We start from the raw sequence: 98142 nt of genomic DNA on the forward strand, positions 1-98142 counted from the left end.
TATCGATGTTCAACTGCTCGCGCTCGGCCAATAACTCATCGAGTTCATGCTTGCCGAGCACCGCGCGCAACGTCGTCTGCGCCAACTGACTGGTGGCCGAGAGAAAATCCTCGACCTGAATAATCGCCTTCTGCGGATCGAGCACGCGGAAATACAACACCGCGTTGACCTTCACCGACACGTTGTCGCGAGTGATCACGTCCTGCGGCGGTACATCGAGGACGACGGTGCGTAGATCGACCCGAACCATTTGCTGCACCACCGGAATCAGCAGGATCAGGCCCGGGCCTTTGACCTGCCAGAAACGTCCGAGCTGGAACACCACACCGCGCTCGTATTCACGCAGGATGCGGAACGTCGAGCCGGCGAGGGCAATCACCAACAACAGCAGCGCAACAAAACCGATTTGCAGACCCATGATCACTCTCCGAGCGGCGCCGCGTCAGTCGCGGCCACTTCCAGCATCAATCCCTTGCGACCCACCACACGCACCGATTGCCCGGTGTGCAGCGGAGTCGCGCTGAGCACTTGCCAGCGTTCGCCTTGCAGTTGAATCCAGCCGTTACGCGCATCGCCCGGTTGTACGTTGGTGATCGCGGTGACGCTGCCGAGCAGTCCGGCATCGCCACTGACGGCGTGGCGTGGGCGGGTTTTCAGCGCGCGAATCAGCAAAGCGATCAACAGCACAGCGCTGATCAAACCGAGGCCGATCATCATCGGCACCGGCAATTCGGCATTGCTCAGAATCAGCGCACCGATGACGAACATGATGATCCCGCCCAAGCCGATCACCCCATAGTTGGGCAATGCGGCTTCGGCGATCAGAAACACGATGCCCAGCGTGATCAGCCACAGACCGACCGGGCTCATCGCTGGCAATGAGGTATCGGCGGCGAAGGCGGATGCACTTGTCAGCAGGAGCAAGGCGAAGGCACAACATCGGCTGTTCACGTGACTCTCCATGAGCGTCAGTGGCGGGTTCTTTCAGTCTAGTTGAGGGTTGCTCTGGATGAATTTTGATCAATGTGCGGATGTGTCCGGTGAGCGGATTTCCCTTCGTCAGCGGCCCGTCGAACTAGACTCAAAACACAGCAACCACCTTCCGCGCGACACCGAGGTGCATCATGCGAATGGCAAAAAAGGTGCAAAGCAGCCTGACCCGGGCGCATTGCGAATATGACGTCGTTGCTCATCGACATTCATCGAGCAGCCTGGAAACCGCGCGCGTCGCCGGCGTGCCAGCGGAACGGGTGGCCAAATCGATCATCCTCGACGACCACCACGGGCATTACCTGATGGCCGTGCTGCCGGCCAGTCGTCATCTGGACTTGAGCAAAGTGCGCAACAGCGGCGAATGGCAACTGACCCGCGAAAGCAATCTGGCGCACATCTTCGACGACTGCGAACGCGGCGCGGTGCCGCCATTGGGTGATTCCTACGGGCTGGACATGGTCATCGACCCGTTGCTGACGCGGCAGAAAGATATTTATCTGGAGGCGGGCAACCACAATTATCTGTTGCACATGAGCATGCCGGAGTTTCTGAAAATGGTGCCGCATGCTGAGGTGCGGGAGTTGAGTCATTAGGATTTTGTGGCGTTTTCATTGACGCCTTCGCGGGCAAGCCTTGCTCCTACAATGGTTTTTGGGTGTCCAGTGATTGTGTGGCCGCCACAGCCTTAGTAGGAGCAAGGCTTGCCCGCGAATGATCTTCCATTCACCGCTAATTCCAAGGATCACTGCAATGGAAAACCCAAATCACAGCCTCCCATCCTTGTTCAAACAACTCGGCCTGGACAACGACCCGGTCAGCATCGACCAATTCATCGCCACCCATTCCCCGCTTAAACCCGATCTGCACTTGGCCGATGCGTTCTTCTGGACGGAGAGCCAGTCGCAGTTTTTACGCGATGAGATTCTGGATGATGCCGATTGGGCGGAGGTGGTGGATCAGTTGAATGTGATGTTGCGCAAGGGACGCCAGGGCTAGTTCCGGTGACCTCTGGTCATTCAACACAAAGCCATGGTTGTTGCAGTTAAAAAAATAGACCAAAATCACGACCTCAATTGAGGTCTTTTATTATGCAAAGTGTTCTCGCCGACATGGCTGTCAGTGTTTCCGAGTTAAAGAAAAACCCTTCTGCCGTTCTGAACGGCGCGCATGGCGGAGCTGTGGCGGTTCTCAACCACAATCGCGTTATGGGCTACATGGTTCCAGCGGATGTGTACGAAGCAATGATGGAGCGGCTTGATGATCTGGAGCTTGCTGAAATCGTTCGCGCCCGCAGTCACGAGACGCCTATTTCGGTAAGCCTGGATGACTTATAAGCTCGAATTTCTGCCATCTGCTCACAAAGAATGGAACAAGTTGGGTCATACGCTACGAGAGCAATTCAAAAAGAAGCTGGGCGAACGCTTGAATCTGCCTAGAGTCCCTGCCGATGCGCTGCATGGGATGCCGGACTGTTACAAAATCAAATTGAAGGCTTCCGGCTATCGCTTGGTTTATCAAGTGATCGACGAGCGCGTGGTCGTTTCCGTTGTTGCGGTCGGCAAACGGGAGCGCAGTAGCGTTTATGAGAATGCTAAAAAACGCTGAGTGATTTTTTTCGGAAAGATTTTCTCCGCCGAATAGGCAATTTGTTTCAAAACTTGACTGAAATTCCCCTCCAATGCGATATTGATAGTTAGCAAACTAACAGTGTGCATTTCCCCGTGTCCGATTCCCTCGACGCTCTCCAGATGAACATCAGCAGTGCCATGGTGGTGGCCGCCAGGCATTGGCGGAAGATCTGCCAGACCACGCTGGTCAACTATGGAATCTCCGAAGCCTGCGCCGTGCCGCTCTTGATGATCGGGCGTTTGGGCGAGGGTGTACGGCAGGTGCAGGTGGCGCAGGCGGCCGGGATGGAGAGTCCGTCGCTGGTGCGTCTGCTCGATCAGTTGTGTCATTCGGGTTACGTCTGCCGTACCGAAGATGCCCATGATCGCCGCGCCAAGTGCCTCAGCCTGACCGATACCGGCCGTGAACTGGTGCAAGCGGTGGAGATCGAACTGGTACGTCTGCGTCATGAAGTGCTTGAGGGCATCGACCAGAGCGATCTGGAAGCTACGCTTCGGGTACTCAGAGCTTTTGAGGCGGCCAACCCGCCATTGGTGGTTAATTCTTGAACGGTTTTTTCTCCGGCATTCCGCCGGCCCGGGACTGGTTCTACGGGGTGCGGACTTTTGCAGCGTCGATGATCGCGCTGTACATCGCCTTGCTTATGCAAATGCCACGTCCGTATTGGGCGATGGCGACGGTGTACATCGTCTCCAGCCCGTTCCTCGGGCCGACCAGTTCGAAAGCGTTATACCGTGCGATCGGCACCTTTCTCGGTGCGGCAGCGGCGGTGTTTTTCGTGCCGATGTTCGTGCAGAGCCCGTATGTGCTGGTGGTGGTCATCGCGCTGTGGACGGGGATTCTGTTGTTCATGTCCCTGCATTTGCGCACCGCCAACAGCTACGCGTTGATGCTCGCCGGTTACACGTTGCCGCTGATTGCCTTGCCGGTGGTGGATAACCCGCTGGCGGTGTGGGACGTGGCCGAGGCGCGTACTGAGGAAATTTTCCTCGGCATCGCTGTCGCCGCCGTGGTCGGCGCAATGTTCTGGCCGCGCCGCTTGGCGCCGGTGTTCAACGACGCCGTGAGCAAGTGGTTCGCCGACGCAACCACCTACAGCCTGAAATTCCTCAGTCGCGACGTGCAGCCCGAAGAAGTCACCGCGCTGCGCATGGCCATGGTCGCCAACTTCAACAGCCTCGAATTGATGATCGGCCAGTTGCCCCACGAAGGCTCGCGACCACAAACCGTGCGCAACACCAAAGAATTGCGCGGACGCATGATTCATCTATTACCGGTGATCGATGCGCTGGAAGATTCGCTCTACGCCCTCGAACGGCGCACGCCTGAGTTGGTGGAAAAATTCGAACCACTGCTCGTCGCGACCCGCGAATGGCTCGCTCGCCAGGACGCCAATCTCGACCGCTGGCAAGCGCTGAAAGATCAGCTCGAAGCCCTGCAACCGAGTGCCGAAGCACTGGAAGATCGCCGGCAACTGCTGTTCTCCAACTCGATCTACCGGCTCGGTGAATTCATCGATTTGTGGCAGGACTGCCGCAGCCTGCAGGACGCGATTGTCTGCGAGCGCCAAGATAACTGGCGCGCGGTTTACCGTCATTGGCGACTGGGTCGGCTGACACCGTTTATCGACCGTGGGCTGATGCTCTACTCAGTGGCCTCGACCATTCTGGCGATCATCACCGCCTCGGTGCTGTGGATTCTGCTCGGCTGGCCGGACGGCGGCAGCGCGGTGATTCTGGCGGCGGTGGCGTGCAGTTTCTTCGCCTCGATGGACGACCCGGCGCCGCAAATTTACCGGTTCTTTTTCTGGACTGGCATGTCGGTGCTGTTCGCCAGCCTTTATCTGTTTTTGATTCTGCCCAACCTGCACGACTTCCCGATGCTGGTGCTGGCGTTTTCCATCCCGTTTATCTGCGTCGGCACGTTGACGGTGCAGCCGCGCTTCTACCTCGGCATGCTGCTGACGCTGGTTAACACCTCGTCGTTCATCAGTATTCAGGGCGCTTACGATGCGGACTTTTTCGCCTTCGTGAACTCCAACCTGGCGGGGCCGATCGGTCTGCTGTTCGCGTTTATCTGGACGCTGGTGGCGCGGCCGTTTGGTGCCGAATTGGCAGCGAAACGCCTGACCCGTTTCAGCTGGAAAGACATCGTCCATATGACCGAGCCGGCCAACCTTGCCGAGCACCGCAAATTGGGTGTGCAGTTGCTCGATCGGCTGATGCAGCACCTGCCGCGTCTGGCCCTCACCGGGCAGGACACCGGCATCGCCATGCGCGAAGTGCGCGTCGGTCTGAACCTGCTCGATTTGCTCGCCTACACGCCACGGGTGACTGGCGCGCCGAACGCTTTGTTGCAGCAAGTGGTCAGTGAAGTCGGTGAGTATTTCCGCGCTTGCCTCAAGGCCGGCGAACGCTTGCCGGCGCCTGCGCCTTTGCTGATGACTCTGGATCGCACCCGCCGCGCACTCAATGGTCACGGCGATGATGAAACCCGGCTAAACCTGTTGCACGCCTTGAGCGGTTTGCGTCTGGCGTTGCTGCCCGGCGTCGAATTCGTTTCCAGCGCCGAGCCCGAAGAACCGCTGCCCGATGGAGCGCCCCTATGATCGGTGATCTGGACATCAGCGGCATTTTCCTGCCGACCTTGCTGGTGTTGATGGGCATCACTTATGTGCTGTTTTTGTTGGTGCATGCCGTGCTTACGCGCGTGCACTTTTACCGTCTGGTCTGGCACCGGGCATTGTTCAACGTGGCGCTCTACGCGGTACTTCTGTACGGCGTGGACTCACTCAGTCGATACCTGATGACATGAAAAAACCGTTTTTGACCATCGGTCGCGTGGTACTGACCCTGCTGATCGTGACTTTTGCCGTTGTCCTCGTCTGGCGCATGGTGATGTATTACATGTTCGCGCCGTGGACCCGTGACGGCCACATTCGCGCCGACATCATCCAGATCGCCCCGGACGTGTCCGGGCTGATCCAGCAGGTTGAAGTGAAAGACAACCAGCTGATCAAGCGTGGCCAGGTGCTGTTCAGCATCGACCAGGATCGCTTCAAACTGGCCCTGCGTCAGGCCAAAGCGGCTGTGGCTGATCGCGAAGAAACCCTCGCGCAGGCCCAGCGCGAAGCCAAACGTAACCGTGGCCTCGGTAACCTGGTGCCGGCCGAGCAACTGGAAGAAAGCCAGTCGCGTGTGGCCCGTGCGCAATCGGCACTGGCCGAAGCCACAGTTGCGGTGGACAGCGCTCAGCTCAATCTTGATCGCTCGGTGATTCGCAGCCCGGTCGACGGCTACGTCAACGACCGCGCGCCGCGTCCGCAGGAATTCGTCACCGCCGGACGCCCGGTGTTGTCGGTGGTCGACAGCAATTCGTTCCACATCGACGGCTATTTCGAAGAGACCAAACTCGACGGCATTCATGTCGGCCAGTCGGTGGATATCCGTGTGATCGGCGACCGTGCGAAATTGCGCGGACATGTCGAAAGCATCGTCGCCGGCATCGAAGACCGCGACCGCACCAGCGGCAGCAACCTGCTGCCGAACGTCAATCCGGCATTCAGTTGGGTACGGCTGGCGCAGCGGATTCCAGTGCGGATTGCCTTTGATGACGTGCCGGAAGATTTCCGCATGATCGCCGGGCGCACTGCCACGGTATCGATCATCGAAGACTCAAAGGTCGACGATAAAAAGCAGGAGCCCGCGCAATGAGCAGGGCCCTGATGATCGCCGGGTTGGGCGTGATGCTGTCGGCGTGTCAGATGGTCGGGCCGGACTATCACGTGCCTGAGAATTCGGCGGTTCAGCGCAAGGACTTTCAGGGCGAACTGGCTGTCGACGGTAAGCCTGTGGTCTCGGCGCCGGTGCCGGCGGATTGGTGGCGACTGTATAAAGACCCGCGCCTCGATCAACTGGTGCAGCAAGCGATGGCGTCCAACACCGATCTGCGTGTTGCGGCGGCTAATTTGCAACGCGCCCGCGCTCAGGTCGATGAAGCCGAAGCGGCCGGTGGCTGGAGCGCTGGCGTGAAAATGGGCGCCGAGCGTTTGCAGGAATCCGGACAGGCGTTTTTGCTGCCGGAAAAAGTCCCGGTGGCCAATATCGGCGACATCGGCATCAGCGCTTCTTACCAATTCGATCTGTGGGGCACCTTGCAGCGCGGCATCGAAGGCGCCAAGGCCAACGCCGATGCCACTCAAGCCGCCGCTGACACCGCACGCATCACCTTGGTCGCGGACGTGGTTCGCGCTTACACGCAAGTCTGCGCGGCCAACGAAGAACGCGAGATCGCTCAGCATTCCCTCGACCTGCAATCGCAAGGCACCACGCTGATCCAGCGTCTGCGCGACGCCGGCCGTGGCGACGAAACCCAGGTCACCCGTTCGCAAACCCAATTCAAATCCCTGCGCGCCGACATGCCGCGTTATGAAGCAGCGCGTCAGGCCGGATTGTTCCGACTGTCGATGCTGCTGGCGAAACCGGTCGATCAATTGCCCGCAGGCACTGCGACCTGCGCCGAACTGCCGAAAATCGCTCAATTGGTGCCGGTCGGTGATGGCGCCGCACTGCTCAAGCGTCGTCCGGACATTCGTCAGGCTGAACGACGTCTGGCCGCCGCGACTGCCGGAATCGGCGTCGCCACTGGCGAGTTGTACCCCGACATCAGCATCGGCGCGACCATCGGCACCGTCGGCATCATCGACGACCTCGGTGATCCGTCGACCAATCGCTGGGGTTTCGGCCCGTCGCTGAGCTGGAAAGTGCCGACCAACGGCGCCCGTGCGCGCATCCGTGAAGCCGAAGCGACCACCCAAGGCGCGCTGGCGCACTTCGACGGCGTGGTGCTCAACGCCATTCGCGAAACCCAGACCGGCCTCGCGCAGTACAGCGCGCTGCTGCAACGCCGCGATGCACTGGCCGATGCCGAGCAGTCGGCGAAACTCGCCGCCGACCAGACGCACCGCTTCTTCCAGGCCGGCCGCGAGTCGTTCCTGGCGGATCTGCAAGCGACCCGCACCTACACCGATGTCACCGCGCAACTGGCCGCCGCCAACACTCAAGTTGCGATGAGCCAGATCGATTTGTTCCTCGCCCTCGGCGGCGGTTGGGAAAGCGGACGAACGCACGCTCCAAGCCCCGGCAAACCCTGAGGCCGTTGCTATGCTTTGAAGTGTTGGAAGGGCGCCCCGTGCAAAGCACCCTTCCAGCGCACATTGCTAGCGCTGGTCTAGGGGAAACCAATAATGAAAAACCCTTACGCTCTCGGCTTCTGGTGCGCCCTTGCAGCGTTGGTGCTGCTGTCGGCCACCTATTTCTACGGCATCATGCTGGCCCACCAGATCGACAAGGCCATGATCTTTCTCGACAGCGTGACGGCGCTGATCGCGGTCATGGCGATCGTCGGTGTGGCGTGGGCGTCGATCCAGGTTCAGCGGGTGAAAAAACGCCAGCTCGAACAAGGCAAGACGCGGGTGCTGATCTGGGACACCAAAGTCGCCCTGCGCCGGGTCGAAACCGTGTTCGACCGGTATTTCTGGGGCAGCTACTGGCAACCGGGCCGAACGTTCGCCGAAGTCATGGGCGAACTCACCGGCACACCGCTGGAAAAAAGCCTCGAAGCGCTGAAAAAACAGTGCCTGGAACTCGACAAGCAGATTGATGGCGAGGGCTGGCACTGGCTCAACAACGCCCGCGAACTCTCCGATGTCGCCACGGCCATGGCCCGTGAGCGTTATCAGCTGGATTTCTGCGACCCACGCGCCGATGGGCCGGGTGGGGCGGTGATTGATCGGGATTTTGAAGTGCTGGTGTATACGTGGACGGCGCGGCTGAAGAGCTTTGATCATCAGCTGGATGAGATTGAGGTTCAGTATTCCTGAACAGCAAAAGATCGCAGCCTGCGGCAGCTCCTACATTGGAACGCGTTTCCCTGTAGGAGCTGCCGCAGGCTGCGATCTTTTTGCTTTCCCGAGTGTCCATAGACACTCTTTCACCTTTAATCATTGGGTCACTTCCCGCGCCCGGTGCTAATCTCCACCGCTGAATTAAGCGGAGTCGAGCCGCAACCCGGTCACGGGTTCAGGGAAGACGACCACACTCACAGCCACGGAAATCGATCAGGTCATTCATGAATAAATCAGCAGGCGTGCTTCTCGGAATTGTTGTTGCCATCGGTGCGATCAGCGTGGGCGGGGCCTGGTACACCGGGACCAAAATCGAAGGCGTGTTGAACGACGCCGTCAGCAACGCCAACAAAGAACTGCAAACCGCCATGGCCGGCTCCAACGGCACCGCGTCGCTGGAACTGGTGTCGCTGGATCGCCACACCTTCACCAGCACCGCGCACTATCGCCTGAAAGGTGAAGGCGAGATGTTCGGCGATGCGCCGGTCGAGTTGCTCTTCGTTGACCACATCGAACACGGCCCGCTGCCGTTCTCGCGTCTGCTGTCGCTGAAATGGCTGCCGGTCATGGCCACCAGCAACTACGAGCTGGAAAAGAACGCCGCCACCGAAAAATGGTTTGCCGCCACCAAAGGCGCCGCGCCGCTCAAAGGCGTGACCAGCATCGGCTACGACGAATCGACCAACAGCACCCTCGAACTGGTGCCGTTTGAAACCGCGCTGGACGACAAATCGAGCCTGAAATTCTCTGGCCTGAACATGGACATCGCCGCCAACGCCAAGGCGCAGAAGGTCAAGGCCAACGGCTACATGGATAACCTGAAACTGGTGACCGTGGCTGAAGATCAGGCGCCGGTGCAGATCGAACTCAACGGTCTGACACTGGCCAGCAACCTCGCCAAAAGCACCTACGGCTACTACACCGGCGAAAACACCATCGAGCTGACCAGCAGCAAATCGACCTTCGGGCCGAAGCAGTCGGTGCTCGGCGTGAAGAACTTCGAAATGAAGAACCTCACCGAAGAAAACGGCAGCAACGCCTCCGGTCGCGCCGACTACAAGATTGGCGAAGTGTCGTTCAACGACAAGAAAATCGGCTCGGCGAACCTGGCCATGAGCCTGAAAAACCTCGACATCCCGTCGACCCTGTCGTTGATGCAGATCTACCAGACCAAGCTGCAGCCGTACGAAAAAGCCGCCGCCGAGGCTGCCGCGCAAGGCTTGCCAGCGCCAGAGCTGAACCTGACCGAAGCGGAAGACGCGCAAGTCAAAGCCGATCTGCAAAAACTGCTGGCTGCCGGCCCGCAATTTGCGCTGGAAAACCTCTCGTTCAACACCGCCAACGGTGAGAGCAAGGCCAATCTGGTCATCGACCTGACCAAGCCGCAATCGATGGATCTGCCACCGGATCAACTGGCCAAACAACTGATCGCGCTGCTCGACCTGAACATTCAGGTGTCGAAGCCGATGCTGATCGATCTGCTCAGCGTGCAGGCGCAACTCGACGGCCAGACCGATGCTAAAGCGATCGTTGATCAGTCCAAGGAAGCGGCCGACATGTTCGCCGGCATGGCGGTCGGTTCGCAGTTGGCCGTCGTCGACGGCAGCAACGTCGTGACCAAGCTGCATTACGCGGCCAATCAGGTCGAATTCAACGGCCAGAAGATGACCGTTGAGCAGTTTGTCGGTTTCCTGATGAGCAAGTTCGGCGGCGTCACGCAAGTGCAGTAATTCTGCGCGCTTAATAGCAACGCCCGGCCTCTGTACCGCACAGACGCCGGGCGTTTTGCTGTCTGGGGTTTGGGTTTTTGATGTGCTGGCAGAACCGCTCTGACGATTCTGAACAATTATTGTGTTCTCGATATTGGTCTACGCTTGCGTGCAAGACTGCCTGACTAAGCTTGGCCGAGGCTGTCAGTTTCGGCCACCGTTACGAATGGGCAAGGAGGGCATTGCGACCCGGCTGGCCATGTAAGGATGCTGACGAATGCCGCGTATTGATGTTCCCGTATTGCATCGTGGTTTACGCCCGTTGTTCCGTGTCGCGCTGTGCAGCCAATTGCTTTGGCCGGTCATGGCGTTTGCCGACACACCCTATGATCAGATGGTGCGCGATGCCCGGGCCGGGCAGTACACGCCTGCGCTGACGGTGTTGCGTCAGGTGCCGCCGGGTCAGTCGACCACCGGGCAGATCAGCGATCACCTGCAAATCGCCAGTTGGGCCGGGCTCGACGCTGAAGTTGTGCAAGTCTATGAAACCCAGGGCCGCGACCGCGTGCTGCCGGTGCAGGCACTGACCGCCACCGCGCGTGCCTATCGCAATCTCAAGCGTTGGGATCAGGCGACTCAGGTCTACAACAAGGCCCTCGCGCTGGAGCCGGATAACGCCGACCTGCAACTGGGCCTGGCCCTGACGCAAGCGGATGGCGGCAAACCCGACCAAGCCGTGACGCGCGCCCAAGCGCTGGTGGCTGCCAAACCCGATGACCCTGCACGCCGCCTCGCGCTGGGCTACGCACTCAATCGCGCGGGCAAACAGTACGACGCGCTGTTCGAATACGATCAGGCTTTTATTCGCGCCGGCAACAAACCGGAAGTTGCCCGTGAATATGTGGTCGCGCTGCAAAAGGCCCGTCTGCCAGAACCGGCGCTGCGCCTGGCTAATCAACGTCCGGGACTGATTGATCCGGTCACGCTGCGTCGCCTCGAAGGTGATCTGGCCGCTGAGCGTGTGCGTCTCGCCGAAATGGCCAGTCGCAGTGAAAAGGAACGCTACGTCATCGCCGATCGTGCGCTGGCTGACTACGACAAACTCCTCGCCACCTGGACGCCGGACGCCAGCGCCAAGGAAGACGTGACCCGCTGGCGCATCGACCGCATGGGCGCGCTCAAGGCCCGCGCGCGCACCGCCGACGTCATCGCTGAATATCAAAAACTGCAAGCCGAAGGCGTGCAGATTCCGACCTACGCATTGCGTTGGGTCGCGGCGTCTTATCTCGATCAGCGTGAGCCGGAAATCGCCACCGACCTGTATCGCCAAGTCCTCGCCGCGCCGGACGCCGACGTCGGCAACCGTCTCGAAGACAGCACCGCGCTGTATTACGCGCTACTGGAAAGTGACCGTGCCGACGAGGCGCGCAAAGTCGCCGAAGACGCCGCCAAATCGCAACGTCCGCGCATCGAGCTAAAGGGCTTGCCAGTCGGCAACCCGAACGATGAATGGATGGACGCGCAACAACTCGCAGCGCAGGCCGGCACCTACAGTTCCGATCTGCCCCACGGCGAACAAAGCCTGCAGACGTTGGTCGATCAGGCGCCGGGCAATACCGGTTTGCGTCTGGCCCAGGCCGATTTGTACCTGGCCCGCAACTGGCCACGCCGCGCAGAAATGCAGCTCAAGGAAACCGAGAGCATGGTGCCGCGCGACATGGGCCTGGAAATCGGTCAGGCACACACCGCGATGGAATTGCAGGAATGGCGGCAGATGGATGCGCTGACCGATGACGTCGTCGCACGTTATCCGGACAACCGCCAAGTGCAGCGTCTGGCCCGTGAGCGTGAAGTTCACGACATGTCCGAACTGCGTGTCGAAGCCTACGGCGGCAAGGCCAACGGTGGCGGCAGCAGCGGTGCCGGTGCCGTCAGTGGCAGCCGCGATTTCGGTATACAAAGCACGATTTACAGCCCGCCGATTGATGAGGATTGGCGTGTGTTTGCGGGCGTCGGTTACGCCACCGGTGATTTTGCCGAAGGCACCGGCAACCATCGCTTCCAGCGTGTCGGTCTGGAACGGCGCACCCGCGACATGACCCTCGAAGCCGAAGTCTCCAATCACGATTACGGCTACGGCGACAAACAGGGCGCGCGTCTGGCGATCGCCCGCGACATCAACGACCACTGGCAGTACGGCGGCAGCCTCGAATACCTCTCGGCGGAAACGCCGCTGCGCGCGCTCAACAGCGACATCAAGGCCAACGGCGGCAGCGGTTTCATCCGCTGGCGCGCCAACGAAAGCCGCGAGTGGCGCTTGTCGGTGAGCCCGTCGCACTTCAGCGACGGCAACGACCGCGTCGAAGCATTGCTCACCGGCCGCGAGGGCGTTTACAGCGCGCCGAACATTCAGGTCGATGCCGGTCTGGAAGTCGGCACCAGCCACAACTCGAAATCCGATGACGTGCCGTACTTCAACCCGAAATCCGACTTCAGCGTGATGCCGCTGGTCAACGTCAACCACGTCCTCTACCACCGCTACGAAACGTCCTGGAGTCAGCAATTCCAGGCCGGCGCGGGTACGTACAGCCAGCGTGATCACGGCACCGGCGGCATGGCCTTGCTCGGCTACGGCCAACGCTATGCCTGGAACGACGTGTTCGAGGTGGGCGGTTTGTTCAGTGTGATCAACCGGCCCTACGACGGTGATCGGGAGACCGATCTGCGTCTGCTCGTCGACCTCACTTTCCGCTTCTAGAAGAGTTTGAAGATGCCTTTGATTTCGCGTTTCATCCTTCTGCTGGGAGCGCTGTTGATCAGCGCTTGCGCCCAGCAAGCTCCGGCCTTCGCGCCGCCGTCCGAGCGCCCGGTGGCGGCCAGCGAAAAACCGTGGCCGAAAAACCACGTACTCGGTATCGCCTACCACGATATCGAGGATCGCGATCCCGATCAGGCCGTGGTAGCGGTGCGCACCGAGCGCATGATCGAACAACTCGCCTGGCTGCGTGAGAACGGCTACAAACCGGTCACGGTCGACCAGATCATGGCGGCGCGCAAGGGCGGCCCGGAGCTGCCGGCGAAAGCGATTCTGCTCAGCTTCGACGACGGCTATTCGAGCTTTTACACCCGCGTGCTGCCGGTGTTGCGCGCCTATAACTGGCATGCGCTGCTGGCGCCAGTCGGCAGCTGGATCGACACGCCGCTGAACCAGCCGGTGGATTTCGCCGGCACACCGCGTGCGCGTTCCGACTTCCTCACCTGGGATCAGGTGCGCGAAATCTCGAAATCCGGTCTGGTGGAAATCGCTGCGCACACCGACGCCAACCACAAAGGCATTCTGGCCAACCCGCAGGGCAACCTGCAGCCTGCCGCCGCGACTCGTCGCTACGATCCGGTGACCAAACGTTATGAATCCGAGGCCGATTTCCAGGCGCGGATCCGCACCGACGTGAACAACATCTCGGAGAAAATCCGCAAGGTCACCGGCAAGAAACCACGGGTCTGGGTCTGGCCGTACGGCACGGCGGACGGTACTTCGCTGACCGTGGTCGGTGAGGAGGGCTATGAAATGGCCCTGACCCTCGATGATGGCCTCGATACCCTCGACAACCTGATGAGCAGCCCGCGCTTCCTCGTCGCCTCCGACCCTGACGGCGAGCATTTCGCCAACAGCGTCGTCGCGGTGCAGTCCGATTTCGCCATGCGCGTGGTGCACGTCGATCTGGACAACGTCTACGACCCGGATCCGGCGCAACAGGACATCAACCTCGGCAAACTGGTGCAGCGCATGGCTGACCTCGGTGCCAACACGGTGTTCCTGCAAGCCTTTGCCGATCCGAAGGGCGATGGCCTGGTGCATTCGCTGTATTTCCCCAACCGTCATTTGCCGGTGCGCGCCGACCTGTTCGACCGCGTCGCCTGGCAACTGCGTACTCGCGCTCACGTGAAAGTCTTCGCGTGGATGCCAGTGCTGAGTTTCGGCCTCGATTCGAAACTGCCGCGGGTGACGCGCTGGGATCCGAAAACAGGTACGACTTCGGTCGATCCGGATCAGTACAAACGCCTGTCGCCGTTCGATCCGGAAGTGCGGCGAATCATCGGTGAAATCTACGAAGACGTGGCGCGACTGACCTCGGTCGACGGCATTATTTATCACGACGATGCGGTGCTCTCGGATTTCGAAGACGCCGGCCCGCAGGCGCTGAAGGTCTACGCCGCCAACGGCTTGCCGGGTTCGATCGCCGCACTTCGCGATGATCCGGCGGCGATGCAGCGCTGGACGCGTTTCAAGAGCAAATACCTCATCGATTTCACTAACGAGCTGACCGCCAAAGTCCGCGCCATTCGTGGCCCGCAGGTGCAGACGGCGCGCAATATTTTCGCCGAGCCGATGATCAACCCGGCCAGCGAAGCGTGGTTCGCGCAGAACCTCGACGACTTCCTCGCGACCTACGACTGGACGGCGCCAATGGCCATGCCATTGATGGAAAAACAGACGCAGGCGCAGTCCGGGCCGTGGCTGGAAGCGCTGGTCGAAATCGTCAAAAAACGTCCCGGGGCACTGGATCGCACCGTGTTCGAATTGCAGGCGCGGGACTGGACGAAAAAAGACCAGGCCGACATTGACGCAGCGGTGATGGCGGACTGGATGGGCCGTCTCAAGCGTCAGGGCGCGACCAGTTTCGGTTACTACCCGGACAACTTCCTCGACAACCTGCCAGACCTGAAAATCGTAAGGCCTGCACTCTCCAACAAATGGAATCCATAACATGCTGGATAGACTGTTAGCCCTGCTTGTTCTGGCGATCGTCCTCGGCGTTCCGCTGGGGCTGATCTTCCTGGTGACCGGGCAGTTCCTGATGGACTTCGTGTTCTTCTACCCGCTGTTCATGTCCGGGTTGTGGATTGCCGGTGGCCTGTATTTCTGGCTGCACTGGGAACGCCACTGGCCATGGAAGGACGACACCCTGCCGCCGCCGCTGGAAGGCGAACCGCTGATCTCGATCCTGATCCCTTGCTACAACGAAGGTGACAATGCCGCCGACACGATCCACGCGGCGCTGGCTCAGCATTACCCGAACATCGAAGTCATCGCGATCAACGACGGCTCCAAGGACAACACCGCGCAAGTACTCGACGCGTTGGCTAAGGAAGATCCGCGCCTGCGTGTTCTTCACCTGGCGGAAAACCAGGGCAAGGCTGTGGCCCTGCGCATGGGCGCAATTGCCGCGCGCAGTGAATATCTGGTGTGTATCGATGGTGATGCGCTGCTGGCGCCGAACACCGCGGCCTATCTGGTTGCGCCGATGCTGGACAACGCACGCCTTGGCGCGGTCACCGGTAACCCACGGATCCGCACGCGTTCGACGCTGGTCGGGCGGGTTCAGGTTGGCGAGTTCTCCTCGATTATCGGTTTGATCAAACGCACGCAACGGGTGTTCGGGCGGATCTTTACCGTGTCCGGTGTGATCGTCGCGTTCCGCCGTACCGCGCTGAACCGGGTAGGCTACTGGAGCCCGGACATGATCACCGAAGACATCGACATCAGCTGGAAGCTGCAACTCGATCACTGGAGCATCTTTTACGAGCCGCGCGCGCTGTGCTGGATTCTCATGCCGGAAACCCTTGGCGGCTTGTGGAAGCAACGTCTCCGTTGGGCTCAGGGCGGCGCCGAAGTGCTGTTCAAAAACATTCGCGGCATCTGGCAGTACCGCCATCGTTACCTGTGGCCGCTGCTGTTCGAATACTGCCTGTCGACCGGTTGGGCGTTCACCTTTCTGCTCTCGGTGATTTTCTGGGGCGTCGGCAAATTCGTGGTCATGCCTGATGCCATCGCGGTGGATCACTTGATGCCGCCGGCCTTCACCGGTTTGCTGTTGGCCTTCGTCTGCCTGGTGCAGTTCGCGGTCAGCATCATCATCGACCGCCGCTACGAGCCGGGTCTGGGCAAGACCATGTTCTGGGTGGTCTGGTATCCATTGGTGTTCTGGCTCATCAGCCTGCTGACCACGCTGGTCAGTTTTCCGAAAGTGCTGTTCGGCCAACATCAGAAACGTGCGCGTTGGGTCAGCCCTGACCGGGGCATCAAACCGCTCGGCGACGACGAAGAAGAGGTCATCAAATGAAAATCATCCGGACTCGCCAGCGGCCATTCCTGGTAGTGATCGACGTGATCCTCACCGTGTTGGCGTGGGTTGGCCTGCTGTATCTGCTGATTCGCGGATTGTGGCCGTTGATCGAAACGCATGCGGGCGCGCCGCGTATCGACAACTCGGCGTTCGATGCGCTGGGCACGTTGCAGATCTACATGTGGATTGCGTTGGTCAACGCGGTGGTGCTGATTTCTTGGGCGCGCTATCAACAGCGCAAAAGTCGCAGCTTCGCCCAGCGTCGATTGCCGTCGCCGGTGATTGACGATGAAGGGCTGAGCAAGAGCTTCAAGCTGTGCGATGACCGTTTCCAAAAGCTGCGCACGCCGGGCGTGATGACCATTCACAACGATCAGGATGGCGACATCAGCCATGTGGTGACGCATTTCTGGCCAGTAAAACAGGCCGAACTGCCAGCGCCGCTGGCACCGCTGGAGCACCCCCGGGTGATCTTTCTGCATGCCGAAGATGATGAAAATCGCGAGCCGGTGAACCGCATTACCTGAATCGATCGTTCCCACGCTGGAGCGTGGGAATGCCTCTTGGGACGCTCCGCGTCCAGTGACGCGGAGCGTCACGGGCTGCATACCCACGCTGGAGCGTGGGAACGATCAAAGCTCGAAGCACCTGTAGGAGCTGCCGAAGGCTGCGATCTTTTGATTTTAAAGATCAAAAGATCGCAGCCTTCGGCAGCTCCTACACGGGACACGGGATCGGTGATCAGATCTGGATAAGGGCCCAGGCTTCTTCCATCATCAGCGGTTGTTTCATGCGTTCGGCGAGCATTGCCATCGCTCGTTCCTTTTCGCAAGCCACCGCGGCGACCAGAATGCCGTTTCTGCCGAACAACCCAATAAACGGCGGATGCTCCGGCTCGCCAAGAAACTCGACTTCATCCCAATGCTCGGCGTGTCCGAGGTAGTCGTAATTCTTGCCGAAATGCCACGTCCAGAAAAACGGCACGTCCAGATAATGCTCCTCGCCGCCAAGCATATTGGCCGCCGCGATGCGCGCATGTTGCTGAGCCAGGCGCCAGTGTTCGATGCGTTGTGGCTGGCCGTGCAGCGGGAAGGTGGCGATGTCGCCAATCGCCCACAGTCCTTCGGTAACGCGCATGCCGTCATCAACGCGCAAAGATTTATCCTTTTCCCTCGGCAGTGACGCGAACGCCTCGGTCGCCGGGTGCACGCCAATACCCGCCAGTACCAGATCGGCTGAAATGCGCAGTCCGTTGTCCAGCAGCACCGCCTCGACTTTGCCGTCGCCAATAATCTCTGTCGCCTCATGATCGGTGATGAATTTCACGCCTTTTTCTTCATGCAGCGCGCGGATCGCTTTGCCCACCGCCTCGCCGAATTGCGCCGCGAAAGGTATCTCGTGGCGCGCCAGCACCGTGACGTCGAGACCGTGCTGGCGCAGGGCCGAGGCGCATTCGAGGGCGATAAAGCTGTCGCCGATGATTACCGCGCGTTGATCGGGGCTGGCCGCTTTCATGATCTGTTCGGCCTGGGCTTTTGAGCGCAGGACGAAAACTTGCGGCAGGTCGGCGCCGAGCAATTCCAGAGGGTTGGGTTCGCCGCCAGTGGCCAATACTGCGGCGTCGTAACTCAACGTTTGGCCGTCATTGAGGTGCAGGGTTTTAGTCCCGGCATTGATGTCAGTGATTTCGCTTTGCAGGCGTTCGATGCGCTGCTCTTTATAAAAACTTACATCTCGCAGCGGCGGTGTTTCTGCCGGCGGCATGTCCCCGGCGAGGACAAATTTGCTCAGCACGGTGCGGTCGTAACCGGCGTCGGGTTCGCGGTCGATCATCACGATGCGACCACCAAAACCCTTTTCCCTCAAGGCCGCCGCACACGCGGTGCCTGCTGCCCCCGCGCCGACGATCACGAAAGTGCGTGAATCGTCCGCCGGCGGGGTGTGCGGATCCGCCAGCGCTTGGTCATCGACCCAAACCTCATCGCCACGCAATTCCAATGGATAACGCTTGAGACTGTCGAGCGCCGGTGGCTCGCACAACGCGCCGTCCTCCGCCCGAAAAGCAGCCTTGTGCCACGGGCAAATCAGCCGTCCGTGACACAACGCGCCGTCAGCCAGTGGAGCGCCGGCGTGTGGGCATTCGCCCTGAAACGCGCGTAGTTGGCCTCCAGCACGAAGCAAAACGATCTTGCAGTCGCCGATTTCAACTTGCAGGCCACGGTCTTCAGGGACATCGGCGAAGCGGGCGACACGGTGCAGGGACATGATCGGCTTCCTCACAGGCATTTCTCTTACGAGTTTGCGCCGTGGTGCGAGGTTCAGCGATTTCCTGGTGCCACGGCACGAACGGTACAGCTATAGTCTGCAAGCCGACGACGGCCCAACTGCACAAGGTGCTCCCGGAATGACCCGATTGACCTCTCTCAACCCTTGGCTGGCGGCCATTGCCGTCGCCCTTTGCGTGCAGTTTCCGGCGCAGGCCCAGGAGCGTTTCACCCTGAGCATCCCGGGTGTTTCCGACAACCGTCTGTTCACCTCGGCAGCGGCCAGCGATGCGGCCGGTTGCGGCGGCAAGAATCAGTCGCCGGCATTGAGCTGGAACGCCGGCCCGACGGGTACCCAGAGCTATGCCATCGTCATGCACGATCCGGACGGCCAGAAAGGTCTGGGCGTTGATCACTGGATTCACTACGGCATCAAAGCCACCACGCATCAGATTGCCGCCGGTGTCGGTGCGAAATCCGCGTTCGAAGGCGTCGGCGGCACCAACAGCAAGGGCAACACCCATTACATGGGCCCATGCCCGCCCGTGGGCGACAGCGCGCACCACTACATCATTCAGATCTACGCACTTGATCTCGCCCCGGACGCCTTGCCGGCTGGTCTGACCCGCGCCGAACTGATGGAAAAAATCAAAGGTCACGTCCTGCGCAACAGCAGTGCGGTACGGCGTTATCACCGCTGAAAATATTCTCAGCGGCGTTTAACCCGAACTGAAGGGGCGGCCCGTCTCAGTGGATGAATGATCAATTTCATCCCCGAGGTCAGCCTCCATGTCCCGTCCTGTGTATTTCTTGCGGCCCGTTGCTGTTGGTGTGTTGCTGGCGGTGGCCGGTTGCGGCGTTTCCTCCAACCCGGAATCCGCTGCCGTGCCGGCGCCCGCTCAGCCTGCGCAATTGATCCAGCAGGAAGCGCTGATGGCCGACAGCACAATGGCTAAACGCGCGTTGTACAAAATGCCCAACGCGGGCAGCGCGCCCATTCCGCAGAGCGAAAGTTATCCACAAGGCTATCGCGACGAGCAGCGCGAGCAATATCAGGCCTTGGCCGATAACCCGATTCACAGCGTCGCCGAAACCCCGGTTTCAACATTCAGCGCCGACGTCGATACCGGCGCTTATGCCAACGTTCGCCGTTTGCTCAATCAAGGACGCCTGCCACCCGAAGGCGCGGTGCGGCTCGAGGAAATGGTCAATTACTTCCCTTATGACTACACGCTGCCGAGCGATGGCTCGCAGTTTGGCGTGACCACTGAACTGGCCGCGTCACCGTGGAACCCGCACACGCGCTTGCTGCGCATCGGCATCAAGGCTTCCGATCACGCGGTGGCGGAATTGCCTCCGGCCAATCTGGTGTTTCTGGTCGATGTGTCCGGCTCGATGGATCGCCGTGAAGGTTTGCCGATGGTGAAAAGCACGCTGAAATTGCTGGTCGATCAATTGCGCGATCAGGATCGCGTGTCGCTCGTGGTCTACGCCGGCGAATCGAGAGTGGTGCTTGAACCGACATCCGGACGGGAAAAAACGAAAATTCGTACAGCTATTGAGCAATTGACCGCTGGCGGCTCGACCGCAGGCGCTTCAGGCATCGAACTGGCTTATTCATTGGCGCAACAGGCCTTCATCGGCGAAGGCATCAACCGCATCCTCTTGGCCACCGACGGTGATTTCAACGTCGGCGTCAGCGACTTCGACAGCCTCAAGCAAATGGCTGTGGATAAACGCAAAACCGGAATCTCCCTGACCACCCTGGGTTTTGGGGTGGATAACTACAATGAACACTTGATGGAACAGTTGGCTGACGCTGGCGACGGCAACTATGCCTACATCGACAACCTGCGCGAGGCGCGCAAGGTGCTGGTCGATCAACTCGGTTCGACACTCGCCGTGGTCGCAAAAAACGTTAAGTTGCAGGTGGAGTTCAACCCGGCGCAGGTCAGCGAATATCGCCTGCTCGGCTACGAAAACCGCGCTTTAAAGCGTGAGGATTTCAGCAATGACAAGGTCGATGCCGGCGAAATCGGTGCAGGCCATACGGTGACAGCGCTGTACGAAATTGTTCCGGCAGGCGAGAAGGGTTGGCTGGAGCCGTTGCGATACGGCAAATCGACGCCAGCGGTTTCTGAGGCGAACGGGGAATTGGCGATGCTGCGTGTGCGATATCAACAGCCCGAAGGTGGGAAAAGTCTGCTGATCGAACGGCCGATTGCCAATCAGGTGAAAAGCGCAAGCGAGGATCTGCGTTTTGCCGCTGCGGTCGCCGCGTTTTCCCAGCAACTCAAGGACGCTCGTTACACCGGCGATTTCAGCCTGAAAGACACCGAAACGCTGGCCCGTGGCGCTCGCGGCGACGACCGTTTCGGCTTGCGCAACGAGTTCGTGCAACTGGTGCAGCTGGCGCAGAGTCTGCGCACTTCTACCGCATCGAATGCGCAGGCCATTGAACGACGGATTGAATAAGTGAATCGTCTGAGGGGTTTTATCAGCCAGCTGTTTGCTTCGGCAGACAGCCCGACCGCCAGCAGCGATGAATCGCTGCTGGCGCGTTATCGCGAGGGCGACGGCGCGGCGTTCGAGATCTTGTACGCCCGCCATCGTCAGGGTTTGTACCGGTTTCTGCTTGGGTTGAGCGGTAAACCGGAATTGGCCGATGAGGTGTTTCAGGAAACCTGGCTCAGCCTGATCCGCAGCGCCAGTCAGCCACAAGGTCGCGCGACATTTCGTACGTGGCTGTTCCAGATTGCGCGCAATCGGCTGATCGATCACTGGCGCAAACATGGCGCGCAACAACCGCTGCACGACAGTTATGACGAACAAACTCACGCGGTCAGCGATGAAGCGACCGATCCCGAGCAACTGCTGAGCCTCAGCCGCGACAGCCAGCGCCTCGAAAGCGCCCTGCAAACTTTGCCCGCCGACCAGCGCGAAGTGTTCCTGCTGCGCGCGCACGGCGACCTCGACCTGGCACAAATCGCCAGCCTCACCGAAACACCGCTGGAAACCGTCAAAAGCCGCTTGCGCTACGCCCAGCAAAAACTGCGTCGGCTGCTGGCCGAGGAGGTACTCACATGACTGACGCCCGCCAGACACCCGAAGATCCGCTGATCAAACACTTGCGCGAACAGCACAGCGCTGAACCGCCCGCGCATCTCGACGCATTCATCGTCAATACCGCGCGCCGCGAAACCCCCGCCGTGCAATCGAGCCTGTGGCAACGCTGGTTGCAGGCCTGCCGCAAACCGCGCTGGCAAGTCGCATTCGCCAGCCTCGTTGGCGTCGCGTTGATGTTGTCGCTGGTGCAACGCACGCCCGAACCGCTGCGCCAATACGACTACGCCCCGGCGCCGAAACTCGCTGTGCCGATGGCCGAAGAGGATTCCGCGCAACTGCACCGATTGTCCGCCCCGGCAGCGCCCCGAGCCGCGCCCGCGCCGATGATGGAAATGGCCGCGCCAATGCAAAGCCAGGCGATCAGCGCCGACGAAGCCAAGGTCAGCAAGCGCGCCGCCGCCCCACCCAATGGCCTCGACGAACAACTGCGCGAAGTCCTGCGCCTGCGCGAATCCGGCCAATCGCAAGCCGCCGACATCCTGTTCAACAACCTGCACAAACGCTACCCGAACGTCGATCTCGACGCCCGATTCGAACAGTTGCAAGAAAAATGACCCTGTAAACCTCAGCCATTTGGCAATGCCCCGCAAAAACGCGCACTATCGGGGCATTGCCAATACGCCGGAGGACAACGTGGCATCGAAAATTGACCGCATTGCCCAACTGCTCAACTGCCCGCAAAAGGGCGAAGAGATGCGGCGCGCTATTACCGAGGCACGTAAGGAATTTCTGCTGAACCAGCCGGAAGAAGACGTCGTTGATGAGGACGAGGTTTTTGAGGAGGTTGAGGGGGAAGAGGATGACGATGAATATGATGAGTTTGATTGGACGACGGAATAGAACAGCCCTTTAGGGCTCTGTTCATGAGCCGATTCGTCAGGTTGACTCGGTCTTATCAACCCTTATAATCGGCACCAACACGGCCCCTGTCGGTTGATGCGCTACGGCGCTGAGACTGCTCAGGGGTTTTTTTTGTTTGTTTTTTCTCACCAGTCCCGGTTTTTCCCCCGTCCCCAACCCCACCCCCTTTAGATGGCAACTTGCCATATTTTTAAGGTAGATTAGCCAAAGAAGTGACGCCAACAAGGCCACTGTCCCCCAACAGCACAAGGATGTAGCCATGCCTGCCCGCAATGATGGTTCCCACGGGCCTGCGATGTCGCACCCGCTGCCCAAGCATCCAGGCGAATAAGTCTGACGGCCACGCCTCGAAACAGCATGGCCGTGGATAAGGAGAATCCATGCCTCACCCTTTTCAGTTTCAAACCTCCCCACTGGCCGGATCGGATAACACTGAAGCCAACGTTTTCGTCCATGGTTACAGTGCCGGGCATAGTGATGAGGACAAGCAGTTCCTGCTCGACAAGATCCCCGATCATCTAAAGCACTACACCAATATCTTTGCGTTCTGGCCTTCGAATCATCTTCTGCGTTTCGACAAGTCTTCGCTTTGGGCAATTGGCGGGGCAGGTCTGAATTTAGCCAAAACCCTATCCAGTTCGCCCCTAGATTCTTTCGGTCTTGCGGGGGCATTCGCCAAGGATCGGCTGGGCAACTTCACTCAGGCCCGCACTCGGGCGGAGCAAATGGGAGCGGTGCTGATTGACCAGTTGCAGGATTACCTGCTTAGCAATCATCCAAATATCAAGACCATCAACCTGATCGGACACTCGCTCGGTGGGCGACTGGTTATCAGCAGCCTGAAGAGCTTTTCATATCGAAAACAGTTGGCTGTCAACGATGTGCTGCTGATGGCCGCTGCCGTTGAGGTTACCGCCATGGAAGCGCGGCGGCTGCGTGAACGGTTCAAGGGCAGACTTATTAATGCCTATTCCAAGGCAGACAGAACCCTGCTGTTGAATTGGGGTGAAACCTGCCTGGGACGTAACGAGGTCGAACACTTCGAGAGCATCGAGATGAACGATTTCGGACACACCGACTACTGGGAACGACTGCCGGAAGTATTGGCGCAGACTCGTTTCAAAGCCCACGCTCCAGGCTTGTCTGAGCGCGCTCAAACAGCTTCAGAAGAACTCTTGCCAACGTTGGCGCCCGAACAACCCGCCGAAGAACACGATATGAAACTCGAACTGAATAGCCCTCGTGATGTTTACCAGCAAATCAACGACGAGCTGGCGCTCATTATCGGTGAACTGAGACATTCTTCGGACGACGAAGCCTTGAACCTCGCCCGTGAGGAGGCGCTCCGGCGGCTGACCGAGCATCGGACGGCGCTGTTTGAGCGCCTCGCGGAACTCGAGAAGAATGCCGAGTGGAACACCTTCACCATTGCCTTCTATGGTGAAACGGGTGCAGGCAAGTCGACCCTTATCGAGACCTTGCGCATCCTGCTTCAGGAGCCCGGTAAGCGGGCGAGCCAAGAGGCGTTTCGTAAGCTGCGCGACCAGCACGGGCTGACTGAAGAAACCCTGCAGGGGCTGCAACAAAGCATTGAACAAGCTGAAGCTCGACTGCAAGAACTGACGCAGCAACTGAGTGCGACTTTATTGCAGTTCGAACAACCCTTCCGGGACGCTCAGAGCGCGCTGGATCAGGCCAATGTCCGATCCAGCGAGGTGAAGCAACGACTTGGCAGTGCGTTTGAGCAACACGAGCAGTCACATAAAGAAGCCCTTGCCGCCGTCGCTCGCCTTCACACGCTTCTTGCAACACGCAAAAGCAACGTTTCGCTCTGGCAAGCGCTGTTGAATCTTTTCAGAACGATGCCGGAAGAGCTTCAGTTGAATGAGGCCACCGCTTCGTTGATCGCTACTACTGCGGCACGGGACAGTGCCGCCGCGACGCTGGACGTCGAACAGACGAAAGCTGAGCACGCACGCCTTGAGATGGAGCGACAGTTGGGCGAAATCGCAACCAGGCGCGACGACGCTTGTGCAGCGCTGTCCGCGCAACAGGCTGAGGCGACGCAGCAGCAACGAGCGCTCACACTGGAGCGACTCGAACATGAAACCCGCCTGGCGCAGTTGCTGGGGGAGTTGCAAGTTCATGCTGACGGTCAAATCATTGGTCATGGCTTGAGCGACTTCACCCGCGAGACTCAACGCTATGAATTCGAACTGGATGGTCAACCGTTCGCGCTGCTGGATGTACCCGGTATCGAGGGCAAGGAAGGCTTGGTACTCGACCAGATAGAACGTGCCGTGCAGACCGCTCACGCGGTGTTCTATGTCACTAACCAGGCCGCGCCGCCACAAACGGGTGACGGGAAACACCAGGGCACGCTGGAAAAGATCAAGCAGCACCTGGGCGCGCAGACTGAGGTGTGGACCATTTTCAACAAGAAGATCACTAATCCCAAGCACTCACTGACTGACCGACCGCTGGTCTCCGACGACGAAACCGCCAGTCTTGCCGGACTTGACCAGAAAATGAGCGAGCAGCTCGGCAAGCATTATCAAAATGTGTTTCCACTGAGCGCGCTTCCTGCCTTTCTCGCCTCGACCGACCATTTTTCGCCAGGATCGCAGAATGCCAAGCGCCGCAGCAAAGTGCTCGAGGATTTCGGTGCCGACGAATTGCTGGAAAAATCCCGTCTGCGTCTCTTCTTGGATCTGCTGGGCCGCCAACTGATTCACAACGGCAAAGCCAAGATCATTCGGGCCAACTTTAACAAGGCCAATGACGCGCTCAACCACACCACCCAGACGCTCTCAGGCGTTCAGCAGACTCTAAAAGCGCTGTCGGAAAAGCTTTCCCAAGAAGAGCAAAGCGCCAAGAGCCAGTTGACCAGCAGCTTTGGGGCGCTGAAAAAGCGTTTGGAATCGTGCGGCGAAACCTTGATCGACAACTTCGCCAGCAAGGTGCGTAACGACGTTTACGCGCGGATTGACAAAGACATCAGCAACGACGCTTTCAAAAGCGCCCTGACCGAGCAGCTTGAAACTCAGCAGCGCCAGCTCAGCAAGCAGCTGCCCGTGGCAGTGCACGTAGAGGTGGATAAATTCCAGAAGGCTGCCGTGGATATTCTCTCCCGTTTTGAAAAACACGCCCAAGAGTTGACCTCAAGTTACGGAAAGCTTGGCAGCATGCGATTCAACCAGCCTTTCAACCTCAACATAAAAATCGACAACGGCATCAACGTTGCGGGGCTGCTGGCCAGCCTTGTGGGTATCGCCGCGGCACCGTTCACCGGCGGAGCCAGCTTGTGGCTAGTTGGAGCCTCAGTACTGACCGCGCTGGTCTCGATCGGCAAGGCAATCTGGAGTGCGCTCAGCACGGACTACAAGATGTCCCAACAACGCCGGGCCCTTGATACGAATCTGCGCAGCGCCACCGAGCAATTACGCGGCATGCTGCGCGAAAGTCTGGACAGCGCCATGAGCGAAATGCAGAAGACTATCGACCAACTCGACCTGGCACTTGAGGCGCCTGCCAAACAGGCGGCCAATCAAGTGAGCACGCTGTCGCGCTCGACCATTCGCCTGAAAACCCTCTCCCGCCAAATCGAACTTGCAGGAAATTTGTAATGGAAAACACTCTTAAAACGTTCAAGGCTCAACAGACCAATGCGCTGACGCTGCTGGACAGGCTGCAGAATTTCCTCGGTCAGGGCGCGGAGGCCGGCGTACCGATTGACCCGGCGTTGAGCAGCAAGCTGCAGAATGTCATCAGCAGCGTGTCTGGTGAAAAACTCAAGGTCGCCCTGATTGGCGGCTTCTCTGAAGGCAAGACTTCGATTGCCGCGGCCTGGATGGAAAGGCTGGACAGATCCAGCATGAAGATCAGCCATCAGGAATCCTCCAATGAAGTAAAAATCTACGAAGTCGATGAAGACTTCGTGCTGATCGATACCCCCGGGCTATTTGGCTTCAAGGAACAGGAAAATGCCGAAACTCACGCCATCGAGAAGTACAAGGACATCACCAAAAAGTACGTGAGCGAATCTCACCTGGTGCTCTATGTGATGAACTCGACCAACCCCGTCAAGGAAAGCCACAAGGATGACCTGACGTGGTTGTTCCGCACCTTGGATCTGCTGCCACGCACTGTGTTCGTCCTCAGCCGCTTCGACGAAGTGGCTGACGTAGAAGATGATCAGGACTACTTGGCCAACCTGCAGGTCAAACGCGAAAACGTGACACGCCGGCTTCGTGAACACATAGCGCTGACAGACCAGGAAGCAGTCGAAATATCCATTGTCGCTGTCGCCGCCAACCCCTTCGACATGGGTGTAGAGCACTGGCTGGGCAACCTGGAGCAGTTCAAGGCGTTGTCTCACATCGACACACTTCAGACGGCCACCACAGGAAAGATCCAGCAGAACGGAGGCAGCGCCGCGCTAGTCAACGATATGCGCACGAGCGTCATCCGTGACGTGCTGAGCAACCAACTGCCCGTTGCCATCGAGAACGATCAGAAGGTTTCGCTGGAGGTCGGCAGGCTCGATGAACTCAATGCTCGCCTGGGCAAGCAACTGGCAACGACCGGGCAGCAAATCGAAGAAGCGCGGATCAGTCTTCGCGATTTCGCCACTCGTTACTTCTCCGACCTGATCCTTCAGGTTAAAGGATGCAGTCTGGAAACCTTCGCGGACTTCTTTGAGCGCGAGGTGGGCGCTGAAGGCATCATCGTGTCCACCCGTCTGCAAAATGAATTCAGCCGCCAGACCCAGTCGATCACCCTTGAGGTCGAGAAAATGCAGGTGGGTTTCGACAGCGAGGTCAACCACTTCAACACGACCGTCAAGGCTTTGGGCAAACAGGGCATTAACCATGTGCTCAAGGGCAACTTCATCAATAACACCACGGTGTTGGCTGCACGGGATGGCCTTACCACCATCGCCAAGACGGTAGGCATGGATATCGGCAAGTACCTGAAATTCAAGCCGTGGGGGGCGGTGAAGTTCGCCAAAGGTGCCAACAGCGCGTTGGCCATACTCGGCGTGGCCCTCGAGGCCTGGGACAGCTGGGAGCAATACAAGCGCGAAGAAGCCTTCAAGAAAGCCGTCGTTACGATGGTCGGTAACTTCGAACAGCAGCGTCAGGACTTTCTGGCCTTGGTGAACTCGGAGCGTTTTAAAGAAGAGTTCTTCCCTGATTACCTGCTGCTCAACACACGTCGACAAGAACTGCAAAGCAACGTGGATGAAAGCCGTTTACGTCAGCAGCGCTTTCAGGCATGGCGCGTTGAAGCTGAAGCCATTGATGCCGAGTTCAAAAGACTGAACTGACCTGTTCAGACGCCAGTGCTCCCCCGCATAGGCAGGTTATTGCTCTTGCGGGCTCGGTTCAGGTATAGAGTTGGCACAACCTTCAGACAGCTAGAAAATAGCCGATGAGGGCTGTGCTCATCACTTTACTGGCGGCGGGTGTCGGGGATGTTTTGGGGAGAGAACCGATCCAGGAGCTGGATCGGTAAGGCCGTAGAAGGCCAGACATCAAAGAAATATGGTGCACCAGGCGGGATTCGAACCCACGACCCCTGCCTTCGGAGGGCAGTACTCTATCCAGCTGAGCTACTGGTGCAGCGGGCGACATCATACCTAGGTCGGCTCGGGGCGTCCATGCTGGGGTTTGTCAGTGCGCGTGTCCGCTTAAATCACTGTATTCCTTAAAGCTGTAACGTCCTGCAAAACCCTCGCTTGGCGCTTTCCCGGGGTTGATCTATGGTTTTGCTGCGGCACCGGGTTTGGCTCGTTGATCTGAAAAATCCGGCAAAAGCGGCGTTTTTGTTCTTTTTTTCGAACGACCTATTGTCCTTTAACCCCTTTGATCCTACGATCCGTTTGAGATTTCAAACGCTCGTTGAGCGGGTGTTGAAGCGCCGGTGGTTCGAATCGTCCACGGTTGATGCGCCACACCCGGTCACTGATTTCCCTGACGGCAGCCTTGCGAGGCGCCTTTCTACAATCATAATTTGCTCCGCGCAGGCCGCGGTGCTGTTAAGGAAAGCCGACATGCAGCTTAAAGACACCCAGTTGTTCCGCCAGCAAGCCTTTATTGATGGCGCTTGGGTCGATGCGGACAACGGTCAGACGATCAAGGTTAACAACCCGGCCACCGGCGAAATCCTCGGTACCGTGCCAAAAATGGGCGCCGCCGAAACCCGCCGTGCCATCGAAGCCGCTGACAAAGCGCTGCCAGCCTGGCGTGCACTGACCGCCAAAGAGCGTGCCGGCAAGCTGCGTCGCTGGTTCGAACTGATGATCGAGAATCAGGACGACCTCGCGCGCCTGATGACCCTCGAACAGGGCAAGCCACTAGCCGAAGCCAAGGGCGAAATCGTTTACGCCGCTTCGTTCATCGAGTGGTTCGCCGAGGAAGCCAAGCGCATCTACGGTGACGTGATTCCGGGTCATCAGCCAGACAAGCGTCTGATCGTGATCAAGCAGCCAATCGGCGTGACCGCCGCGATCACCCCGTGGAACTTCCCGGCCGCGATGATCACCCGTAAAGCCGGCCCGGCACTGGCTGCCGGTTGCACCATGGTGCTCAAGCCTGCTTCGCAAACACCGTTTTCCGCTTTCGCCCTGGCCGAACTGGCTCAGCGTGCAGGCATTCCTGCGGGCGTGTTCAGCGTGGTGTCCGGCAGCGCCGGCGACATCGGCAGCGAGCTGACCAGCAACCCGATCGTGCGCAAATTGTCCTTCACCGGTTCGACCGAAATCGGTCGTCAGCTGATGGCTGAATGCGCCAAGGACATCAAGAAAGTTTCGCTGGAACTGGGCGGCAACGCGCCATTCATCGTGTTCGACGACGCGGATCTGGATAAGGCCGTCGAAGGCGCGATCATTTCCAAATACCGCAACAACGGCCAGACCTGCGTCTGCGCCAACCGTCTGTACATCCAGGATTCGGTCTACGACGCGTTCGCCGAGAAACTGAAAGTGGCTGTGGCCAAACTGAAGATCGGCAACGGTCTGGAAGACGGCACCACCACAGGCCCGCTGATCGACGAAAAAGCCGTGGCCAAGGTCAAAGAACACATTGCTGACGCCGTAGCCAAAGGCGCGACCGTGCTGGCCGGTGGCAAGGCGATGGAAGGCAACTTCTTCGAACCGACCATCCTGACCAACGTGCCGAAAAATGCTGCTGTGGCCAAGGAAGAAACCTTTGGTCCGCTGGCGCCGCTGTTCCGCTTCAAAGACGAAGCCGAAGTGATCGCGATGTCCAACGACACCGAGTTCGGTCTGGCTTCGTACTTCTACGCTCGCGACCTCGGTCGTGTGTTCCGTGTCGCGGAAGCGCTGGAATACGGCATGGTTGGCGTCAACACCGGGCTGATCTCCAACGAAGTCGCGCCGTTCGGCGGCATCAAGGCTTCGGGCCTGGGCCGTGAAGGCTCCAAGTACGGCATCGAAGATTACCTGGAAATCAAATACCTCTGCCTGGGCATCTAAGCCCGGTCAAAGATCGTTGCAAACGCAAAGGGCACGAGAGCGCTGTCCCTTTGCGTCGTTTCAAACCGGAATTTTCTCTGCGGCCGGGAACGCCGTGGCAGTCGATCATCGCATGCTGCCACCGTCGCTTCCTCCCGCTTAATCCTTGAACAACGCCGCCCGATGAGCGGCGAATGAGGACTGTAATGAGCAAGACTAACGCTGAACTGATGGCCCGCCGTACCGCAGCTGTTCCACGTGGTGTTGGCCAGATTCACCCGATCTTCGCTGAGTCGGCAAAAAACGCTACCGTGACTGACGTTGAAGGTCGTGAGTTCATCGACTTCGCCGGCGGTATCGCTGTACTGAACACCGGCCACGTGCACCCGAAAATCATCGCCGCCGTGACCGAACAGCTGAACAAGCTGACGCACACTTGCTTCCAGGTTCTGGCTTACGAGCCGTACGTAGAAGTGTGCGAAAAAATCAATGCGAAGATCCCGGGTGATTTCGCCAAGAAAACCCTGCTGGTTACCACCGGTTCCGAAGCCGTCGAAAACGCCGTGAAAATCGCCCGTGCCGCCACTGGCCGTGCCGGCGTGATCGCCTTCACCGGCGCTTACCACGGTCGCACCATGATGACCCTGGGCCTGACCGGTAAAGTCGTACCTTATTCGGCCGGCATGGGTCTGATGCCAGGCGGCATTTTCCGCGCGCTGTACCCGAACGAACTGCACGGCGTGAGCATCGACGATTCGATCGCTTCCATCGAACGCATCTTCAAGAACGACGCCGAGCCGAAAGACATCGCCGCGATCATCATCGAGCCTGTACAGGGTGAAGGTGGTTTCTACGTCGCGCCGAAGGAATTCATGAAGCGCTTGCGCGCTCTGTGCGACCAGCACGGCATCCTGTTGATCGCCGACGAAGTACAGACTGGCGCTGGCCGTACCGGTACATTCTTCGCCATGGAACAGATGGGCGTTGCTGCCGACCTGACCACCTTCGCCAAATCCATCGCTGGCGGCTTCCCGCTGGCCGGTGTCTGCGGCAAGGCCGAATACATGGACGCCATCGCTCCAGGCGGCCTCGGCGGCACCTACGCCGGTAGCCCGATCGCTTGTGCCGCTGCGCTGGCCGTGATGGAAGTCTTCGAAGAAGAGAACCTGCTGGATCGCTGCAAAGCAGTCGGCGAGCGTCTGGTGACTGGCCTGAAGGCTATCCAGGCCAAGTACCCGGTGATCGGTGAAGTCCGTGCGCTGGGCGCGATGATCGCTGTTGAGTTGTTCGAAAACGGCGACAGCCACAAGCCGAATGCTGCAGCAGTGGCATCGGTTGTGGCCAAGGCACGCGACAAGGGTCTGATCCTGCTGTCTTGCGGCACCTACGGCAACGTTCTGCGCGTACTCGTACCGCTGACCTCGCCGGACGAGCAACTGGACAAAGGTCTGGCGATCATCGAAGAGTGCTTCTCCGAGCTCTGATCACCCAGTGTGACCTGATCGACAAAAAACCCGCTTCGGCGGGTTTTTTTACGCCCCTTGAAACACATCGGGGGCTTTAGCACTGTATCGAAAGGCCAGCATTGGCTAAGGTTCAGGCATTGCAAGGGAGAGCGCGCATGACCGCCGTTGATTTACCCGCCGTACCCCGAGTGCTGATTGCCGAGGCCGACCCGTGGTCGCGCGACCTGCTCAAACAAGTGCTGCTGAACGTGCGTTGCGATGCGCGGCTGGATCTGTGCGCCGATGGCCAGCAAGCGATGTCGTTGCTTAGCGAAGTGCCGTATGACCTCGCCATCGTTGACTGGGAGCTGCCCGGCGTCGATGGTCTGAACGTGCTGCGCAGCGTGCGGCAGCGCAAACGCAATCCGCCGCTGCCGTTCATTCTGATGAGCAGCCGCAACGACAGCGCCAGCGTGCGCGAAGCGATTCCGCTGGCGCCGACAGCGTATCTGACCAAACCGCTGAACATGGAAAGCCTGACCCAGCGTTTGCAGGGGTTGCTGCTCAATGCCGGGGAAGAGGTGTTCTGCGAAGTGCCGGCGCTGGCGCCGGGTATGACGCTGTCAGTGTTTCTCGAGCGACGCCGTGAGCAGGCCGACGGCGCGCCGCTGATGACCGATGTGCAAGTGGCGGTGAAGCGCAGCCTCAACCCTGGCGGGCTGGATCTGAAGGTGCTCGAAGATGAGATAAAAACCGATCCGCAGATCACTGCCGTGTTGATCGCTGCCGCCAACAGCGCGGCGCAGCACCATGGCGCGCCCGTGCAGACATTGGCGCAGGCACTGCACCGGCTCGGTACCGGGCAGAGCATGAATTTGATTCTGGGGCTCGCGCTCAAGCGTAGCGCCAGGCTCAGCGATCCGTGTCTGGCGGATTATGCCGAGCGTTATTGGGGGCTTTCGCTGCACACTGCCGAATATGCGCGCACGTTGGCGCGTTTGCTCGATCTGGACCAGGAGCGCTGCTACTGCGCGGGGATGCTGCATCGGTTGGGTGATCTGGCGTTGCTGCGTTGTTTGCAGGAATGGCAGCAGGCCGGTGGTGCGCTGGATGAGCTGGAGGAGGTTGGTGAGGCGCTGGCGGAATTTGGTGCGGCATATGGATCGGCGTTGCGCACGCGCTGGCGTCTGCCGCTGGAGCTGCGTGAGCTGATTGCGGCGGTGTATCAACTCGGTGGCGGGGTGTATTCCCGTGAAGCGCTGGTGATGAACATGGCGGCGCAAATGGCGCACCTGACCGAGCATGAAGGCATCGAAGAGCTGGCAAAAAGCCGCACGGCACGGCTGCTCAAGATCGGCTTGCCGGAGCTGATGCGGATGCGTAAGTAACCCGCCCACACCATACTTGTAAGAGTCGGGCCTTTGTGGCGAGGGGATTTATCCCCGTTGGGCTGCGGAGCGGCCCCTCTTTTGATTCAAAAAAGCAGGGGACTGCTGCGCAGTCCAGCGGGGATAAATCCCCTCGCCACAGGTTCGCATTTCAAATCGAATATTCAGGCAGAGATAATGCGGTTCTTGCCTTGGCGCTTGGCTTCGTACATCGCTGCATCCGCGCGGGCGAACAGGCTGTCGAGGCTTTCATCTTCGTCGGTGAGGCTGGTTAGGCCCTGGCTCACGGTGATGCTGAAGGTCTGGCCATCGTGGTTGAAACTCAGACGTTGAATCTCCTGTTGCAAGCGTTCCGCGACCTGCATCGCCATGTCCGGCGCGCACCCTGGAAACACAGCCGCAAATTCCTCCCCGCCAATCCGCCCGAACAGATCGCCGCGTCGTAGCGAGCCGCGCCCGCACTCGGCGACTCGCTGCAACACGTTGTCGCCCTCGGGATGCCCGTAACTGTCGTTGATCACTTTGAAGTCATCAATGTCCAGCAACAGAAACGCCATCGGCGAACCTTGCAGCCGCGCCTCTTCAAACTCGCGGTGGGCGCATTCAAAGAAGTGTCGGCGGTTGCTGCTTTGTGTCAGCACGTCGGTGGTCGCCAGACGATGCAGCTCGGTTTCCATCTGCTTCTTTTCGGTGATGTCTTCGGCAATGCCGACGATGATCACCGGTTGCCCGCTATCGTCCTGACGATTGATGAAGCATTTGTCGCTGAGCCAGCGGATCTGGCCATCGGCGGCGATGATCCGGTATTCGCGGTCTTCCACCGCGCCCTTGTGCAGGACTTCGGCGAGGCTGCGTTCGGCGTATTCGAGGTCGTCGGGGTAGATGCTGTCGCGCCACTGGTTGTAGTCGGCGAGGAGAAGGCCGGCGGAACGGCCGAAAATTCGTTCATACGCGGGGCTGACGTACAGCACCTGACGAGTTTCCCAGTTAAACGCCCAAAGCACCGCGTTGACACTGACCAGCAGCGAGCTGAACAGCTGTTCGCGTTCGCTCAAACGGGCGACTTCGCCCTGGGCGTGCATCAACGCCATGAGGGTTTGCGCGGCTTCGGGCCACTGCGGGAAAGATGAGTCTTTTTGGTTGTTATTGACCATCGGCACAAGTCTCAAAGGGCGTGCCGCAATCGACAACGGCCACAGAACAGCCCGCCGGGATGGCGAAGTGTCTTTGAGATAGGGGATTTTGGGCGAAGTTCCCGGATTTTGCAGGGGAAGGGGGGATTGCCGCTGGGTGGTGCTGCAACCGCGTTTTAATTGTTAAAACGCGGTTGCAGGTTTTGCGACTGCTGCGCAGCCGAACGGGGATAAATCCCCTCGCCACAGGGGACAGCGTTAGGCAGTAGGGCGCAGGGAGTAGGTTTTCAGTTGGCCGGCGAAGTCGCGCAGAGACTGGATACCGCTGGCTTCCGCTTCGTGAACCCACTCTTTGATGGCGGCGAGCATGTCGTGGCCATTGGAACTGGTCTTGACCCAGATCTGCTGCAGGGCCAGGCGTTTTTCGTAAATCACCTTCAATGCCTGGCTGTGCTCGAGCATGTTCTGGATGCGCAAGTGGTGACGGTCTTCCAGCAGGCTGGTTTCCCGCGACAGCAGGCGCTTGGCCCGGTGGAACTGGTGACGCACCGAGTGATCGACCTTGGCCAGTTCTTGCTGAACCAGTGGGCCGATCACCAATTTGCGGTACTGGGCCATGATCTGGAAGCGGTTGTTGAGGATCGCCATCGCGGTGTCCATGTCCAGATTGCCCTTGCCTTCGACACGGTGGGCGATCGGTGCAACGCGCTGAACCTTGGCCAGACGGAAGAAGCTGAAGACTTTGATCCACGCCCAACCGAGGTCGAACTCCCACTTCTTCACCGACAGCTTGGCCGAGTTCGGGTAGGTGTGATGGTTGTTATGCAGTTCTTCGCCGCCGATCAGGATGCCCCACGGCACCAGATTGGTCGCCGCGTCGCGGCATTCGAAGTTGCGATAGCCGACCGCGTGGCCCAAGCCGTTGATGACGCCAGCGGCCCACACCGGGATCCACATCATCTGGATCGCCCAGATAGTGATGCCGATGGTGCCGAACAGCATCAGGTCGATAACCCCCATGATCGCCACGCCCAGCAGCGGATAACGGCTGTAGACGTTGCGTTCGATCCAGTCTTCCGGGCAGTTCTTGCCGTAGATGCGCAGGGTTTCCGGGTTCTGCGCTTCGGCGCGGTACAGCTCGGCACCGGTACGCAGGACGGTGGAAAGACCTTTGATAACCGGGCTGTGCGGGTCTTCCTCGGTTTCGCACTTGGCGTGGTGTTTACGGTGGATGGCTGTCCACTCGCGAGTGTTCTGCGCTGTGGTCAGCCACAGCCAGAAACGGAAGAAATGTTTCAGGCCAGCATTCAGCTCCAGCGAGCGATGGGCCGAATAACGGTGCAGATAGACGGTGACGGCTACAATCGTCACGTGGGTCATCAGCAGGGTGACCGCGACCAGAGACCAGGCCGACAAGCCAAGAAAACCTTCGTACCACATAGGCTATAGGGCCCTCGATAAAGATAAAAACAGCCGTTGCATTATCACTAAGCACACAGATAAAACCAGTCGCCCTTTCAGATAAGAGTCGCTGGATGTTACTTGGCCTATAATTCCAACCTTTTTGTAGGGACATGGACAGCCGAATGTCTGCCACTTATCGCGATGCCTTGCGTGCAGCGCTGCTCTATCTCGTGCTTGCCGCTGTCTGGTTGCAAGGTTCTGATTATTTATTAAACAATTTCTTCGATAAATCCGTCGATCTTGCTCGTTGGCAACTGATCAACGGTTATCTGTTTGCGGCGGTCAGCGCCGGGCTGATTTTTCTGGCGCGGGCGCGGTTGTGTGAGTTTCTCGGCATCGGAGCGCGGTTGCGCGAACGGCACGCTGATCGCGAGCGTCTGCGGCAGGCGGCGGCCGTGTTCGATTGCACCCGCGAAGGCGTGTTGGTCACCGATCGTCAGGGGCTGATCGTCCACGTTAACCGCGCCTTTATCGAAATCACCGGTTATCAGCGTGAAGAAGTTATCGGTCAGCGTCCGAGCCTGTTCAAATCCGGCCATCACCCGCCGGGTTTCTATCAGGCGATGTTCGCCACGTTGGCGTCGCAGGAAGAGTGGAGCGGCGAAATCTGGAACCGGCGTAAAAGCGGCGAGATTTATCCACAGTGGCAAACCATCCGCGTCATTCACGATGATCGCGGAGAGGTCAGCCATTACGTGGCGGTGTTTTCCGACATCACCGCGATCAAGGATTCCGAGCACGAACTCAAACGCCTCGCCCACCACGACCCATTGACCGATCTGCCCAATCGCCTACTGTTCAGCGACCGCGCAGAGCAAGCGCTGACCTCTGCGCAGACCCACAAACGTGGCTGTGCGCTGCTGCTGATCGATCTGGATTTCTTCAAAATGATCAACGACAGCCTCGGGCATAACGTCGGTGATCGGCTACTCAAAGCGGTGGCGGCGCGGTTGCAGGAACTGTTCGGCCCCGGCATCACCCTGGCGCGGCTCGGCGGTGACGAGTTCGCGGTGCTCGCGGAAAGTTGTCCACAGCCTGCGCAAGCGGCGGCTCTGGCCCAGCGCGTTCTCGATGGCTGCAAAGAACCGTTCTGCATCGACGGCCACGAACTGTTCATCAATGCCAGCATCGGCATCAGCCTGTTCCCCAGCGATGCCTTGAGCGCGGAACAACTGCTGCGCAACGCCGATGCCGCGCTGTTCAAAGCCAAGAACAGCGGGCGCAACGGTTACGCCTTGTACACCGAAGAGCTCACCGCTCACGCTCAGCAACGCGTCGAAATCGCTTTCGAACTGCGCCGCGCGCTGGAACTGCAAGAGCTGCGCGTCTACTACCAACCGGTGCATGACCTGAAAACCAGTCGCCTGATCGGCGTAGAAGCGCTGGTGCGCTGGCAGCATCCGCAGCGTGGACTGGTGTCGCCTGCGGAATTCATTCCGATTGCCGAGCGCACCGGGTTGATCGCCGAAATCGATGCCTGGGTGATGCAGCAGGCTTGCCAGCAAATGTGCGAGTGGCAGCGGGCCGGGGTGGTGCTGTCGTTTGTTGCGGTAAATGTTTCGTCGCGATTGTTTGCGCGGCGTGAGCTGTATCAACAAGTGGCACAGGTGCTGCGCGAGACTGGGCTGGATCCGGCGTATCTGGAGCTGGAAGTTACAGAGAGCGCTGTGATGGACGATCCGGAAGTGGCGCTGGAGCAGATGCACCGCTTGCGTGAGTTGGGGATTCGTCTGGCGATTGATGATTTCGGTACCGGTTATTCGTCGCTGTTGCGGCTCAAGCGCTTGCCGGTGCAGAAGCTGAAGATTGATCAGGGGTTTGTCGCGGGGCTGCCGTGGGACGAGGATGACGCAGCGATTGTCCGGGTCATCATCGCGCTGGCGCGCAGCATGGGTATGCAGGTGCACGCTGAAGGGATCGAGCAGGCGGAGCAGGCGGTGTTTTTGCTGGAGCAGGCATGTGATCTGGGGCAGGGGTATTGGTTTGGGCGGCCGGTTCCAGCGGTTGAGATTGATTGGATGAAAGCACCAGTTATTGGCTGATAGCTGACAAAAAGCCTGAGGTGCACGCAAAAAACAGAGGTGTGTGCAAAACCTGTGGCGAGGGGATTTATCCCCGATGGGGCGCGCAGCGGCCCCAAAAAATCGGGACTGCTGCGCAGTCTATCGGGGATAAATCCCCTCGCCACAGGGTTATCTGTCGCTCACAGATCGGCGCAAACCCTTGCCCCGTCACATAATGTTTTTCAGTTATATAAACATTCTTAAATAGTCTTTTTAAGAATATCCGCGCCTCTCTTATATTGCTCCCACGCCGAACGCAGTGCCGCCCACTGCCAGGCATATCCCATTCAAAGGAGCAGCACCATGAGCGCATCCCTTCGCAGCGTTGACGGTCAGGACGAAACCACCATTTTGCGTGAAATCCAGAGCGCTCTGCGCGATCTGCGATTTGGCGCGGTGGAGATCACTGTGCACAACGCGCAAGTCGTGCAGATCGAACGCAAAGAGAAATTTCGTTTGCAGCAACCGGGTAAGCAACCGGGCTGAGTGAAGATCAAAAGATCGCAGCCTGCGGCAGCTCCTACAGGGGGCTGTGTGTGTAGGAGCTGCCGAAGGCTGCGATCTTTGAACCGGCACCACGATTTGCGAAATACATAAGAAAAAAGCCACCACCCGAATTCCAGGAGCTTTCACCATGTCGTCGATTCGCCGTTACGCTTTGGCCGCCCTGGCCAGTGCTGTGTTTGCCGGTTCTGCCGTTGCCAAGGATTACGAGCTGCTCAACGTGTCGTATGACCCGACGCGCGAGCTGTATCAGGACTACAACGCCGAGTTCATCAAGTTCTGGCAGAAAGATCATGCCGGCGACACCGTGAAAATCCAGCAATCCCACGGTGGTTCGGGCAAGCAGGGCCGCGCGGTGATCGACGGTCTGCGCGCTGACGTGGTGACTCTGGCTCTGGCCGGCGACATCGACGAAATCGCCAAACTCGGCAAGACCCTGCCGGCCGATTGGCAGAAGCGTCTGCCGGAAGCGAGCACGCCGTACACCTCGACCATCGTCTTCCTGGTACGCAAGGGCAACCCGAAAGGCATCAAGGACTGGGGCGATCTGGTCAAGAACGACGTCTCGGTGATCACCCCGAACCCGAAAACCTCCGGCGGCGCACGCTGGAACTTCCTCGCCGCGTGGGCCTACGGCCTGAAAGCCAATGGCGGTGACGAAGCCAAAGCTAAAGAATACGTACAGACCCTGTTCAAGCACGTGCCGATCCTCGACACCGGTGCGCGCGGTTCGACCATTACTTTCGTCAACAACGGTCAGGGCGACGTGTTGCTGGCCTGGGAAAACGAAGCGTTTCTGGCCCTGAAAGAAGATGGCGGTGCGGACAAGTTCGACATCGTCGTGCCTTCGCTGTCGATCCTCGCCGAGCCACCAGTGGCCGTGGTCGACAAGAATGCCGAGAAAAAAGGCAACGAGCAGATCGCCGAAGCGTATCTGAAACACCTGTACAGCCCGGCCGGTCAGGAAATCGCCGCGAAAAACTTCTACCGTCCGCGTGACAAAGAAGTCGCTGCCAAATACGCCCAGCAGTTCCCGAAACTGGATCTGGTGACCATCGACAAAGACTTCGGCGGCTGGAAAACTGCGCAACCGAAATTCTTCAACGACGGTGGCGTGTTCGACCAGATTTATCAGGCGCAGTAATCTGACTTCAGCCACACATCAAGCCTGAAGCCAGGCGCGGAAAATGTGGGAGCGAGCTTGCTCGCGAAAGCGGAGTGTCAGACGACATAGAGTTGGCTGATACTCCCTCTTCGCGAGCAAGCTCGCTCCCACATTGGTGCGTTCAGCGGAATGCTTTTTAACCAAGGACTTTTATGTCGCGTCGTATCTCCCCCGTCATACCCGGCTTCGGGCTGACGCTGGGTTACACCTTGGTGTACCTCAGCCTGATTGTGCTTATCCCGCTGGCGGCGATGTTCGTCCACGCCGCTCAACTCACCTGGGATCAGTTCTGGGCGATCATCTCCGCACCGCGCGTGCTGGCGGCATTGAAGCTGAGCTTCGGCACCGCGCTGTGTGCCGCGATCATCAACGGCATCATCGGCACGCTGCTGGCTTGGGTGCTGGTGCGTTACACGTTCCCGGGGCGCAAGGTGATCGACGCGATGATCGATCTGCCGTTCGCGCTGCCGACCGCCGTAGCCGGTATCGCGCTGACCGCGCTGTATGCGCCGGCCGGCCTGGTCGGGCAATTCGCCGCTGACCTCGGTTTCAAAATCGCTTATACCCCGCTCGGTATCACCCTCGCGCTGACCTTCGTCACACTGCCATTCGTGGTGCGCACGGTGCAGCCGGTGCTGGCCGACATCCCTCGTGAAGTCGAAGAAGCCGCCGCGTGCCTCGGTGCGAAACCCTTGCAGGTGTTCCGCCACATCCTCGTCCCCGCGCTGCTGCCCGCCTGGCTCACCGGTTTTGCCCTGGCGTTCGCGCGTGGCGTTGGCGAGTACGGTTCGGTGATTTTCATCGCCGGCAACATGCCGATGAAAACCGAGATCCTGCCGCTGCTGATCATGGTCAAACTTGACCAATACGATTACACCGGCGCCACCGCTATCGGCGTGTTGATGCTGGTGGTTTCCTTCGTCCTGTTGCTGCTGATCAACTTGCTGCAGCGACGCATCGAAACCCCATAAGGAGGCGCGAACAATGTCCCGATCGTCTATTGCGGCCGCCTCTTCGGCCAACGCTGCACGCCGTGGCAGTGCCACTTCGCGCAGAGTGCTGATCGGCCTTGGCTGGCTGGTCTTTTTCCTGTTTCTGCTGTTGCCGTTGTTCATCGTCGTATCGCAGGGTTTGAAGAATGGCCTCGGTGCGTTCTTCACCGCGATCTTTGAACCGGACGCACTGTCGGCACTGAAACTCACCGTATTCGCCGTGCTGATTTCGGTGCCGCTGAACCTGGTGTTTGGCGTCAGCGCCGCGTGGTGCGTGAGCAAATACTCGTTCCGTGGCAAGAGCATGCTGGTGACGCTGATCGACCTGCCTTTCTCGGTGTCGCCGGTGATCGCCGGTCTGGTCTACGTGCTGATGTTCGGCGCGCAGGGCCTGTTCGGGCCGTGGTTGCAGGATCACGACATCCAGATCGTCTTCGCCTTGCCGGGCATCGTGCTGGCGACGATCTTCGTCACCGTGCCGTTCGTGGCCCGTGAGCTGATCCCGCTGATGCAGGAACAAGGCACGCAGGAAGAGGAAGCCGCGCGCCTGCTCGGCGCCAACGGCTGGCAGATGTTCTGGCATGTCACCGTGCCGAACATCAAGTGGGGCCTGATCTATGGCGTGGTGCTGTGTACCGCGCGGGCCATGGGTGAATTCGGTGCGGTGTCGGTGGTTTCCGGGCACATTCGCGGGGTGACCAACACCTTGCCGCTGCACGTCGAGATCCTCTACAACGAATACAACCACGTGGCCGCGTTCGCCGTGGCGAGCCTGTTGCTGATCCTGGCGCTCTTCATCCTGCTGGCCAAGCAGTGGAGCGAAAACCGTATCAACCGCCTGCGCGCCAGCGCCGCGGAGGAATAATTCATGTCGATCGAAGTGCGTAACGTCAGCAAGAATTTCAATGCGTTCAAGGCGCTGGACAACATCAGCCTGGACATTCACAGCGGTGAACTGGTCGCGCTGCTCGGCCCGTCGGGCTGCGGCAAGACCACGCTGCTGCGGATCATTGCCGGTCTGGAAACCCCGGATAACGGCAACATCGTTTTCCACGGTGAAGACGTTTCCGGCCACGACGTGCGTGATCGTAACGTCGGTTTCGTGTTCCAGCATTACGCGTTGTTCCGCCACATGACCGTGTTCGACAACGTCGCGTTCGGCCTGCGCATGAAACCGAAAAACCAGCGCCCGAGCGAAAGCCAGATCGCGGTCAAGGTTCACGAACTGCTGAACATGGTGCAGCTGGATTGGTTGTCGGATCGTTATCCGGAGCAGTTGTCCGGTGGTCAGCGTCAGCGTATTGCGCTGGCCCGCGCCTTGGCGGTGGAGCCGAAAGTGTTGCTGCTGGATGAGCCGTTCGGCGCCCTTGATGCCAAGGTGCGTAAGGAATTGCGCCGCTGGTTGGCGCGTCTGCACGAAGACATCAACCTGACGTCGGTGTTCGTGACCCACGACCAGGAAGAGGCGATGGAAGTCGCTGACCGTATCGTGGTGATGAACAAGGGTGTGATCGAACAGATCGGCTCACCGGGCGACGTCTACGAAAACCCGGCCAGCGATTTTGTTTATCACTTCCTCGGCGATTCGAACCGCTTGCTGCTGAGCGACGATAATCACGTGCTGTTCCGTCCGCATGAGGTGTCGTTGTCGAGGCATGAGCTGGAAGATCACCATGCGGCAGAGGTGCGCGATATCCGGCCGTTGGGCGCGACCACGCGGGTGACGTTGAAGGTTGAGGGGCAGACGGATTTGATCGAGGCTGAAGTGGTGAAAGACCACGACAGCCTGATCGGGTTGGCCAAGGGTGAAACCCTGTTCTTCAAGCCGAAGGTCTGGCAGAAAGTCGCCAGCCTCTAAGCTCAAAAGCTTCGCGAGCAAGCTCGCTCCCACAGGTAATTCGGTCGGACATGAATTTTGTGTTCAGCACCAGTCCACTGTGGGAGCGAGCTTGCTCGCGAAAGCGATTCAGACAGCCGCACTATTCGGATTAACTCGCACAACCCCCGCCCGCGCCTCGATCTGCTCTTTCAACTCATGCCGCATCCCGAGCATGAACGCCAACTCGGCCACCACAAACAACGGCCCGACAATCAGCCCCGACACATCATCGACAAACGCCGGTTTGCGCCCTTCATAGTGATGCCCGACAAACTGGATCACCCAGCCCACCACAAACATCGCCAGCCCGCTGCTCAGCCAGACCATGGTGCTCTGCTGCGCCAAGACGTGCCCGGCCCAGACCGACAGGCCCATCAGCGCGGTCATCAATACGCCGAGCTTCACTTCCAGTCTCAGGTAAAACCACGCCGAGGCCAGCGCCACGATAACGGCTGGAGATATCCACAACCCGCCAAGCGACCATTCCGGCCGCGACAACAAAACCGCCACCGCCACCACAATCAGCGGAATGCCGATAAAGTGGCTGGCGATGTTGCGCGGATCACGGTGGTAGGCGGCGTATTGACTGAGATGGTCGACGAGGCTTTTCATTGTTGTTCCTCCGATAGGGTTGATCGCATCATCCCTCGGGATCAGGGTTCGCTCTGTCAGGCAGGCGACAATCCAGGAGTGTTTATGCAAATTCGTTCACGGCTGATGAGCGGCCAGTGGTTCAGTCATCTGCCGGTGTCCTTTCAGGATAGCTTGCTGGCGGCGGCCCGGGAGCGGCGGCTGACGGCGGGGCAGCGCTTGTTTCAGCGTGGTGATGCGCCTTGCGGTTTGTACGCGGTGCTTGAGGGCGCGGTGCGCATTGGTGCGGTGAGTGAGCAGGGCAAAGAGGCGTTGTTGAGTCTGGTGGAGGCGCCGCACTGGTTTGGCGAAATCTGCCTGTTCGACGGGCAGCCGCGTACGCATGATGCTTATGCAGTCGGGCCGTGTACGCTGCTGAATATCCCCCAGGCGACGTTGCTGAAGTTGCTGGATGAGAACCCGGTGTACTGGCGACATCTGGCGCTGCTGATGAGCCACAAACTGCGCCTGACTTTTATCAACCTCGAACAACTGAGCCTGCTGCCAGCCTCGGCACGCCTGGCGCACCGCTTGCTGATGATCGCCGAAGGCTACGGCGAACTCGACGCGCCACGCCGGGTGCTGCAACTGCCGCAGGAGCAACTGGCGTCGATGCTGTCGCTGTCGCGGCAGACCACTAACCAGATCCTCAAGGATTTGCAGGGGCAAGGAATTATCGGGCTCGGGTACGGCGAGATCGAAATCCTCGATGCCACGCGATTGCGCGCCCTGGCCACAATCTAACGGCGCCACATTATCCACAGTGGAAACCCATACTTGTGGCGAGGGGATTTATCCCCGATGGGGCGCGCAGCGGCCCTGAAAATGGGACTGCTGCGCAGTCCATCGGGGATAAATCCCCTCGCCACAGTTGCCAGTTCCAACAAAGGATCTGTGTTTATTTTTACGAGCCGCGATAGGTCGAGAAACCGTACGGGCTGAGCAGCAGCGGGATGTGATAGTGCTGATCCGTCTGCTTCACTTCAAAAATCACCGGAATCTCCGGGAAGAACGTGTCGTGCTTGACCTTCTTGAAGTACTCGCCAGTTTTGAACACCACGCGGTATTCCCCCGCTTCAAAAGGCTGCTTGGCCGGGAACAGTTCGGCAATCCGCCCTTGTTCATTGGTGGTGCCCTGAGCCAGCGGCTGCCAGTTTTCGCCGACGTGTTTCTCCAGGGTCACGTTGATGCCCGGCGACGGCAGGCCGTTTTCCAGATTGAGCACATGCACGCTCAACGGATTACCGGCGGCCAGCGCCAGGCTTGAGAAAGCGCTCAGGCCGAGCGCTGCGAAAGTCATGCGCAAAGTATTCATCGATGCATCTCCTTATTGGGAACGGGTGGTGGCCAAGCCGGTTTTTTCGGCAGCCTTGATCGCACAGTTTTCGTCTTGCTCACCGCCGCCGGAACCGGCCACGCCCATCGCGCCCACTAGTTCAGTGCCGAGGAACAGCGGAATACCGCCGCCGAGCAACAACAATTCGTCGAGGGTGTTGAGGTTGGCGGTTTCCGGATTGCTGCGAGCACGTTCGGCAAACAGGCGGGTGGCGGTTTTGGTCGACAGTGCGGTGTACGCCTTGCGCTGGCTGGCGGCGGTGTTGTGCGGGCCAACGCCGTCGCCGCGCAAGGTCACCAGGAGATTGCCGCCACGGTCGAGCACCGACACCGTGCCGGTGCAGTTGGCCATGGCGGTGTCGGCGAGCAGCCGTGCGGTTTTCAGGTCGAGGTCAGCGTGACGCGGCAGTTCCGGGCTGGCGTAAACCCCGGCGCTGAGGCCGAGGGTCAGGCTGGCGAGCAAGAATTTCAGGGTCATGGACAAGCTCCAGAAGCGAAGGCCGTCACCTTAATCGCCGGTCTTCGTCAGAACCTCGTCAGTTGGATTACAAGTTTGTAATGGGCAACGTCGCCGAAGGCGCCTAGCCTGTGTGCCTATCAATCGAGGTGTGCCATGCGTTTGCTGGTCGTAGAAGATGAAGCCAAAACCGCAAATTTCCTCGCCAAAGGCCTGGGCGAGTCGGGTTTTGCCGTGGACGTGGCGCTCAATGGCCTCGATGGGCGCTACTTTATCGAGCAGCAGGAATATGACCTGATCATCCTCGACGTGATGCTGCCCGGCCTCAATGGCTGGCAATTGCTGCAGCTGATCCGCCAGCGCGGCGCCACGCCGGTGCTGTTCCTCACCGCCAAGGACGCCATCGAAGACCGTGTGCGCGGCCTCGAACTGGGCGCCGACGATTACTTGCTGAAACCCTTCGCCTTCGCCGAACTGCTCGCGCGCGTGCGCACCTTGCTGCGCCGCGGGCCGATGCGCGAAGCCGAGTCGTACAGCATCGCCGATCTGGAAATCGATGTGCTGCGCCGCCGCGTCAGCCGCAATGGCCAGCGCATCGCCCTGACCAACAAGGAGTTCGCCCTGCTGCAACTGCTCGCCAGTCGCCAGGGCGAAGTGCTGTCGCGCACGCTGATCGCCTCGCAGGTGTGGAACCTGAATTTTGACAGCGACACCAACATGGTCGAAGTCGCCGTGCGGCGTTTGCGCTCGAAAGTCGATGATCCGTACATGCCCAAACTCATCCACACCGTGCGCGGTGTCGGTTATCAACTGGAAGCGCCGGACGATGCGCTCTAAGTCGATCGCCTGGCGACTGGCGCTGGCGTTCGCGATTGTTTGCGCCTTGGTGCTGAGCGCGATTGGCGTGTTTCTCTACCGCTCGCTGGCCTCGGAAATCGCCTACCGCGACGACCTCGCGTTGCTCGGTCGGCTGGAGCAAGTGCGCGCCTTGCTCGCCGACAGCGACAGCCTCGGCGCTTTGCAGGCGCGGCCTCGGCTGTATCAGAACATGCTCGGCAATCTCGACAGCCTGTTGCTGGTGCGCCGCGCCGACGGATCGAGCGTGATCGCGATTAATCCACGGCAGCGCGAGTTGCCCGCACTGAACGCCATCCCCCGCGAGCAAACGCCGCAGCGTCCCGATGTACTCACGTGGCAAGCGCCGGACGGTGCTGAACTGGCGCTGTTGTCCGGCGAAGCGCAGGGGCCGAACGGCGAGCCACTGACGATCATTGCCGGCAAGGTGCTGAGCGAGCGCGAGCAGATGCTCGGCAGCTATCGCATGCGCTTGTATCTGTCGGTTGGCCTCGGTGCGTTGCTCGCTTTTGCCTTGGGCTTGCTCTTGCTGCGCCGGGGCCTGCAACCGTTGCGTCAGTTGAGCGAAGCAGTGCGCGGCATTGATCTGCGTAGCCTTGATCAACGCCTGCCTGCCAATGGCACGCCGGCAGAATTGCTTGAACCGGTGCAGGCGCTCAACGGCATGCTCGCGCGGCTGGACGACAGCGTGCAGCGCCTGTCGCAGTTCTCCGCCGACCTCGCCCACGAGATTCGTACGCCGTTGCACACCTTGCTGGCGAGCAACGGTCAGGCGCTGAATCATCCGCGCAGCACTGAGGAATATCAGGAAGTGCTGGCCTCGAACATGGAAGAGTTCGAACGACTCAAGCGCATGGCGGAAAACCTGATGTTCCTCGCCCGGGCAGAACAGGCCGAACGCGCGCTGAATCTGCAAACCCTGGATTTGCACAGCGTTGGCGGTGAGCTGTGTGATTACTTTGAAGCCTTGGCGGATGACCGAGATCTGCGGCTGGACAATCAATTGCACGGTGAACTGCTTGCCGATCAGCAACTGTTGCAACGGGCGCTCGGCAATCTGCTGGCCAATGCCGTGCGTCATGCCGATCAAGGATCGGTGATCAGTCTGCGTCGCCGCGACGAGCCGGGTGAGTGCTGGTTGCAAGTGCACAACCTGGGCCTGGCGATTGCGCAGGCGCATCTGAGCAAACTGTTCGACCGCTTCTACCGCGTCGATCCTTCACGGGCAGAACCGGGGGATTCGGGTGGCTTGGGGCTAGCGATTGTGCAGTCGATCATGCAGTTGCATGGGGGACAGGTGCGGGTGAGTAGTGATGCTGATGGCACTGTTTTTGAACTGGGGTTTGTGGTGAGCAAGTGATTCCTTCGTAATCACTGAGAACTAGGCTAATCTTGTTCAGTGAATGCATCAAATGCGATGCAAATTAAGCATATATCTAAATTTGCACCATATTTGATGCAGGAAGCTCTATGGAACAGCTTGGCGAGTTGATCAAAGCCCTGCGCAAGGCGAACAAAATGACCCAGCAGGCACTGGCTCAGCAATACGGAATGAGCCGCGCGACGATTTCGGGGATCGAAAACAACACTATTTCGGAAATCGGCCTACGCAAAGTCGAAGCGATCCTCAACGGTTTTGGCTATGAGCTGACTGCGGTTCCGCGTCAGTCTCGTCGACCGACACTCGATACGCTGCAAAAGGTCAACTTCCATGATTGAGTCGTCAGATCGATTAAATGTCTGTGTCGGCGGGCAAGCGGTGGGAACGTTGGCGCGTGGGCAAGATCGAGTCGACAGCGTCTTCAGTTACCGCGAAGAAACCAGTGCTGGAAATGCCGTGTCACTGACAATGCCGTCCCGGCTGGAGAGTTATCGCTGGGAGCATGGCATTCATCCGGTTTTCGAGATGAATCTGCCCGAAGGCGCCCTTCGTGATGAGCTGGTTCGGCGTTTCAGCAAAGCAGTTCGCGGCTTCGATGACTTTGCATTGCTGGCCATTGTCGGCCCCTATCAGCTCGGTCGGTTATCCATTACCAGCCCATCCATGACGGATCGCCCGCCTGAAACGTCGCTGGCCGATCTGCTGGTGCACGATGGTGCGCAGGGCCTGTTCGAGGATCTGTTGCAAACCTATGGCCAGTATTCCGGAGTGTCCGGGGTGCAGCCTAAAGTGCTGGTACGTGACAGTGCGGCTGCGATTGATCGTCTGACGCATCGGGGATCGACCCATTTGGTCAAAGCTTTTCGGGCTGATGAATATCCGCACTTGGCGACCAACGAATACTTCTGCATGCGTGCCGCGCAACACTGCGGGCTAGAAGTGCCGAACTTCGAGCTCAGCGAACATGGCAGGTTTCTGGTTATCGAGCGCTTTGATTTGAGCGCTACGGGCTACCTGGGTTTTGAGGACTTCTGCGTACTCAACGGTTGGCCGTCGAAAGCCAAATACGACGGCTCTTACGAAGGCGCGGCCCGGCAGATCAAAGCGTTTGTTTCGCCTGCATTGCTCAATCTGGCGCTGGAAGCATTTTTCAAGATTGTGGCTTTGTCCGCAGGCGTGAAAAACGGCGACGCTCATCTCAAAAACTTCGGCGTGCTTTACGAAAGCTGCGGCGAGGAATCGACAATCAGACTCGCGCCCGCATACGACATCATCACCACATCGGTCTACATAAAGAACGACAGTATGGCGTTGCTCTTGGGTGGCTCGAAGGCTTGGCCCAAGCACAAAATGCTGATGCGGTTCGGTCGTACGGCCTGCAATCTGACGGAGGCGCGTTGCAATGAATTACTGCAGCAAGTCGCTATCGGTATGCAGGTGGCAATGGGCGAAATGGCGGAGTACGGCGCCAGTCATCCGGCGTTCGCCGCGATGGGTGCTGCGATGATCGAACAATGGTCATCCGGTATGGAACGCAGTCTGGCTAAAGGCTGACGATCAGCGCAACCCGTCACGAAACTGCCCCGGCGTCATCCCCGTCCAGCGCTTGAACGCGCGGCTGAAGCTGCTGGTATCGGCGAACCCGAGCAAATAACTGACCTCACTCAACGAACACTGCGGATCGCGCAGGTGCAGCAGCGCCAGGTTCTCGCGGCTCTCGTTGAGCAGTGTGTCGAAGCGACAACCCTCATCCGCCAGATGCCGTTGCAAGCTGCGCAAACTCAAATGCAACGCTTGAGCAATTCGCTCAGCGCTCGGCTCACCTTCCGGCAATTGTTCTTCGATGGCATCGCGCACCTTGCGCTCCCAGGTCAGCGGCTGGAGCTGAGCCATCGTGCGTTTGAGCACAGCTTCATTGTGTTCAGCGAGTTCCGGGTTGGCGTCGTCGAGGTGGCTGTCGAAGTCGACGAGGGCGAACTCCAGACGATCTTCGGCGCAGCCGAAGTGCACCGGGGCGCGGAAGACTTTGTGCCATTGGTGCGCGTCGGTTGGTTCCGGACGGCGCAGGTAAACGGCGAGTGGCGCGTAGTCGCGACCGAGGCGATTGCGGCAAGTGCGCACGTAGATCGCGGTGAACGCGTCGATGGCTTCGAAGGCTGGCGCCGGATTGCCTGACGGAATTTTCAGACGAAATTGATAGCGGTCGTCGCTGCGGCTCAGTTCCAGTTCCAGCGCATCGCTGACCACCGGGTGATAGCGCACGATGCGTTCAAACACTTCACGCAAACTGCCGCTGGCGACCAGCGCATAACCGAGCGCATGGAAAGTAGTCGGGCTGACGAACCGCGATACGCGCAAACCAATCGCCGGGTCGCCGCTGACCTGCACGGCGATTTCCCAGAGGCGCGTGGTGCCGGACAGTGGATAGCGCGCGTTGGGGTCGTCCATCAAATTCGGGTCGAGCCCGGCCTGTTGGCACAGGGCAATGCTGTCCAGCCCCAGCGCATCAAGTTGTTTGCGCAAGGCACGGGTCCAGCTGGCGAGGGAGGTCGGTTCCTTCATGCTGATTGGCGCTTCCGGTCAACAGGTTGGCGTTCTCGGCTACCGCAATTGAAGCACTGGCGAGGCACGATGCGAACATCATAAACCCGAGGATGGAAGCATGGACGGTACTTCTGCAAGTCCCCAGCGACACAATGCGGCCCAGCGATCAGCACATATTCGCGAAGTGGTGCTGGCCAAAGGCGTCGAATTGCGTGAGCGCTACCCGATTCTCAAGCATCAGGACGCGTTGGGCGCGGGGATTCTGGCCTTTGCCCTGATCGGGATGATCGGCTCGGCGACGCTGTACATCACCGGCCATATGGCGTGGTGGGTTTGTCTGTTGCTCAATGCGTTTTTCGCTTCGCTGACCCATGAGCTGGAGCACGACCTGATCCACAGCATGTATTTCCGCAAGCAACGCGTGCCGCACAATTTGATGATGGGCCTGGTGTGGCTGGCGCGGCCGAGCACGATCAATCCGTGGATTCGTCGGCATCTGCACCTCAATCACCACAAGGTCTCCGGCACTGAAACTGACATGGAGGAGCGCGCGATCACCAACGGCGAGTCGTGGGGTTTTGCGCGTTTGCTGATGGTCGGCGACAACGTGATGTCGGCGTTCATCCGCATGCTGCGAGCCAAGACCTGGGCGCACAAGTTCAGCATCATCAAACGCACGTTGAAGGTCTACGCGCCGCTGGCGCTGGTACATTGGGGGGCGTGGTATGTGTTTCTCGGTTTTCATGCGGCCAATGGCATTGCGTATCTGCTGGGTGCGCCGATTGAATGGTCAGCGACGACGTTGTCGGTGATGCAGGTGATCGATATCGCCGCTGTGGTGATCATCGGCCCGAATGTTTTGCGTACGTTTTGCCTGCACTTCATCAGCTCGAACATGCATTACTACGGCGATGTTGAACTGGGTAACGTGCTGCAGCAGTGTCAGGTGCTCAACCCTTGGTGGCTGTGGCCGTTGCAGGCGTTCTGCTTCAACTTTGGCAGCAGCCACGGGATTCATCATTTTGTGGTGAAGGAACCGTTTTATATCCGCCAGATGACCGTGCCGGTGGCGCATAAGGTGATGCGTGAGATGGGGGTGAGGTTTAATGATTTTGGGACGTTTGGGCGGGCGAACCGGTTTGTTCGCCAGGATGAGGTGGTGAGTAAAGAGGTGCGTACAGCCCAGGCTTGATGGCTGACTGCACGGGCCTCATCGCGAGCAGGCTCACTCCTACAAGGGGAACGCATTCCAACTGTAGGAGTGAGCCTGCTCGCGATAGCTACACCTCAGGCAGCATCAATCCGGCTGGAAAGGCGACTCACTCAAAATCACCCCGGTCTCTTCGACATACTGCTGCCAATGCCCGATCAACGCGCTGAGCTTCTCCGGCTGACTCAGCGCCAGATCATGAATCTCCCCCGGATCGCTGCTCAAATCATAAAGCTGCCAGGTCGCCGGCCCCACTGGCCCGGGGATCCACACCGCTTTCCACGATCCCTGCCGAATCGCCCTTCGCCCAAATAATTCCCAACCCGTCACCGTGTGCTCGTCGTGCACCTGTGCAGTCTCGCCCGACAAGAACCCCAGCCACGATTTGCCACGCAATGGCGCCACCGGTTTACCGTGCCACAGCTTGCCCGGATGACGCACACCGGCCAGATCGAGAATCGTCGGCGTGATGTCCATCACCGTGCCGAAGCCATGGCTGATCTGCCCTTTGATCGCTAATTGCGGATAGTGCAGCAGCGCCGGCACGCGAATCCCGCCTTCGGTGGTAAACGCTTTGAACAGCCGCGACGGCGCAGTCGCCACCTGCGCCCAGTTCGGCCCGTACCAGACGTAAGAGTTCGCCCGACCAATGTTGTCGAGGCTGTTGTCGTAATGCTGGCTGAGGTACGTCACCAGTTCCGGGCCGAATTTCGGGAACGCTTCGAGCAGTGCGCCTTCGGCACCGTTGTCGGACATGAACAGGATGAAGGTGTTGTCGAGTTGCCCCTGTTGGCGCAGGTAATCGACGACCCGGCCAATGTTCCAGTCCATGCGCTCGACCATCGCCGCGTAGACCTCCATTGCCCGCGCGGAAATCTGCTTTTGCTCGTCGCTTAACGCGTCCCACTGTTTGGTCAACTGAATCAGTGGATGCGGCTCGACGTCTGGCTCAATCAGGCCGAGGGCTTTGAGTTTTTCCAGCCGTTCAAGCCGCAACACTTCCGGGCCGGCGTCATAGCGGCCACGGTATTTATCGACGATGTCAGCGGGCGCCTGCAACGGCCAGTGCGGTGCGGAGAATGGCAGGTAAGCGAAGAACGGCCGGGTTTGATCACGCTCCTTGAGGTATTGCAGCAACTTGTCGCCGAAGGCATCGGAGGAATAGAAATCCTTGGGCAATTCGTCAAGAAACTGGTCATCTTCGATGTACAGCGCCGGGGTCGATTTCAGCAGGCCCGGCGTTTGCTCATCGTAAGTCGGCTCAAAACCATAGTGGTTGGCCGCGCCCGGCAGCAGCGAAAACGAACGCTCGAAACCCCGCGCATGCGGCGCCAGTTCAGCTTTCAAACCGAGGTGCCATTTGCCGCTCATCAACGTTTGATAACCGGCCTCGCGCAGCAGCTCGGGCAGCGCGACGACGCGGTCGTTGAGGTAACCCTCGTAACCCGGTTTGCCGATCAGATCCGGGGTCAGCGTTTCGGCCATGGTGCCGATGCCGGCGATGTGGTGGTCGGTGCCGGTGAGCAGCATCGAACGGGTCGGCGAGCAGGTCGGCGCGGTATGAAAGTCGGTGAGGCGCAGGCCATTATTGGCCAAGGCATCGAGGTGCGGCGTGGCGATTTCGCCGCCGAACGCGCCGATGTCGGAGAAGCCGAGATCGTCGGCCAGAATCACCAAAAAGTTGGGACGTTGCGGCATTGCGAAACTCCTGTTCAGCAGGCAATGAACGTCAGCGGCAGATCGCGGATCTGCACCGGCACGCTCGGTTGGTAATGGTCATCACTGGTCAGTTCGTGCAGCAGTTCTTCACGCAACTGATGGAAGTCGAAACTGCTGCGCTGGCGCGGATGGGGCAGGGCGATGTCGACCACTTGTTTGATCCGCCCCGGACGCGGCTCCATCACCACCACGCGGTCGGCGAGGAAGATCGCTTCTTCGACGTCGTGGGTGACGAGGATGGTGGTGATTTTCGCGCGGTTGCGGATCGCCAACAGCTCGTCCTGCATTTGCTGGCGGGTCAGCGCGTCGAGCGCGCCGAAGGGTTCGTCGAGCAGCAGAATGCGCGGGCTGGCGACGAGGCCACGAGCAATCGCCACGCGCTGCGCCATGCCGCCGGAGAGTTGGTGCGGATAGGCGCGGGTGAAGTCGCGCAGGCCGACCAGATCGATGAAATCGTCGATGCGTTTTTGCTTTTGTGCAGCGCTCAGCGGCTCGTTGACCAAGCCGAGGCCGATGTTGTCGGCGACGGTCAGCCACGGGAATAAACGGTGTTCCTGGAAGACAATGCCGCGCTCGCCGCCGATGCCGCTGACGGCTTTGCCATCGACGGTGATCTGCCCGCGAAATTGCGTATCAAGACCAACCAACAAACGCAGCAAGGTGGATTTTCCGCAGCCGCTGGAACCGACGATGGCGACGAATTCGCCCTCGGCGATGTCCAGGTTGAATTCGCGAATCGCCTCCAGTTCGAAACCGTCGACGTCGAAGGATTTGCCTACGTGGGTGAAGCTGACAATGGGTGCGTTCATGCGTGTCTCCAGCGGGTCGCGCGAATTTCCAGGCGTTGGCCAATAAGGTTGAGCAGGGCGCCGGTGAGGCCGACGAAGAGCATGCACGCCATGATCAGATCCATGCGCAGCAGTTGTTGCGCGCCGATCATCTGGCTGCCGATGCCGCCGTTGGACGGCATGAAATATTCGGCGCCGATGGTGCCGAGCCAGGCGTAGATCAGGCTCAGGCGCAGACCGGCGAAAATCCCCGGTGCCGCGCCTGGCAGCACCAGACGACGCAGGCGTTGACCAAGGCTCAGGCGCAGCACTTGTGCGGCTTCGTTGAGTTGCGGCGAAAGGTTGGCGACGCTGCGTTGCGTGGCGATAAACAGCGGAAAGAATGCGGCGAGGGCGACGAACACCCACTTCGCCAGTTCACCCAAACCGAACCATGCGGTGAGCAACGGCACCCAGGCGAAAATCGCGATCTGACGCAGCGCGGCGAGGGTCGGGCCGAGCACACGTTCGCTGGTGCGTGACAAGCCCAGCAGCAAGCCGAGGGCCAAACCGAGTCCGCCGCCCAACAACAAACCGCCGAGGGTGCGACCCAGGCTCAGGGCCATGCCGTTGATCAACGTGCCATCGAGCAGACCGTCCCACGCCGTAATCAGCACGGCCAGCGGGCTCACCAGAATATTCGGATCGACCCACTGTTGATCGTTCGCCAGTTGCCAAAGCGCGAGCAAGCCCAGCGGCAGCAGCCACGGTTGCAAACGCTGCCAGCCTTCATAACGCGGGCCGCGACGAATTTCCGCAGTGGCCGGGTGCGGCCAGTGCACCAGTTTTTTATCCAGCAGACCGATGCCGCGATCCATCGCCACGCCGATCAAACCGATCACCACGATGCAGACGAAAACGATGTCGAGCATGAACAGTTGTCGCGCCCAGACCATGAGATAACCGATGCCTTCGCTGGAGGCGAGCAATTCGACTGCGAGCAACGATGTCCAGCCAGCGGCCAGCGCCAAACGCACGCCAGCCATAAACGCGGGCAGGGCGGCGGGCAGCACCAATCGACGGATCAGCAGGCGCGGTGGCAGTCGCAACACGGCAGCGGCTTCGCGCAGTTTCGGCTGAGCGTCACGCACGCCGACCAGCGTGTGCAAGGTCACCGGGACGACGATGGCTTTGATCAGCACCACCAGTTTCAACACTTCGCCGATGCCGAAAAACACCATGAACAGCGGAATCCACGCCAGCGTTGGCACCTGCGCCAGACCGGCGAAGGTCGGGAAAATCAGACGCTCCAGACGGCGGCTGAAACCCAGCGCAGCACCAAGCACCGCACCGGCGGAAATCCCTGCAAGCAAACCCCAGAACAAGCGTTGCAGGCTGATCCACAAATGGCTCCACAGCTCGCCTTGCGACAGCTCGACGGCGCTGTTCCACACCAGCGACGGCGCCGGCAGGATCTGCTCGCTCATCCATTGGTTGCGCGCGGCCAGCCACCATAGAGCGAACAGACTGATGGGCAGCAGCCATGGCAACAGGCGTTGGTTGATGCTGGGCCAGGAGCGTCGGCTTTTCAGCGGTGGCGCTGGCAGCGGCAAACTGAGCAGGGATTGACGGGCCATGGGTGACCTCCGTTGTCGGGTTGCATGGCAAACCACCGCTTTTGTAGGAGCAGAGCTTGCTCGCGAAGGCGTTAAATCAGTCGACTGTTGCGTTGACTGACACGGCCCCTTCGCGAGCAAGCTCGGCTCCTACAAGTTGCGTGGCGTATGCAAAAATGATCTAACAATATTCAAATCAATACTATTTTGAGATAAGCCAGACCATTTAAGGCTTACAGCCCACACGCATCCAATGCATTCGAAGAATATTTTCGATGCTGTTAATGCATACGCCGCTGCAAGCCCCGGCGTTGTTCGCTTAGCGTTAAAAGCTATAAAAATGTGCTTTTATAGTATTTAAGCGTAGGTAGTGCTTCGGCCTACTTTCGGCTTCTTAACGCCTGTATTGATCAAGGAGCCGCACCCATGAACCTTCCTTTCAAACGTGTCATCAGTCTGTTTGCCGCCCCGGCGCTGGCGGGTTTTCTCACGCTGACGGCGCAGGCCGATGAGCTGAAGGAAATCCGCATCGCCGTGCCTGACCTGAGCGCCGGCACTCAGCACAGTGGCGGCGGTGTGGTCGACGTGCTGCGTGATCAGCAAATTTTTGAAAAGGCTTTCGCTGATCAGGGCATCAAGATTCAGTGGAATTTCTTCAAGGGTGCGGGGCCGGTGATCAATGAGGCGTTTGCCAATGGTCAGGTAGATCTGGCGTATCTCGGGGATCTGGCGGCGATCATTGGCAAGTCCAACGGCCTCGATACGCGGCTGCTAAATGCCGGTGCGCGCGGGGTGAAGCAGTATCTCGGCGTGGTGCCGGGTTCCGGGATCAAGACCTTGCAGGATCTGAAGGGCAAGCGTGTGGCGATCTTCAAGGGCACCGCGACGCAGTTGTCGTTTGACGCGGCGCTGGCCAGTCAGGGCTTGAGCGAGAAGGATCTGAAGGTCATTAACCTCGACTTCACCGGCGCGACCGCTGCACTGGCGGCGAAGCAGATTGATGCGTCGTGGGGCAGTTCCGGGTTGGCGGCATTGCAAATCAAGGGCCTGGCCGAGTTGCCGTTGAACACCAAGGATTTGGGCGGGGCCGGCAGTGTGCAGTCGGTGTTGGTGGGCAGCGGCAAGTTTGTTGATGGGCATCCGGAAGCGGTGGCGAAGTTGTTAAAGGCGCAGCAGCAGGCCGTGGAGTGGCTGACGCAGGACAGCAACAAGGATGCGTACGTGCAGTTGGTGTCAGGGCTGGCGAGTTATCCGCCGGTGATCCTCACTGAAGATCTGAAAGATCAGAAACTGAGCGAGGTATTCCCGTCGACGCTGGATCCGGCGTTCCTGGGTAGCTTGCAGGACAAGGTCGATCTGGCGGCGCAGCAAAGGCTGATTCGCAAGCCGTTCAAGGTCAATGAATGGGTGGCGCCTGGGTTGGCAGCGGCCAAGCTCTAAAAGCAAAAGATCGCAGCCTGCGGCAGCTCCTACAGGGGTACCGATCGTTCCCACGCTCTGCGTGGGAATGCATCAATGGACGCTCTGCGTCCGCGGGCTACATTCCCACGCAGAGCGTGGGAACGATCCTCTTTAAACAGCGACGCGATGTTCCTCTCGATCCACCGCCACCAGCGTCTCAATCATCGCCCGCGCCGCCGGCGACAGCCGAAACCCGGTACGGCTGACAATCCCGCAGCGCGCATTCATGCTCTCAAGGTTCTGCGGCAAATTACGCCAGTGCAGCAGCACCAGCGAACCCTTGGCAATGTCCTCGACAAACGCCTCTTCCGTACCGACGCCAATCGCATTCGATTGCAGCACCACTTTCACCAGTGCCGGAAAATGCTCGGTCTCGATGGTCGGCGAAAAATCGATCCTGCCGCTGAGATTCGCCAGCAGTTTACGAATGCCCGGCGGGATCCGCGTGGTCGCCAGCGGGTAGTCGAACATGTCGTTGGTCGACAGGCTTTCCTTGGCCAACAACGGATGCCCCGGACGGCAGAAAAACACTCCGCGCTTGGGCGTCAGTGCTTGCGTCTGAAAGTTCGGATCCGCCTCGAAATGACGAATGTCGGCGATGAAAAATTCGATCTCCTCACGGCTCAGCGCGCGGCTGAGTTTTTCCCAGTTATCCACTTGAAAACAGGTGCGCACTTTCGGGTGCGCATTGATGAATTGCGCCACTGCATCCGGCACCAGTTTCACCGCCGGCGCCGGGCCGCAACCGAAGTGCACTTCGCCGGCATCGAGCTTGGTCATCTGCGTCACTTCCGCGCTGAGCATCGCCGCGCCTTGTACCAGGCTCAGGGCGTGTTGCAGCACCACTTGGCCTTCGGGGGTGGGGCGTAAATCCTTGTTGCCGCGATCCACCAGCACGCAGCCGAATTCTTGCTCCAGCCCTTGAATGCTGCGGCTGAACGCCGGTTGGGTGATGCCCATCGCGTCCGCCGCACGGACAAAACTGCGGTGTTCGTTGAGGGCGATGAAGTAGCGCAACTGGCGAAGATCCATATGCTTTTCCGGCATCCTAAAAATAGCTCGAAGGCATTTGCGACGAGGGTTGCTAGAGGTTTTAAATGCAAGCTCTTATTCCGTCAACGAAGCATGTGAATATCTATTAGATGTAAATGGAATATAGATAGAGCAATGTTTCGCTGCCACCCAACCGTAAGCAGTCGATGAGGGTCTACCCATGAGCAATGCCGCACTCGCAGTAAAACCCGCTGTCCACGCGCTGGAAATTCACCCGGTGGCCGGTCGTATCGGCGCCGAGATTCGTGGCGTGCACTTGTCCGGTGAACTGGACGCCGCCACCGTCGAAGCCATTCAACAGGCACTGGTTCAGTACAAAGTCGTGTTCTTCCGCGAACAGACTCAGCTCGACGATCAGCGTCAGGAAGCCTTTGCTCATTTGCTCGGCGAACCGGTGGCGCACCCGACCGTGCCGTCCCGTGAAGGCACGCGTTATCTGCTCGAACTGGACGGCGCTGAAGGTCAGCGCGCCAACTCCTGGCACACCGACGTGACCTTCGTCGATGCTTACCCGAAAGCCTCGATCCTGCGCTCGGTGGTGGCCCCGGCCTTCGGTGGCGACACCCTGTGGGCCAACACCGCGACGGCGTACAACGGCTTGCCGACTGAGCTGCGCGAACTGGCCGATAAACTGGTCGCCGTGCACAGCAACGAGTACGACTACGCCAGTGCGAAACCGGACGTGTCGGCAGAGAAGCTGGAGCGCTATCGCAAGGTTTTCACATCGACTGTTTACGAGACTGAGCACCCGGTGGTGCGCGTGCACCCGATCAGCGGCGAGAAGAGCTTGTTGTTGGGGCATTTCGTTAAACGCATCAAAGGTTACTCGCAGGCTGATTCGGCGCATTTGTTTGGGCTTTTGCAGAGCCATGTGATCCGTCAGGAAAACACTGTGCGCTGGCGCTGGAAGGCGGGTGATGTGGCGATCTGGGATAACCGTTCGACGCAGCATTATGCGATTGATGATTACGGGACTCAGGATCGGGTGGTGCGTCGGGTGACGTTGAAGGGTGAGGTGCCGGTGGGGGCGAACGGGCAGCGTAGCCAGACTATCAAAGGCGCGGACATCGTCGGCGTCTGATCGAGCTCGATACCTGTAGGAGCTGTCGAGTGAAACGAGGCTGCGATCTTTTGATCTGAAGATCAGGATCAAAAGATCGCAGCGTGCCGCAGCTCCTACCGGAATCACCAAACGCCGATCTGAACGACTTTCTCGGATTCCGGCTCACCGTAGCGAAACCGCTGACCACGCCCATCAATCTCCTGATGACTGATCGTCGTGCGCCGCTTCAACCCCCGCACCCACTCAAACAAATACCCTGCATGCTCCTCGCGCACCGCCGCGAATTCCGGATCCTCGCCCAAATCACGCAGCTCCTGTGGATCATTCAGCAAATCAAACAACTGCGGCCGAAAGCCGTCGTACGCCAGGTATTTCCAGCGTTCGCTGCGCACCATGGTCATGCGGCAACGATCGATCGGCTGGCCCAGTCGCTCACGTGCCGGCGCCTGAAACGCGTAGTCGTATTCGCTGATCGCATAGCGGCGCCAGTCCGGATTCTCTCCGTGCAGAAGCGGGATCAACGAACGACCCTCAAGTCGATGCTCCGCCGCCGGCAATCCCAGCGCTTGAAGAAACGTCGGCAACGCATCAATGGTTTCCGCCAGCCGATCATCCACCGTGCCGCGCGTGGAATCCGCCGCCGCCCGAGGGTCGCGCACGATCAATGGCACGCCCACCGCCTGCTCCAGCAAAAACTCCTTCTCGCCGAGCCAGTGATCGCCCAGAAAGTCGCCGTGATCGCTGGTGAACACGATCAACGTGTCATCCCAACGGCCATTGCTCTGCAGAAAATCGAACAGTCGCCCGAGTTGATCATCGACTTGCTTGACCAGGCCCATGTACGTGGGGATTACAGTCAATCGTACTGAATCGCGGGAGAAGTTGAGGCTTTCCTCATGCTGGCGAAAGGCAGTGTATACGGGGTGTTTGCTGGCTTCGGAGGGCGTCGCGCGGATCGGTTCGAGAATCGATTTCGTACTGTACAAGGCGTGGTACGGCGCTGGTACGATGTAGGGCCAGTGCGGTTTGATATAGGAAAGGTGTAAACACCACGATTTCTCGCCTTGCTCGGTGATGAAGTCGATGGCTCGATTTGTAGTGTAGACAGTCTCTGAGTGTTGCTCGGGAATTCGTGCTGGCAGTTTCGAATGACGCATTTGCCAGCCGCTGAGGATTTCGCCGTTGTCGCCTTCGGCGGCGTTGGCCCAGTCGTGCCAAGGGTTGCGGCCCTCGAAACCGTGCTCGCGCAGGTAATGGGTGTAGGGCGCAGATTCGCGTTTGTCATCGAACAGCGGATCGTCGGGATAGATGCCGTCGTGGCGCATGTACGGTTCGAAACCGACTTCGTTGAGAATTTCGGCTTGCTCGCTCTCGGGGTTGATCGCCAGACGTTGCAAGGCATCCACGTTCGCCGTTGCGTGAGTCTTGCCAACCAGCGCGGTACGGATGCCGTGCGGGCGCAGGTAATCGCCGATCGTCAGTTCTTCCAGCGGCAGCGGCACGGCGTTCCAGGCGACTTGATGACTGCTGACGTAACGCCCGGTGTAGGCCGACATCCGCGATGGGCCGCAGATCGTGCCTTGGGTGTAGGCGCGGCTGAACCGTACGCCGGCGGCGGCGAGGCGATCGATGTTCGGCGTGTGCAAATGTGGGTGGCCGTAGCAGGACAGGTAATCGCGGCGCAGTTGATCGCACATGATGTACAGCACGTTGCGCACGGGGTTTGGCGAGGTGGGCATGGGGTTCACCGGTCAGTGGGACAGGCGAGGGTTTTCGCTTTCGGTGGGGGTGTTCGGCAAGTGCATTTGGGGAATGGGGTTTATGCAGGGAGTGCATCGTTGCCTGCACTGGCCCCTTCGCGAGCAGGCTCGCTCCCACATTTAGACCGCGTTCCCCTGTGGGAGCGAGCTTGCTCGCGAAGAGGCCCGATCAGACGGCGAGATTCTGCAGCGAACACACCTCCTCATCCACCGCATCAATCACCTTGATCTGCTCAATCATCGCCTCCGCCAACGGCGACAACCGATACCCCGCGCGGCTGACAATCCCATAGCGCGTATACAGCTCCTCCAGATCATCCGCCAAACCCTCAACCCGCAAACACACCAGCTCACCCTTGGCCTGATGCAGGGCGTCCGAATACGCGCCGACAATCCCGATCGCCTCCGAACGCAGCACCACACTGAGCAGACTCGAGCTGTTTTCACACTCCACATTCGGGGTGAAATCCGGGCGGCCGCTGAGGTCGACAATCACCTTGCGCAGGTTCGGCGGGCGGATGCTCACCGCCAACGGATAACTCATCAATTGCTCGGCGGTGACTCGATCAAATGCCGTCAACGGATGCCCCGCGCGGCAGCAGAAATGCCATTTACGCGGGCGCAACCGATGCGTCAGATAATCCGGATCCGCCTCGAAATGCCGAGTGTCCGCAACGAAGAACTCAAACTCTTCGCTCAACAAGCGTTTGCTCAAACTCTGCCAATCATCGACCTGAAACTGCACCCGCGCTTTCGGGTAGCGACCGATGAAGCTGCCAATTGCGCGCGGGATCAAACCTGCTGCTGGCGCCGGCCCGCATCCAAAGCGCAATTCCCCTGCCTCCAGCCCATTGAACTGGCTGATCTCGTTGGCCATTTGCTGCGCACCACTGACCAGCCGCCGCGCGTGTTCGAGCAGCACCTGGCCCTGTTTGGTCGGCGGTAATTCCTTGCGCCCACGGTCGACCAACTGACAGCCGACGCTGTGCTCAAGCGCCTGAATGCTGCGGCTGAACGCCGACTGCGACAGGTTCACGGCCTGCGCGCCGGCGACAAAGCTGCGTTGCTCAGCCAGGGCGATGAAGTGACGAAGTTGCCGCAAGTCGATATGCATTTTTCACATAAAAAATATCCGGGAAATGCATTGGATATGCATTAGGTCGACTCCTTATAAAGGCAATCTCTTATGCAGTAAATATTTGTAAATCCATAAATAAATAACTTAAAAGAATATGCAGCGCTGAAGATGTCTGTGTGTTTTTTGACCAGGAGCCGCGCCATGAGTCCGTTGAACCTAGCGTCACCCTTAACACCACGACGGCTCAAACGCCTGCCTCTGGCCTTGTTGCTGGCAGGGAGCGCCAGTTGGACTCACAGCTACGCCGCCGAAACGGAAACCCCGACGCCGGTACCCGCAGGCAAACCGGCGGCCAACAGTTCGCAGCTGGAAACCGTGACCGTGACCACTCGCCGCCGCGAAGAAAGTTCGCAGGATGTACCGACGCCGATGAGCGTGGTCAGCGGCCAGAATCTGGAGACGCAACGGGTTTACCGGATTCAGGATTTGCAGCAACTGGTACCGAGCGTCAACGTCGCCTACATGCACGCGCGGCAGTCCAGCGTGTCGATCCGAGGCCTGGGCAACAACCCGGCGAGCGATGGTCTGGAAGGCAGCGTCGGGCTGTACATCGACAACGTTTATCTTGGCCGTCCAGGCATGGCGGTGTTCGATTTGATGGACATCGAACAGCTCGAAGTTTTGCGTGGGCCGCAGGGTACGCTGTTCGGCAAAAACACCACCGCCGGGGTGATCAACATCAGCACCCGCGCGCCGACCTTCACGCCTGAGCGCAGCATCGAAACTTCGGTTGGCGAAGACGGTTATTTCCAAACCAAAGGCACGATTTCCGGGCCGCTCAACGATGAGCTGGCCGGACGTTTTTCCGCCTACCGCACGCGCAGTGACGGCGACATCAAGAACGAATACAACGGCCATGATTTGAACGGCGGCTCGCGCGATGGCTTCCGCGCCCAGTTGCTGTTCAAGCCCAACGAAGACTTCAATCTGCGCTGGATCGGCGACTACAACGAAGAGGATTCCAGTGCCGGCACCCGCGTGCTGTACGACACCGGGCCGACCATCAACGGCGTCAATCTTTACTCGGCGCGGGCAGCGGCGGCCGGGGCAACGTTGGTCAACGGCTCGCACCGCAAGGTCAATCTGGACAGCGATCAGCACGTCACCGTGCATCAGGGCGGCACCTCGGTTGAAGCCAATTGGGCACTGCCGAGCGATTTCACTCTGACCTCAATCAGCTCGTACCGCTTCTGGAATTTCACCCCGAAAAATGACGATGGTCTCAACGTCGCGTCGACTTACAACGCTGGTGTTTCGGTAGAAGACAAACAGTACTCACAGGAATTTCGCCTGGCGTCGCCCAAGGGCGAGTTCTTCGATTACGTCGTCGGCGTCTACTACTTCGGCAACGATCTGGACAACAAATCCTTCGCCTATTACGGCCCGCAAGCGGACATCTGGAACGGTACGCCGGCCGGTGCGCTGGCCAACATTGGCAGCGTCGGCAACGGCCATATCAAGACCGACAGTTTTGCGCTGTTTGCCCAAGGCACCTGGCATCTGACCGAGCGCCTGGATTTCACCGCCGGCGTGCGCGGCACCTATGAAGAGAAGAACGCCTGGGTCACTCGCGATGCGCCGGTCGGTGGCGCGGCGGTGACGGGTGCAGCGGCAACGGCGCGGCGCGGACGTGCCGGCGCCTACGATTCCGGCGATTTGAATCAGTACAGTTCCAGCCCGTCCGGTTTGCTCAACCTCAGCTATCGCATCACCGACGATGTGCTCGGTTACGCGACCGTGTCCCACGGTGAAAAATCCGGTGGCGTTAACCTCTCGGTCGGCTCTGCACCCGCCGCCGGCGCCGACTCGTTGTTGATCGGCACCGAGCGCGCAAACAACGCCGAGCTCGGTTTCAAAAGTACGCTGTGGGATCGTCGTTTGCAGCTCAACGCCAACGTCTTCTGGACGCAGGTCAACGCCTATCAGACCAACGCTTACGACGACGTCAACCGCGTGCAATACCTGACCAACGCCGGCTCCGTGCGCTCGCGCGGCGTCGAGTTTGAAAGCACGGTGATCCCGCTGCGCGGCTTGACCCTTAACTTCAACGGCTCCTTCAACGACGTCAGCTACCTCTCCTACAAAGACGCGCCGTGCCCGCCGGAAATCAGTCAGGCACCGGGTGCTCCAGCCTCTTGCGACCTCAGCGGTCACCAAGTGGTCGGCGCTTCGAAATGGATCGGCAACGCCAACGGCGAATACAAATGGAATCTCGATAACGGCTTCGAACCGTACGTCACCGGCAGCTATGCCTTCCGCTCGAAAGCCGTCGGCACGGTCGAGGATTCCGACTATGGGCAGATCCCGAGTTACGCGGTGGTCAACCTTTCCACCGGCCTGCGCGGCGACTTCAACCAAGGGCAGTGGGACATCTCGCTGTGGCTGAAAAACGCCTTCGACAAAACCTACTACACGACCCTGTGGACGGGCGGCAACGGCGGCTATGAAGGCCTGCTCGGCACACCGCGCACCCTCGGCGTCACCGGTCGCTACGACTTCTGACAAGTCATTCAAGGAGCTGCATCATGTTGCGCATCAAAACGGCTTTTCCGCTGTTGTTGTCCGGCGCGGTGTTTAGCGCTGGCGCCTTCGCCGCACCGAGCGTTTACCCGACTGGCGTCACCCGTTACGACCCGGACAAAGCCTTCAATCAGTACGTGATTTTCAGCGGCGCCGACAAGCAGACGCACCTGATCGACATGAACGGCAACGAGGTCAAGAACTGGCCTCAGGCAGGTTTCCCCTCAGCGATCATCGACCCGAAACTGGTCGGCGGCGAGCGCGGGCATGTCCTGCTGCAACTGAGTGACAAGGATCCCGGCAAACTCGGTTCAGCCGGCAATGGCCTGGGCAATCAGAGCGTCGGCGAACTGGACTGGAATGGCAAAGTCGTCTGGCAGTGGGGCGACAAGGCGCCCGGTGGTGCGGCGCAGCAGCATCACGATCAACGCCGGTTGAGCAACGGCAACACCGTGGTGCTGGCGAACAAAGTGCACCCGATCAAAGGCTTCAAAGTCCCCGAGGTGATCGACGATGCGATCTATGAAGTCAGCCCCGACGGTGCGGTGAAATGGCAATGGCTGGCGTCGGAGCACCTCAACGAATTCGGCTTCACCCCAGAGCAATTGAAACTGGTGCGCGGCAGCGAGGATGCGGATTACCTGCACATCAATAACCTCAGCGTAGTCGGGCCGAACAAGTGGTTCGATGCCGGTGACAAGCGTTTCAATCCGGACAATCTGCTGTTCGATTCGCGCAACGCCAACTTCATCGCAATCATCGAAAAAAGCAGCGGCAAAGTGGTCTGGCGTCTGGGGCCGAATCTGCCCTTGGCCAGCCCGAAAACCGCGCGGACGCTGCCTCGTCCGGTCGATCAATTTGTCGGTCAGCATGACGCCCACATCATTCCGGCCGGGCTTCCGGGCGCGGGCAATGTGCTGGTGTTCGACAACCAGGGTTCGGCGGGTTATCCGAACGTCACCCTCGGGCTGATTTCCGGCTCGCGAGTGCTGGAAATTGATCCGGTAAAAAACGAAATCGTCTGGCAGTACAGCGCCGCCAATTCGAAGCAGCCGGGGTGGGCGTTTTACAGCTCCTTCATCAGCAGTGCGCGGCGTTTGCCCAACGGCAATACGTTGATCGACGAAGGCATGAACGGACGGTTTTTCCAGGTCACGGCCAGCGGCGAAAACGTCTGGGAATACGTCAGCCCGTATCTGGGCAAAGCCCCGGGCAGCGATGCCGTCAGCAATTGGGTGTATCGCGCGTTACCTGTGAGTTATGACTGGGTGCCGCAGGGTACGCCGCGCTCCGAAACCGCTGTGATTGCACCGGTGGTGGGCGTGCAGCAGACCAACGCCAGTCGCTAGTCGAGGCGCGCATCGGGTCTTTGTCGATGCGTTGCGCGAATACTTTCAATGCCTGAAAAGCATGCTGTTTTCACCGCATTGCTACAGCCCTTATGGGCCGTGGCTTTGGTGAAAGTGATCAGCTCGTATATTCCATAAAAGCCTATGGATAACGTTAAAGATTACTTTCGGAGATAAGCGTCTAAGCCAATGATTCACCCATCGATCGCGGTGGGGGCTTCAACAAACGGCGAATCGACGGCTTGGTAAAGAGAACGCAAAAAAGACCGCAGGGAGTGAATCAATGGGCAATGTCCAGACCGCCGCCAGCGCAGAGGAATTGCTGTGGCGTCAGACGCCGAGTGGCGAACTGGTCGATCTTGGCCGGCCGCACCGTGTGCCGTTGGGGCAGCAAAGTTTGCAGCGTGCCCCCAAAGGCATCTTGAGTCGGCGCGAGGCAATCCTGCTGGGTGTGTTGGCGCTGTTGGCGCATGGCGCGGTGATCTACTGGATCAACCAGCAGCCGACGCCAACGCTGCCAATCGTGCCGCCAGAAATTCCACCGATGACCATCGAATTTTCGCGCCCGGCACCGCCAGCGCCACCGGTTATCGAGCCGCCACCTCCAGCGCCTGTGGTCGAACCACCGCCGCCGGTTGAGGACGAGCTTGCCGTAAAACCACCGCCGCCGAAGCCAATTCCAAAGCCGAAACCGGTGGTTAAACAGCCACCGAAACCGGCGCCGAAAGCGGTCGAGCAACCACCGGCGCCGCCAAAACCGGCCGCCCCGGTCGCTGCGCCAGCGCCACCTGCACCACCGGCGCCGGCTCCGGTAACCCCGGCCTCGGCCAACGCCGCGTACTTGAAAAACCCGGCGCCGGAATACCCCTCGCTGGCTCAGCGTCGCGGTTGGGAAGGCACGGTGTTGCTGCGCGTGCATGTGTTGGCCAGCGGTAAACCGGGCGAGATCCAGATAGCAAAAAGCAGTGGTCGGCAACAGCTCGACGATGCGGCGTTAAGCGCCGTGAAACGTTGGAGTTTCGTCCCGGCCAAGCAGGGTGATGTCGCCCAGGACGGCTGGGTCAGCGTGCCCATCGATTTCAAGATTCATTAAACCGAAACCAAATTCGCGCGAAACGTTTACACGAGGAATACATCATGACGTTACTGGCATCTCCACTGGAATCCATCGAAAGCGCGGTGATCTGGCTGCTGGTGGTTTTTTCCGTCGCCACTTGGGGCCTGGCATTGCTCAAGGCTGTGCAGTTCGGTCGTTTGAAGGCGCAGGATCGCCGTTTTCATAAACGCTTCTGGGCGGCGTCGAGTCTGGATTCCGCTGCTGAATTGAGCGAGACCCAACCCGGTGCTGCAGCGCGAGTAGCGCAGGCTGGTTACGCAGCGATTCAAGTGGGTGAGGCGCCACAGGCCACGGATTTGAGCCAGGCGATCAACCATCAGGATCGACTGGAGCGCGCCTTGCGTCAGCAGATCGTCCGCGAACGCCGTTCGCTGGAAACCGGTCTGGCAGTAGTCGCCAGTATTGGCAGTACGTCGCCGTTCATTGGTTTGTTCGGCACGGTATGGGGAATCATGGAAGCGTTGAAAGGCATCAGCGCGGCCGGTTCGGCGAGCCTGGAAACGGTTGCCGGCCCGATCGGTGCGGCACTGGTCGCCACAGGTGTGGGGATCGCCGTCGCGGTACCGGCGGTGCTGGTTTACAACTACTTTTTACGTCGTCTGAAACTGACGGCGGCGGATCTCGATGACTTCGCTCACGACTTCTACAGCCTGGCGCAGAAGAGCTCGTTCCGCGTGTTGATCCATCCGACCGCGCATAAGGTTGCAGCGCAGGGCAACGCGGCAAAAGTGAAGGAGGCGTCCTGATATGGCCTTCTCCACGCAAGACAGTGATGAGGTGCTCAGCGAGATCAACGTGACGCCGCTGGTGGACGTAATGCTGGTGCTGCTGGTGGTGTTTATCGTCACCGCGCCGCTGCTGACCAACGCGATACCGATCAACCTGCCGAAGACTGAGGCGGTGGCGCCGGTCGAGCAGAAGGATCCGCTGGTGGTGAGCATCGACGGTGCCGGCAAATTGTTTATCAACAAGGATGAGATTCAGCCGGACTTGCTGGAATTCAACCTCAAGTCGGCCAAGGCCAAGGATCCGGAAGTGCGCGTGCAATTGCAGGCGGATGACGGAGTGAATTACGGCGAAGTGGCGCGAGCGATGGCTTCGATTGAGCGGGCGGGGATTACCAAGTTGTCGGTGATCACGGCGCGGTAACAGGCTTTACGTTTTTCCGGGGCCGTCTCCTTGGCAGGGTGCGGCCCTTTTTTTATTTCTCGAACACCAACCCTGTAGGAGCTGCCGAAGGCTGCGATCTTTTGATTTTGATTTTAAAAGCAAGATCAAAAGATCGCAGCCTTCGGCAGCTTCTACAGGATATTTGTCATATTCGTTTCAGATCTTAATAAATAGCTTCTTATTCCTTAACGAATATAAATCCCCTCCCTATACTCCTTCAGGAACAGACACGCAGGAGAGCTCCCCATGCGCAACGAATCAATTCGCTATCTGATTGTGCCGGGCTGGCAAGGATCGCCGGAAGATCATTGGCAAAGCCACTGGCAGAACAGCCTGCCGAACAGCGCGCGGGTCGAGCAGGCCGATTGGCTGACGCCGCGTCGTGAAGATTGGGTCGCTGCGCTGGCCGAGGCAATTGCCGCTGACAGCACGCCCGTCATCCTCATCGCCCACAGCCTCGGCTGCGTCACCGTTGCCCATTGGGCTGCCACTGCGCCCGTGCAATACCTGCGTCAGGTGCGCGGCGCCTTGCTGGTCGCGCCGGCGGATGTCGAACGTCCGGCCTGCGCACCCGCGCTGCGCAATTTCGCACCGATTCCGACAGATCTGCTGCCGTTTCCAAGCCAGGTGGTCAGCTCCGACAACGATGCGGCCGTGAGTGCGCCGCGTGCCATGGAACTGGCGCGCAACTGGGGCGCCGAGGCGGGGATTCTCGCCGGTGCCGGGCACATTAACGTCAAGTCCGGGCATCAGCGTTGGGAGCAGGGTTTTGCTTATCTCTATCGCCTGCAAAACCGTATGGAACACCACGCTCGCCGTCGCGCCTGATTTGTTTTTTCTTTGATCGCCCCCGTCTCCCGGCGGTTTTGGGCGGGAGTCTGCCATGAGTTTCGACACTTTCGGTCAGCCGTTGCTGACCTTTCCCGATGCAGAAAAAAGCCCCCTGAGCATCCGCGCCAAAGCGCTGGTGTTCGTCGATCCGCGCTCACGTCAGTTGCGCGAAGAGCTGGAGCAATTGGCCCCGCGCTCGATCTCGGTATTGATCCGTGGCGAGACCGGCACCGGTAAAGAATTGCTCGCCCGCCATATCCATCGCGCCAGTGATCGCAGCGGTTTATTCGTCTCGGTCAATTGCGGCGCGATCAGCCCGACCTACGCCGATGCCGAGTTGTTCGGCTATGCCGCCGGCACGTTCAGCGGCTCGGCGAGCAGTCGCGCGGGGTGGTTCGGTTCGGCCAATGGCGGGACGTTGTACCTGGATGAAATCGGCGATCTGCCGCTGCCGATTCAGATCAAATTGCTCGCGGCTCTGGAAAACCACGAGGTCACTCGCGTCGGTGCGCATCAACCGAGCCCGGTGGACGTGCGCCTGGTCGCAGCCACCAGCATCGATCTGGCACAAGCGGTGGATGCGGGGAAATTCCACGAGCGGCTCTATCACTATCTCAGCGAAGGTCATCTCGAGCTACCGGCGTTGCGCGCGCGGATCGGCGATATCCTCTCGCTGGCCGAGTATTTCCTCGGCATCTACAGTCAGCGCCTCGACCTGCCGGTGCCGTTGATCAGCGAAGCCGCGCAACACGTGCTCGAACAACACAGCTGGCCGGGCAACACCCGTGAGCTGGAAAACGTCATTCATTTTGCGTTGCTGGTGAGCACTGGTGACGAGATTCTGCCGGAGCATCTGAACCTGCCCCCCGTGCTGAACCAAATCGAAAACCAGATCAAACAAATCATCGCCACCGGCTCCACGACTGACCAGGCCGCCCTCAAACAGCTCCTGAAAAACACCGGTCTCCTGTAGGAGCTGGCGCAGCCTGCGATCTTTTGATCTTGCTTTTCAACGTTTTAACTTATTGAAAATCAAAAGATCGCAGCCTTCGGCAGCTCCTACACGTCTAAACCGCGTGTATGAACAAAATGGAATATCAACGTGAATAAACGTTATTGTCCGGGAATATAAAATCCCGGTATTGTCCGACCCACGCCAGCGATATCACTTCACTGGCACTCGTATTAGATGCCGTCGTCGATGACGACCGATTTTCGATAAGGACACTGCATGAAAAAGGTTCTGTTGTTTACCGCATTGGCGGCTGCTCTGACGGCTTCCCTGGCTAACGCCGGCGAGAAACTGGTGGTTGCCGCAACGCCGGTGCCGCACGCTGAAATTCTTGAGCTGATCAAACCGACCCTGGCCAAAGAAGGCGTGGATCTGGAAATCAAAGTCTTCACCGACTACGTTCAGCCGAACGTGCAAGTGGGCGAGAAGCGTCTGGACGCCAACTACTTCCAGACCCTGCCGTACCTGAACAGCTTCAACCAGGGTAAATACAAGGACGATAAATCCAAGTACCTGGTGACTGTGCAAGGCGTGCACGTTGAACCGTTCGGTGGTTACTCGAGCAAGTACAAAACCCTGGCTGAACTGCCAGACGGCGCGACCATCGCTATCCCGAACGAAGGCAGCAACAGCGGCCGCGCGCTGATCCTGCTGCAGAAGGCTGGCCTGATCGAGCTGAAAGACCCGAAAAACGCTCTGGCAACGCCGAAAGACATCGCCAAGAACCCGCACAACTTCAAGTTCAAGGAACTGGAATCGGCCCTGCTGCCACGCGTTCTGAAGGAAGTTGATCTGGACATGATCAACACCAACTACGCGCTGGAAGCCAAGCTGAACCCGCAGAAAGATGCGTTGGTGATTGAGGGTGCTGACTCGCCGTACGTGAACTTCCTGGTGGCCCGTGAGGACAACAAGAACAGCGACGCGATCCAGAAACTGGCCAAAGCCTTGACCAGCCCGGAAGTGAAAGCGTTCATCGAGAAGAAGTACAACGGCGCGGTACTGCCGGCGTTCTGATCTGACGCTTGAGTGAACACCCCCTTCAAGGTGTGAAAACGCCGATGGCCAGTGATGGGCATCGGCGTTTTTGTGTGTGCGATAGAAAAGCCCCTCACCCTAGCCCTCTCCCGGAGGGAGAGGGGACTGATTGGGGGATGTCGTAGAAGTACGCCGACGTGAAAGAACTCTGCTGAATCCATAATCGACTCAATCTCTCAGGTCGATGTTGGACGAAAGACACCTCGGTCAGCCCCCTCTCCCTCCGGGAGAGGGTTGGGGTGAGGGTGCTCCTGATTCTCAAGCCACTTGAGCCTTCAACGCCCGCCTCAACGCCACCAACAATTTCAAAATCTCCTGCGGATCCAGCCGCTGCGGCGCTTTTACGTCCATGTTCTCTTCCTTGTAATTGGTTTCGGCCGGAGGAGTCTGACCAAAAGCTGTGCGTCCTTGGAGGGCCTGAATCAAAAAAAGATCCGTCCTACAGCGCAAGGAAAAATAGCCTTCTTATTCCTTCCCGGCAAACCGACAGGATAGTTTTTTGAGTGATATCAATATGCTTTAACGGTATTTAAATTCTTGTTTTTATACCTATAAAGTCAGTGCCTGCCGGACAGCCACCCGCTGTCCATGGACTGCACGACCGTCGCTTACCGAGCGATGTCCAGGACGCTTCATGACCTTCGATTACGCTTTTATTCTCAGCACGCTGCCGGCGTTTCTCAAAGCCGTGGGTGTGACGCTGCAGGTCGGTTTCATCGCCATTGGCACCTCGCTGGTGGTGGCGCTGCTCAACGCGACGATTCTGGTGTTCCGCACGCCGTACCTGCAAAAACTGGTCGGCCTGTACGTAGAACTGGCGCGCAACACGCCGCTGCTGATCCAGTTGTTTTTCGTCTACTTCGCTTTGCCGGCAGTAGGGATTCAGGTGTCCGGTTTCACCGCCGCGATCATCACCATGACTTTCCTCGGCGGCGCCTATCTGACTGAAGTGCTGCGCGCCGGCGTCGACGCGGTGCCGCAGGCGCAACTGGAATCCGGGCGCTCCATCGGCCTGTCGCACGGGCAGTTGCTGCGCTATGTGATCCTGCCGCAAGCGGGGATTCTCAGCCTGCCGTCGCTGTTCGCCAATTTCATTTTCCTGCTTAAGGAAACCACCGTAGTCTCGGCGGTGGCGGTGCCGGAAATTCTCTACACCACCAAGAGCTACATCGCGCTCTATTACAAAACCTACGAAATGCTCGCCGTGCTGACGCTGATCTGCGTGCTGTTGTTCTTGCCGCTGTCGCTGTTGCTCAGCCGTCTGGAAAGGAGGCTCCAGCATGGCCAGTTCGGGTCTTGAATTGCTTTGGGTGTCGTTGCCGCAACTGGCAAAAGGCGCCGGGCAAACCTTGTCGATCTCGTTTCTGAGCATCGCCATCAGCACCGTCGGCGGCGTGCTCTACGGTGTATTGCGCACGTTGAACGTGACGTGGCTGAACGCGATTCTGCGGGTGTATCTGGAGCTGTTCCGGGCGATCCCGGTGCTGGTCTGGTTGTACCTGTTGTTCTTTGGCTTGCCGATTTTCTTTGGCCTGAGCATTCCGAGTTTCTGGTGCGCAGTGCTGGTGCTATCGCTGTGGGGCGCGAGCGAGGTCGGCGAAGTGGCGCGCGGTGCGCTGCATTCGTTGCCGCGCGGGCAGCGTGAAGCGGGGCTGTCGATTGGTCTGAACGCCGCGCAACTCTATGGCTACGTGTTGCTGCCGCAAGCGCTGAAACGCATGACGCCGCCGACCATCAACGTCTACACGCGAATCATCAAAACCAGTTCGCTGGCGGTACTGATCGGTGTGGTCGACGTGATCAAGGTCGGCCAGCAGATCATCGAACGCACCTACGAATCAGTGCTGATCTACGGCGTGCTGTTCCTGTTTTTCTTTTTCATCTGCTACCCGCTGTCGGCCGCCTCGCGCGTGCTGGAGCGGCGCTGGACGCAAGCATGAGCGCATTGATCGAGTTTCACGGTTTCAACAAATTCTACGGCGAGCAGCAGGTGCTCAACGGCATCGATCTGCAAGTGCAGAGCGGTGAAGTGATCGTCATCCTCGGCCCCAGCGGCTGCGGCAAAAGCACCTTGCTGCGTTGCCTCAATGGCCTCGAAGTCGCCCACAGCGGCAGCCTGAAATTTGTCGACCGCGAGCTGCTCGACAAGGCCACCGACTGGCGTGATATCCGCCAGCAGATCGGCATGGTGTTTCAGAGTTATCACCTGTTTCCGCACATGAGCGTGCTCGACAATTTGCTGCTCGGCCCGCTCAAGGTGCAGAAGCGTCAGCGCCGTGAAGCGCAGCAACAAGCTGAAGCCTTGCTTGAACGCGTGGGACTTCTGGACAAGCGCGATGCGTTTCCGCGTCAGCTCTCCGGCGGCCAGCAGCAACGCATCGCCATCGTCCGTTCGCTGTGCATGAACCCACGGGTGATGCTCTTCGATGAAGTCACCGCCGCCCTTGATCCGGAGATGGTCAAGGAAGTTTTGCAGGTCATTCAGGGCCTGGCCCGTGAGGGCATGACCCTGCTGATCGTCACCCACGAAATGGCCTTCGCCCGCGCGGTGGCTGACCGCATCGTGTTCATGGATGCCGGGCGCATCCTTGAACAGACCCCACCCGAGATTTTCTTTACGAACCCGCAAACCGCACGCGCGCAGCAGTTTCTGGAGAAGTTCTCCTTCGTTGCAACACTGCCAAAAACGAATCCGACAAAGGAACTGGAACTGTTATGAAAACTGCCGCTTTTTTACTGCCCCTACTGAGCCTCGCCTTGCTTGCCGGTTGCAGCAAAACCGAAGAACCGCCAAAGCCGAAAGTCGCCAGCGAAAGCACCGCGCCGGCCGGTTATCTGGACAAGATCAAGGCCCGCGACAAACTGATCGTCGGCGTGTTTACCGACAAGCCGCCGTTCGGTTTTGTCGATGAAGCGGGGCGCTACGTAGGTTTCGATACCGACATCGGCCGTCGTTTCGCCAAGGATCTGCTCGGCGATGAAAACAAGGTCGAATTCGTTGCCGTCGAACCGGCGAGCCGTATTCCGTTTCTGCAAAGCGACAAGGTCGACCTGATCCTCGCCAACATGACCGTGACGCCTGAGCGCAAGGAAGCGGTGGAATTCACCAACCCGAACCTCAAGGTCGCGGTGCAAGCGCTGGTGCCGCAGAGCAGCTCGGTGAAAAACCTGGATGACCTGGCGACCCGCACCACCATCGTCACCACCGGCACCACTGCCGATATCTGGCTGACCAAGAATCACCCGGACTGGAAACTGCTGAAGTTCGAGAAAAACTCCGAGTCGCTGCAAGCCCTGGCCAATGGTCGCGGCGATGCTTATGCGCAGGACAATCTGGTGCTGTTCAGCTGGGCCAAGCAGAACCCGGGCTATCGCGTGCTGGAGGATAAACTCGGTGCCGAAGCGCCGATTGCACCGGCGGTGAAGAAGGGCAATATCGAACTGCGTGACTGGGTGAATACCGAGCTGACGAAGTTGGGTGAAGAGAAATATCTGCTCAAGCTGTACGACCAATATGTGCGTAAAGAACTGAGCGATGACACCAAGCCTGAGAGCGTGATTGTTGAAGGGGGCAAGTGGCAGGGGTGATTGTCTGATGGGTCGGTGGTGAGGCTTGCCCCTCACCCCAGCCCTCTCCCGGAGGGAGAGGGGGCCGACCGAGGTGTCCTGCGTCATACATCGACCTGAAAAACCGAGTCGATTATGGATTCACAGCAGCATTTTCAGGTCGGCGTCACTCTGGAGCATCCCCTAATCAGTCCCCTCTCCCCCCGGGAGAGGGCTAGGGTGAGGGGCTTTTGACGGAAGCACTCAATCCGGCCAATACCACGCCGGCGTCTCCAGCACTTTCTGCCCGACAATCCCGGTCTCCCCCAGCGTCTTCTCCAGCACAATGCAATTGCACTCCGGATCCTCCTGCAACGCCGAAATCAACCGCCGCGCATGCGACACCACCCACACCTGACATTGCTCCGACGCACGAATGATCAACCGTGCCAACGCCGGTAGCAGATCCGGGTGCAGGCTGGTTTCCGGCTCGTTCAGCACCATCAGCGACGGCGGCCTCGGTGTCAGCAACGCCGCGACCAACAACAAATAACGCAACGTCCCGTCCGACAACTCCGCCGCCGACAGTGGCCGCAGCAAACCTTCCTGATAGAACTCGATGGCAAAGCGTCCACCCGCCTGAGCGTCGATATGCAAGCGCGCCCCCGGAAAGGCATCAGTAATCGCCGCACGCATCGCGTCGCCGTCACCGATTTCAATAATGGTCTGCAACGCCGCCGCCAGATCGCGCCCGTCGTGGTGCAGCACCGGTGTGCGCGTGCCCAGTTGTGGCTGACGCACCGGTGCGTCGGCGTCGCTGCGAAAGTGATCATAAAAACGCCAGCGGCGAATAAATTCGCGCATCTGGAACACTTCCGGCGAGCTGCGCAGGCTGCCAACCTGATCGAACAGGCTGTCGAAGTTCGGCGTGTGCTGCGCCAGCACATTCCATTGGCGCTCGTTGCGCGCGCGGATCATCGGGCCGTCACGATCGACCAACAGGCTGGCGGGGCGGTAATGCGGACCGGCCCAGATGCATTCGCGCTTGATCTGCGGGTCGAGGCTGAAGCGCGAAGGGATTGGCCGCGAGTGCTCGGGCAGCATGAAATGGCCGTTGGAATCGGGCAGGCCGAGGCTGATCGAATAACTGAAATCTTCCCCGGCAAAGCCCAGGCGCAAACGCTTCACGCCTTGGCGCACCGTCGACTGGATCGGCACCTCGCCGTTGCGCATGCGCCGGCTGATGGTTTCCGGTCCGGCCCAGAACGTCGAATCCAGTCCGCCTTCACGCGCCAGTGCATTGACCACACCGCCCTGCGCGGTTTCCGCCAGCAGGCGCAAGGCCCGATAGAGGTTGGACTTGCCACTGCCATTGGGGCCGGTGATCAGGTTGAGCCGGCCCAGCGGAATCACCAATTTGTTGATCGAGCGGTAATTGGCCACCGCCAGGGTGTTGAGCATGAATGAGATCCTCCGAATCCGTCGCAGAATACCCCCTGTAGGAGCTGCCGAAGGCTGCGATCTTTTGATCTTTTCCGCAAAAAAGCAAAAGATCGCAGCCTTCGGCAGCTCCTTCGGTGTTTAATCTGTTATTCGCATGAGCAATGGTTGAACCCTGTTCTAAGCTCTGAAGTCGTATCGTCCTGATCGTCTAAAAATGCCAAGGAGTCTGCATGGCGGGTCCCGGAATTAAAGTGGTAATGGCCTTGAGCGCCATTGCCTTGCTGACCGCTTGCGGCGAAAAGAAGGCTCCCCAGGAGTACCTGCCGAGAGTCTTTGTTCAAGAGGTGAAACCCGCGGATTACGCGGCCTCGGTGACACTGACCGGTGATGTGCAGGCGCGCGTGCAGACAGAATTGTCGTTCCGCGTCGGCGGCAAAATCATCCAGCGTTCGGTCGACGTCGGCGACCGTGTCACGGCCAAGCAAGTGCTGGCCAAACTCGATCCCAAGGATTTGCAGACCAACGTCGATTCCGCTCAGGCTCAGGTCGTCGCCGAACAGGCGCGGGTCAAGCAGAGCGCTGCGGCGTTTGTGCGTCAGCAAAAGCTGCTGCCCAAGGGCTACACCAGCCAAAGCGAATTCGATACCGCGCAAGCCGCGTTGCGCAGTAGCCAAAGCGCCTTGAGCGCGGCTCAGGCGCAACTGGCCAATGCCAAGGATCAACTCAGCTACACCTCGCTGATTGCTGATGCGCCGGGTGTCATCACTGAGCGTCAGGCCGAAGTTGGCCAGGTCGTGCAAGCCACGGCGCCGATTTTCAGTCTGGCCCGCGATGGCGATCGCGATGCGGTGTTCAACGTCTACGAGTCGCTGCTGGCCGAGCGGCCTACCGACAACAAAATCACCGTCAGCCTGCTCGACAATCCCGAGATCAAAACCACCGGCACCGTGCGCGAAATCACCCCGTCGGTGTCCGCGCAGTCCGGCACCGTGCAAGTCAAAGTCACCCTCGACAAACTGCCGCCGGGCATGCAACTCGGTTCGGTAGTGAGCGCGACGGCCAAGGGCACCGGTAAATCGGCGGTGGCTTTGCCGTGGTCGGCGCTGACCAAAAATGTCAGCGACCCCGCCGTGTGGCTGGTCGACGACAAGGGCGAAGCGCAATTGCACACGGTCACGGTCGGCCGTTACCTGACCGGCAAAGTGATCATCAGCGAAGGTCTCAATGGCGGCGAAAAAGTCATCATCGCCGGCGGCCAGTTATTGCACCCGGGCATGAAAGTAGAGATTGCCGAGAACACCTACAAGGATCTGGAAATGGGAGCGCAGCCATGAAGCGTTTCGGGCTGTTGGCCGTCGGGCTGTTGCTCGCGGCATGCTCCAAGAAGGAGCCGCCTCCGGAGCCGGTGCGCCCGGTGTTGTCGGTCAAGGTAGAGGCCTTGAACGAAGAAACCCTCGGCCGCTTTGCCGGCAGCATTCAGGCGCGTTACGAGAGCAACACCGGTTTCCGTGTCGGCGGGCGCATTGCCAGCCGTAACGTCGATGTCGGCACCGAAGTGGAGAAGGGCACGTTGCTCGCCACCCTCGACCCGTCCGATCAGCAGAATCAGCTGCGTTCGGCGCAGGGCGATCTGGCAAAAATCGAAGCGCAACTGATCAACGCACAAGCCAATGCGCGACGTCAGCAAGCGCTGTTTGATCGCGGCGTCGGCGCGCAGGCGCAACTCGACGAGGCCACCACTAACCTGAAAACCACTCAGGCCTCGCTCGATCAGGCGCGGGCGGCGGTCAATCAGAGCAAGGATCAACTCGGCTACACCGAGCTGCGTTCCGACCACAAAGCCGTGGTCACCGCGTGGAACGCCGAGGCCGGGCAAGTGGTGACGGCAGGTCAACAAGTGGTGACGCTGGCGCAACCGGACATCAAGGAAGCGGTGATCGATCTGCCGGACACTTTGGTCGATCAGATCACCAAGGACGTGGTGTTTCTGGTCGCTGCGCAACTCGATCCCAGCATCAAAACTACAGCGGTCATCCGCGAAATCGAACCGCAGGCACAGAGCGCCACGCGCACCCGCCGCGCTCGTCTGACCCTGACTGATACGCCGGAAGGTTTCCGTCTCGGCACCGCGATCAGCGTGACCCTCAGCTCAGCGATCAAACCGCGCATCGAACTGCCGGCAACCACGTTGCAGGAAGTCGATGGCAAAACACGGATCTGGGTGATCGACACCCAAAACAAAACCGTCAGCCCCCGCGATGTCACCGTCGTCAGCCGCACCGACAGCACCGTGGTGCTGGCCGGTGGCGTGAAGAACGGCGAGCAAGTGGTCAGCGCCGGCGTCAACAGTCTCAAACCCGGACAATCAGTGAAACTTGACGAGGACAGTCAATGAAAGGCTCTTTCAACCTCTCCGAATGGGCCCTGAAACACCAGTCCTTCGTCTGGTACCTGATGTTCGTCGCGTTGCTGATGGGGGTGTTTTCCTACTTCAATCTGGGTCGCGAAGAAGACCCGTCGTTCACCATCAAAACCATGGTGATCCAGACCAAATGGCCGGGCGCGACCCAAGAGGAAACGCTCAAGCAGGTCACCGACCGCATCGAGAAAAAACTCGAAGAGCTGGACTCCCTCGACTACGTGAAAAGCTACACGCGCCCCGGCGAATCGACGGTGTACGTGTACCTGCGCGACACCACCAGTGCCAAGGACATCCCGGAAATCTGGTACCAGGTGCGCAAGAAGATCAACGATATTCGCGGGCAATTTCCCCAAGGCATTCAAGGCCCGGGGTTCAACGACGAGTTCGGTGATGTGTTCGGTTCGGTCTACGCGTTTACCGCCGACGGCCTGACCATGCGCCAGTTGCGCGACTACGTGGAGCAGGCGCGGGCGGAGATTCGCAACGTGCCGGGGCTGGGCAAGATCGAAATGGTCGGCCAGCAGGACGAAGTGATTTACCTGAACTTCTCCACGCGCAAACTCGCCGCGCTGGGCATCGATCAGCGCCAGGTCGTAGAGAGCCTGCAATCGCAGAACGCCGTGACCCCGGCAGGTGTGATCGAGGCCGGGCCGGAGCGGATTTCCGTGCGCACGTCGGGGCAATTCGCCTCGGAGAAAGACCTGGCCGAGGTCAACCTCAAGCTCAACGACCGCTTCTATCGTCTGGCCGACATCGCCGAGATCAGTCGCGGTTACGTCGACCCGGCCACCCCGGAATTCCGTTTCGACGGCAAACCGGCAATCGGTCTGGCGATCGCCATGCAGAAGGGCGGCAACGTCCAGGCGTTCGGCAAGGCGTTGCATGAGCGCATCGATCAAGTCACCGCAGACCTGCCGGTAGGCGTCGGCATCCACACCGTTTCCGATCAGGCCGTGGTGGTGGAAGAAGCTGTTGGCGGCTTCACCAGCGCGCTGTTCGAAGCGGTGATCATCGTCTTGGTGGTGAGCTTTATCAGTCTCGGCGTGCGCGCCGGTCTGGTGGTGGCGTGCTCGATTCCGCTGGTGCTGGCGATGGTCTTCGTCTTCATGGAATACAGCGGCATCACCATGCAGCGGATTTCCCTCGGTGCGTTGATCATCGCCCTCGGCCTGTTGGTGGACGACGCGATGATCACGGTGGAGATGATGGTCACGCGCCTGGAAATGGGCGAGACCAAGGAGCAGGCCGCGACTTACGCCTACACCTCGACCGCGTTCCCGATGCTCACCGGTACGCTGGTGACCGTCGCCGGTTTCGTGCCGATCGGCCTCAACGCCAGCTCCGCTGGTGAGTACACCTACACGCTGTTTGCGGTGATCGCGGTGGCGATGATCGTCTCGTGGATCGTCGCGGTGTTCTTCGCGCCAGTGATCGGCGTGCACATCCTCAGCGCCAACGTGAAACCCCACGCCGCTGAACCAGGGCGCATTGGCCGCGCATTCAACGGCGGTTTGCTGTGGAGCATGCGCAACCGTTGGTGGGCGATCGGTATCACCGTGCTGCTGTTTGCACTGTCGATTTTCTGCATGCGTTTCGTGCAGAACCAGTTCTTCCCGGCCTCGGATCGTCCGGAAATTCTGGTCGACCTGAACCTGCCGCAAAACGCCTCAATCGACGAAACCCGCAAGGCCGTCGACAAGCTCGAAGAAACCCTCAAGGGCGACCCGGACATCGTGCGCTGGAGCACCTACATCGGTCAGGGCGCGATCCGTTTCTACCTGCCACTCGACCAGCAATTGCAAAACCCGTACTACGCGCAACTGGTGATCGTCAGCAAAGGCTTCGAGTCCCGCGAGGCTCTGAGCGCACGGCTGCGTGAGCGTCTGCGCAAAGAGTTCGTCGGCATCGGCAGCTACGTGCAGGCACTGGAAATGGGCCCGCCGGTAGGGCGTCCGATTCAGTACCGGGTCAGCGGCAAGGACATCGATCAGGTGCGCAAGCACGCCATCGACCTCGCCACCGAACTGGACAAAAACTCGCACATCGGCGAGATCATTTACGACTGGAACGAGCCGGGCAAAGTCCTGCGCATCGACATCGCACAGGACAAGGCGCGCCAGCTCGGGTTGTCGTCCGAAGACGTCGCCAACCTGATGAACAGCATCGTCAGTGGCTCGCCGTTGACCCAGGTCGATGACGATATCTACCTGATCAACGTGGTCGGTCGTGCGGTGGATTCCGAACGCGGTACCCCGGAAACCCTGCAGAACCTGCAGATCGTCACACCGAGCGGCACCTCGATCCCGCTGCTCGCATTCGCCACGGTTCGTTATGAGCTGGAGCAACCGCTGGTGTGGCGTCGCGATCGTTTGCCGACCATCACCATCAAGGCTTCGGTGCGCGACGAGATTCAGCCGACCGACCTGGTGAAAATCCTCAAGCCATCGATTGATGCCTTCGCTGAAAAATTGCCGGTCGGCTACAAAGTCGCCACCGGTGGTACGGTCGAGGAGAGCGGCAAGGCCCAAGGCCCGATCGCCAAGGTGTTGCCATTGATGCTGTTCTTGATGGCGACGTTCCTGATGATCCAGTTGCACAGCGTGCAGAAGATGTTCCTGGTGGCGAGTGTCGCGCCGCTGGGGCTGATCGGCGTGGTGCTGGCGCTGGTGCCGACCGGTACGCCGATGGGCTTCGTGGCGATTCTGGGGATTCTCGCGCTGATCGGCATCATCATCCGCAACTCGGTGATTCTGGTCACGCAGATCGATGAATTCGAACGCAAAGGCTATGAGCCGTGGGATGCGGTGGTGGAAGCGACCGAGCATCGACGCCGGCCAATCCTGCTGACCGCTGCGGCGGCGAGCATGGGCATGATCCCGATCGCCCGCGAAGTATTCTGGGGGCCGATGGCCTACGCGATGATCGGCGGGATTGTCGTGGCGACGCTGCTGACGCTGCTGTTCCTGCCGGCGCTGTACGTGGCCTGGTACAAGATTCGCGAGCCGAAAAAAGAAACTGCCTAAGGCAAAAGCAAAAGATCGCAGCCTGCGGCAGCTCCTACATTGAAACGCATTCCAATGTAGGAGCTGCCGCAGGCTGCGATCTTTTGATCTTCAACCAACACGCCGCCAAACGCTGGCCAACCAAGGCTGCTGCTCGCGCGGCAGCCCCGCCGGCCGGAAGTAATGCTCCAGCTCGACAAACCCCGCCGCCGTCAACAACCCCTGCCACGCCGCCAGATCGTGATACGAGCCATAACGCGGCCCGTTCCAGCCCTCACGGTTATCCCCACGCGGATTGGAACTGAACAACACCCCACCGGGTTTTAAAGCGCCATGCAATTGCTTGAGCACCCGCGGCAATTCCTGCAACGGCACATGAAACAGCACCGCATTGGCAAAAATCCCGTCAAAGCGTTCAACCGGGAGATCCAGCTTCAGAAAATCCTGCTGCAACACCTCACAGCCACTGTCCTCACGCGCCATCCGCGCAAATTCCTCAGAGCCATCCAGCCCCACCGCAACGTGACCCATACGCGTAAACGTCTGCAAATCCCGCCCCGGCCCGCAGCCGAAATCCAGAATCGTCAACGGCGCTGAACCCTGAATATGCCGCAGCAGCGCATCGATATTCTGGCTGACATCGTGATCACGTGTGCCTTCACGGAAGTCTTCGGCCACCGAGTTGTAATGGCCGAGGGTGGTGGCGGTGATCTGTTCGAGGTCGGTGGGAGTCTGCTTCATGGTCGGGTGCATGTTCAGGGAGAGATGTGCCGACTATAAGCGAAAAGATCGCAGCCTGCGGCAGCTCCTACAGGCGTTCATCCACGGTCGGCCTCGATCCTGTAGGAGCTGCCGCAGGCTGCGATCTTTTGATCTTGCCTCAATACCCACCTGTTACTTCTTACAGTATCGACCCGATGAAAAAACCTTCAGGCTACCCCTAAGCCTGGAGGACGTTCACAGCCATGAAGGCGACTCAGCACTCACCTCATCCCACCCTGTCCGTCGTCGACCCGCGAGCATTGGCGATTCGCAGCGTTGCCTACTGCCAGCACCCGGACAAACCCGAGGTCGAACCGCGCATCACCCGGCAGATTTTCGATGAGGTGGGGCGCGAAGTGGCGGCGTGGGATCCCCGGTTGTGGGGCGCCGCACCCAAACCGAACATGGCCACCGTATACGGTTTGAGCGGTCAGGTGTTGCTCACGGACAGCGTGGATGCCGGTTGGCAGTTGAGCTTGCTGGAACAGGCGGGATCAACGCTTTCGTTCTGGGATGCACGGGGTACGCAGCGACATTATGAGTACGACACACAACGTCGCTCAGTCTCCGTTACAGAGCAGATGGTCAGCCACCCAGCAAAAATTGTTGAGCGACTAATTTATGGCGACGCCGATGAAGCGCTCGCGCAACACAACCAGTGCGGCCGATTGATCCGCCACGATCATCCCGCAGGTTCGCGGAAATGCCCCAGCTATGGCGTAGCCGGTTCCATATTGACGGTGCAGGAGCGATTCCTTGAGGATCTTGACACACCCGATTGGCCCGTCGATCTCCCGGGGCGCGATGCGCTATTGGAAGAACAGACGTTTACGACTCGATCGGAATTCAATCCCGCAGGGCAATTGCTAAAGCAGATCGACGCTTGCGACAACGTGCAAAGGTTCGGTTACGACATCGCTGGCAGATCTCGCGATGTCTGGCTGCAAATGGCGGGGGAGGCAAAACCGCCGCGAAAACTGGTCAGCGATATTCGTTACAACGCTCAGGATCAGGTTGAATTCGAAACCGCCGGGAACGGCGTTATCGCCCGTGCTGACTATGACGCCAGGGATGGCCGGCTGACTCGGTTGACCGCTGCCATCCACCCTCATAAACCCTTGCTGGATCTGCATTATTGCGTCGATCCGGTGGGCAATATCGTCGAGCTGGAAGACAAGTCCCAACCTGTCACTTACTTCAATAACCAGCGCATTGCTCCGGTCTGTTCTTACCGTTACGACAGTCTTTATGAACTGATCGAAGCCAAGGGCTGGGAGGTCAGCCTGCCAAGTCACGGGCCGGCATTGCCCGAGTTGATTGCGACACCGCTGGATCCTGCTCAGCGCCGCAATTATCTCCAGAAGTTCGTCTACGACAGCGGCGGCAATCTCGTTTCCCGACAGCACAGCGCAACGGCCGGATTTGCGATGTTCACCTCCGGCAACAGCAACCGTAGCCTCGGGCAGCGCAATGATGGTTCGTTGCCAGGAGAGCCGGAAATCAATGCCGGATTCGATAAGTGCGGCAATCAAATTGAATTGAATCGCGGCCAAAATATGGTCTGGAACACTCACAACCAACTGCATGAAGTGGCACTGGTTTCGCGAGAAAACCAACAGCACGATTTTGAGTGTTACCGCTACGATCGGCCGGGTCACCGAGTGCGCAAAGTTTCAGTTGCCAGCGTGGCGGGTCGGGCGCTGCGTAGCCAAGTCCGTTATCTGCCGGGACTGGAGTTGCGGCAGCATAACAATGGTGAAGAACACCACGTCATCAATTTCATCGGCGGGCACAACTCAGTACGGATGCTACATTGGCCCGACGGAACACACCCCGATCAATTGCGCTATGGCCTCAGCGATCATCTGAGTTCCAGCACGCTGGAACTGGATGACGAGGGCGCAATACTGACGTTAGAACACTATTACGCGTTTGGCAGTACGGCCTGCTGGGCAGCAAAAAACGCCTCTGCGGCGAACTACAAAACCCATCGCTATAGCGGCAAGGAGCGTGATTCGACAGGGCTTTATTACTATGGATACCGGTATTACGCGCCTTGGTTGCAACGATGGATAAGCTCGGATCCGATCGCAGATGGGCTTAATTTATTTGCGATGGTCGGGAATGATCCACTTAACTTTGTAGATCCCGACGGTTTGACAAGAGTTGATGCGTACAACCGGTGGAGTTCAGCCTACAACGAGGCTTTATCGCAGTCGGTGGCAGCAAGTGGAGGGGTGCGGGTTCGCACGGTTGCAAAGGGAATAATCTCTGTCGACATCGTCGGAGGCAATGAGTTGTTCAATCGTTTGGGCATTGGATTGACTCGACCGGTACAGGGCGATAGAGCACTTTCTTACCTGTCGATAGCGCCTGCATTGAGGGGGAAAGTGGCGGGTAGCGAACAAGGTTTTTTTCTCCAGCTAGAGCCGGGTCAAGCGATCAAGGCGCAAGCAGGGCTCAAAAGTGCGGGTGCAGTGGCCTATATCAACGGTGGCTTTTTCAATTTTCGGAATGGCGCCAGTGAGTTCATCTCACCCTTTGCCCCGATCGGCCCGACCGTGATCAGTGGGAAAAGGCAGGTTTACGCTCCCATCCCAGCAGATTATCGTAGAAATTATATTGAGCTCCCCATGAGGGATGGTTCGCTAATAAATACGGCGCCCTTGCTTTCCAGCAACGGCGAGGCTGTGTTCACGGAAAAAATGCTGAAGCAGCAAAGATTTCAATTTACCGTCAAGGGCAATCAGCCAGGTAAATTGGGTCATGCCGACTCTCCCAATATCCGCTCGGGCATCAGTTTGCCGAGTACATCAGGCGCAGAACAACGGACACGAATGGCCAGGGGAAATAGCACTGGCAGAACTGCAATGGCTACGGGCTACACCATGCCCGAGTGGTCATTGGTTATGGCTCGACTCGAAGGGATGGGGGGGGGAGGAGGCCATTCGGTGAATCTGGACGGTGGTTATTCCTCTACCCTTGGAGTCGCCGGGGCAAACGGTGAATCGCTCATGCGACGACCCTATGCAAATGAAACGACAAGACCTATTGGAAACTTCCTTGTTTACTATGAAAAGCCACAGTCGCGTGGCCTGTTCAAGAGACTGTTCTCTTGAGTTCGGCATGCGCCGAGCGCCGCGAGCCGTTGATCGTGGGTTAATTCCACCTGTTACTTCTTACAGTATCGGACCGATGAAAAAACCCTCAGGCTACCCCTAAGCCTGGAGGACGTTCACAGCCATGAAGGCGACTCAGCACTCACCTCATCCCACCCTGTCCGTCGTCGACCCGCGAGCACTGGCGATTCGCAGCGTTGCCTACTGCCAGCACCCGGACAAACCCGACGTCGAACCGCGCATCACCCGACAGATGTTCGATGAGGCGGGGCGCGAGGTAGCGGCGTGGGATCCTCGGTTGTGGGGAGCCGCGCCGAAACCGAATCTGAGCACCGTATACGGTTTGAGCGGTCAGGTGTTGCTGACGGACAGCGTGGATGCCGGTTGGCAGTTGAATCTGTGCAATGACGCAGGTTCGCAGCGTTCCTTCTGGGATGAACGGGGTAGCCAATGTCATCGTGAGTTTGATGATTTGCAGCGTCCGGTTGCACTGACGGAGCAAGCCTTTGGTGAGCAGCCTCAGGTGGTTGAGCGCTGGACTTATGCCGATGCCACGGAGAGTTTTGCGCAGCACAATCAGTGTGGGCAACTGATCCGGCATGACGACCCGGGCGGTGGCCAGCTCCTCGGCGATTATGGTTGGTCGGGTGCAGTGCTGGAGGAGTCTCGACGGTTTCTCATTGAGCTGGATGCGCCGGACTGGCCGCTTCTACCGGACGCCCGAGACGAACTTCTCGAAGAAAATGCCTACGTCACCCGATACGCTTTCTATCCAACGGGCGAGGTGCAGCGTCAGATCGATGCAGCGGGTAATACACAAATTTTCCATTTCAACGTGGCAGGAAAATCCTCTGCGACATGGCTTTTGCAATCCGGTGAAGGTCAGCATCCACAGTGTCTTGTCAGCGAAATTCGTTATAACGCACAAGATCAGATCGAAAGTGAAACGGCCGGCAACGGCGTAGTCTCAAGTGCGGATTTCAGTCCTGAGGATGGTCGCCTGCTGAGGCTTTTCGCAGGTGTCGCCGGGCAACAGCCTTTGCAAGATTTGAATTACGCCTACGACCCGGTGGGCAATACTGTCGAGCTCGAAGACAAGTGCCAAACCGTGAGCCACTTCAACGGCCAGCGCATCGAGCCGGTCAGCCGATATCGCTATGACAGCCTGTACCAATTGGTCGAAGCCAAAGGCTGGGAGGTCAGCAAACCGAGCCATGGCCCGGCGCTACCCGATCTGCTGCCTTTGCCGATGGATCCCGCTCAGCGGCGCAACTACACCCAGACGTTTGCTTACGACGCGGCAGGCAACCTGATCACGCGGCATCACAGTAGCGCGCCTGGGTTTTCGATGTTCACTTCTGCGCGCAGCAATCGGAGTCTGGCGCAGCTTGACGATGGATCCCTGCCGGGAGAGGCGCAGATAACGCTGGGGTTTGATGCGGCGGGTAATCAGCTGGAATTGCAGCGTGGGCAACCCATGGCGTGGAATGTGCGCAATGAGTTGAGTCGGGTAACGTTGGTACAGCGTGGGGCCGAGGCGGATGACTGTGAGTGTTATGTCTACGATCAGCCGGGGCATCGGTTGCGTAAGACGCAAATCAGTCGGGCATCCGGGCAAACCCTGACAACAGAAGTGCGTTATCTGCCGGGTCTTGAGATTCATTGCGAAGTCGGCGGTGTAGAGCGGCATGTAGTCAGTGTCGACGCCGGGCGGAACCACGCGCGATTACTGCATTGGCCCGAAGGTGCTGAAAGCGATCAATGGGGTTACAGCCTCGGTGATCATCTTGGTTCCAGCTCGATGGAGTTGGATGAGCGCGCGGGGGTATTAAGCCAGGAACACTATTACGCGTTCGGCGGTACGGCATGCTGGTCTGGCAAGAGTGATTTGGCAACGAAGTACAAATCTTTCCGTTATTCGGGCAAGGAGCGTGATGCGAGCGGCCTTTATTATTATGGGTATCGATATTTTGCGCCGTGGTTACAACGTTGGATATCGCCTGACCCCGTGGGCACTGCAGAAGGAGTCAACTTGTTTTTGTTCGTAAAGAATGGAGTCATGTCATATAAAGATAACAATGGATTAGCGCGAGATAACGTGACGGATTCCTTGATGTTGAGTGCTGAACGCGCCAGTTTTGATGTTGATGGAGCAAGGAGAACGTTTAGATCGTTAAGTGCGTTGTCGAATCTAAGGAACGAAAACCATACCAAAGAAAAATTTGTGAGTTTGGTGAGAATTATAATTGAGAGGAATAAAGAGTTTAAGAGTCTGGGAGCGTTTGTATTCGGTTCTGATGTAAAAACGCCTGCCGACGGCGCTTTTTTTTGGAATGGAAATGGTGTAGATGCAGCTGGAAATGCCATCAGTGCGATGTACACAGCGCAGTTTATAGCTCAGAGGGCGAGAGGGATGACTGTCGAAATGACGCACGGTGGAGGTCAGTTAAATATATATAAAAACCCGAGCTTTACGAATGTTAGCCATTATGCTTCAGGCTATATGTATCTAAATGAGCGTTTCAATTACATGGATTCGCCAACGGCAAGGGGCGATTTGCTTGCTAAAGGTGCTTCGATGGCGGGCGTGGGCGTTCGAACAACACTTGGAGAAATATTTTTTCGTACCAATGAAAATCCTTTGAACGCACCTCATAGTTGTGTTGCAGGTGCATTGTGGGATGTGATTTCTATTAGATTTGCTCGCGCAGCAACGGGTGTGGTGAATGTAATTCATGCCGCCCCATCGAATGACCCATATTTCAGCGGTGCAGTTTATAAAAGAAGTACTTGGTTTACGAGAGAAAGAGTAGCTATGCAACAAGAGGCAAAAACCAGGATCGTTGAGCGTTTCTCTGAAAATCTTAAAACTTGGGAGTTGAAACGATTCGGATCCGGTACGCCATGAATTGGCGCCGGGAAAATGTAAGTCGGCCATTGGTAAGAGGAGTGTTCGCGCCTGATTGCGGGATTCTGCAGTCGCATCGTCAATGAATGACAGAAACACACGAGCATCCAGGCGCGACAAGAACTCCCAACAAAGTGGTTGAGCTCACCGCTTATTCAACCCCCGAGCCAACCGATCCCCACCCAACTGAATCACCGCCACCAACGCCACCAGCAACACAATCACCGTCAGCATGATCTGGCTATCAAACCGCTGATACCCGTAGCGATAAGCGATATCCCCCAACCCGCCCGCACCAATCGCCCCGGCCATCGCCGATGAGTTGATCATCGTCACCAGCGTAATCGTGAACCCGCCGACAATCCCCGGCAGCGCTTCCGGCAACAGCACATGCCAGACAATGTGCCAACGCCGGCACCCCATCGCCTGCGCGGCTTCGATCAAACCATGATCAACCTCACGCAAACTCACTTCAGCAATCCGTGCAAAGAACGGCGTCGCCGCAATCGTCAGCGGCACAACCGCCGCCCAGACTCCGTACGTAGTGCCGACAATCAACCGGGTAAACGGAATCAGCGCGACCATCAGAATCAGAAACGGGATCGAGCGGAACAGGTTCACGAAGGCGCCCAACGCACGGTTCAACAGCGGCGCTTCGTAGATGCCGCCCTTGTCGCTGGTGACCAGAATCACCGCCATGGGAATCCCCACCAGCAGCGCGATCAGCGACGACACGCCGACCATCAGGAACGTGTCGATAAACCCCTGCAACAAGCGATCAAACCACATAACCCACCACCTCCACTCGTTGCGCCCACGGTGCGGCGCGCTCGCGCAATTGCTCGGCGCTGAACGCTGAGCCGCTGACGGCCAATAACAGTTGCCCCAGTGCGTGCCCCTGAATCCGTTCGACGCCACCCTGCAACAATTTCACCCGGCCACCGAGGGCTGTAAAAAGTGCCGCCAGATCCGGTTCGTCGCTGGCACTGCCGGTGAACTGCAAACGCAGCACCACAGCCGCGTCGGAGGAGGGCGACTGCGGGTGCAAACGGCTCTGTAATTCTTCCGGCAGCGCGTGTTGCAGCGGCGCGAGCAAGGTCTGGCTGACCTCGTGTTGCGGATTGCCGAACACTTCCCACACCGGGCCTTGTTCGACGACGCGGCCGTGTTCAAGCACGACGACGCGGTCGCAAATTTCGCGGATGACTGCCATCTCGTGAGTGATCAGCACGATGGTCAGGCCCAGGCGTTGGTTGATCTCGCGCAGCAGGCCGAGGATCGACTGGGTGGTCTCTGGATCGAGCGCCGAGGTGGCCTCGTCGCAGAGCAGAATATCCGGGTCATGCACCAGCGCGCGGGCGATGCCGACGCGCTGTTTCTGGCCACCGGAAAGCTGCGCCGGATAGGCCTTGTGTTTTTCTTGCAGGCCGACCAGTTCGAGCAATTCGCGTACCTTTTTCTCGCGTTGCTCTTTCGGTACGCCAGCGACTTTCAGCGGCAGTTCGACGTTCTGCCAAACGGTCTTGGCCGACATCAGATTGAAGTGCTGAAAGATCATGCCGATGCGTCGGCGCAGCGCCACGAGACGGTCTTCATCGAACTCGCCGATGTCGACCTGATCGATCAGCACGCGCCCCGACGTCGGTTGTTCCAGACGATTGATGGTGCGGATCAGCGACGACTTGCCGGCGCCGCTGCGACCGATGATGCCGAACACTTCACCGCGCTGAATCGCCAGATCAATGCCCTGCAGCGCCGCGACCGAGCCTTGTCGACCGTTGTAGGTTTTGCCCAGCCCGATGAAGCGCACATGAGCGCGATTCAGTTCCGGATGCAGTTCGGTTTTTTCAGCATTGTGTGGCTCTGGAATTTCCAGTCGCCGTTGGATCGCGGCCGTCATGCTCAGCTTTCCCAACCGGCTTGATACAGCTTGCCGTGGGCCTTATCCAGCGCAGCGCGAACGGCTGGCGAATGCTGGTAGATGTCGACGAATTTGATCAGGCGCGGATCGGTTTTGCTCTTCGGCTGGATGACGAACTGGATCACGTATTCCTTGTGGTCGAGACCGTCGAACAGCAACGCCGAACCGGCATCGAAAGTCTTCGCTAAACGAATGTAGGCCGGGTAGCCCTGCACCAGATCTGCATCGTCATAAGCGCGCACCAGTTGCACCGCTTCGACTTGCAGGATTTTGATTTTCTTCGGGTTGGCGACGATGTCGTCTTCGGTGGCTTTGTAACCGACGCCCGGTTTCAGGGTGATCAAACCAGCCTTGGCCAGCAGCTGCAAACCGCGACCGCTGTTGATCGGATCGTTGGCGATGGCGACGCTGGCGCCTTCTGGCAGCTCGTCGAAGCTTTTGTATTTTTTCGAGTAGAGGCCGACGTTGTTGATGATCCCCGGGGCGAACGGCACCAGGTCAAAACCGGCGGCGGCCTTGGCGTTTTCGAGGAACGGGATGTGCTGGAAGTAGTTCACGTCGATGTCGCCGGCGGCGAGGCTGACGTTGGGTGCGATCCAGTCGGTGAACTCCACCAGCTCGACTTTGAGGCCTTGTCTGGAGGCTTCTTCGACGGCGGCTTCCAGCGGGATGGCGAAGGCGGCGGTGGTGCCGACTTTTAGCGGGGCGTCGGCGGCGAAGATTGTCGAGCTGAACAGGCCGAGGGCCAGGGCCAGTGCTTTGACTGGGAGGGACAGGAGTTTTTTGGTCATGGTGGTTTTCCAGTCAGTGCATAGATTTTTGGTGTCTGGTAGGGCCTCTTCGCGAGCAAGCTTTGCTCCTACGGGGATCGTGGTGCCTTGTAGGAGCAAATCTTGCTCGCGAAGCTTTTAATGCCGGTACGAAGAACCGGTATGTTGCTCAGGCAGTTGCGCCGCACCGTGAAACAGCTTCTCGCGCAAGCTGCCGCTGTCGTACGCGGTCTTGTACGACCCACGCCGCTGCAACTCGGGAATCACCAGCTCAATAAAATCGACATAGCTTTCCGGCGTGACAATCCGCGTCAAATTGAAACCATCAAGGCCGGTCTCAGCGATCCACGATTCCAGCTCATCCGCGACTTGCTCAGGCGAACCGACCACGGTGATGTAGCGGCCACCGAGGGCGTGCTGGTCGAGCAATTTGCGTCGCGTCCAGTCGTTGTTCTGCAGGTTTTTCGTCGCCGATTGAATGGCGTTGCTCTTCACGTACTGGATCGGTTCGTCGATTTCGTACTGAGAAAAGTCGATGCCGGTCGATGCAGAAAAATGCGCCACGCCGGCCTCGGCACTCGCGTAACTCAGGTACTCGGCATGCTTGGCCCACGCCGCTTCTTCGGTCGCGCCGACGATCACGTTGAGGCCCATGAACACCTTGATGTCCTCAGGATAGCGCCCCGCCTCAACGGCGCTGGCGCGCACCTTGTCGACCTGAACCTTGGTCGATGGCTTGTTCTGACCGCTGATGAACACGCACTCGGCGTGACGCCCGGCAAAGAGCAAACCGCGATCGGAACTGCCGGCCTGAAACAACACCGGCGTGCGCTGCGGTGACGGCTCGCAGAGGTGATAACCCTCGACCTGATAGAACTCGCCCTTGTGCTCGACCTTGTGCACTTTCTCCGGCTGCGCGTAAATCCGCTGCTCGCGATCATTGAGCACCGCGCCGTTTTCCCAGCTGCCTTCCCAGAGTTTGTAGAGCACTTCCAGATACTCGTCGGCCTGATCATAACGACGGTCATGCTCGACTTGTTCGCTGAGGCCCATGGCTTTGGCGGCGCTGTCGAGGTAGCCGGTGACGATGTTCCAGCCGACACGGCCGCGACTCAGATGATCGAGCGTCGACATGCGCCGGGCGAACAGATAGGGCGGCTCGTAGGTGAGGTTCGCGGTGAGACCGAAGCCGAGGTTTTTGGTCACGGCGGCCATGGCTGAAACCAGCAGCAGCGGGTCGTTGACCGGCAACTGGATCGACTCTTTCAGCGGCACATCGACCGAGTTCTGATAGACGTCGTACACACCGACGATGTCGGCGATGAACAAACCATCGAACAGGCCGCGCTCCAGCAATTGCGCCAGTTCCGTCCAGTACTCAATAGTGTTGTAGCGCGTCGAGGTGTCGCGCGGGTGCGTCCACAAGCCGTGGTTGATGTGGCCGATGCAGTTCATGTTGAACGCGTTGAGCAGGATCTTCTTTTTCGCCGCGCTCATCAGATCGTCCCTCGCAGTGGAGGGTTTTCATCGTTGAGGTAATAGTTGCCGACGGCGTGATATTTCCAGCGCACCGGGTCGTGCAGGGTGTGCACGCGGGCGTTGCGCCAATGACGGTCGAGACCGTGCTCAATCAGCGTGGCCTGACTGCCGGCCAATTCGAACAATGTGCTGCCGGCGGCTAGGGAAATTTCAGTGCTGATCGCGCGGGCTTCGGCGACAGCAATCGATGCCGCAGCGACGGTTTCGGCATTGCTCTCGGCTTGTGCGGCGTCGAGAAATTCGCCGGCGCGTTCGAGCAAGGCTTCGGTGGCGTGCAGACGAATACTCAAGTGGCCGAAGCTCTTCAGCGTCAGCGGATCTTCGGTGGCTTTGTCGTTGCCGGAATCGATCCATGGCCGGGTTTTGCTGCGCACAAAGTGCAGCGCGTCATCGTACGCGGCGCGGGCGATGCCGGTGTCGATGGCGGCGTGAAGGATCTGCGCCAACGGGCCAACCGTGGTCGGACGTTCGAAGGCGCTTTGAAATGGGATCACGTCTTCAGCAGCGACGTAGACGTCTTCAAACACCACCGAGCCGCTGCCGGTGGTGCGCTGACCAAAACCGCTCCAGTCGTCGATCACGCTCAGCCCTTGGCTGTCACGCGGGACGAACGCCAGTTGCTGCACACCGTTTTCATCGACGACCGAGGTCGGGATGCGCTGCGCGTAAATCGCGCCGGTCGCATAGAACTTGCGACCGTTGATGCGATAACCGTCGCCGTCGCGTTTGAGGCTGGTGACGCGGTCGTGAGCGGTTTTGGTGCCCAGTTCCGCCAGTGCATTACCGAAACGCTGGCCGGCGAGTACTTCGGCGTACAGCCGTTGTTTTTGCGCGTGGCTGCCGTTTACCCGCAGCACTTCCAGTGCATAAAAATGGTTCTGTGGAATCTGCCCGAGCGAGCCGTCGGCCTGAGCGATCAGGGCGATGACTTTGGCCAGGGTGACGTTGGACACGCCAGCGCCACCGTATTCCTTCGGCACGCTGATGCCCCACAGACCGGAGCGTGAAAATACATCGAGCTCCGGCAGTGGCAAGCGTCGTTCGCGGTCGCGCACGGCGCTGTCGCGTTTGAAGTCTTCGGCCAGGTCGCTGGCGACGATCAGGGCTTGTTCATCGCTGGTGATGACCGCGACGTGATGGGAAAAAGTCATAGGTTTCTCCATTGCACTTGAGAAAGTGTGCGGTCGTCAGATCCAGGAATGGCGAGCAGGCAAAGTACCGTTGAGGCGATAGGCGCCGACCGCGTGATATTTCCAGCGCACCGGGTCGTGCAGCGTGTGCACGCGGGCGTTGCGCCAGTGACGGTCGAGGTTGAATTCGGCGAGGGTCGCGCGGCTGCCCGCGAGTTCGAACAGTTTTTCGCTGGCGATTAGAGAGATTTCTGTGGTCAGCACTTTCGCTTCGGCCACGGCAATCGAAGCGCGCGCGGCGGATTCGGCGGTGAGCGGTGCTGCGTGCACCTGATCGAGCACTTTGCCGGCCGTGCGCAACAGCGCTTCGGCGGCGTGCAGTTCGATTTTCAGTTTGCCGATGTCGGCGATCACATAGAGGTCATCACTGGCCCGCTCGACCTTGGCATCGATCCATGGCCGTGCACGGGTTTTGACGAAATCGATAGCGTCGTCGATGGCGCCACGGGCGATACCGGCGTCGATCGCCGCTTGAATCAGCTGCGACACCGCACCTTGGGTGTTGGGGATTTCGTTGATCTTCCAGTTGTCGACGACCAGGCTCGATTCGACGCGAACGTTGTTCAGCAAAATCGTGCCGCTGGCGGTAGTGCGCTGACCGAAGCCCGACCAGTCATCGACGATGCGCAAACCCGGGGTGCCGCGACGGACGAAGGCCAGCACTTGCTTGCCGTCATCGTTGAGCGCTTTGACTGCGACCCAGTGCGCGAACAGTGCGCCGGTGGAGTAAAACTTCTGGCCATTGATCACGTAATCGTCGCCGTCGGCGGTGATCCGCGCTTTCAATTCCAGGGTGTTTTTGGTGCCGCGTTCCGGGCCGGCATTGCCGATGCGCCAGCCTTCCAGAACGCTCTGGAACAGCTGTTTTTTCTGCGCTTCGGTGGCGCTGCCGAGCACCAGATTGATGATGCCGAACTGGTTTTGTGGAATCTGTCCCAGCGCCGGGTCGGCGGCGGAAATGATCGCGAACACCTCGGCCAGGGTGACGAATGAAACCTGCGGGCCACCGTATTCGCGCGGGATGGCGATGCTGCCTAAACCACTGCGGGTGAACTGCTCGATTTCCGACCACGGCAGCTTGCGCTGACGGTCGCGTTTGGCGGCCTGCAGGCGGGCAACTTGCGCCAGCTCATGGGCGGCCTTGATGGCTTGTGCGTCGTTGCGCAAAACCTGCGCGGGCAACATCAACGGGGCGATGTCCAGATCCGACTGGACGTTTGCGTCTGCCAGACTGGACATCAGTGCCGCTCCTTGGCTGCACGCAATGCCCTGGCGATCTGCACTGGGGTGATTGTGTTCCGGACCATACTACCTACCTCACATCTTATGAAAAACGCCGCAAAAGTGCGGCGAACGAAAGAATGTCCGGTGGTCCGGTTCATATACCCTAAGCGTGTATAAATATTAAATAAACTAACTTTTAGGAATATGTATAGAAGGGGTGATGGTCGGGTTGGTTACTTGATTTTGATATTGACGCTGTCATTGTGGTGAGTGCTTTTGTGGTGAGGGGATTTATCCCCGATGGGGCGCGCAGCGGCCCTGCTTCTAAAATTAAAAAGCAGGGGCTGCTGCGCAGCCCATCGGGGATGAATCCCCTCACCACAGAATCCCCTCTCTCTTGGAGATGTGGGCTAAGGCTTGCGTGACTCTGCGGCTTTGAGCTCCGGCTTCAGCGGCACTTTCAGATAAGGATTCGCGCATCCAATCTTCAATGTCCGTGGCGGTGCCCAGCGCGAGTTGTTGCCCACCCGATCAATCACGCAGTACGTCACGTCCAGGCGCAAATCCTCACCCGCTTCGACAATCACCGCCGGCGGCACCCACACCTGAATCGCCCGCCCGACATCGGCCGCCGTGACTGCCGGCAGATCCATGCGCACATCGCCCCAGCGCAAGGTGATTTCGTCGTCCTCGGCCATGTTCACGTAAGGCTCGATGGTCAGCGGCACGCCGCGTTTGATCTGGTTCGGGTTCACGCCCTGGCGGCGAATAGTGTCGGGCAGGGTGACGGGTGCCAATTGCTGGTTTTCGTCTCCAGACAGCGCTGGGGGCTGGCCGCCCGGGCAATCGAGTTTGACCTGCACCCGCGTCGCCGCCGACAGCGCCGGGCCTTGGCCAACCTGCATGAGCCGGTAATGAATGCTCGCCGTACCGTCGACGATAAAACTCTCCGGCACACGCAGACTGACGGCCTCGCCCACCTCGTCGCGGGTGAGTACACGGGAGGCGACGTAGCAGCGATTCCAGAACAGTTCGATCAGATCGCCGGCGTCCATGCCGGGGTAGGGCGCCACCTCGATCAGCAGGTGTGCAGCGGCAGACAGGTTGATGCCGGTTTTTTGCGCGGACGCGAGGATCGGCGCCGCCAGTTCGGGGGTGTTCGAAGTGCGAGTCATCGGTTTCTCTCCTTGAAGCCTTGCAGCGAAGTCCGTTTCTGAAAAACAAAAGGCGTGAATTGCCAGGCAATACAACAGCGAACTTCTGTTGCGTCAGAATGCTGGTTGATTGAACTAATAAACGTCGGTTGGCGACTAGATAAGAGCGTGCGGGAAGTGGAGTCAATAGAGGCGTTAAGCTAATCCGTGAATTACGAATTAATCAGAACCTTCCTACGCTTGCGAGGCATTCTGCCTAGGAGGATTGGCGAATGAGACCACGATTATTCGGGCGTTTTGCCGGTTTCGAGGGCGAGACTGTTTGAACCCAATCATGGTTTGAGCAGGGTTTTCTATTGATATGTGTCTGTTGCAGAACATATAAGTGCACTGCATTTAGGGTGTTTGTTATTGCAGAAAGTTTATTCAGCGGGATAAGCGTAACTTCCATCCATGGAAGTTATCGTTTAATGCATTGAACAGATTCAGGCGTGATTCAGAAACTTGCTGAGAAACTGTTTGGTGCGTTCCTCTTTAGGGTTGGCAAACAACGCTTTGGCTTCGCCTTGTTCGACGATCACGCCTTTGTCGAAAAACACCACACGGTTGGCCACGTCGCGGGCAAAACCCATTTCGTGAGTCACGATAACCATGGTGCGTTTCTCTTCGGCGAGACCACGAATGGTCGCCAGCACTTCACCCACCAGTTCCGGATCGAGGGCTGAAGTCGGCTCGTCGAACAGGATCACTTCTGGCTCCATCGCCAGCGCCCGGGCAATCGCCACACGCTGTTGCTGACCGCCAGACAGACGACGCGGATAAGCGTCCTCTTTGCCCGCCAGACCGACCTTGGCCATCAGCTTTTTGCCCAGGGCAATGGCGGCGTCGCGTGGCATCTTCTTGACCACGACCGGGCCTTCGATGACGTTTTCCAGCGCGGTGCGGTGCGGGAACAGATTGAAGTTCTGGAACACGAAACCCACGTGCTGGCGCAAATTGCGCACCAGACCCTGCTGCTGGTTCAACGGGCGGCTGGTATCGATTTCGATATCGCCGACCTTGATCCTGCCGCTAGTCGGTTGTTCAAGAAAGTTCAGGCAACGCAGGAACGTCGTTTTCCCCGAACCGCTGGGGCCGATGATCGCGACGACTTCGCCTTCCTTGACCTCGAGGTCGATGCCGTTGAGCACGACCTGACCCTTGAATTGCTTGGTCAGTTTTTCCACGACAATCATCGCGTCAGGACTCCTGGTCGTGCCGATTGACCCGCTCTTCCAACTTGTTCTGGAAGTGCGAAAGCACCGTGGCCAGAATCCAGTAGATCAGCGCGGCGGCAAGATACATGGTGAAGACTTCGAAAGTCCGGGCGGTAATCAATTGCGCCTGACGGAACAGCTCCGGCACCTGAATGGTGGCGGCCAATGCCGTGTCCTTGACCAGCGAGATGAAGCTGTTGCCCAGCGGCGGCAGCGCCGTGCGCATTGCTTGCGGCAGGATGGCCCGACGCAAGGTTTGCGCGCGGGTCATGCCGATGCTCGCAGCAGCTTCCCACTGACCACGCTCGATCGAACCGATCGCGGCGCGCAGAATTTCACAGGCGTACGCGGCCATGTTCAGCGAGAAGCCGATCAGCGCTGCGGGTAACGGATCCAGTTCGATTCCCAGTTGCGGGAAGCCGTAATAGATCACGAACAACTGCACCAGCAGCGGCGTCCCGCGAAAGAACGACACATACACGCGCGCCAGCCAGCTCACTGATTTGAAGCGCGACAGGCGCATCAACGCCAGGCCGAAGCCCAGCAGCAAGCCGAAGAACATCCCGCCGAGGCTGAGGACGACCGTGTAGTACGCGCCCTTGAGCAGAAAGGGCGCGGAGTCCAGCAACAGCGCCGATGTCTCGGCGAGTTGCTGGCTCAACTGCGGGAAGTGCGCTTCGAATTGAAATCCAACTTCCATTATTTAGTGACGTCTGCGTTGAAGTACTTCTCGGACAGCTTCTTCAACGTGCCGTCAGCACGCAGTTCGTCGATGGCCTTGTTCACGGCAGCCAGCAGTTCCGGCTCACCTTTACGCAGGGCAACACCGGCTTCCTGACGGGAGAAGGCTTCACCGGCGGCGACGGTTTTCGGGGCTTTCTTGGCGTATTCCAGCGCGGCCAGACGGTCGATCAGGATGGCGTCGGTGCGACCGTTGTTGAGGTCGGCGAACTTGGTCGGATCATCATCGTAAGTGCGCACGTCAGCGCCCGGCACGTTGGCGCGAACCCATTGTTCGTAGTTGGTACCCAGGCCCACACCGACTTTTTTGCCGGACAGGTCAGCGGCGGTCTTGATGTTCAGTGCGGACTCTTTGCTCTTCAGCACCAGCGCCTGAATACCGGAAACGGTGTACGGCTCGGAGAAGTCATACTTCTTTTTGCGCTCGTCGGAGATGGTCACCTGGTTGACCACAACGTCCAGACGCTTGGATTCCAGCGCGGCGAGGATGCCATCCCATTTGGTCGGCTGGATCTTCGCTTTGACGCCGAGTTTTTGCGCGATCGCTTCCGAGAGCTCGACTTCGAAACCGGACAGTTTGCCGTCGGCATCGACGAAGCTGAACGGAGGGTAAGTGCCTTCCAGGCCGACGTTGATAACGCCTTTGTCCTTGATCTGTTGCAGCTGCTCACCGGCCACTGCCTGGCTGATCAGACCGGCGCTCAGCGCCAGACCCAGTGAACCCACCAGCAGATTGCGACGTAGTGCGGAAAAATTCATGACGAGCCCCTGTGTTTTCTTATGGAAGACGCTAAAGGAAAGTTGGCGAATTCGTGATTCGTGCGCCTGCGTTATCGTGCCCTAAAGCAGCTTATGCGTCTTGCGCGAAATTCGCCTGCGGCGAGACTATAAGATGTCTGCGTTAGACTTGAAAATACTTAATATCTAATTTGTTAGATCTTATTTGAATATGGCTTCTCTTTAGAAAAGATCGCAGCCTGCGGCAGCTCCTACA

General features: G+C 58.9%; 84 protein-coding genes and 1 tRNA gene (1 of these 85 cut by a window edge). 56 read left to right on the forward strand and 29 right to left on the reverse strand.

The genetic code is table 11. The annotated features are described in order from the left end of the window. A protein-coding gene (locus AD669_RS00360; RefSeq protein WP_003220464.1) for a slipin family protein crosses the window boundary here: on the reverse strand, positions 1 to 418 show its 5' portion. The gene continues 341 nt to the left of window position 1, outside the view; only the first 418 of its 759 coding nucleotides appear in the window; it begins with the start codon at positions 416 to 418; its stop codon lies off the left edge, out of view. A gap of 2 nt (positions 419 to 420) precedes the next feature. Continuing rightward, positions 421 to 951, reverse strand: a complete 531-nt coding sequence (locus tag AD669_RS00365; protein WP_053116445.1) for an NfeD family protein — start codon at positions 949 to 951, stop codon at positions 421 to 423. A 173-nt stretch (positions 952 to 1124) separates the two neighbouring features. On the opposite strand from AD669_RS00365, the gene AD669_RS00370 reads away from it, so the two are divergent. The 15 genes from AD669_RS00370 (at position 1125) to pgaD (ending at position 16891) form a co-directional block, all read left to right on the forward strand. Further along, entirely contained in the window at positions 1125 to 1586 is a 462-nt protein-coding gene (locus AD669_RS00370; protein WP_053116446.1) for an aminoacyl-tRNA deacylase, read from the forward strand. A 157-nt stretch (positions 1587 to 1743) separates the two neighbouring features. After that, the gene (locus AD669_RS00375; RefSeq protein WP_053116447.1) at positions 1744 to 1989 is read left to right on the forward strand and encodes a DUF2789 domain-containing protein; all 246 of its coding nucleotides are present in this window, start codon (positions 1744 to 1746) and stop codon (positions 1987 to 1989) included. Between the two features lie 92 nt (positions 1990 to 2081). After that, positions 2082 to 2327, forward strand: a complete 246-nt coding sequence (locus AD669_RS00380) for a type II toxin-antitoxin system Phd/YefM family antitoxin (protein ID WP_053116448.1) — start codon at positions 2082 to 2084, stop codon at positions 2325 to 2327. Next, positions 2317 to 2598: a type II toxin-antitoxin system RelE/ParE family toxin gene (locus AD669_RS00385; protein ID WP_053116449.1), complete on the forward strand. Its 282-nt coding sequence runs from the start codon at positions 2317 to 2319 to the stop codon at positions 2596 to 2598. Before AD669_RS00380 ends, AD669_RS00385 begins: the two co-directional genes overlap by 11 nt. 143 nt (positions 2599 to 2741) lie before the next feature. After that, the gene (locus AD669_RS00390) at positions 2742 to 3170 is read left to right on the forward strand and encodes a MarR family winged helix-turn-helix transcriptional regulator (protein ID WP_008080307.1); all 429 of its coding nucleotides are present in this window, start codon (positions 2742 to 2744) and stop codon (positions 3168 to 3170) included. Continuing rightward, complete coding sequence (locus AD669_RS00395) at positions 3167 to 5230, forward strand: FUSC family protein (RefSeq protein WP_053116450.1); 2064 nt, start codon at positions 3167 to 3169, stop codon at positions 5228 to 5230. The genes AD669_RS00390 and AD669_RS00395 overlap by 4 nt, the downstream gene beginning before the upstream one ends. After that, the gene (locus tag AD669_RS00400) at positions 5227 to 5436 is read left to right on the forward strand and encodes a DUF1656 domain-containing protein (protein ID WP_007917703.1); all 210 of its coding nucleotides are present in this window, start codon (positions 5227 to 5229) and stop codon (positions 5434 to 5436) included. Before AD669_RS00395 ends, AD669_RS00400 begins: the two co-directional genes overlap by 4 nt. Then, positions 5433 to 6335, forward strand: a complete 903-nt coding sequence (locus AD669_RS00405; protein ID WP_053116451.1) for an HlyD family secretion protein — start codon at positions 5433 to 5435, stop codon at positions 6333 to 6335. The genes AD669_RS00400 and AD669_RS00405 overlap by 4 nt, the downstream gene beginning before the upstream one ends. Further along, the gene (locus AD669_RS00410; RefSeq protein WP_053116452.1) at positions 6332 to 7774 is read left to right on the forward strand and encodes an efflux transporter outer membrane subunit; all 1443 of its coding nucleotides are present in this window, start codon (positions 6332 to 6334) and stop codon (positions 7772 to 7774) included. Before AD669_RS00405 ends, AD669_RS00410 begins: the two co-directional genes overlap by 4 nt. A gap of 93 nt (positions 7775 to 7867) precedes the next feature. Beyond that, a complete protein-coding gene (locus AD669_RS00415; protein ID WP_053116453.1) occupies positions 7868 to 8503 on the forward strand; it encodes a hypothetical protein in 636 nt (211 codons plus the stop codon). A 248-nt stretch (positions 8504 to 8751) separates the two neighbouring features. Further along, entirely contained in the window at positions 8752 to 10257 is a 1506-nt protein-coding gene (locus AD669_RS00420) for a YdgA family protein (protein WP_053116454.1), read from the forward strand. Between the two features lie 256 nt (positions 10258 to 10513). Further along, positions 10514 to 12994: a poly-beta-1,6 N-acetyl-D-glucosamine export porin PgaA gene (pgaA, locus tag AD669_RS00425; RefSeq protein WP_053116455.1), complete on the forward strand. Its 2481-nt coding sequence runs from the start codon at positions 10514 to 10516 to the stop codon at positions 12992 to 12994. Between the two features lie 12 nt (positions 12995 to 13006). Next, positions 13007 to 15004 carry a poly-beta-1,6-N-acetyl-D-glucosamine N-deacetylase PgaB gene (pgaB, locus tag AD669_RS00430; RefSeq protein ID WP_053116456.1) on the forward strand — a complete coding sequence of 666 codons (1998 nt, stop codon included), beginning with the start codon at positions 13007 to 13009 and terminating at the stop codon, positions 15002 to 15004. Position 15005: 1 nt separating this feature from the next. Then, positions 15006 to 16361 (forward strand): poly-beta-1,6-N-acetyl-D-glucosamine synthase, encoded by a 1356-nt coding sequence (pgaC, locus tag AD669_RS00435; RefSeq protein WP_053116457.1) that lies wholly within the window; start codon positions 15006 to 15008, stop codon positions 16359 to 16361. Further along, positions 16358 to 16891 carry a poly-beta-1,6-N-acetyl-D-glucosamine biosynthesis protein PgaD gene (gene pgaD, locus AD669_RS00440; protein WP_053116458.1) on the forward strand — a complete coding sequence of 178 codons (534 nt, stop codon included), beginning with the start codon at positions 16358 to 16360 and terminating at the stop codon, positions 16889 to 16891. Before pgaC ends, pgaD begins: the two co-directional genes overlap by 4 nt. Positions 16892 to 17105: 214 nt before the next feature. Here the strand turns inward: pgaD and AD669_RS00445 are convergent, their stop codons facing one another. Continuing rightward, complete coding sequence (locus AD669_RS00445; RefSeq protein WP_053116459.1) at positions 17106 to 18629, reverse strand: apoptosis inducing factor family protein; 1524 nt, start codon at positions 18627 to 18629, stop codon at positions 17106 to 17108. Positions 18630 to 18768: 139 nt separating this feature from the next. Here AD669_RS00445 and AD669_RS00450 point away from each other — a divergent pair, with 139 nt between their 5' ends. The 7 genes from AD669_RS00450 (at position 18769) to AD669_RS00480 (ending at position 27944) form a co-directional block, all read left to right on the forward strand. Further along, positions 18769 to 19329, forward strand: coding sequence for a YbhB/YbcL family Raf kinase inhibitor-like protein (locus AD669_RS00450; protein ID WP_053116460.1), 561 nt, complete (start codon positions 18769 to 18771; stop codon positions 19327 to 19329). A gap of 88 nt (positions 19330 to 19417) precedes the next feature. Beyond that, positions 19418 to 21103, forward strand: coding sequence for a VWA domain-containing protein (locus tag AD669_RS00455; RefSeq protein ID WP_053116461.1), 1686 nt, complete (start codon positions 19418 to 19420; stop codon positions 21101 to 21103). A gap of 30 nt (positions 21104 to 21133) precedes the next feature. After that, positions 21134 to 21715 carry an RNA polymerase sigma factor gene (locus AD669_RS00460; protein WP_172680060.1) on the forward strand — a complete coding sequence of 194 codons (582 nt, stop codon included), beginning with the start codon at positions 21134 to 21136 and terminating at the stop codon, positions 21713 to 21715. Continuing rightward, positions 21712 to 22308 (forward strand): hypothetical protein, encoded by a 597-nt coding sequence (locus tag AD669_RS00465; protein ID WP_053116463.1) that lies wholly within the window; start codon positions 21712 to 21714, stop codon positions 22306 to 22308. Before AD669_RS00460 ends, AD669_RS00465 begins: the two co-directional genes overlap by 4 nt. 19 nt (positions 22309 to 22327) lie before the next feature. Beyond that, the gene (locus AD669_RS00470) at positions 22328 to 22594 is read left to right on the forward strand and encodes a hypothetical protein (protein WP_256218790.1); all 267 of its coding nucleotides are present in this window, start codon (positions 22328 to 22330) and stop codon (positions 22592 to 22594) included. A 401-nt stretch (positions 22595 to 22995) separates the two neighbouring features. Then, positions 22996 to 26241: a DUF726 domain-containing protein gene (locus AD669_RS00475; protein ID WP_053116464.1), complete on the forward strand. Its 3246-nt coding sequence runs from the start codon at positions 22996 to 22998 to the stop codon at positions 26239 to 26241. After that, entirely contained in the window at positions 26241 to 27944 is a 1704-nt protein-coding gene (locus AD669_RS00480) for a LeoA/HP0731 family dynamin-like GTPase (protein ID WP_053116465.1), read from the forward strand. Before AD669_RS00475 ends, AD669_RS00480 begins: the two co-directional genes overlap by 1 nt. Before the next feature lie 218 nt (positions 27945 to 28162). Here AD669_RS00480 and AD669_RS00485 read toward each other — a convergent pair. After that, positions 28163 to 28239 (reverse strand) — tRNA-Arg (locus AD669_RS00485). Positions 28240 to 28670: 431 nt separating this feature from the next. On the opposite strand from AD669_RS00485, the gene gabD reads away from it, so the two are divergent. The 3 genes from gabD to AD669_RS00500 all read left to right on the forward strand — a co-directional run bounded on the left by gabD (position 28671) and on the right by AD669_RS00500 (position 32925). Next, entirely contained in the window at positions 28671 to 30113 is a 1443-nt protein-coding gene (gene gabD, locus AD669_RS00490; RefSeq protein WP_053116466.1) for an NADP-dependent succinate-semialdehyde dehydrogenase, read from the forward strand. A gap of 185 nt (positions 30114 to 30298) precedes the next feature. Further along, complete coding sequence (gene gabT, locus AD669_RS00495) at positions 30299 to 31576, forward strand: 4-aminobutyrate--2-oxoglutarate transaminase (protein WP_008080000.1); 1278 nt, start codon at positions 30299 to 30301, stop codon at positions 31574 to 31576. A 137-nt stretch (positions 31577 to 31713) separates the two neighbouring features. Next, positions 31714 to 32925, forward strand: coding sequence for a response regulator (locus AD669_RS00500; protein WP_053116467.1), 1212 nt, complete (start codon positions 31714 to 31716; stop codon positions 32923 to 32925). Between the two features lie 164 nt (positions 32926 to 33089). Here the strand turns inward: AD669_RS00500 and AD669_RS00505 are convergent, their stop codons facing one another. Both AD669_RS00505 and desA read right to left on the reverse strand, forming a co-directional pair. Then, entirely contained in the window at positions 33090 to 34079 is a 990-nt protein-coding gene (locus AD669_RS00505) for a sensor domain-containing diguanylate cyclase (RefSeq protein WP_053116468.1), read from the reverse strand. 237 nt (positions 34080 to 34316) lie between these two features. After that, on the reverse strand, positions 34317 to 35498 hold the full coding sequence (gene desA / locus AD669_RS00510; RefSeq protein WP_053116469.1) for a delta-9 fatty acid desaturase DesA: 1182 nt from the start codon (positions 35496 to 35498) through the stop codon (positions 34317 to 34319). Between the two features lie 146 nt (positions 35499 to 35644). Here desA and dibA point away from each other — a divergent pair, with 146 nt between their 5' ends. From dibA to AD669_RS00540, 6 genes are all read left to right on the forward strand, one after another. After that, positions 35645 to 37564 carry a phosphodiesterase DibA gene (dibA, locus tag AD669_RS00515; protein WP_053116470.1) on the forward strand — a complete coding sequence of 640 codons (1920 nt, stop codon included), beginning with the start codon at positions 35645 to 35647 and terminating at the stop codon, positions 37562 to 37564. A gap of 324 nt (positions 37565 to 37888) precedes the next feature. Then, positions 37889 to 38071 carry a sulfur starvation response protein OscA gene (oscA, locus tag AD669_RS00520; protein ID WP_034151822.1) on the forward strand — a complete coding sequence of 61 codons (183 nt, stop codon included), beginning with the start codon at positions 37889 to 37891 and terminating at the stop codon, positions 38069 to 38071. Between the two features lie 148 nt (positions 38072 to 38219). Beyond that, positions 38220 to 39233, forward strand: a complete 1014-nt coding sequence (locus AD669_RS00525; protein WP_008080017.1) for a sulfate ABC transporter substrate-binding protein — start codon at positions 38220 to 38222, stop codon at positions 39231 to 39233. A 173-nt stretch (positions 39234 to 39406) separates the two neighbouring features. Further along, positions 39407 to 40225: a sulfate ABC transporter permease subunit CysT gene (gene cysT, locus AD669_RS00530; protein ID WP_008080019.1), complete on the forward strand. Its 819-nt coding sequence runs from the start codon at positions 39407 to 39409 to the stop codon at positions 40223 to 40225. A gap of 13 nt (positions 40226 to 40238) precedes the next feature. Further along, the gene (gene cysW, locus AD669_RS00535) at positions 40239 to 41111 is read left to right on the forward strand and encodes a sulfate ABC transporter permease subunit CysW (RefSeq protein ID WP_053116471.1); all 873 of its coding nucleotides are present in this window, start codon (positions 40239 to 40241) and stop codon (positions 41109 to 41111) included. Positions 41112 to 41114: 3 nt separating this feature from the next. Further along, positions 41115 to 42104 (forward strand): sulfate/molybdate ABC transporter ATP-binding protein, encoded by a 990-nt coding sequence (locus tag AD669_RS00540; protein WP_053116472.1) that lies wholly within the window; start codon positions 41115 to 41117, stop codon positions 42102 to 42104. A gap of 108 nt (positions 42105 to 42212) precedes the next feature. On the opposite strand, the gene AD669_RS00545 is transcribed toward AD669_RS00540, so the two are convergent. Further along, on the reverse strand, positions 42213 to 42737 hold the full coding sequence (locus tag AD669_RS00545; protein ID WP_053116473.1) for a DUF962 domain-containing protein: 525 nt from the start codon (positions 42735 to 42737) through the stop codon (positions 42213 to 42215). An 84-nt stretch (positions 42738 to 42821) separates the two neighbouring features. On the opposite strand from AD669_RS00545, the gene AD669_RS00550 reads away from it, so the two are divergent. Continuing rightward, positions 42822 to 43499: a Crp/Fnr family transcriptional regulator gene (locus tag AD669_RS00550; protein WP_053116474.1), complete on the forward strand. Its 678-nt coding sequence runs from the start codon at positions 42822 to 42824 to the stop codon at positions 43497 to 43499. A gap of 160 nt (positions 43500 to 43659) precedes the next feature. Here AD669_RS00550 and uraH read toward each other — a convergent pair whose 3' ends face one another. Continuing rightward, the gene (gene uraH / locus AD669_RS00555; RefSeq protein ID WP_008080038.1) at positions 43660 to 44070 is read right to left on the reverse strand and encodes a hydroxyisourate hydrolase; all 411 of its coding nucleotides are present in this window, start codon (positions 44068 to 44070) and stop codon (positions 43660 to 43662) included. A gap of 12 nt (positions 44071 to 44082) precedes the next feature. Beyond that, the gene (locus AD669_RS00560; RefSeq protein ID WP_053116475.1) at positions 44083 to 44568 is read right to left on the reverse strand and encodes a heme-binding protein; all 486 of its coding nucleotides are present in this window, start codon (positions 44566 to 44568) and stop codon (positions 44083 to 44085) included. Positions 44569 to 44703: 135 nt separating this feature from the next. Between AD669_RS00560 and AD669_RS00565 the strand changes: the two genes are divergently transcribed. From AD669_RS00565 to AD669_RS00580, 4 genes are all read left to right on the forward strand, one after another. Beyond that, complete coding sequence (locus AD669_RS00565; RefSeq protein ID WP_053116476.1) at positions 44704 to 45384, forward strand: heavy metal response regulator transcription factor; 681 nt, start codon at positions 44704 to 44706, stop codon at positions 45382 to 45384. Beyond that, positions 45374 to 46762: a heavy metal sensor histidine kinase gene (locus AD669_RS00570; protein ID WP_053116477.1), complete on the forward strand. Its 1389-nt coding sequence runs from the start codon at positions 45374 to 45376 to the stop codon at positions 46760 to 46762. The genes AD669_RS00565 and AD669_RS00570 overlap by 11 nt, the downstream gene beginning before the upstream one ends. A 110-nt stretch (positions 46763 to 46872) precedes the next feature. Then, positions 46873 to 47121, forward strand: a complete 249-nt coding sequence (locus AD669_RS00575; protein ID WP_007917667.1) for a helix-turn-helix domain-containing protein — start codon at positions 46873 to 46875, stop codon at positions 47119 to 47121. Continuing rightward, a complete protein-coding gene (locus AD669_RS00580) occupies positions 47114 to 48337 on the forward strand; it encodes a type II toxin-antitoxin system HipA family toxin (RefSeq protein ID WP_053116478.1) in 1224 nt (407 codons plus the stop codon). The genes AD669_RS00575 and AD669_RS00580 overlap by 8 nt, the downstream gene beginning before the upstream one ends. 3 nt (positions 48338 to 48340) lie before the next feature. On the opposite strand, the gene AD669_RS00585 is transcribed toward AD669_RS00580, so the two are convergent. Next, positions 48341 to 49345 carry an AraC family transcriptional regulator gene (locus AD669_RS00585; protein WP_053116479.1) on the reverse strand — a complete coding sequence of 335 codons (1005 nt, stop codon included), beginning with the start codon at positions 49343 to 49345 and terminating at the stop codon, positions 48341 to 48343. 100 nt (positions 49346 to 49445) lie between these two features. Between AD669_RS00585 and AD669_RS00590 the strand changes: the two genes are divergently transcribed. Beyond that, positions 49446 to 50519: a fatty acid desaturase gene (locus AD669_RS00590; RefSeq protein ID WP_053116480.1), complete on the forward strand. Its 1074-nt coding sequence runs from the start codon at positions 49446 to 49448 to the stop codon at positions 50517 to 50519. A 105-nt stretch (positions 50520 to 50624) separates the two neighbouring features. On the opposite strand, the gene AD669_RS00595 is transcribed toward AD669_RS00590, so the two are convergent. The 3 genes from AD669_RS00595 to AD669_RS00605 are packed head-to-tail and all read right to left on the reverse strand — an operon-like array spanning position 50625 to position 54660. Continuing rightward, complete coding sequence (locus AD669_RS00595) at positions 50625 to 52235, reverse strand: arylsulfatase (RefSeq protein WP_053116481.1); 1611 nt, start codon at positions 52233 to 52235, stop codon at positions 50625 to 50627. 14 nt (positions 52236 to 52249) lie between these two features. After that, complete coding sequence (locus AD669_RS00600) at positions 52250 to 53065, reverse strand: ABC transporter ATP-binding protein (protein WP_053116482.1); 816 nt, start codon at positions 53063 to 53065, stop codon at positions 52250 to 52252. After that, a complete protein-coding gene (locus tag AD669_RS00605; protein ID WP_053116483.1) occupies positions 53062 to 54660 on the reverse strand; it encodes an ABC transporter permease in 1599 nt (532 codons plus the stop codon). Before AD669_RS00605 ends, AD669_RS00600 begins: the two co-directional genes overlap by 4 nt. A 405-nt stretch (positions 54661 to 55065) precedes the next feature. Between AD669_RS00605 and AD669_RS00610 the strand changes: the two genes are divergently transcribed. Further along, the gene (locus tag AD669_RS00610) at positions 55066 to 56079 is read left to right on the forward strand and encodes an ABC transporter substrate-binding protein (protein WP_053116484.1); all 1014 of its coding nucleotides are present in this window, start codon (positions 55066 to 55068) and stop codon (positions 56077 to 56079) included. 132 nt (positions 56080 to 56211) lie between these two features. Here AD669_RS00610 and AD669_RS00615 read toward each other — a convergent pair whose 3' ends face one another. Continuing rightward, entirely contained in the window at positions 56212 to 57132 is a 921-nt protein-coding gene (locus tag AD669_RS00615; RefSeq protein ID WP_053116485.1) for a LysR family transcriptional regulator, read from the reverse strand. 181 nt (positions 57133 to 57313) lie between these two features. On the opposite strand from AD669_RS00615, the gene AD669_RS00620 reads away from it, so the two are divergent. After that, positions 57314 to 58234, forward strand: coding sequence for a TauD/TfdA family dioxygenase (locus AD669_RS00620; protein WP_053116486.1), 921 nt, complete (start codon positions 57314 to 57316; stop codon positions 58232 to 58234). 104 nt (positions 58235 to 58338) lie between these two features. On the opposite strand, the gene AD669_RS00625 is transcribed toward AD669_RS00620, so the two are convergent. Then, positions 58339 to 59955, reverse strand: coding sequence for an alkaline phosphatase family protein (locus AD669_RS00625; protein WP_053116487.1), 1617 nt, complete (start codon positions 59953 to 59955; stop codon positions 58339 to 58341). Positions 59956 to 60145: 190 nt separating this feature from the next. After that, a complete protein-coding gene (locus tag AD669_RS00630; protein ID WP_053116488.1) occupies positions 60146 to 61090 on the reverse strand; it encodes a LysR family transcriptional regulator in 945 nt (314 codons plus the stop codon). A 165-nt stretch (positions 61091 to 61255) separates the two neighbouring features. On the opposite strand from AD669_RS00630, the gene AD669_RS00635 reads away from it, so the two are divergent. The 8 genes from AD669_RS00635 (at position 61256) to AD669_RS00670 (ending at position 70130) form a co-directional block, all read left to right on the forward strand. Continuing rightward, positions 61256 to 63616, forward strand: a complete 2361-nt coding sequence (locus tag AD669_RS00635; protein WP_053116489.1) for a TonB-dependent receptor — start codon at positions 61256 to 61258, stop codon at positions 63614 to 63616. A gap of 23 nt (positions 63617 to 63639) precedes the next feature. After that, positions 63640 to 64983, forward strand: a complete 1344-nt coding sequence (locus AD669_RS00640) for an aryl-sulfate sulfotransferase (protein ID WP_053116490.1) — start codon at positions 63640 to 63642, stop codon at positions 64981 to 64983. A 283-nt stretch (positions 64984 to 65266) separates the two neighbouring features. Continuing rightward, positions 65267 to 66076: an energy transducer TonB gene (locus AD669_RS00645; RefSeq protein ID WP_053116491.1), complete on the forward strand. Its 810-nt coding sequence runs from the start codon at positions 65267 to 65269 to the stop codon at positions 66074 to 66076. 44 nt (positions 66077 to 66120) lie between these two features. Then, the gene (locus AD669_RS00650; protein WP_053116492.1) at positions 66121 to 66846 is read left to right on the forward strand and encodes a MotA/TolQ/ExbB proton channel family protein; all 726 of its coding nucleotides are present in this window, start codon (positions 66121 to 66123) and stop codon (positions 66844 to 66846) included. A gap of 1 nt (position 66847) precedes the next feature. Continuing rightward, positions 66848 to 67249 carry a biopolymer transporter ExbD gene (locus AD669_RS00655; protein WP_003220570.1) on the forward strand — a complete coding sequence of 134 codons (402 nt, stop codon included), beginning with the start codon at positions 66848 to 66850 and terminating at the stop codon, positions 67247 to 67249. Between the two features lie 267 nt (positions 67250 to 67516). Further along, a complete protein-coding gene (locus AD669_RS00660) occupies positions 67517 to 68098 on the forward strand; it encodes an alpha/beta hydrolase (protein ID WP_053116493.1) in 582 nt (193 codons plus the stop codon). A gap of 55 nt (positions 68099 to 68153) precedes the next feature. Next, entirely contained in the window at positions 68154 to 69074 is a 921-nt protein-coding gene (locus tag AD669_RS00665; protein ID WP_053116494.1) for a sigma 54-interacting transcriptional regulator, read from the forward strand. Positions 69075 to 69332: 258 nt separating this feature from the next. After that, entirely contained in the window at positions 69333 to 70130 is a 798-nt protein-coding gene (locus AD669_RS00670; protein ID WP_007918708.1) for a MetQ/NlpA family ABC transporter substrate-binding protein, read from the forward strand. Between the two features lie 279 nt (positions 70131 to 70409). On the opposite strand, the gene AD669_RS28395 is transcribed toward AD669_RS00670, so the two are convergent. Then, on the reverse strand, positions 70410 to 70577 hold the full coding sequence (locus tag AD669_RS28395; RefSeq protein WP_156316120.1) for a hypothetical protein: 168 nt from the start codon (positions 70575 to 70577) through the stop codon (positions 70410 to 70412). A gap of 208 nt (positions 70578 to 70785) precedes the next feature. Between AD669_RS28395 and AD669_RS00675 the strand changes: the two genes are divergently transcribed. The 4 genes from AD669_RS00675 to AD669_RS00690 are packed head-to-tail and all read left to right on the forward strand — an operon-like array spanning position 70786 to position 73739. After that, positions 70786 to 71451, forward strand: a complete 666-nt coding sequence (locus AD669_RS00675) for an amino acid ABC transporter permease (protein WP_053116495.1) — start codon at positions 70786 to 70788, stop codon at positions 71449 to 71451. After that, positions 71432 to 72091 carry an amino acid ABC transporter permease gene (locus AD669_RS00680; RefSeq protein WP_053116496.1) on the forward strand — a complete coding sequence of 220 codons (660 nt, stop codon included), beginning with the start codon at positions 71432 to 71434 and terminating at the stop codon, positions 72089 to 72091. The genes AD669_RS00675 and AD669_RS00680 overlap by 20 nt, the downstream gene beginning before the upstream one ends. Further along, complete coding sequence (locus AD669_RS00685; RefSeq protein ID WP_053116497.1) at positions 72088 to 72870, forward strand: amino acid ABC transporter ATP-binding protein; 783 nt, start codon at positions 72088 to 72090, stop codon at positions 72868 to 72870. Before AD669_RS00680 ends, AD669_RS00685 begins: the two co-directional genes overlap by 4 nt. Next, positions 72867 to 73739: a transporter substrate-binding domain-containing protein gene (locus tag AD669_RS00690; protein WP_053116498.1), complete on the forward strand. Its 873-nt coding sequence runs from the start codon at positions 72867 to 72869 to the stop codon at positions 73737 to 73739. Before AD669_RS00685 ends, AD669_RS00690 begins: the two co-directional genes overlap by 4 nt. Before the next feature lie 222 nt (positions 73740 to 73961). Here AD669_RS00690 and AD669_RS00695 read toward each other — a convergent pair whose 3' ends face one another. Further along, a complete protein-coding gene (locus tag AD669_RS00695; protein ID WP_053116499.1) occupies positions 73962 to 75158 on the reverse strand; it encodes an AAA family ATPase in 1197 nt (398 codons plus the stop codon). A 212-nt stretch (positions 75159 to 75370) separates the two neighbouring features. On the opposite strand from AD669_RS00695, the gene AD669_RS00700 reads away from it, so the two are divergent. Genes AD669_RS00700 through AD669_RS00710 form a run of 3 tightly spaced genes read left to right on the forward strand, consistent with a single transcriptional unit; the run spans position 75371 to position 80585 of the window. Then, the gene (locus tag AD669_RS00700) at positions 75371 to 76474 is read left to right on the forward strand and encodes an efflux RND transporter periplasmic adaptor subunit (protein ID WP_053116500.1); all 1104 of its coding nucleotides are present in this window, start codon (positions 75371 to 75373) and stop codon (positions 76472 to 76474) included. Further along, on the forward strand, positions 76471 to 77535 hold the full coding sequence (locus AD669_RS00705) for an efflux RND transporter periplasmic adaptor subunit (protein ID WP_053116501.1): 1065 nt from the start codon (positions 76471 to 76473) through the stop codon (positions 77533 to 77535). Before AD669_RS00700 ends, AD669_RS00705 begins: the two co-directional genes overlap by 4 nt. Beyond that, complete coding sequence (locus AD669_RS00710) at positions 77532 to 80585, forward strand: efflux RND transporter permease subunit (RefSeq protein ID WP_053116502.1); 3054 nt, start codon at positions 77532 to 77534, stop codon at positions 80583 to 80585. The genes AD669_RS00705 and AD669_RS00710 overlap by 4 nt, the downstream gene beginning before the upstream one ends. Before the next feature lie 90 nt (positions 80586 to 80675). On the opposite strand, the gene AD669_RS00715 is transcribed toward AD669_RS00710, so the two are convergent. Further along, complete coding sequence (locus AD669_RS00715; RefSeq protein ID WP_053116503.1) at positions 80676 to 81305, reverse strand: bifunctional 2-polyprenyl-6-hydroxyphenol methylase/3-demethylubiquinol 3-O-methyltransferase UbiG; 630 nt, start codon at positions 81303 to 81305, stop codon at positions 80676 to 80678. 224 nt (positions 81306 to 81529) lie between these two features. Between AD669_RS00715 and AD669_RS00720 the strand changes: the two genes are divergently transcribed. Beyond that, entirely contained in the window at positions 81530 to 84445 is a 2916-nt protein-coding gene (locus AD669_RS00720; RefSeq protein WP_053116504.1) for an RHS repeat-associated core domain-containing protein, read from the forward strand. Between the two features lie 124 nt (positions 84446 to 84569). Next, entirely contained in the window at positions 84570 to 87353 is a 2784-nt protein-coding gene (locus tag AD669_RS00725) for an RHS repeat-associated core domain-containing protein (RefSeq protein ID WP_053116505.1), read from the forward strand. Positions 87354 to 87497: 144 nt separating this feature from the next. Here the strand turns inward: AD669_RS00725 and AD669_RS00730 are convergent, their stop codons facing one another. The 10 genes from AD669_RS00730 to tcyJ form a co-directional block, all read right to left on the reverse strand. Then, entirely contained in the window at positions 87498 to 88142 is a 645-nt protein-coding gene (locus AD669_RS00730) for a methionine ABC transporter permease (RefSeq protein ID WP_039756400.1), read from the reverse strand. Further along, positions 88132 to 89253 (reverse strand): methionine ABC transporter ATP-binding protein, encoded by a 1122-nt coding sequence (locus AD669_RS00735; RefSeq protein ID WP_053116506.1) that lies wholly within the window; start codon positions 89251 to 89253, stop codon positions 88132 to 88134. The genes AD669_RS00730 and AD669_RS00735 overlap by 11 nt, the downstream gene beginning before the upstream one ends. A gap of 2 nt (positions 89254 to 89255) precedes the next feature. Beyond that, positions 89256 to 90065, reverse strand: coding sequence for a MetQ/NlpA family ABC transporter substrate-binding protein (locus AD669_RS00740; protein ID WP_053116507.1), 810 nt, complete (start codon positions 90063 to 90065; stop codon positions 89256 to 89258). Positions 90066 to 90182: 117 nt separating this feature from the next. Beyond that, entirely contained in the window at positions 90183 to 91541 is a 1359-nt protein-coding gene (locus AD669_RS00745) for an LLM class flavin-dependent oxidoreductase (protein ID WP_053116508.1), read from the reverse strand. Next, on the reverse strand, positions 91541 to 92734 hold the full coding sequence (locus AD669_RS00750) for an SfnB family sulfur acquisition oxidoreductase (protein WP_053116509.1): 1194 nt from the start codon (positions 92732 to 92734) through the stop codon (positions 91541 to 91543). The genes AD669_RS00745 and AD669_RS00750 overlap by 1 nt, the downstream gene beginning before the upstream one ends. 36 nt (positions 92735 to 92770) lie before the next feature. Further along, entirely contained in the window at positions 92771 to 94012 is a 1242-nt protein-coding gene (locus AD669_RS00755; protein WP_053116510.1) for an SfnB family sulfur acquisition oxidoreductase, read from the reverse strand. A gap of 395 nt (positions 94013 to 94407) precedes the next feature. Beyond that, positions 94408 to 95172: a hypothetical protein gene (locus AD669_RS00760; protein ID WP_053116511.1), complete on the reverse strand. Its 765-nt coding sequence runs from the start codon at positions 95170 to 95172 to the stop codon at positions 94408 to 94410. A 464-nt stretch (positions 95173 to 95636) separates the two neighbouring features. Further along, positions 95637 to 96386, reverse strand: coding sequence for an L-cystine ABC transporter ATP-binding protein TcyN (tcyN, locus tag AD669_RS00765; protein ID WP_053116512.1), 750 nt, complete (start codon positions 96384 to 96386; stop codon positions 95637 to 95639). 4 nt (positions 96387 to 96390) lie between these two features. Then, complete coding sequence (gene tcyL / locus AD669_RS00770) at positions 96391 to 97107, reverse strand: cystine ABC transporter permease (protein WP_008083614.1); 717 nt, start codon at positions 97105 to 97107, stop codon at positions 96391 to 96393. After that, entirely contained in the window at positions 97107 to 97907 is an 801-nt protein-coding gene (gene tcyJ, locus AD669_RS00775; RefSeq protein WP_053116513.1) for a cystine ABC transporter substrate-binding protein, read from the reverse strand. Before tcyJ ends, tcyL begins: the two co-directional genes overlap by 1 nt. Between the last annotated feature and the right edge of the window lie 235 nt (positions 97908 to 98142).

Source organism: Pseudomonas sp. P1.31 (assembly GCF_001269815.1).
Classification (GTDB): Bacteria; Pseudomonadota; Gammaproteobacteria; order Pseudomonadales; family Pseudomonadaceae; genus Aquipseudomonas; species Aquipseudomonas rustica.

Bases quoted from the DNA above. Each gene is read 5' to 3' on its own strand.
- AD669_RS00370 (WP_053116446.1), top strand. From the start codon at position 1,125: ATGCGAATGGCAAAAAAGGTGCAAAGCAGCCTGACCCGGGCGCATTGC.
- AD669_RS00375 (WP_053116447.1), top strand. From the start codon at position 1,744: ATGGAAAACCCAAATCACAGCCTCCCATCCTTGTTCAAACAACTCGGC.
- AD669_RS00380 (WP_053116448.1), top strand. From the start codon at position 2,082: ATGCAAAGTGTTCTCGCCGACATGGCTGTCAGTGTTTCCGAGTTAAAG.
- AD669_RS00385 (WP_053116449.1), top strand. From the start codon at position 2,317: ATGACTTATAAGCTCGAATTTCTGCCATCTGCTCACAAAGAATGGAAC.
- AD669_RS00390 (WP_008080307.1), top strand. From the start codon at position 2,742: ATGAACATCAGCAGTGCCATGGTGGTGGCCGCCAGGCATTGGCGGAAG.
- AD669_RS00400 (WP_007917703.1), top strand. From the start codon at position 5,227: ATGATCGGTGATCTGGACATCAGCGGCATTTTCCTGCCGACCTTGCTG.
- AD669_RS00405 (WP_053116451.1), top strand. From the start codon at position 5,433: ATGAAAAAACCGTTTTTGACCATCGGTCGCGTGGTACTGACCCTGCTG.
- AD669_RS00410 (WP_053116452.1), top strand. From the start codon at position 6,332: ATGAGCAGGGCCCTGATGATCGCCGGGTTGGGCGTGATGCTGTCGGCG.
- AD669_RS00415 (WP_053116453.1), top strand. From the start codon at position 7,868: ATGAAAAACCCTTACGCTCTCGGCTTCTGGTGCGCCCTTGCAGCGTTG.
- AD669_RS00420 (WP_053116454.1), top strand. From the start codon at position 8,752: ATGAATAAATCAGCAGGCGTGCTTCTCGGAATTGTTGTTGCCATCGGT.
- pgaA (WP_053116455.1), top strand. From the start codon at position 10,514: ATGCCGCGTATTGATGTTCCCGTATTGCATCGTGGTTTACGCCCGTTG.
- pgaB (WP_053116456.1), top strand. From the start codon at position 13,007: ATGCCTTTGATTTCGCGTTTCATCCTTCTGCTGGGAGCGCTGTTGATC.
- pgaC (WP_053116457.1), top strand. From the start codon at position 15,006: ATGCTGGATAGACTGTTAGCCCTGCTTGTTCTGGCGATCGTCCTCGGC.
- pgaD (WP_053116458.1), top strand. From the start codon at position 16,358: ATGAAAATCATCCGGACTCGCCAGCGGCCATTCCTGGTAGTGATCGAC.
- AD669_RS00445 (WP_053116459.1), bottom strand. From the start codon at position 18,629: ATGTCCCTGCACCGTGTCGCCCGCTTCGCCGATGTCCCTGAAGACCGT.
- AD669_RS00450 (WP_053116460.1), top strand. From the start codon at position 18,769: ATGACCCGATTGACCTCTCTCAACCCTTGGCTGGCGGCCATTGCCGTC.
- AD669_RS00455 (WP_053116461.1), top strand. From the start codon at position 19,418: ATGTCCCGTCCTGTGTATTTCTTGCGGCCCGTTGCTGTTGGTGTGTTG.
- AD669_RS00465 (WP_053116463.1), top strand. From the start codon at position 21,712: ATGACTGACGCCCGCCAGACACCCGAAGATCCGCTGATCAAACACTTG.
- AD669_RS00475 (WP_053116464.1), top strand. From the start codon at position 22,996: ATGCCTCACCCTTTTCAGTTTCAAACCTCCCCACTGGCCGGATCGGAT.
- AD669_RS00480 (WP_053116465.1), top strand. From the start codon at position 26,241: ATGGAAAACACTCTTAAAACGTTCAAGGCTCAACAGACCAATGCGCTG.
- gabD (WP_053116466.1), top strand. From the start codon at position 28,671: ATGCAGCTTAAAGACACCCAGTTGTTCCGCCAGCAAGCCTTTATTGAT.
- gabT (WP_008080000.1), top strand. From the start codon at position 30,299: ATGAGCAAGACTAACGCTGAACTGATGGCCCGCCGTACCGCAGCTGTT.
- AD669_RS00500 (WP_053116467.1), top strand. From the start codon at position 31,714: ATGACCGCCGTTGATTTACCCGCCGTACCCCGAGTGCTGATTGCCGAG.
- AD669_RS00505 (WP_053116468.1), bottom strand. From the start codon at position 34,079: ATGGTCAATAACAACCAAAAAGACTCATCTTTCCCGCAGTGGCCCGAA.
- desA (WP_053116469.1), bottom strand. From the start codon at position 35,498: ATGTGGTACGAAGGTTTTCTTGGCTTGTCGGCCTGGTCTCTGGTCGCG.
- dibA (WP_053116470.1), top strand. From the start codon at position 35,645: ATGTCTGCCACTTATCGCGATGCCTTGCGTGCAGCGCTGCTCTATCTC.
- oscA (WP_034151822.1), top strand. From the start codon at position 37,889: ATGAGCGCATCCCTTCGCAGCGTTGACGGTCAGGACGAAACCACCATT.
- AD669_RS00525 (WP_008080017.1), top strand. From the start codon at position 38,220: ATGTCGTCGATTCGCCGTTACGCTTTGGCCGCCCTGGCCAGTGCTGTG.
- cysT (WP_008080019.1), top strand. From the start codon at position 39,407: ATGTCGCGTCGTATCTCCCCCGTCATACCCGGCTTCGGGCTGACGCTG.
- cysW (WP_053116471.1), top strand. From the start codon at position 40,239: ATGTCCCGATCGTCTATTGCGGCCGCCTCTTCGGCCAACGCTGCACGC.
- AD669_RS00540 (WP_053116472.1), top strand. From the start codon at position 41,115: ATGTCGATCGAAGTGCGTAACGTCAGCAAGAATTTCAATGCGTTCAAG.
- AD669_RS00545 (WP_053116473.1), bottom strand. From the start codon at position 42,737: ATGAAAAGCCTCGTCGACCATCTCAGTCAATACGCCGCCTACCACCGT.
- AD669_RS00550 (WP_053116474.1), top strand. From the start codon at position 42,822: ATGCAAATTCGTTCACGGCTGATGAGCGGCCAGTGGTTCAGTCATCTG.
- uraH (WP_008080038.1), bottom strand. From the start codon at position 44,070: ATGAATACTTTGCGCATGACTTTCGCAGCGCTCGGCCTGAGCGCTTTC.
- AD669_RS00560 (WP_053116475.1), bottom strand. From the start codon at position 44,568: ATGACCCTGAAATTCTTGCTCGCCAGCCTGACCCTCGGCCTCAGCGCC.
- AD669_RS00565 (WP_053116476.1), top strand. From the start codon at position 44,704: ATGCGTTTGCTGGTCGTAGAAGATGAAGCCAAAACCGCAAATTTCCTC.
- AD669_RS00570 (WP_053116477.1), top strand. From the start codon at position 45,374: ATGCGCTCTAAGTCGATCGCCTGGCGACTGGCGCTGGCGTTCGCGATT.
- AD669_RS00575 (WP_007917667.1), top strand. From the start codon at position 46,873: ATGGAACAGCTTGGCGAGTTGATCAAAGCCCTGCGCAAGGCGAACAAA.
- AD669_RS00580 (WP_053116478.1), top strand. From the start codon at position 47,114: ATGATTGAGTCGTCAGATCGATTAAATGTCTGTGTCGGCGGGCAAGCG.
- AD669_RS00585 (WP_053116479.1), bottom strand. From the start codon at position 49,345: ATGAAGGAACCGACCTCCCTCGCCAGCTGGACCCGTGCCTTGCGCAAA.
- AD669_RS00590 (WP_053116480.1), top strand. From the start codon at position 49,446: ATGGACGGTACTTCTGCAAGTCCCCAGCGACACAATGCGGCCCAGCGA.
- AD669_RS00595 (WP_053116481.1), bottom strand. From the start codon at position 52,235: ATGCCGCAACGTCCCAACTTTTTGGTGATTCTGGCCGACGATCTCGGC.
- AD669_RS00600 (WP_053116482.1), bottom strand. From the start codon at position 53,065: ATGAACGCACCCATTGTCAGCTTCACCCACGTAGGCAAATCCTTCGAC.
- AD669_RS00605 (WP_053116483.1), bottom strand. From the start codon at position 54,660: ATGGCCCGTCAATCCCTGCTCAGTTTGCCGCTGCCAGCGCCACCGCTG.
- AD669_RS00610 (WP_053116484.1), top strand. From the start codon at position 55,066: ATGAACCTTCCTTTCAAACGTGTCATCAGTCTGTTTGCCGCCCCGGCG.
- AD669_RS00615 (WP_053116485.1), bottom strand. From the start codon at position 57,132: ATGGATCTTCGCCAGTTGCGCTACTTCATCGCCCTCAACGAACACCGC.
- AD669_RS00620 (WP_053116486.1), top strand. From the start codon at position 57,314: ATGAGCAATGCCGCACTCGCAGTAAAACCCGCTGTCCACGCGCTGGAA.
- AD669_RS00625 (WP_053116487.1), bottom strand. From the start codon at position 59,955: ATGCCCACCTCGCCAAACCCCGTGCGCAACGTGCTGTACATCATGTGC.
- AD669_RS00630 (WP_053116488.1), bottom strand. From the start codon at position 61,090: ATGCATATCGACTTGCGGCAACTTCGTCACTTCATCGCCCTGGCTGAG.
- AD669_RS00635 (WP_053116489.1), top strand. From the start codon at position 61,256: ATGAGTCCGTTGAACCTAGCGTCACCCTTAACACCACGACGGCTCAAA.
- AD669_RS00640 (WP_053116490.1), top strand. From the start codon at position 63,640: ATGTTGCGCATCAAAACGGCTTTTCCGCTGTTGTTGTCCGGCGCGGTG.
- AD669_RS00645 (WP_053116491.1), top strand. From the start codon at position 65,267: ATGGGCAATGTCCAGACCGCCGCCAGCGCAGAGGAATTGCTGTGGCGT.
- AD669_RS00650 (WP_053116492.1), top strand. From the start codon at position 66,121: ATGACGTTACTGGCATCTCCACTGGAATCCATCGAAAGCGCGGTGATC.
- AD669_RS00655 (WP_003220570.1), top strand. From the start codon at position 66,848: ATGGCCTTCTCCACGCAAGACAGTGATGAGGTGCTCAGCGAGATCAAC.
- AD669_RS00660 (WP_053116493.1), top strand. From the start codon at position 67,517: ATGCGCAACGAATCAATTCGCTATCTGATTGTGCCGGGCTGGCAAGGA.
- AD669_RS00665 (WP_053116494.1), top strand. From the start codon at position 68,154: ATGAGTTTCGACACTTTCGGTCAGCCGTTGCTGACCTTTCCCGATGCA.
- AD669_RS00670 (WP_007918708.1), top strand. From the start codon at position 69,333: ATGAAAAAGGTTCTGTTGTTTACCGCATTGGCGGCTGCTCTGACGGCT.
- AD669_RS00675 (WP_053116495.1), top strand. From the start codon at position 70,786: ATGACCTTCGATTACGCTTTTATTCTCAGCACGCTGCCGGCGTTTCTC.
- AD669_RS00680 (WP_053116496.1), top strand. From the start codon at position 71,432: ATGGCCAGTTCGGGTCTTGAATTGCTTTGGGTGTCGTTGCCGCAACTG.
- AD669_RS00685 (WP_053116497.1), top strand. From the start codon at position 72,088: ATGAGCGCATTGATCGAGTTTCACGGTTTCAACAAATTCTACGGCGAG.
- AD669_RS00690 (WP_053116498.1), top strand. From the start codon at position 72,867: ATGAAAACTGCCGCTTTTTTACTGCCCCTACTGAGCCTCGCCTTGCTT.
- AD669_RS00695 (WP_053116499.1), bottom strand. From the start codon at position 75,158: ATGCTCAACACCCTGGCGGTGGCCAATTACCGCTCGATCAACAAATTG.
- AD669_RS00700 (WP_053116500.1), top strand. From the start codon at position 75,371: ATGGCGGGTCCCGGAATTAAAGTGGTAATGGCCTTGAGCGCCATTGCC.
- AD669_RS00705 (WP_053116501.1), top strand. From the start codon at position 76,471: ATGAAGCGTTTCGGGCTGTTGGCCGTCGGGCTGTTGCTCGCGGCATGC.
- AD669_RS00710 (WP_053116502.1), top strand. From the start codon at position 77,532: ATGAAAGGCTCTTTCAACCTCTCCGAATGGGCCCTGAAACACCAGTCC.
- AD669_RS00715 (WP_053116503.1), bottom strand. From the start codon at position 81,305: ATGAAGCAGACTCCCACCGACCTCGAACAGATCACCGCCACCACCCTC.
- AD669_RS00720 (WP_053116504.1), top strand. From the start codon at position 81,530: ATGAAGGCGACTCAGCACTCACCTCATCCCACCCTGTCCGTCGTCGAC.
- AD669_RS00725 (WP_053116505.1), top strand. From the start codon at position 84,570: ATGAAGGCGACTCAGCACTCACCTCATCCCACCCTGTCCGTCGTCGAC.
- AD669_RS00730 (WP_039756400.1), bottom strand. From the start codon at position 88,142: ATGTGGTTTGATCGCTTGTTGCAGGGGTTTATCGACACGTTCCTGATG.
- AD669_RS00735 (WP_053116506.1), bottom strand. From the start codon at position 89,253: ATGACGGCCGCGATCCAACGGCGACTGGAAATTCCAGAGCCACACAAT.
- AD669_RS00740 (WP_053116507.1), bottom strand. From the start codon at position 90,065: ATGACCAAAAAACTCCTGTCCCTCCCAGTCAAAGCACTGGCCCTGGCC.
- AD669_RS00745 (WP_053116508.1), bottom strand. From the start codon at position 91,541: ATGAGCGCGGCGAAAAAGAAGATCCTGCTCAACGCGTTCAACATGAAC.
- AD669_RS00750 (WP_053116509.1), bottom strand. From the start codon at position 92,734: ATGACTTTTTCCCATCACGTCGCGGTCATCACCAGCGATGAACAAGCC.
- AD669_RS00755 (WP_053116510.1), bottom strand. From the start codon at position 94,012: ATGTCCAGTCTGGCAGACGCAAACGTCCAGTCGGATCTGGACATCGCC.
- AD669_RS00760 (WP_053116511.1), bottom strand. From the start codon at position 95,172: ATGACTCGCACTTCGAACACCCCCGAACTGGCGGCGCCGATCCTCGCG.
- tcyN (WP_053116512.1), bottom strand. From the start codon at position 96,386: ATGATTGTCGTGGAAAAACTGACCAAGCAATTCAAGGGTCAGGTCGTG.
- tcyL (WP_008083614.1), bottom strand. From the start codon at position 97,107: ATGGAAGTTGGATTTCAATTCGAAGCGCACTTCCCGCAGTTGAGCCAG.
- tcyJ (WP_053116513.1), bottom strand. From the start codon at position 97,907: ATGAATTTTTCCGCACTACGTCGCAATCTGCTGGTGGGTTCACTGGGT.